Genomic DNA, 115,343 nt, shown 5'->3' on the forward strand with positions numbered 1-115,343 from the left:
TGTGGGGAACGATATCAAAGGGATGAATATCGTGATGAAGTTGTTCCGCTGCAAGATGACGCCCCGGGAGGAGTGGCAGGAATGCATCAAACTGTCGGACGTAGAGGGAAAGCATACCGGCAGCGAGCATGAGATCGCCATTGCACAAGCGGTATTAGGGTTGTAATCAATAATAAAAATTGTATTGATATTCGTTGCTGTTGCCGGCACCGTCGACAACGGTGAAAGTGAATACCTGCTCTTGCCCTCTGGTCAACCGGCTGTCATCAAACCGGTAAGTATAGACCGACGATTTGATGTCGTGCGTGAACAGTATATATTCCCCATTAATCTCTCCCCGGAATGAAGCGATGCCGCTCTTGTTATCGGTGAGCCGGATGCGGAGGCGCTTCTGACTCACCCATGAGGTGGGCTCAACAGGGGTAATTACCGGTGCGATGGTATCGGCGGAGACGGCATATCGGTCGCCCAATTCCCGGATGCCGACCGAAATACCTCCGCGGACATACTCTCCACCCACCCAGCTTTCAGAGCCGTTGTCGCTGACTTTTACGATGCCATAATTCTGTTTGTTCTGCAAGGTGTCGGTATGCATCCCGATCCATATATTTGCGCGGTCATGTAACGGCACGGGGCTGTCGTTTACCCGGTGCAGGTTGGAGTAATGGTTGGGACTTCTCGTGGAGGAGTGCGAGAAACAGATGTCATCATACAGGTTCCCTTTCGGGATTTGCAACTGAAAACCGGTATCCATATAGGTGTTATAGAGGTTCCATGCCATCCAATGGTCACATTCGGGCCTTTCGGGGATGGGACGGGGCTTCCCCTGGACCGTGAAGTGATAAGTGAGCCTGTTCCCGTAATGGTCTTCCAATTCATACCGGAAGCGATAAGGCCTCTCTTCGTTGATATCGATATATCCACTGTTCTCAGTTTCATAAAAGGGTAGCCTGTTGCCTGGTTCTATAAACGATTTCATAAAGAATGACTTGCGCTTTCTCCAGTCTTCGAAATCAACGAAAGTGTTGAGCATGCGTGTGTCTGCAAAGGAATAGCGATCTACAGTGCTGCTGAACACCTGCCGGTCGTCCACGAAAAGACGGATATGCTTTACGCCGTAGATATTATTTTGACCGTCCATCCGGTCGTACCCCTTCACACCTACGCCGATACGCCCCCATGCTTCGATCTCTCTTGGCAATGATAATGGGTTTCCTGCTTTGTCTTTGCCGATATTAAGCCTGACAGGATTGATGCTACCGTTGACTACTCCTTTTCCTGTTACGGGATAAAAGGCGATTCCCTGAAGATCCGGTTTCCGGGTGTCGGAGATATCCGGCAGGAATTCCAATGCGTCCATCGGTTCTTCGGTTTGGGTGTCCCGTATTTCAAAATGGAGGTGAGGACCGCCGGAACCGCCGGTGTTACCACTCAAGGCAATCTGTTCTCCCTTTTTTACAGGCAAGAGTCCCGGCTCCGGATAGAGGGTGACACTGAACCGCTCCAGCTGGTATTGTTGTTCCTTTACCCATTCGTCAATCTCTTTGGAAAAACTGTTGAGGTGGGCATAGACGCTGGTATGGCCGGTAGATGGATGGTCTACATAGAGCGCCAGTCCGTAACCTCCCGGTGAGATGCTGATGCGGGACACGTATCCATCCTCGATAGCGACGATGGGCTTGTCGACCACCTGTTGTGTTTTGAAGTCGATCCCCGAATGGAAGTGGTTGTTCCTCAACTCACCAAAGTTCGCGCTGAGAGCAGGTGAGATGGTCACGGGATTTCTATACTGCTGTGAATAGGATAGGAGGGTGTGGCAGGAAAACAGGAAAAGTACAAGTTGTAGTTTGAATGGACACATTATATAAAACTAAAAACTAAGAATTAAAAATTAAGAGTGAAAAGTGAAAAATTAAAAATTAAAAGTGAAAAACTTGGAACTACGATTTGCAACTTTCCATTCTCAATTGTCCATTGTCAATTTTCCATTGCCGAAGGCATTATCAACAATATCCTTGGCTACTTCATCTTTTGATTTTAGTGCAAACGATTGTTTTTCGCCGTTGCGGGAGAGGATGGTTACTTTGTTCGTGTCGTGCCCGAAGCCGGCTCCCGGGTCGTTCAGAGAATTGAGTACAATGTAATCGAAGTTTTTCTCCTCCATTTTCTTCATCGCGTTGTGCTCTTCGTCATTGGTCTCCAACGCAAAACCAATGGTGAGTTGCCCCGGTTCTTTTATCTTCCCGAGCGAAGCCGCGATATCGGGATTGGAAATTAACGAAAGAGTGAATTTCTCCTTCCCTGATCGTTTTATCTTCTCTTCACTCTTCTGTTCCGGACGGTAGTCGGCTACGGCAGCTGAAAGGATGGCTGCGTCCATCTGCGGGAAATTTTGTAAAGCGGCATCGTACATTTCGGCGGCCGACTCTACATTCACCCTTACTATATTGGGATGAGAAGCCGACAAGGCTGAGGGACCCGTGATCAGGATCACTTCCGCACCCCGTGAAGCGCACTCTTCCGCCAAGGCAAACCCCATTTTCCCCGAAGAGAAATTGCCGATGAAACGCACCGGGTCTATCCGTTCGTATGTCGGCCCGGCAGTGATCATGATTTTCTTTTTCTCGAGATCATGGCCGGTCGCGAAGAACTGTTCCAGCGTGGCCACGATATTTTCCGGCTCTTCCATCCTGCCTTTGCCTTCAAGATGGCTGGCCAATTCACCTTCGGCGGCATCGATGATATATATCCCGTCGCCCCTTAGTTTCTCGATATTGCGTTGGGTGGAGATATGCCGGTACATGTCCAGATCCATGGCAGGTGCCAGGAAAACAGGTGCCTTCATTGAAAGATAAGTGGTCACCAGCATATTGTCCGCGATGCCGTTGGCCATCTTGCCAATGGTGGCAGCCGTCGCCGGTGCTACGATCATCAGATCGGCCCACAATCCCAAATCAACATGGCTATGCCAGGTGCCGTCACCCGACGTGAAGAATTCACTGATCACCGGCCGTCCCGACAGCGCGGAGAGTGTCACCGGAGTAATGAACTCTTTTCCGGCGGACGTGATCACGATCTGTACTTCTGCACCTTTCTTTACCAGCAGTCGGGTGAGAATGGCCGATTTATAGGCCGCTATGCTTCCTGTGATCCCTAATACAATATGTTTTCCCTGAAGCGACATGTTTGTTGATTCGATGATTTGTTGATTCGATGATTTGTTGATCCCGATAAATCGGGACGAGTCGAGTATTGATAATTCCGGCAGGTAATCCTGATTTCCTGACCGACGCGATGAAAACAATGCAAAAGTAACAAGAATCAGGCTCGAAATAGCTTCTTTTTACCTGCATTTATCAATTTTGATGTTAAATAAATTAAAATATGCAATAATATTTGGTACTTTGTATTGCATAATACCTTGCTTTGATTATCTTTGCAGTATTAAATGATACAGAGATGAATATTGAAAATACGCAAAGCCAGATGCGGAAAGGAGTACTGGAATATTGTATTCTTTCCATCATCAGAAGGAGCGAAGCCTATCCCGGAGATATTATCGATGAGATGAAGGACGCGGGATTGCAGCTTTTGGAGGGGACCCTTTATCCTCTGCTCAATCGCTTGAAGAATGCAGGCATACTCACTTACCGGTGGGTGGAAAGTACTTCGGGGCCTCCGCGAAAATATTTCCGTCTGACGGAGAAAGGAGACCAGTTTTACATCCTCCTGCAGGCCACATGGAACGAGTTAGCGACGGGAGTTGATACCCTTATGCAAAAAGGGGACGGTTCAGATAAAAATCAATCAGAATAGAATCCATATGAAGAAAGTAATCAACATTAATTTTCAGGGTCAGGTGATTGCCATTGAGGAAACTGCTTACGAGATACTCAAGCAGTATATCGGCAGTCTTAAGATCTATTTTTCGCGGGAAGAGGGTGGCGATGAGATTGTGAACGACATCGAATGCCGTATCGCCGAACTGTTCGGTAATCGGTTGAAGCACGGTATCAGTTGCATCACTGATGAAGATGTGAAAGCAATTATCGACAGTATCGGCAGGCCGCAGGAATTTGATTCGGATTACGAAGAGGAATTTGTTTCGGATCAGAAACCCTCATCTTCCCAGTCGGGTACCGGAAACCCTGGGGGATCCAAAAATGAGACCTGGCCAGCAGGAGGCGAACGCCAGGGTCTGTACAGGAATGCCAGCGACCAGATCATCGGCGGCGTTTGTAGCGGATTGGCACACTATTTCAAGACCGACCCCGTGTGGATACGGCTTCTCTTTGTGTTATTCTTCGGATTTCTTTTTTGGGTATACATTGTATTATGGATTGTCTTAAAACCTAAAATGTTGGAATCGAATGTTTCCAAGCGGCTTTACCGGAATCCCAACGATCGCTTTATAGGTGGGGTATGCGGCGGTATTGCAGCCTATTTCCGGATAGACTCATGGATACCCCGACTCCTGTTTCTTACCCCGCTTGTTTTAAATATGATCGGGATGGTCTCCATTTTTCCGTTGAACCGGATCTTTGATAATGTGGGTTTCAACTGGAATATCAACTCGGGTCTGGTGGTGGCCTATGTTGTCCTTTGGGCAATTATTCCTGCGGCAAAGACCGTAAAGCAGAAACTGGAGATGATGGGTGAAGAGGATTATATCCGCTCCATCAGGGAAAAAGTAACCGATAATGTAGCGAGCTCAAGGAGCCGTGCCGGCAACGAGGGGAATTTTCGTCCGTCGGTAGAGAAAAAAGAAAACTTCCATTCCGCAGAGCCGGTGATTAAAGATGAAGGGGGGGAAACACCAGAGGTAGAAGAGATGCCGCCCGTACCACCTGTTACGGAACATCGTAGCACAACTGTATCCCCGCCTGAACGCTCGGGCTGCCTGAATACATTGGTGATATTTCTGAAAATCATTTTCTTCTCTGTGGTCGGGATCTTCCTGTTGGTACTGATTGGCCTGTTTATCGCATTATTGGTAACAGGTACACACCTGTCGCCGTTGAAATCGCTGTTTATCGCCCCGGGTTATGAAACCACATTGCTCTATACCGCATTGGGATTGCTCTTTGTCGTTCCTATCATTGCTGTAGTTACGTGGATTATACGCCGTGCAATGAAAGCCAGGTCACGTCCTGCTATCGGTATTATCGCCTCTGTACTCTGGATTGCCGGCCTGGTAATTTCAGGAGTACTGGGGACAAGAATAGCGAATAAGTTCAATGTGGAAAGCTCCAGCGAAAGAACGGTCTCTCTTGCGCCCGTTACATCCGGCAAGATGTATGTGGATATGCTGCCCTATGGTGAGGATTATGCTGAATTCAGGACCTCAAGGGAGGTTTACGGTATAGATTTCGGGTTGCATTCCGAATTCGACGAACTGCCTTATAGCACGATCAATGAAGATTCACTCCTTTTCGACAATATCAACCTGCAAATCGGAAAAAGCAGCGATTCATTATTCCATGTGCGGGTCATATCTGCCATACACGGCAAAGACCTTCGTTCTGCCAAAGCCGATTTGGCGCAGTTCTCTTATGATATTGTACAGAAAGACTCCCTGCTACTGCTTCCGGAATTTTTGTCGGTGCCGGTAGGGCAGGGATTCAGGGATCAGAGCGTCACCGTGGAGATATCGGTGCCGGCGGGCAAAACCATTGAGATGAGTGAAGCATTGCGGGATTACAAGGATAACAGGCCCCCGGCCGTTGTACGCAAGAGGATCAGGAATTACTCACGCAATACCAATTATCTGCCGGTGAATGTATCTGACGAAGGTGAGGCTTACATAACATTCACTACTGATTCAATATAAATAACTTTCTCAATCTACTCTGCTTGACTTTTCATTGTGAGTTGGAAGGCCGTTCCCCCTGTGGAGCGGTTTTCCTTTTTAGATTTAAATTCACCAAAATTTGAATTTTACAAACGATTAGAGTAAATCCACACTTATGGTTGAATCTGCGTTTAAAATTAATTTTTAAAATATTCGTTCAGCTATAAAAAAACTATTATCTTTGCATCCGCAATTCAGGAACTGGCGGTTCACATAGCTGTAGGCCATGCTTTCGGATAGCGACGGGCAGAGGCCTGTTTTTTTCTATTTGAATTGATGATAACGCCCAGATGGCGAAATTGGTAGACGCGCTAGTTTCAGGGACTAGTGTTGGTAACAACGTGCAGGTTCGAGTCCTGTTCTGGGCACCGCATAAGCGCAGGTGGTGAAATTGGTATACACGCTACTTTGAGGGGGTAGTGCCGGTTACGGCGTGTGAGTTCGAGTCTCATCCTGCGCACTCTTAAATCGAAAATATTTTAATTGTCAGTAAGTTATCTGCTTAGTTCCTATTTACAGTGAATTTTCAGTACTGCACGGATCTGTAAATATCAGTAAAAAAATTTTCGCTTCAAACTTGGTATTAGCCGATTTAAAATCAAAAAATCGGTACACTTGAGATGACTATCCACTTTCCCGGTATTGGATAGGAGAGATGCCTGTTCTTTTTTTAAAATAACTGCCAAAAAATGAAGCATTGGGGAAATTCAGCTTTTCTGATATCTGTAAGACTGTCAGGTTGGAGCTTTTCAACATCGCTTTGGCTTCCATGATGACCATTTCGTCGATCCATTGCGAAACCGATTTTCCACTGACCTCCCTGATTATTTTTGATAAATATTTGGGCGTAAGGAACATTTTATCCGCGTAGAATTTAATACTTCTTTCCTGCCTGTGAAACTGGAATAATAATCCTATAAAATGTGTCAAGTGCTTTTCACTACGGGATAAGGCTTTACCGTTTTGGGTTATTTCGTAAGTGTTCAGCAATTGAAGCACCTCGTATACAAGCGTATGCAATAAACTCTTGGTTATTTCTTCCCGGTACAGGTGATCCTCCCTTTTGTATTTTTTTACGATGAATGCATGGAAATCGAGCAGGTTTAACATTTCCTCTTCCTTAATCTTCAGGCAAGTGATTTTTCCTATTTGCTCAAAAAGATCTGTCTCGGCAATTAGTTTAAAGTCAGAAACAAAGTCGAAAGAAATAAAAATAAACTCTACTAACCAGTCATCGCTGTAATCACATATTTCCAGCAAATAATTAGGCAAAAGCGTAATAATCATATTCGGTTCGATATGATACTCCTGGAGATTTATTTTTACGCGGGCGTTTCCCCTTACACAAATTGCCAGGGCAATGTCCTCTATTATATTGGGATGTTGAAAATCAAAAGAGTAGTCTTTTATCCGGGCTCCGTTATCCGAAAGGATGAAATTTTTCACCCCGGTTATCGGAGCTTGTCTGGATACATCTTCCAACGAAATTCTTCCATATCTACCTTTATTCATAAACCTGATAGTTGTTATCCATTTGGCTATAAAACAAATAAACAGATGCTACACTGGACTGCAAATATAGCGAAAGCCGAGAGAATGCCAAACTTGTTTGAGCATTTCCGAGGCACATCCTACTATTATGTAAATATAGTGAATTGGGCGTTAGAAAAATATAAAAGCGATATTTTGAACATAATTGACGAATATTTGATTTCCTTCCTTATACTTAATTGGCGCACCTTTACACCCAAAAAGCAGTATTATGAATAAAACCGGGTTTATTTCAGGGAGCATTTGCTTACTGATATTGGCTATGCATGTGTCTTGTTCCTCAAAAACGGAAGACAGGACGGATTCGAAGAGTGTACGGGTTAAGGTACAGAAGATAGCATACAGCGACGGTACCTATACAACAGAATACGTAGGGACTGTAGAGAGTGAGAATTCCGTGAATGTCAGTTTTCTGACAATGGGTACTATTGAACAGATGACTGTGCAGGAGGGGGAGGCCGTTCAAAAAGGGCAACTCCTGGCAAAGCTGAATACAAGTTCGGCGGAAAATATGTATAATATAGCGAAATCAACGCTTAACCGGGCCCGGGACGGGTACGACCGCTTGTCGGCCCTGCATGAGAACAATAGCCTTCCCGAAGTGCAATATGTGGAAGTAAAGACAGCATTGGAGCAAGCCGAGTCGGCGGAAAAAATTGCCCTCAAGAATCTGGAAGATTGTAATTTATATGCGCCCTACTCAGGCGTTATAGGCAAACGTTACCTGGAAACGGGAGCCAATGTGTCACCCGGCATACCGGTTTATAGTATAATGAATATAAATTCCATAAAAATAAAGATCGCGATACCCGAGCGTGAAATATCATCCGTCAGGACGGGCGGGAAAAGTCATATCGTTGTCCCGGCGCTTAACGACCGCTCGTTTGAAGGAAAGGTTATCGAAAAAGGCGTGACGGCGCATCCCATATCGCATACCTACGACATAAAAGTGCAAGTGGAAAACAAAGGCCATCAACTGTTGCCGGGCATGGTTTGCAAGGCTTACCTGACAAGTGGTGACGGTCCGGAAGACGACGCATGGAAAAATATTGTCGTGCCGCTTAAATCCGTTCAGTTGGATCATTCCGGGAAACACTTCGTCTGGTTGGTGGATGAAGAAGGAAAAGCATTTCAGCGTGAAGTAAGCGTCGGCAGTTTTATCGGTAATGGCATCACTGTTACCGGCGGACTGCATGAAGGCGATATACTTATTACGGAAGGTTATCGAAATGTGAGTCCGGGAGCAATGGTTGATGTGGTAGAATAAATAACGGGGAAATGGAAAAGAAGGCAACAATTATAGACTGGACGATGAAATATAACAGGTTAGTCCTGCTTTTCGTGACAGTATTCATCGTTTTTGGTATTTATGCGCTGGTGGAAATGCCCAAGCGTGAATTTCCGTCAGTCACCATTCGCCAGGGCGTTGTGGTTGGCGTATACCCCGGTGCAACTTCCGCCGAAGTGGAAGAGCAATTGGCCAAACCACTCGAAAACTTTTTATTCACCTATAAAGAGGTGAAAAAAGCAAAAACATACTCCCAGTCTAAAGATGGAATGGTATATGTCTTTGTTGAACTGAATGATGATGTCTATAATAAAGATGAAGTCTGGTCGAAAATAAAGCATGGTTTGACAACCTTTAAAATGCAATTGCCCTCGGGCGTACTGGCATTGATCGCCAACGATGACTTTGGCGACACATCGGCATTGCTGATCACTCTTGAATCCGATACGAAAACCTATCGTCAGCTCGAAGAACAAATCGAGATATTGGAAGGAAAACTCCGTTCCATCGAATCGGTCTCCAACTTGCGGCGTTACGGTACACAAAAGGAACAGATCAGCATTTACATCGAAAAAGAAAAACTGGCGACTTATGGCATCAGTGTCCTCAATCTCTATCAAACGTTGACTACCAAGGGTCTTATTACACTCTCAGGTAATATTGACAACAAAGATATGGTTGTGCCGATCCATATTGAACGTCCCTATCTGTCTGAAAAGGACATCGAGGAGCAAATCATCTATTCGGATGCCGGAGGCAATCATATCCGTCTGAAAGATATAGCCCGGGTAGTGCGGGAATACCCAAAGCCGGACAGTTACATTACCAACAACGGGAAAAAGTGCCTGGTACTCTCCACTGAAATGAGGGAAGGATACAACATTGTCCAATACGGAAAAGATGTGGATGTAGTCCTCCGGGAGTTTCAGGAAAGCTTGCCGGAGGATGTCGGCATCTACCGGATCGCCGACGAACCTAAGGTGGTGAATAGTTCAGTATCCAATTTCCTGCAGGAACTGTTGTTGGCGATAACGGCGGTCATGCTGGTGGTTGTCATACTGCTTCCGTTGAGGGTTGCCGCCGTATCAGCCTCGTCTATTCCAATCACCATTTTCATTGCGTTGGGTACTTTGTTTATCGCAGGTTTCGAACTCAATATCGTAACGCTGGCAGCACTGATAGTGACACTGGGAATGATCGTGGACAACTCGGTGGTGATCGTGGACAGTTACCTTGAAAAACTGAATCAGGGGGTGTCCCGCAAAGAAGCAGCCGCAGAAAGCGCCAAAGAATATGTGAAGGCGATAGCGTCGGCCACCTTAGCCATTTGTTTTGCATTCCTTCCGTTCTTATTTGTGGTGAGCGGGCTCATTCACGATTTTATCGTGGCATTCCCTTGGACAATACTTCTCACCCTGAGTATATCATGGGCTGTCGCCATACTCGTTATTCCTTTCCTGCAATACTTCTTCATACGAAAAGGATTACGGCCGGGAAAAGACGAAAAACCCAAAAAGGGGACAATCATGCTGGAAAAACTACAGGGCGGTTACGAGTGGTTGCTGGCGAAGGTGTTCAGGTTTCCCAAATTGTCGATAGTTATTACTGTGGCAGCCATTGCGGCCGGTATCATCATCTTTATGAATATACCCCTGAAGCTGCTTCCCATTGCCGAACGTGACCAGTTCGCCGTGGAGATATACCTGCCCGGGGGAAGTTCCCTGGAACAGACCGAAGCGGTAAGCAGGGATATGGAGGCAATATTGCGCGCGGATGAACGGGTTGTTTCGGTGACTGCTTTTTACGGCGCAGGGTCACCGCGTTTCCATACAGTCTACGCCCCAAAAATAGGAGGTCCCAATTTTGCACAATTTATTGTGAATACCACATCGAATCGCGATACGGAAAAGATACTGGATGAGTATGCCGATAAATATGCCCATTATTACCCGAATGCATTCGTCAAATTCAAGCAGTTGGAATACGTGGCGGTAGATGCCGATGTGGAGATCCGCCTGGCGGGAGACGATATTCCCGATCTGAAACAATTTGCGGATACATTGATGGCCGAATTAAACAAATTGGAGGAGCCTGTCAGGATATATACCAGTTTTGAGGAGCCCCTGCCGGGTATCAAAATTTCGGTAGACCCCATCGAGGCGAACCGTCTGGGAATAAGTGAAGCCATACTGGGGATAAATCTGGCATCACGGTTTGCCGATGTGCCGATCACCACCGTCTGGGAAAATGATTATTCCTTGCCGGTAGTCCTCAAATCGAAGTCGACAGAGGTGGAAGCGGCAGATGTCGCCAACGAATATGTTTCAGGGATACTTTCTCCTGCCGTGCCCCTACGCCAGATAGCCCACGTATCGCCTGACTGGAACGAAGGGCAAATCGTAAGAAGGAACGGCATCAGGACCCTGTCTGTCTATGTGGACCTGAAAAGGGGTGAAGATGTAAGCAGCGTACAGTCGAAAGTGGAAACCATTGTCGGAGATATCGCCGGCACAGCATTATCCGAAGGTATTTCCATCTCTTACGGCGGGGTGGAGGAGTTTAATGACGAAAACCTGCCCGGAATAGTGAGAGGACTGATAATGGCTGCTGCTATCATGTTCCTGGTGATGGTCTTCCACTTTAAGAAGGTCAGCCTTTCCGTCCTGGTGTTGGTGTCGATGTCATTCAGCATCTTCGGGGTTGCGTTGGGGATGAATATAGCGGGTCTTCCCATCAGCGCCACAGCCATATTGGGTATGGTGAGCCTGATAGGGATTATTGTCCGCAACGGTATCATCATGTATGATTATACGGAAGAGCTCAGACGCACACAACATAAAACAGTGCGCGAAGCAGCTATCTTATCCGGTCAGCGCAGGATGCGCCCTATATTCCTTACATCTGCTGCCGCGTCGATGGGTGTGATACCGATGATTATCAGTCAAAGCCCGCTGTGGTATCCTATGGGTACGGTTATCTTTTCAGGGACAATCGTCTCGATGATATTTGTGGTCACTATCCTTCCCCTGGCTTATTGGTTGGTGTACCGGCATAAAGATAAAGAGGATCACCCATCTTCCATTCCCGAAGATGTAGAGGCATGTCCCGAAGATGCAGAGGCATGAAACGAACCCTCTCTCTGAAATGAAAAAATTACACAAAGACATGGTTAATTAATATGAAAAAAAGATATATTGCTCCGATAATAATCCTTTGCGCCTTCACAGGAACAATCCAATTGAAGGCACAGGCAAAATACAGCCTCGATGATTGTAAAAAAATGGCTTTGGAGTATAATCGCTCCATAAAAAACAGCCGTTTGGAAATTGAAGCCGCAAAACAAACAAAAAAGAATGCCTTTACCGGTTATTTCCCCAAAGTGAGTGCCACCGGCATGGGTTTTCGTTTTAGTGACCCCTTACTCGAGTACAATATGCCGGGAGGCGACCTGCCGGTGTATGATGGCAATCCTGCCAACCTTCCCGGTGCCACCCAATTCGCTTATTTTCCGGGTATTTCACTTTCATTACTGGATAAGGCTAATATTGCTGCTGTTACCGCCGTGCAACCACTCTATGCCGGCGGACGCATCGTTACCGGTAATAAGTTGGCCCAACTGGGGGTTAACGTCAACCAAAGCAGGCTTATACTATCCAAAAGCGAAGTCCTGCTGCAAACCGAAGAGCAATACTGGGGCATTGTGTCACTGAACGAAAAGCTGAGAACCCTGCACCTGGCTGAGGGGCTGCTCGATACCGTGTACAAGCAGGCGAACGATTCTTATCGGGCGGGATTGATAAACCGGAACGATGTGATGAAAGTATCCATCAGGCAAAGTGAAATGAGAATGAACCGGCTTAAGCTCGAAAATGGGATCAGGCTTGCAATGATGGCCTTCAGTCAGCATATCGGGTTGGCGTATGATTCGACTATGGTTTTGTCCGATACCCTTGTCGCCAGCCAAAGTCCGGACGAAGTATACCTGGATGCCGGTCAGGCTTTGTTTCACCGCGAAGAATATAAGCTACTGCAAAAGAGTGTGGAAGCAGAGGAACTGCAGACCCGGTTGAAGATCGGGGAATATTTGCCTGAGGTAGGCGTTGGTGTAGGGGCGGTATACTATGATTATGATTTTAGTAATAACAAAGGTACATCCAATACAATGGTATTTGCATCCGTAAAGATTCCCATTTCCGATTGGTGGGGCGCTTCCCATGCCATAAAAGAAAAAAAGTTTAAGGAACAGATTGTTCGTAACAATAGCCGGAATGGTGAGGAATTGCTTTTATTGCAGATACAGAAAGCGTGGAACGAGCTTAATGAAGCATACAAGCAAATAGAAGTGGCGAATGAAACCGTGGCCCAGGCCGAAGAGAACCTGAGGATCAATAGTGACAATTACAAGAACGGCATTGTGAATATTTCCGATATGCTCGAAGCACAAATGATACTCCAGCAGACAAGAGACGAACTGACTGATGCCCGGTCGGGCTATAAAATCAAGCTTGTCACTTATTTGCAGGTAACCGGACGGTATGAATTGTAAAATAATTTACTATATTTATATCCTGAATTGAATATTGTACTTATATGAAGATCCTTACATCGGCACAGATCAGGAAGATAGACGCAGAAACAATATCAAGGGAGGGAATACCGTCGCTTGAGTTGATGAAACGTGCTGCGACGGCATTCTTTCACTTTTTTGCGGAGAAATACACGGATAGGGACAGTTCCGTAATTATCTTTGCCGGGGTGGGTAATAACGGAGGGGACGCATTGGTAGTCGCCCGTTTATTACATAAGGCGGGTTATCCGGTAAAAGCTTATATGGTGGAATTCAGTAATCGGTATACCGAAGACTGTGCCCATAATGTCCGCCGCATGAAAGCAGAAAATATCTCCTATAAAAAAATTGTGGAAAAAGGAGATATTCCCGATCTGTCACCCTTCGATGTGGTAATCGACGGTATATTCGGTACGGGATTGTCACGTGAAGTGGATGGCGTGGCCGCCGAAGTGATTGCACGGATCAACGGGAGCGGAAAAAAGGTGATCAGCATCGATGTGCCAAGCGGGTTGTTTGCGGACCGGAAAACGGAGTTCGCAGTGAAAGCGACCGAAACCGCGACTTTCCAGATTCCTAAACTGGCATTGTATCTGCCGGAAAATGCCGCTTTTACCGGGAATGTACAGATCGTACCAATAGGCCTGAGCGAAGAAGCTGTTGCTGAAGCTGAGACGGATACCTACCTGACGGAGAAGAAGGATATCAGGGGGATGCTGAAACCGCTTCCCAAATTTGCCCATAAAGGTACGCAGGGACATGCGCTGGTCATTGGTGGGAGCCTGGGTAAATGCGGATCGGTCTCCCTTGCTGCGAAAGCTGCCCTTAAAACCGGTTGTGGATTGGTCACCGCCTATTTGCCCAAATGTGGAGTGATACCTATACAGTCCAATTTCCCTGAAGCAATGGCCCTTGAGGATAAGGGGATGGAACATATCACTTCCATAGATTACGATCTGAAACCGGATGCCGTTGGTATCGGTATGGGGATGGGATTGCATGAAGAAACAGAGCAGGCGCTGTATTCTTTCCTCCTGAAAAGCAGGGGCCCGTTGGTGGTGGATGCCGACGCATTGAATATCCTTTCCCGCTATCCTGATTGGCTCACCCTCCTGCCAAAAGGAACCATCCTGACCCCCCATCCTAAAGAGCTTCAGCGGCTGATCGGTGGATGGTGCGATGATTATGATAAGATCGGAAAAACAAGATTGTTTGCGCGAAAATATAATGTGGTCGTAATCGTAAAGGGAGCTTATTCACTGGTTATCGATCAAAAAGAAATGTATCTGAACAACAGTGGGACGCCGGCACTGGCTACGGCAGGAAGCGGGGACGTGCTGACCGGCATGGTCACCAGCCTGCTGGCACAGGGTTACCAACCGTTTGTGGCAGCCCGGATAGGAGTTTTCCTGCATGGAATGACTGCCGATATTACCGGAGACACCATTCATCCCCGTAGTTTCGTGGCTTCGGATATCATTGAAAATATAGGAAATGCCTACCGGAGTTTAGAAAAAAAACAGTGATGCGTTTGTGATTTACGAATTAATTATGTAATTTTGCACCTCAATTTGCCAATAGGCCAAAAAAGAGGCTGTGGAGAACAGTCCGCCTCAGGCACGTAACTTCAGGTTATTTTATTTATGTACGTCATTGTAGACATTCAGGGTCAACAGTTTAAAGTTGAACAAGACCAAAAATTATTTGTCCACCGGATCAACGCCGATCAGGGTGCTGAGGTGGAATTTGAGAAGGTGATGCTCGTGGATAACGATGGTGCCGTAACAGTTGGCGCGCCGGTGATCGACGGAGCAAAAGTGGTAGTAGAGATCCTTTCCCACGTGAAAGGCGACAAAGTCCTTGTCTTCAAGAAGAAAAGAAGAAAAGGTTACCGGAAGCTGAACGGTCACCGTCAACAGTTTTCCGAAGTGAGAGTAAAGGAAATTATTGCTTAATCAGTTAAAATCAGAAGGAAATGGCACATAAGAAAGGTGTAGGTAGTTCCAAGAACGGCCGCGAATCGGAAAGTAAACGATTGGGCGTTAAAATATTCGGTGGTGAAACGGCAAAAGCCGGTAATATACTCGTGCGTCAGCGCGGTACATCCCACCATCCCGGAGAGAATGTGGGTATGGGTAAAGATCATACCTTGTTTGCACTGGTAGATGGCGTTGTAGTTTTCCGTAAAAGGAGGGACAACCGCTCATTCGTGTCGGTGCAGCCGAAAGTACAGGCAGAAGCCTAACAGCAATTGCCTTTGGTGTTCCGGTAAGACGGAACTTGAACCATAATATATAATTTTTTAGTTGATAAAAACAGCCTGCTTTCCAAAGTATGGTTGTTTTTATTTTTATAGGGTTCTATGCAGTTGACTTCCGAACAAAAGCAGTTTATCCGTGCACATGAGCGTGACGATATCCGTGAAACGGCATTGCGTTTCATGCGCGACGATATGTCTTTGTTGCTGACGCAGATTGCAGGACGACAAATGACAGAAAAGAAAATTCCGTCATGGTATGCGGAGAGAGATATCGTTTATCCGCCACACCTATCTCTGGAACAGTCTTCATCAGAGCTTACCGCCCGTTACAAGGCTTCGCTGGTTTCAAAGGGGGCTGAATTGTTTAGTGGTTTGCTCCCCTTTGTTGAGGTGACGAGTCCCGAGGCGGTTGAGGGTAACAGCAATACCTTTGCCGATTTGACCGGAGGAATGGGCGTGGATTTCTCTTTTCTTTCGCCTTATTTCCGGGAAGCGATTTATGTAGACCAGAATAAGGAATTATGCCGTTTCGCGGAGCATAATTTTGAGGTGTTGGGATTGGAGAATGTGGCAGTGTATTGTGCAGGAGCAGAGAATTTTTTAAAAGAAACATCTCCTTTAAACTTTATCTATCTCGATCCTTCACGGCGGGATGATAGCGGGCAAAAAGTGTTCCGGATTGAGGATTGCAGTCCCGATATATTGGAAATAAAATCGTTGTTGCTGGAGAAATCGAGTAAGATCATGGTGAAATATTCACCCATGCTGGATATCTCTTTGGCGGTGAAAAGTCTGGGTTGTGTGAGTGAGGTGCATGTCGTTTCGGTGGATAACGAATGCAAGGAACTGCTCTTCCTCTTATCGAAAACTGTCTTGGGGAAAACTGAAAGAGAGTCGGTGGATTTCCCTGCGCAATCAGCACTTTCCTCCAATAGCCGTGCAAATTCTATGGAGAGTCCCCGGTTTGTGGCGGTGAATCTTAAACGGTTGGGCGGAGGAGAGTACTTTTCATTTACCATGGCACAAGAACAAAAAGCAGTGGTCTTCTTTGCCGAAACCCCTGAACGCTATTTGTACGAACCCAATGCCTCCATCCTCAAAGCGGCTGCTTTTAAGTCGGTAGCACTGGCGTACGACCTTCAAAAACTGCATGTTAACAGCCATTTATATACTTCAGATAAGCTGGTTAAAGAATTTCCCGGACGTATTTTTGAAATAGAGACCTTTTTTGTCCCGAATAAGAAAAACATAAAGGACTTTTCCCAAGAAACAAAAAAAGCGAACATTACTGTCCGCAATTTCCCGATGACCGTCGCCGAAATCCGCCGTAAAACCGGATTGCAGGAGGGGGGCGATATATATCTGTTCGCTACTACACTCTCAGACGAACGAAAAGTCTGGATTGTCTGCCGGAAAGTGCGTGTCACCGGTTAGCATACATCAAACGAAATGAACCTGACTTAGGTCTTTGGCAAAATTGTGTATGGATTTTTCTATTTTCTTGACCGTGTTTTTACGCGGACGCTTTCGTCCGGTAACATAATGACTTAACTGTTTTTGATTAATGCCGGTAATAGTTTCTAAACCGGATAACGAAAACTGTTTAGCATACCTTTTTAAAAAAGACTGGACATTATACCTAAACTCAATGCCATAATCCCCTTTTAGTATTTCAGGAAGGTGATTTTTATTTTGTTCGATATATAACGTTAACCCTTCCAATACATTTTTTTGTGCAGCTTCTACGGTTTCTCCCGCACCATAAATGCCGGGGCAGTTTTCCGCATACGCATCAAAATAGTCGCTACTACTCTCAATGATAATAATTATTTTTTTCATCACTACTTTTTCTTTTAAGACTTCGGGGTTCCAAGCCCTAGTTCTTTTGACAATTTTATTCTTAACCCTTCTCCCATCTCTTTTGAACCATGATAGGGAACTGGGGGAGAAATAATTCCGTCCTTTTCATAAAAATAATGGCTTCCGGTTGCGTTGACAAACTTCTAACCATTCTTTTTTATTTTTCGATGAAATTCATTGTATTTCATACGACTAAAATTATTTATTTTCTATTTCATCAGATTTTTTCTTCGTTCAACAGAGTCAAAACAAGTTTTACCTCTGTATTCACTTATCGAAAAAATTCAATGGTGTCGTATGGAACTCGCTTTTAGTCATCTACTTCTGCGAGAACAATTACCATGCTCGTTTCATAATGTTAATGCTTAATTGATTAACATGAGGCAAAGGTAGCGAAATGGATACTATTATCCAAATATTTTCAGTTTTTTGAAAACCATCATCTGTGGCTTCCACAAATTATGTATGCTCGTAACAATTACTTACACAGGCCCTAAATTCACAGATACTTATCACTGACATCTTTGTTCTATTTGGTATGGCAGAGACTATCTTTTTATTAACTTTTCAATAGTTTTAATGAAAAGGGTCGCCTGTTGATATAGTTCATTCACTGTTTCACGGTCGAAATAAATGAAATCGGCATAGTCACTTGCTTGTCTGTTTTCAAATAAGTCGAAGTAAAACTTGTTCATTTCTATGGATAACTTCCCTGTTTTGGTAAAATTCATACCAAGCATACTGCGAACGCCGGAGTGGGTTTTCGCTTCAATATTATAACTTATAAGAAGTGCCGAAACAGCGTAATAGCTGGCGTAATACAAACGATTCACGGCTGTGTTCCATAATTTGTTTTCCATTAATATTGGTAATTCTGCAAGGGTTTTATGAGCATTCTCTAAACGGTGAGCAACAATTGCCTGACGGATTGCTTGGTTCATAGTAAAATCCCCTCCTTCATTACATTCCGGTAGAAAGGTGTGATAGACATCTGCCCTTCCCACACTTGCTTCGAGAATACTTTCGGACTAATCATTATCCCAGTATCCAATTCCACATCATAAAGAGGAAATGTGATTGTTTGCCTGTCTTGCAGGCTGATTTTCTCCTTATCGACCAGTATTAGCACATCTATATCACTGTCTGGTTGGGCGTCCCCACGCGCTTCACTACCAAAGAGAATAGCTGTTGCATCCGGTGCAACCCGACGCAGGATCTCTTGGATAGTTTTAATTATTTCCGGATGTCGCATCGTATTGCTTTTTATCTGTTATTCTAACTCTGCAAATATAATACCCGGTAAGCGATTTTACCAAATCTTTGAAGAAAAATATTATTCGCTCATTAGAAAATAGATATAAAATAAGAACTTCAAAACAATCTCTTATTTATGCCTTTCTACCAATATTGCTTCAATATCCTCCAGTTTCAGTTTCTTTGTTTTCAACAGGATCAGGAAGTGATAGAGCAGGTCGGCGGCTTCGTTTTTGAACAGGTCGATATTGTTGTCTTTGGCTTCGATCACCAACTCTACGGCTTCTTCTCCCACTTTTTGGGCTACCTTGTTCACTCCGCGACTGAACAGTTTTGACGTATAGGATCCTTCGGGGTTTTCTGTAATCCGTTGCTCAATCACGTTTTCCAGTTCGTACAGAAATCCTTTGGGTTGTTTATCGCCAAAGCAGGATGTGGAGCCGGTATGGCAGGTTGGTCCTTGCGGATAGGCTTTGATAAGGATGGTGTCATTGTCGCAGTCGGTGAGTATTTCGTCCACGATCAGCCAATTGCCCGATGTCTCTCCTTTTGTCCAGAGGCGGTTTTTACTTCGGCTGAAAAAGGTGACTTTCCCTTCTTTTTTTGTTTTTTCTAATGCTTCTTCGTTCATGTAGCCTACCATCAATACCTGTAGGCTGAGCGTGTCCTGAATGACGGTAGGAACTAATCCTCCCGATTTTGAAAAATCGATATTCATCGTATGGGTATGTTTTGAGTTTTTAAATAATCTTTGAGTGTGGGGATGGATATCTCCCCGAAATGAAAAATACTGGCAGCCAAAGCCGCACTGGCTTTTGTTTTTGTAAATACTTCCGAAAAATGAGCCACTGTTCCCGCCCCGCCTGAGGCGATAACGGGAACCGCTACCGCTTCACTGACCGCAGCCGTGATATCGATGGCAAAACCGTCTTTGGTGCCATCGTTGTTCATGGAGGTGAGCAGGATCTCTCCAGCCCCGCACCGTTCTCCCTCCTTTGCCCAGTCGACAGTGCGGAGATCAGTCGCTGTTTTACCCCCATGAGTATAGACAATCCATTCGTTATTTTGAAAATTGGTGTCGATGGCCAATACAACGCACTGGCTTCCGAATTGTCCGGCAATTTCGGTGATCAGTTCTGGTCGTTTGACGGCAGCGGAGTTGAGGCTGACCTTGTCCGCTCCGGCCTGGATGATGGCACGGGCATCGTCTAATGAGTGGATACCTCCGCCCACGGTAAACGGGATATTGATCTCCTGCGCAACCCGGGTAACCAATTCCGTAAGTGTTTTACGCCCTTCGATGGTGGCGGTGATATCCAAGAACACCAATTCATCCGCACCTTCTTCTACGTACCGTTTGGCAAGTACCACCGCATCACCGGCATCACGGATATCCACGAAATTGACCCCCTTTACGGTTCGTCCGTCCCTGATATCAAGACAGGGAATAATTCTTTTTTTCAACATTTTCTTTGTTTAATATTTGAGATTCAAGAATCAAGAACCAAGATTCAAGACTTAGTAAGCCACTCAGTTACTTGTCCTCTTGGGCACTCAGGCACTTGTCCACTCAGGCACTCAGGCACTTTTATCCAATAAACTCCCGCAATTCCGGCAGCCCAATTTTCCCTTCGTAAAACGCCTTTCCTATGATTGCTCCGTCGCAACCGAGTTGCTCCAAAACAGTTAAATCATCGACGGATGAAACACCTCCGCTGGCAATCAGTTTTACACCAGTTTCTTCAATAATTTCCCTATACAATTCATTAGAGGTTCCCTGGAGCATGCCATCTTTCTGGATATCGGTACAGATAACGTAAACGACTCCTTCCCTTGCATAACCCGAGATAAAGTCCACCACATCCAGCTCCGATTGCTGCATCCAGCCGTGCGTGGCAATCTTCCGATTATTACTGTCGGCACCGAGGATAATTTTTTCCGGACCGTATCTGTCGAGCCATTGCCGGAAAATATCGGGTTGTTGTACGGCGATACTTCCGCCGGTAATTTGTGCCGCTCCATTCTCGAAAGCGATGCGGATGTCTTCATCCGATTTGATACCACCACCGAAGTCTACTTTAAGAGAAGTCTTTGAGGTGATATCTTGTAAAACCTTATGATTGACGATATGTTTGGAACGGGCGCCATCAAGGTCCACCACATGCAGGTATCGTATGCCGTTGGCCTCGAATTCTTTGGCCACTTCAAGCGGATCTTCATTATATATTTTTTTTGTGCTGTAGTCGCCTTTGGTGAGGCGTACGCACTTACCGTCGATAATATCTATAGCTGGAATAATTCTCATTTAATTCTCATTTAATTCTCATTTATTTGCCGTCATTGAATCATCCTATTGTCACATTTCACCGATCTAATTCCTAATTACAGTTCTAAAAAATTTCTCAGTATCCTTTCGCCCACATCACCCGATTTTTCGGGATGAAACTGCGTAGCGTAAAAATTATCTTTTTGCATGGCTGCGCTGAATGGTAGGATATAGTCGCAACGGGCGATGGTTTCGGAGCAGATTTCGGCATAGTAGCTGTGTACAAAATAAACTGTATCCTCTTTGCCAAAACCGGTGAAAAGGGGACTGCCTTCCATGTTCAGGTTGTTCCATCCCATGTGAGGTACGATATCGGTTGCCGGAAATTTTTTCACTTCCGCGTCGAAGATACCCAAACATTTTGTGTTACCCTCCTGCGAGTGCCGACACATCAACTGTAGTCCCAGACAGATACCCAAAGTAGGTTGAACTAAAGATTGAATAATTTCGTCTAACTTTTTGTCTTTTAGATATGTCATAGCCGATCCTGCTTCTCCTACACCGGGGAAGATGACCTTGTCAGCCGAACGGATCTCACCGATATCGCCGGTTACCTTGCAATCGTAGCCCAGCCGTTTGACTGCATTCCTAACCGATGCGATATTGCCGGCATTGTATTTGATAATTGCGATCATCTTTTAATCTTTTAATTATTTAATCGTTAAATCATCACATCATCACATCATTAAATCACCACATCAATCAAATGGTTCCTTTTGTGCTGGGTATCCCTTCGGTTCCGTCATGCCTTACCGCCATTTTTATGGCGCGTGCAAAGGCTTTAAAGATCGATTCTATCTTATGGTGTTCATTGTCGCCTTCGGCTTTTATGTTGAGGTTACACCGCGCGTTGTCGCTGAACGATTTAAAGAAGTGCATGAACATCTCAGTAGGGAGATCGCCCACAAATTCACGTTTGAATTCGGCCTCCCATACTAACCACGGGCGTCCCCCGAAGTCGATGGCTACTTGTGCCAGGCAATCGTCCATCGGCAGCAAAAAACCGTATCGTTCTATTCCTTTTTTCTTGCCCAGCGCTTGTAGAAAGGCTTCCCCAAGGGCGATCCCCGTATCTTCGACGGTGTGGTGTTCATCCACCTGCAGGTCACCTTTCACACGGATGGTAAGGTCGATATTGCCGTGGCGTGATATCTGGTGAAGCATGTGGTCGAAAAATCCGATCCCGGTATCAATATCACTTTTCCCGTTTCCATCGAGGTTCACCTCTACGAAAATATCGGTCTCGGAGGTCTTTCTCGCTGTTTTACCTTTACGTGGCTGTTGTTTCAGGTACCGGTAGATTTCTCCCCAATCGGTAGTGCACAAGTCAGTTCCCTGATGTGAACTATTGCTTAATAAAATAGACTTACATCCGATATTTTCAGCTAATTGTATATCTGTAATCCGATCTCCTATTACATAGGAGTGTGCCAAATCGTATTCCCCCTTCAGGTAATGGGTAAGCATGCCCGTGCCCGGTTTACGGGTGGGTAGATTTTCGTGAGGGAAAGAGCGGTCGATCAGCACCTCATTGAAGTGTACACCCTCATTTTCGAAAGCCTTGATGACTTTATCCTGTACGGGCCAGAAGGTCTCTTCGGGAAATGAAGGAGTACCCAGTCCATCCTGGTTGGTGATCATCACCAGTTCATATTCCAGTTCTCCCGCGATACGGGAGAGGTTCCGGAATACCTTGGGGTAGAATTCCAACTTTTCGAGACTGTCGATCTGTTCGTCTTCCGGTTCAATGATCAACGTCCCGTCCCGATCGATAAATAATACTTTTTTCATATTTTTTTAGAATAAGGAGTAAAGAACAAAGAATAAAGACTTCTTAAATTACTTCACTTCTTAGTTTTTAGTTTTAATTTTTCACCTTCCTACTCTCCAACTCTCTTCGTCTTCCACCTTTTCACTTAAGCACTTAACCACCATCCGGTTTTCTTCCGGGGTGCCCACTGTGATGCGGAGGCAATGCCGGACAACGCTGTGACGGTTTCTCACAACCACCTTTTTATCCACCAGGTATTGATAGATGGCATTGGCATCCGTCACCTCCACCAGCAGGAAATTGGCATCGGAAGGGTATATATGGCGTACCACGGCCAATTCTTTCAACTCTTTTTCCAGCCATGCGCGCTGCTCCAGGATAATGGCGAGCTGCCGCTCAAATTCGAGCGGGTTGGAAAGGGCTCTCAAAGCTTCCGCCTGATTCAGTGCGCTCACGTTGTAAGGAGGCTTTGTCTTGTCCATCAGCGCGATGATGGCTTCGCTTGCATAGGCGACTCCCACGCGTGCGCCTGCCAGTCCCCACGCCTTACTGAAAGTCTGCATCACGATCAGGTTGGGGTAGTCTGCCAGCTTTTCGAGGAAGCTGCCTTCTGAACTGAAATCGATATAGGCTTCGTCGACCACCACGATTCCGTGGAATTCCCGGAGCAGCCGCTCTATATTTTGCAAGCGGTTGCCTGTAGGGTTGTTGGGAGAACAGACGAAGATGCATTGAGCTCTATGGGACAGCATCTTATCTATATCCAATTCGAATTGATCGTTGAGCGGCACCCGGATCACCTCCACGTTATTGATATTGGCCGACACCTCGTACATGCCATAGGTAGGTGGACAGATAATTACCCGGTCCCGTTGAGGTTCACAGAAGATACGGTAGATCAGGTCGATTGCCTCGTCGCTCCCGTTTCCAATGAAAATATTCTCCACCGGGATCTGTTTTCTCTCGGAGAGGGCTTTTTTGAGTAGCCGTTGATGAGGGTCGGGATAACGATTGTTTTGTCCGAACGGATTCTCGTTGGCATCGAGAAAGATACCTTCATTGCCCGTAAATTCATCTCGAGCGCTGGAGTAGGGATGTAATCCCAGAATATTGGGACGTACCAGTGTTTCCAGATCAAATTTCTCCATTGTCATCTTCTTGCATTTCTGTTTGAGGGAATTCTTTTGTTTCTTGTGGTGTTGTTTGTGGGAACTCATCTGCTTTTTGTAGTTCGGTCTGTAATGAAACCTGAGATCCCTCTTCTTCTATTTGTAAAGAATTTTGTTCCGATATCTGTCCCTGCGTAAGACCGGCGGCAGTTTGTCTTGCTTTGACTGCTCCCAGACGCAGGGTCATGGCGTTTTTGTGGCCCATGAGTTGTTCCTCTTCGGCCATGATCTCTACTGCGTTGCCGATGCTGATAATTCCCTCTTCGCTGAGTTGCTGGAAGGTGATCTTCTTGACGAAGCTGTCGAGTGATACGCCGCTATATGCCGCCGCATGTCCGCTTGTGGGAAGTGTGTGGTTGGTGCCGCTGGCATAGTCGCCGGCACTCTCGCAGCTGTAGTGCCCGAGGAAGACGGAACCGGCCGTGGTGACTCCCCGACCCAGCAATACCGGGTTTTCAGTAGCCAGGATGAGGTGTTCCGGAGCGTAGAAATTACTGAAATCCACACATTCGTCCAGATCGTTGAAAAGGATGGCCTTGCTGTTTTTGAGTGCCTGTGCTGCAATCTCTTTCCGGGGTAGGTTCTCCAGTTGGATATCCAGTTCTTTGTTGACTGCTTTGATCACTTTTTTGTTATCGGAAAGAAGGATTACCTGGCTGTCAGGCCCGTGTTCGGCTTGCGACAATAAATCAGCAGCAACGAATGCCGGCATGGAAGTGTCGTCGGCAATCACTAAGAGTTCACTGGGTCCTGCCGGCATATCGATGGCGGTTCCGTAATATTGAGCCGATCGTTTGGCAGCCATCACATATTGATTTCCCGGTCCGAATATCTTATCCACCTTGGGGATACTCTCCGTGCCGAAGGTCATCGCCCCGATAGCCTGGATACCTCCTACCGCAAATATTTTTGTTACGCCTGTCAGGGAGGCAGCATAAAGGATAGCAGGATGAATATTTCCTTCCTCATTGGGAGGTGTACACAGTACGATCTCTTTGCAACCGGCAATTTTTGCAGGTACAGCCAACATCAGTACGGTGGAAAAGAGTGGGGCAGTGCCACCCGGGATATAGATACCCACCCGTGTGATGGGTCGCGATTCGCGCCAGCAGACTACACCGGGAGCTGTCTCCACTTTCCGTACCTCTTCCTGTTGCGACCGGTGAAAAGCCTCTATATTCCTGTATGCAAGTTCGATGGCTTTTTTCAACCGCTCAGATACCAAAGAAGCGGCTTTTTCAATGGTCTCGCGATCTACTTCCAGCCTCTCCTGGACAGGCCAGTCGAATTGGCGGCTGTATGTCAGTACTGCTTTATCTCCCTTGCGGTGGATATTGTAAAAAATCTTCTCCACCGTATTCATCAGCTTCCGCTGTTTGATCATAGGGCGTTCGGCAAGTTTTTTTCTTTTGCTTTGTGAAGGGTTTGAAATCGTTTTCATTATAACTTTATTTAGAGCCAAGAGTCAAGAACTAAGACTGAAATAATGTGCTAATTTATTAATAAGCCAATATGCCAATTAAATTGCAAATAATTAAATTATTAGTCTCATTGGCACATCATCACATCAAATTATCATCTTCTCAATGGGAATCACAAGGATACCCTCGGCTCCAAGGCGTTTCAACTCATCGATGATTTCCCAGAAATCGTCGTCACGGATGACAGAGTGGACGCTGCTCCATCCTTGGTCTGCCAAGGGAAGGATACTGGGCGAGCGCATGCCGGGCAGCAACCTTACGATATCGGGTATGACATCATTGGGAGCGTTAAGCAATACGTACTTCTTGCCACGACCGTTTTTGTAAGCCTTTATACGGAATAACAACTGCTCCAGCAGTTCGGTTTTAGCGGGAGGCAGGTTTTTGTTGACAATAAGTACCGCTTCGCTTTTGATGATGGCTTCCGCTTCCTTTAGACCATTCATGATAAGCGTACTTCCGGTGCTCACTATATCGAAAATGGCATCGGCCAGACCGATCCCGGTAGCTATCTCCACACTTCCTCCCAGTTCTTCGATTTTCACGTTGATCCCTTTTTCCCGGAAAAAATTCTTCAGGATTTTAGGATAGCTTGTTGCTACCCTTTTGTCGTTGAAATAATCGAGTCCGGTATATACTTCATCTTTCGGGATGGCGAGTGAAAGGCGGCAGTTCCCGAAACCCAGTTTCTCGATCTCTTCCACATCCTTTTCTTTTTCCCATACTTCGTTTTGTCCCAGGATACCGATATCGGCCACGCCCTGTTCCACATATTGCGGGATATCGTCATCCCGCAGAAAGAGAATCTCCATGGGGAAGTTACGGGCTTCTGTTTTCAGTTTGCGGTTGCCGTTGGAGACATTGATACCGCACTCCGTGAGGAGATCAAGGGATTTTTCGCTTAACCGTCCGCTCTTTTGAATAGCGATTTTAATTTTTTCCATATTGATGTTCAATAAAAAAACCCGCCTGAGTTTTATTCAGACGGGTTTGTGCATATATGCTTTTTCTGTTCGTACATACCAACCTCAACTCGCCTGGGTGCAAGTGTGAAAATGATGATGATGGAACAGATTTGCTTTCATTTTTGTTATTTTGATGCGGCAAAGATAATGAAATTATTTGAAACAAGGGGTAAATAGATTTTTTTTATGTTGCTGATAATAATTCTTATCTTAAATTTGTCAGTTTACAGAAATGATTTAGGGTTATATTCCTTCCTAAAAATCCTCAAAAATAAGAGAAAAGCGGGTCTGGTTATCTGTGGATGGCAATTTTTTATGTAGATTTGCACCCGATGAAAGAAAAGCTGTTTATATCCCTTTTGGTATGTATCCTGTGTGTGTGGACTGCGTATCCGCAGGCACGTATTATCCTGCCCGATTCATCGCAGATCACGACGAATCGCGATTCGCTGGATCTTCTTCCCCGACAGGTTCCCCAGCATCCTGACCTCGGCGATGATTCGATATCAGTTGGGAGGCCATCGCACCTCAACCGCCTGAATGGGTCTGGTACGGGGGGCGACTCCTTGCTCCAGTCGCCACGAATGACCCTCTGGAGGATCGACGCGCGTACCGGTAACCGCTTGCCGGCCGAGTCGGATACATTGCTTTATAATTACCAGCAGAGCATCCTTCCCGACGGACAATCGGTCGCGATGGGTTTTCTGGCACCGTTGGGATCACCGGCTTTCTCGAAGATCTTTTCCGACAGGCCGGAAACCGAGCCGTTTATATTCAACAATGCCTACTATCTCTATCTCAAAGACCCGGAAAAAGTATTGTTCGTCAATACGCCGGTACCTTATTCCCGGCTGAGTTATAACCGTGCCAATCCTAAGTTGACCCGGGAAGAACGTTTTGAGGCGCGATTGACTTCCAATTTCGGGAAAAGCCTGAATGTGGGGTTGGATGTCGATTTGATCAATAGCCGGGGATATTACAACTCACAAGCGGTAAAACATAATAACTTTTCACTCTTTGGGAATTACCTCACCGACAGGATTGAAGCACATGCTTTTATAAATACGGGATCGGTGAAAAATGCGGAGAACGGGGGAATTACGGATGAACTGTTTGTCACACATCCGGATTCCATCCAACAGAGTTTCACCGCGAGGGATATCCCGGTCAAGTTTACCAGCACATGGAATTCGTTACGGAACAATCGTTTTTTCTTGTCGGGCAGGTATAACCTGGGGTATGTGGATGTGCCGGGCGATTCGTTGCACAAGGGAAAGGGGCGGTTCGTGCCTGTGGCAAGTATCGGTTTCTCGTCGCAATATACCCAGCAGTACCGGCGATTCCTGTCGTATGATACTGCTTATGTGAATGTGGGGGGCGTGGATATGCAACGGATAGACCAGTTTTATCCCAACCGGTATTATGAAAGGGCCGTGGACGACAGTATCCGGTTTACATCCATGAAAAACAGTGTTTCTATCAGTTTGCGGGAAGGGTTTAAAGAGTGGGTGAAGTTCGGACTGACCGTTTTTCTGGAACATGACCTGCGCAATTATTCCATGAGTGACAGCGTGGGAACCGGCATGATGAAGCACCGTGAAAGCGCCGTTACCATAGGAGGCTTGTTGAATAAACAGCAGGGGGAAAACCTCCTGTTTAATATCCGTGCAGACCTTGGACTATTGGGCGCGAACCTGGGTGAATTCAGGGTGATGGGGGATGTGGAGACCGGTTTTGATATTGCCGGAAAGCGGACCACTCTTTCGGCGAATGCATACATCAAAAATTTGAAGCCTAAATACCTGGAAGAGAACTATTACTCGAAATATTTCCGGTGGAACCATAATTTTGGGGATATTCGTAGGGTGTATGTAGGCGGTAAGCTGCATATACCGTTTACAAATACGACGTTGAGCGCGGGGGTGGAAAATTTGCAGAATTTCATTTATTATGATCAGGACAGGCAAATTGCCCAGGAGGGTGACAATGTACAATTGCTGACCTTGCGTGTGGAACAGAACCTGCGGTTGGGCATATTCAACTGGGATAACCAGGTGGTCTACCAGACTTCAAGCAATCAGGAGGTGATCCCCGTGCCCAAGCTCAGTCTGTATTCCAATATGTATCTGAAAACGAAAATCGTGAACGAACTCACTTTGCAACTGGGAGTGGACGCCCATTATCATACAAAATATTTTGTGCCCGGTTATGAGCCGGCCCTGTTGCAATTTTACAATCAGCGGGAAAAAGAAATCGGAAACTATCCTATCGCTACTGTCTATGCCAATATGCACCTGAAACAGACCCGTTTTTATGTGATGTACTATAACGTGGCTTCACAGTTCATGAATCCGAAAGAATATTTTTCATTACCGGGGTATCCGGTCAATCCTCCTATCCTCAGGTTGGGAGTTTCGGTGAATTTACATAATTAATTCTTTACAGGCTTGCCATACCGAAAACGTTTATATCTCTACCTTCTTTTGCTGATAGTCGCCGTAGTGGTGATGATACTCCTCAGGACGGGGATGGGCGGTTCCCGGAGTACACCCCTTGCTCCGCGTGATTATAGCGAGATAATATCATCGGGTGAATTGAATGTAGTGACAGATTACAACAGCATCGGATTGTATGTTTCGGGAGATTCTTTACAGGGTTTTCAGCGGGAGATGATCCTGGCTTTAGAAAAAGAGTGGGGGATCAAGGTGAATCTCTTCCTGGAGAATAGCCTCGATGAGAATCTGGAGGGACTACAGGCAATGCGCTATGACCTGGTCGCCCGTAATATCCCGGTCAATATGCAGTTGAAAGATACTTTTGCCTTCTCAAACCCGATTACGCTGAACAAACAGGTGTTGGTGCAACGCAAGCAGGAGTATAACGACAGTATAGGGCCGATACGGCAGCATCTCGACCTGGCTGGAAAAACCATCCGGGTAGCAGCTGATTCTCCTGCTATCCTACGTTTGAACAATCTTTCCCATGAAATAGGGGATACTATCTTTATTGTGGAAGATCCAACCTATGAAGCCGAACAGTTGGTGATGATGGTGGCCTCAGGTGATATAGACTTTACGGTATGCGATGAGAAAATGGCCCTGCGGCTGGCGAAACTCTTGCCGGAGATAGATATTGAAACCGATATCAGTTTCACGCAGTTGGAAGCATGGGCAGTGCGGAAAGATTCTCCCGTGCTGCTGGACAGTCTGAACCATTGGCTCGACCGGTTTAAAACCACTCGGGCTTTCCGGCAACTTTACAGGAAATATTACTGACGTAAATAGCCGCCTCACAAAATGGGGCGGCTATTCAAGTTTACCCGTAGTTTATTAATGTAATCTCGTTCGTTCAAACATTCAACGTGGTCCCCCTCCGCGCCTTCCAACCGGCCGGGAATCACGCATTTCTTTCTGTCGGTCGGCACGATATTTTTTCCACTGGTCCATCTTTTCCTTTCCGATAATAGTTTCCAGTTGGGCATCGTTTTCGGTTACCTCCTTTTCACGCAGCGCCCGCATCTCTTCGCGATTTACAGTGCGTTCCTTCATTGCCTCGTCTCTTTTGGCTCTTTGTTCGGCAACCTGTTCGGCCCGTTTAGCATCCTGCTCCTCAAATAGAGCTTGTACCTTGGCTTTCTCCTCGGGCGTTAATCCCAATTGCTTTTCCATGTTCTCGGCGCGTTCTGTTGCGCTCCATCTCATGCCGCTACGGGCATCCTGCCTGTTATCCCTTCTATTTCTTGTGTTGTCCTGCGCTTCAAGGGTAAAGCCCAAGGTGAATATGGCAACCAGTGCCATGAATACAATTTTCTTCATAATACATACATTTTAAAAAGTGAATAAAAATAAGATCTGTTCTTATGACATGCGAAGATAAGTAAAAGTTTAAATCAAAAATTATCTTTTATGATGATTAAGTGTCATATATTCAATTATATATAGATGTATTTGTGAGGTTTATCCGTATGAAATCCGGTTTCGTCGATAAAAATGTCTTGTTGATCTATTCCTTGATTATTTTTATTTTATCATCTATTTTCGGCGAATAAGTGTATATTTGCATTTGGGTTGTCTAACTTTAATTCGACAGTTGTGGAGAAAAAATATAAAGCAGATAACGGATTAGGAAACCTCTTCTGGGGGATTGCATTGCTTTTCCTGCTGGGATTTCTTTTTTACAGGCACAGGCAGGGAGAAATAATCTGGATGGATATCTTCTACATCTCCTTTGGTATTATTTTTATTCTATCGACGACCATAAGGGAATATGTTATTACTGAATTGAATTTTCTCGAAATCCGTTTTGTATTGCGGTTGTTCTCTAAGAACAGAAGAATAGCCGTTGGCGATATAATAGGTTTGCAAAAGATAAAAAAGAACCAATTGCGCATCGACAAGGTGCGGGGTTTTGAAGTGCTGAGGGTAAAGGAATCGGATATGGATGCCCTGATAGCCGAATTGAAAGACCGTAACCCCCGGATCAGGATTGCCGGGGAGGATTAAAACATCTCTTCCCGTGGATATTTCTCTTCCACTTTGCTGAAAAGCCAGGAGGCCACGGTACCCACTATGAAAAGCAGTAAGCTCCAGAGCAACGCTCCCCAAAAACTCAATCCGGCCAAAGCCAGTTGATCGGCGGTGAATGCCGGGAATACCACCGTGGGGAAGATGGCCAGTGAAGAACCCACTACCATTCCCAGTATGAAATGATACATGCCGGAGTAATATCTCCGGAAAAGCCATGAAGCCAGCTTGGCAAAAAGCAGCACGCAGACGATAAACCCGATGATCAGCGGAATAATGACCGCGAAGTCGAAATCCTTGATGCCGGTCGCCATCTTGTCGTAAAGTCCAAAGTAGATAAGGAAGTTGGAGGGACTCATTCCCGGGACGATTAACCCCAATCCCATCAGCAAGCCTGATCCGAGCCATACCATCAGGTTGGGGGTTACTTCGGTGAGTTGCTGCCCACCGACCATCATCAGTGCAAAAATGGCGATAGTGGTAACGATAAGAATGCCTATATCGGAGGATTTCCTTCCTTGCTGGCCTGCTGTTTTATAGAGGGACGGAAAAGTACCTGCCACAAATCCCACGAAGAGGGAGACGAACAGTGCGGCATATTTGCCGAATGCTTTCTCTACCACTACGGCAAAAAGGACGATGCCGATGGCGGCGCCGATGGCTACCGGAAGGAAGTAAAGCACGTTCTTCATGAACTTCTTCCGTATGTCGGCGAGAAACCGGATCAACGGGTCATAGATGCCGAAGATCACGGCCAGTACACCTCCCGACAAGCCGGGAAGAATGAATCCGATCCCTACGAGGGCTCCTTTCATTAGACGGATAAACCAGTCTGTAACAGGGTTGATTTGTTTTTGTTCTCTCACTTTATTGGTTTCCGGCTCCTTCATTATTTTTTGTGGTTTATTGCTGTACGTGCCTGAATTATTTATAGACTGCAAAGATAACCTCTACTAAACGATATTACCCAATCTTAGTTGGATAAAATTTTCAGTCGAATTATAAAAAGCTGATATTTAGCAAGTTGATAATTTATTCATTAGAATAAATATTTACTCAAGTTTCGAAAATCGTAGTTTTCCGACCCATTACAGCTCTTAAATTACCCTTATATTGCAAAATATGATTCCAGTTCTTTTAGCGTGTTCTCCCTTGTGCGGATATCTCTTACAACATTCCCCTTCTCGAGCACCACGATACGATCGCATACTTCAGTTACATGATTGAGGTCGTGGCTTGAAATCAACATCGTCATTTTTTTTGTCATTTTCAACTCGTTGAGCATCCGTTTCAACCGGATTTGTGAAGTGGGATCAAGTGCTGTGAAAGGTTCATCGAGGATCAATACCTGCGGGTCGCTGATGAGTGCCGCGGCAATGCCTGTTTTCTTCTGATTCCCTTTTGACAGGTCACGGATCAACTTCCCCGATCCCAGTATTTCCCCGTTGAAGAACTCTTTCATCGATTCCAGAAACTGGGAGACGTCACCTTCTGACTTGTTATATACCTTGGCGGTAAAATTAAAATATTCTTCGGGTGTGAGGAAATCGATCAGGAAGCTCTCGTCGAGAAACGATCCCACTTTCGACTTCCATTCGTCGTGACGGGCCACTTTTTCCCCATCGATCTTCACCTCGCCGGAGGAGGCTTCAATAAGATCAAGGATCAGCCTGAAAAAGGTGGTCTTCCCCGCACCATTGTTTCCCACCAGTCCGAAACTCTCTCCATGATCGATTCCCATAGATGGGATATCCAACACGGTAACGCCGTGATATGTTTTTCTCAGGTTTATCACCGAGATAATTTCAGTTCCGCGCGCTATGTCGTGAGGGATGGGTGGGGGAGTATTTGCTTGCATATAGGTAGCTTTATCGGTTTGTATTATAGAGATTGATGAGATTGATGAGATTGAATGAGATTGATGAGTGGGACCTAACCCTTTTTTCTGAATCCTGTACAGAGGGCATATTTTCTTCTCAGAAACTGCTGTTCAATCATTTTCAAAATCGGTCCGCGGAAGAGAATCCCTGCCAATCCCAATAGCGTAAGAATGATCAGTGCTATATGGATGGCCGAGATCGAATCGAAGACGATGATCAACAGGGTGGGAAGTACAACCAGTGGAATCACTATGATAAAATTCTTGTAGCTTGCCCCTTGCATATTCATTGAAGAGCCTTTTGAGAGTTCCAACCGTTTGGTGTTGAAAGTGGCTCCAAAAAGGTAAACGTATATATTGACTCCTACGTTATAGATGAGAGCGACCAAATGATAAATAATGATTTCCCTCCCAAAAAAGAAATAGGGAGTAGTGAGGATAAATGACACAACGCTTAATGCCAGCATGAAATAGTAATTGGCCCTGATATAGGTCTGCGTGTCTATATCCCTTGTCATCAGAAAATCGAAATGGGCACCATCCCAGTTAATGATCCATTGGCCGAAGATGATCATCCCGATTCCGGTGACAAAAATGGCGACAAACATCAATAATCCGGCTTGGTTGTCGTGGGTACTATTCGGGTAGAAAAGCAATCCGTAGGACAGGAACAAGATGCCTGTATAGAGCGTCTTCTTGGTCCGACTGTGGCGAAGCACCAATTTCATTTCGAGAGAAATAAGTTCTCCTATTTTCCCGAATCGTTCCATGAAGGTGAATTTCCCGGTGTCTACCTCTTTCCTTTTTACTTTTCTGTCGATCTTTTCGGGATAATAATTCTTTGAGAAGTAGCGTTTGTTGAGCAAAAAGGCCCATCCACTGAGCAATATGCCGGTAATCCAGATAAAAGGTCTACTGAGTAGAAAATCAAAAATATCTTGAGAGAGTTGAAACAACGAGAATATTTTGAAATACTCCAGTGTTGCCAGCAGGCTTCCTATGGCCAGCATGACAATCATACCGAGGAGTAGATTGCTGAATTTCCGTTTTAGAAGAGGGGCAAGCAGAGTGTTGAACCAGATCAGAAAAATAACCAGAAACAGGAATTGGAAAGTACCTCCTGCCCCATAAACCGGAGATACACCGGTGATGGAAAAGGGAATAGCAAGACAGAGTATGATATAGTTTAGCGGGTTGAGTAATGGTCTCAACAGGAGATAATTGACCAATATATGCCTTTTGATGGGGAATACCTGGTAATTCTCCAGATTGAGGGTGCTCAACGGTTGCATGATGTAACGGATCAGGAGTATGGCTATCACACCGTATATCATGATTCCATTGAATGTACTCGCCGGGTCCTGTTGGGGAGCTATTTCTTGTAGCAGTTTGGGCAGCATGAATCCCATCATCACGAGGACTACCACAAGATAAAGAATCATGAAGCCCATCAGGATGTTGATCACCAGGTTTTTGTAGTATCCGGGTGAGCGGATGCTTTTCAGCCAGTAATGTTTGAACAGTATTTTATACATGTGCCAGGGATGCATAATGGGCTTATTTCTTTCCGAAAAGCGCTCCGAAAATACTGCGGGTAATGGTTCTGCCCAGTTCGTTGCTGATTTGCCGTTGTGTGCTCTTACCCACCTGGGAGAGGATGTCACCCAGAAAACCCTGGTCGGCTTTCTTTTGCCGCGCCACGGCACGTTTCATCCGCTCTTCTTCGAGGGCTGCTTTCTGTGCCTCTTTTTGCTGGCGGATACGCTCCTTTTCCTCTGTGGCAAGACGCCGCTCTTCCTCAAGCAGGTCCTGCTTTTTCGACAGTATTTCAAAGGCTGATTCCCGGTCGATAAAATTCTCATACACCCCGTAAATCAGGGAACTCCGGATCAATTGATCCCTTTCACCTACGGTGATTGGGCCTATCTGACCCTGCGGCGGGAGGATATTGGCACGTTCCACCATTTGTGGAGCACCCTTTTCATCGAGGAACGAAATGAGCGCCTCACCCGTGTTGAGTTGGGTGATGGCTTCGGAAGTATCGAAGGCGGGATTGGCACGGAAAGTGTTGGCGGCTACCCTTACCGCTTTCTGATCGTTGGGTGTGTAGGCACGCAACGCATGTTGTACACGGTTTCCGAGTTGGCCGAGAATACTTTGGGGGATGTCTGCCGGATTTTGGGTGCAGAAATAGATCCCCACACCCTTGGATCGGATCAGCCGGACTATCTGCTCCACCTTTTCGAGTAGTGCCGAGGGCATATCGTTGAAGAGCAGGTGTGCTTCATCAAAGAAAAAGACCAGTTTCGGTTTTTCCAGGTCACCCACTTCAGGAAGTGTCTCATACAGGTCGTTGAGCAACCATAGCAGGAAGGTGGTATATACCCGTGGTGACCTCATCAGCTTGTCGGCAGCAAGGATATTGATCACTCCTTTTCCCTGTTCGGTCTGGATGAAATCGGTGATTTCCAGGTCAGGCTCGCCGAGGAACTTGTCGGCTCCTTCGTTTTCGAGCCGGATCAATCCCCGTTGGATGGCGCCGATACTTGCGGGAGAAATATTACCGTACTTGGTGGTGAATTGTGCCCGGTTATCACCGATATATTGCAGCATCTTCTGCAAGTCTTTGAGATCGATCAGCAGCAGGTCGTTATCGTCGGCGATCCGGAAGGCCATGGTGAGGATGGCGCCCTGTGTCTCGTTCAGGTCCAGCAAACGTTCCAGCAGTAGGGGCCCCATGGAGGTGACGGTGGTCCGTACCGGATGCCCCTGTTCGCCGAATACATCCCAAAAACGTACCGGGAACGGTTTGTATTCGAATCCTTTTTCGGGCAGGCCATATTGTTCTACACGTTTTGTAACACTCTCCTTATTCCCTCCTGTCTTTGCCACACCGGAGAGGTCACCCTTCATATCGGCGGCGAACACGGGTACTCCCATCTCGCTGAAGGTCTCGGATAATGTTTGCAGGGTGACTGTCTTCCCTGTGCCGGTAGCACCGGTGATAAGGCCGTGACGGTTTGCCATCCTGGGTATAAGGCATACTTCCGCACCATCGTTAATAGCTATAAAAGCGCGTTTGCTGTTATCGAACATATCAGACAATTATTAATTTGAAAGTTGAGCAAAGTTAACGAAATAATTGAAACGAAAAACGAATTTATGATATTGAGTTAAATTTTTTGTGATGCAAAAAATATCATATAACTTTACCTTTAATTGTATAACAGTTTAAAAAATAATATACCGATGAATTATAGACATATTTTACTTTTTTCTCTCATATTGTGCTGTTTTTCTTTGGCTGCACAGCGGCAAGGAAAAGAGATATATCACTATATTCTGCCCGAATTCACGAAGGGGACAGTTTTAATGAAAGATGGTACCAAAAATCCGGCTCTACTCAATTATAATGCTGCAACAGAAGAGATGATCTTTGATCAGAACGGACAAAAATTGGCTTTTGCAGAATTAACATTGAATCAATTGGACACCGTTTTTATAGAGAATCGTAAATTCGTGCTGCTTGATAAGAATAAATTTGCCGAAGTAATTCACCGGGATGGATATAAGTTGCTTGTTCAACATAAATGCCGGATAATCCCTCCCGGGAAACCGGCTGCGTACGGAGGTACTTCACAGACCTCTTCCACCACCAGCTATTCAAGTTGGTCGGGATCCGGTGTAATTTATCAATTGGATCTGCCGGATGATTTCAAAGTGAATAGTTCTGTGATTTATTGGTTAGATAATGGTGAGGGGTTGAAGAGTTTTTCGTCGATGGGGCAGTTAAAAAAAATCTACAATAAACAGAAGTCGCTTTATAACAAATATACCAGGGAGAACAAGGTCGATTTTAAAGACACGGAAGCGGTTGCTTCCCTGATCCATTACATGGAGACAAACTCACAGTAGCCACTCAGATATTGATACATATCGAGAAAGCGATTGCCAGCAGGAATCCCGAGAGAGAAGTGAGTTTCAGGTAAGGGTCGAGCGCATGGTCCTTTTTTCTCCGTATGTCATCCAATATCCTGAACAGAAAGAGAAAAAACAGCAGGTAAAGGTACCGGTACCACGGCGATGGCTCATACATGGTGCTATACCCGAGGAAACAAAGGAACGTGGCGAGGGTCATTGCCGCATGGTATATCTTTGCTTTTTTGATTCCCATTTTTACAGCGAGGGTAACTTTCCCGGATGCCTTGTCGTTCTCTATATCCCTCATATTATTGATATTTAATATCATTGCGCTGATCAATCCCATCCCGATGGCGGGCATGACGGGATGGAAATCGAGTACATGGGTGTGGAGGATATAAGTACCTATCACCGGTACGGGACCGAAGAAAATAAAAGCCAGAAGATCGCCCCAACCCTTGTAACCATAGGCATGTCTCCCCAGTGTATAGAAGAGCGCCGCAAGGATGCTTGCTCCACCTAAACCGATCAACAGGAATATGTACGAGCGTGGAATATAATCGATTACATCCATCACCAGCGCAAGACCGGTAATGATACAGATAGTGGAGAAGATAGCGATGGCCCCTTTCATTTCCCGGACAGAGATTTTTCCACTCTGCAGGGTACGGGCAGGTCCTTGCCGGCGTCCGGTGGTATCGGTGCCTTTCTGAAAATCACCCAGGTCATTGGCCAGGTTCGCTAATATTTGAATAGCAACAGCCAACAGGAGAGTGAGCAGGAGGATCGTCATACTGAAGTTTCCTTCGTGCAAGGCTAACCCACTTCCCAAAACAACAGTTGCCACGGCCAGGAAAAGTGTCCGTAGACGAAAAGCGGATATCCAGTTTTTTACTGTGGACATGTTGATTGAGAGTAAAGAGTAAAGAATAAAGAGTAAAGACTTTTGGGATCAAGGCTTTTCCCGGTTTTTAGTACGCCCGGGCGAATATTACCCGTTGTGTCGACGGCTTGCCGGTCACCATACACTGGCCGGGCGTCTTGTCGCCGTCAAGTGGGATACAGCGGATCGTAGCTTTGGTCTCATCCTTGATACGTTCTTCCGTTTCGGGTGTACCGTCCCAATGGCAGAGCAGGAACCCGCCTTTCTCGATCTCTTCTTTGAATTCTTCGTAGGAATTCACCTCGCGGGTCTGGGAAGCACGGAAATCGGCTGCTTTCCTGTAGATATTTTCCTGCATCTCGTCCAGCAGCGATTGGATGTGGGTTTCAATATTGTCGCACGACAGCGTCTCTTTCGTGAGGGTATCCCGTCGGGCTACCTCGATGGTGTTGTTCTCCAGGTCGCGTCCACCCATGGCAAGGCGCACCGGTACCCCTTTGAGTTCATATTCCGAGAATTTCCACCCAGGTTTCTTGTTGTCGGAGTTATCATATTTCACACTGATGCCGAGGGCTTTCAACCGTTTCACGATACCAGCCACTTTTTCATCGATCTGTTGCAGTTGTTCGCTGTTCTTATAGATGGGAACGATCACCACCTGATAAGGTGCCAGTTTTGGGGGGAGCACCAGCCCGTTGTCGTCGGAGTGCGACATGATCAGGGCGCCCATCAACCGTGTAGAAACGCCCCATGAGGTGGCCCACACATAATCGCGTTTCCCGCTCTGATCGGTAAATTGTACGTCGAACGCTTTGGCAAAATTCTGTCCCAGGAAATGGGAAGTACCTGATTGCAGAGCTTTACCATCCTGCATCAACGCTTCGATGGTGTATGTGTCGACAGCACCGGCAAAACGTTCGGATTCCGATTTGAATCCCTTTATTACCGGCATAGCCATATATTTCTCTGCAAACTCGGCATAGATATTGATCATCTGCTCGGCCTCGGCGATAGCTTCCTCTTTTGTGGCGTGGGCAGTATGTCCTTCCTGCCAGAGGAATTCGGCCGTACGAAGGAAAAGACGTGTACGCATTTCCCAGCGTACTACGTTGGCCCATTGGTTGATAAGGATAGGTAGATCGCGGTAGGATTGTATCCAGTTTTTGTAAGTACTCCAGATAATAGTTTCCGAAGTGGGGCGTACAATCAGTTCCTCTTCGAGTTTGGCTTCAGGATCGACCACCACGCCACTGCCGTCGGGCGCATTTTTGAGGCGGTAGTGTGTCACTACGGCGCATTCCTTGGCGAATCCTTCCACATGGTCGGCTTCACGGCTAAGAAAGGATTTAGGAATAAACAACGGGAAATAGGCATTCACATGTCCGGTTTCCTTGAACATATCGTCCAGCTGGCGTTGCATCTTTTCCCATATCGCATAACCATAGGGTTTGATCACCATACAACCGCGCACGGCGGAATTCTCTGCCAGTTCAGCTTTAATTACTAGATCGAGGTACCACTGGGAGTAATCTTTACTGCGGGGCGTAAGCTCCTTCAATTCTTTAGCCATTTTGTTACAATTCTATTTTTGGAACCGTTCCGACAACTCTCTTCCTTAAAAAATGCCCATTCGCAACACCTTGCAAGAAGGGGGCCGTTGGAAAACGGGTTCCGGAAAGGATTTATTTTTTTGTTTGCGGGTGCAAAGATAATGATTTAATATAACTAATTTGCCAATTTTCTCAGGAACGAGTACATAGGTAAACTTGTTTGAGCTTTGTCGAGTGACGACAGAAAATGGACGAAGTCAATATGTCAATGTAACTAATGTGCCAAAGTGGTGATGTGGTGATGGAACTTCGGAAAAGATGTATCTTTGTTGATCGTATATCACATTTATCAATTGAAGAAATGAACAAGGAGTATTACAAAAAGAAAATGGAGGAGAATGCATTGGAGCTGGATAAGGTGAAATCCCGGTTAAGGATATTTCCGTTCCTGAAAATTGTATGCTTCGTGGCGGGAGTTTTGCTGGTGATTGGTACCTTTCAATGGGGATGGGACAGGACAATCTGTCTTATATCGGCTGCACTCTCATTTGTGGTTTTCTCTTTGTTGTACAGGTGGGACGAATATTACCTGCAAAAGAAGGCTTATTATATGGCTTTGCACAGTGTTTTTACCAATGAGATCAGTTTTTTAGAAGGTGATTACGCTTCGTTCGATAAGGGAGAACAATTTATCGATAAGAAGCATGCCTATTCTTATGACCTGGATATTTTCGGAGAAAACTCCATTTATCACATGATCAACAGGACGGTAACACATGAGGCAGGTGCTATCCTGGCCGGAAAGCTGAGCTCAATACCTGGCAGTGAAGAGGAGATACTGGCAAAGCAGGAGTCGCTCTCGGAGTTGGTGCGGAAAGATGATTTCAGGCACCGGTTTATGGCTATCTGCAAAGGGTTTGATGAAGAGAAAAATAATTATACACTGATCACCGAACACAAGAGTAATAATTCCCGGCTGACTTCCAGGGCAGGGTTGGCACTTATTTATATCTCTATTGCCATCACACTGGCATCAATGCTATTGGCATGGATGGAAATCATTCCCTGGTCGGTATTTATCACATTGTTTATGATACAGCTTTTCGTCCCGATGACTTTTAACAAGGTATTGAACAGGGTTGGTTCCGATATCGGCTTTTTATACAAAAATACCAGAATCCATGCCGATTTGTTACAGAGTATGTATCCGGAAACTTTTAATGCTGCTGAAAACAGGGATTTAAAAGAACACCTGTTCGGTACTTATAACTCCCGTGAAGCATTGAAAGAGCTTTCTGTCCTGTTAAAGAAATTCGACCAGCGTAGCAATGCTTATATTCTTGTGCTGCTGAATGGCCTTTTCTTGCGCGACCTGTTTCTGTTGAGGCAATTCTATCGATGGAAAGACAAATACCTGCCACATCTTCAATCCTGGATCAGTGCATTGGCTGAGATGGAAGCAAGAGTTTCCCAGGCTACTTATATGTTCAATTTGCCTGAATTTATTCAACCATTGATCACAGAACGGGCCGATATCCTCATCGAAGCATCCGGATTAGGACATCCGTTTATCTCCAAAGAGAAGCGGGTGGACAATGATATCGTGATCAATAAAAAGCAGTTCCTGATCATTACGGGAGCCAACATGGCAGGAAAGAGCACATTTCTGCGTACGCTGGGAGTGAATTATATCCTGGCTGTCAGTGGTATGAATGTGTGTGCGTCGAAATTCAGTTTCACGCTGTTCAACCTCTTCAGCAGTATGCGCAATACGGATGATCTATCATCGGGCACCTCTTATTTCAAGGCGGAACTGGAAAGGATGAGGGAGTTGATCCGGTATTGCCGTGCACACCGGCATACACTCATCATACTGGATGAGCTGTTAAAGGGAACCAACTCAAAGGATAAACTCGACGGATCGGTATTGTTCCTGAAAAAAATGGCGGAGTTGCCGGTAACGGGGATTATCGCTACCCACGATCTGGAATTGGCGAAATTAGAAGATGAGTTCCCCGGTCTGTTTCAAAATTATTGTTTCGAGATATCCCTTTCGGAGGAAGAGCACTACAGCTATAAAATACAGCGCGGTGTGTCCAGGAACCTGAATGCTACTTATCTTTTACAGAAAATTTTATCGGAAGAGTTGTAATCTCTCTTATCCTATTCTTTCCTTCTCAGATTTCCCCGGTTAAAAGAGAAGTAAATACCCGGCAGGCCGATCAGGGTGAAGATAATGAATCCCCAGCGCATAGCCTGTAAGAAAACGGAATTGGGTACTTCTTCAATAGAGTGGCTGCCGAAAAGCAGGGAGAAGATCAGGGTGACGATGCTCATACTGATGATCTGCCCGAATACCCGCATGGAAGAGGCGAGTCCCGAAGCTTGTCCATATTGCCGTCTTTCTACTGAGCTCATAATGGTATTCATATTGGGAGAAGAGAAGAGGGCAAAGCCGAGTCCCACCCAAATCAGAATAGCCACAATGATCCAGATGGGAGTTGAAGGGCCAAGGAAAGCCAGCATGCCTAACCCCGTGGTACACATAGCCATGCCGGTTGTGGCAAAGTAACGTGGTTGTATCTTGTCCGACAGCCGCCCCACGATTGGAGAAAAGAGAGCCATCATGACCGGTTGTGCTACGATCACCGCCCCCGCATCGCGTGGAGAGAGTCCCTGTACCTTTTGCAGGTAGAGGCTGAGAAAAAAGACGATGGCAAAGGTCGATGTGTAGTTGATGAGTGCCGACAGGCTGGAATAGGTGAAAAGACGGTTATGGGAGAAGAGGCGCGTATCGAGCATCGGGTACTCTGTCCGGCTTTCATATCTCCAGAAAAGCAGCAGCAGGATTACAGCCCCACTCATCATTCCCCAACCCATAGCGGAAGGAATCAGTGAAGAGCCATAGACCAATGCGGCAAGGCCTACCATAAACAGGAGAGTCCCTGTTTTATCTCCTCCTTTGGCGGATGTATGTTTATTCTCTTTACTCTTTAAGAAGAGGTATGAGATAAGGATAGTGACCAGGCCAAAGATCGCGGCTATCAGAAAGAGGGAGCGCCAGCCGATATGGAGGGTGATGAAGCCTCCGATCAGTGGACCCAATGCCAGTCCGCTATATACCGAAGCCACGGAGATGCCGAGTACCTGTCCTCGTCGTTCAGCCGGGAATGAAGATACCAGGATAGCCTGTCCCGTGGTACCGGTAAAAGCGGCGCCGATACCTTGCAGGAAGCGGGCAGCAACCAGCCAATGCCCATCAGGTGCCACATAGCAGATACCGGATGAAATGGTGAACAGTATCACCCCCAATTTGAATAATCGCCGGTTGTCAGTCCGGTCGCCCCAACTTCCTGACGGCAGCATGAAAAGTGCCATAGCCAGGATAAAAGCGGTGATAACCCAACTCAGTTCAATGGCATTGAGTGCCAGGTCTCTTTCAATAGTGGGTAAGGCGATATTGACTGCTGATACCAGAAAGGTACCCATGAAGGAGGTTACCGACACCACCAATAATATCGAAAGGTCTTCTTTTTTTTCCATAGTTTATGCTTTCGCAATTGGTTAATTATTAATTATTAATTACCAATTACCAATTACTAATTACCAATTACCAATTACTAATTACCAATTACCAATTACTAATTACCAATTACTAATTACCAATTACTAATTACCAATTACTAATTACCAATTAATTACCCTCATAACTTAGATTGACACTCCTTCCGAAGATCGGGACAAGTTATCCCGACTCATCGGGATTATTCACTACTTATCCCGTTTACCCGATAAATCGGGACAAGTTATCGGGATTGGCACATTCTCACATTAGTAAGTATCCCTGACGTGCTTCACCGTGAGGGGCGTTTTATCAGCTGCCCTGAGTTCAGGAGAGGTGATGGTGATCGTTCTTTTTTCTCCCGGTAACAAGTCGATGAAGTTGTCGCTGAAGCGGGCACCCTGGATGGGTATTTCCACAAAGACGTCTTTCGCCAGCTTTTTGCTTGAAAGGGTTACCCTGTACTCACCATCACGGTATTGTACACTGGTTTTGACTTCCGTTTCCGGCAATTCCAGCTTGTTGGGCCAAAAGAAGAAATGATCTTTGGAAGATATCACGTTTCCTTTGCTATCACTGAGAAAAGCATGGATCATGGTATATGCCTTCTCCGTTTCACTCACCAGATCGGCTATATTGAATGTCTTGACGATTCGGCTGTCGTTGGCTTTGGCATCGACACGTTCGGTGAATTCTTTCCGTTTTCCTGTGGAGAAATCGATCACCTGCACCGTAAGACGGAGATTGTTGTAATCCTGTAGATAATCGGACATGGTGTAATAATTCAATTGGCCATCCTTTGATTCGACACCCAAGGCGAGGGGGGCCAGGACATCCCTCATGCGGTAGTGTTGTGCCTTCCAGTTGTTGTAGTAATCGATACTCGACCAGGAGACTACCGGCCAATCGTCGTTGATTTGCCAGTAGAATGCTCCCATGCAATAGGGTCTTCCACGGCGCATCGCCTCCACCGCCTCCTCCATGCCGTTGCCCTGCATGACGAGACCTATATAGACGAAATCCTCGAAATTCTTCGGCGTATGGAAATACATGTCCATATATTGTTTGATCACTTCATTTCCAATTCCGCTTTTCTGATGTATCTTCATCACATCGGAACTGATATCGAAATCCTTTTCTTCTGCAAAGGTCCGGATAGTCTTCATCTCAGGGAACGACTGGAAGCCGAATTCGCTGGCAAAGCGTGGTAATCTGTCAGCCATTGCTTCGAATGGCATACGTCCGTGCCAGAGTCCCCAGTCGTGCACGTCGCTGGATGCGAATTTTCCGGGAATTCCCCAGTTGGAGTCGTAAGGTGATCCGTGGATATAACTGCGGGTACCATCTAATTCGTCCACTAAATTGGGGATCAATTTGCGGAAGGTTTTATCGTATCCCTTGAACCATGCGTCCATTACTTCAACCGGGTACTGTTTCTGCCAACCCCAGTATTTGAGTCCTTCTTCCACCTCGTTGTTACCGCACCAGAAAGCAAGTGAGGCGTGGTTGCGAAGGCGCTTGATATTATAAATTACCTCCTCCCGCACGTTCGCCAGGAAAGCGTCGTCGGAAGGGTAGGGCGTGCACCCGAAGATAAAGTCCTGCCATACAAGGATACCCCTTTCATCGGCCTGTCGGTAAAAATCCTCATTTTCGTAGATGCCGCCTCCCCATATCCGGATGAAATTCATATTGGTGGCGGAAATATTTTCGAAAAGCCTGTCATAGAAAGCCGCATCCTGTTGTGTGGTGAAGATCTCGCCCGGGATATAGTTGGCACCTTTGGCAAAGATAGGTGTTCCGTTGACCTCGAAATAGAACGATTTGCCATGTTCATCCGGTTCCTGTATCAGGCGGACGGAGCGTAAACCTGTACGTACTGTTTTTTTAGCAATTTCCCGGTTGCCCGACAGAACTTGCACCCTGAAATCATAAAGATGTTGCTCTCCCCAATTTACAGGCATCCACCGTTTTGGTTGATCAACTTCCAATGGTATGGAAACCACGTTCTTTCCCGGCTGTAGGGTCACGTTCTTTGAAACAGGTTTACCGGCATCATCCCGAAGGCTGTATGTCACAGTAACGACAGCCTGTACGGGTACATTGGCTAAAGACTGGATTTCTATCTGATTCTCAATCTTGGCCGACTGTGCTGTTACAGACGTTTGTTTCACATAATAGTCCTCGATGCGGGCATCGTTGTAGAAATTGAGCGAAACCGGCTTCCATATCCCCATCTGGGCGATACGGATACCCCAGTCCCATCCGAAATGGTAGGGTGCCTTACGGTTATAAATACTTAGTTTCTCCTCCCTGTGGTCGTTTCCTGCCGGGTAGTCGTAGCCAAAAGTCGCCCTTGCCGGCATCATCAGTTGTAGCGGTGAGTAGAAACGGATATAAAGATGGTTCTCTCCCTCTTTGAGTAACTGCTTCACCGGGATCTTGTATCCGATGAACATATTTTCGGAATGCAGGATACGTGCGCCGTTCAGGAACACATCGGCATGGGTGTCCAACCCCTCGAAAAGGAGTTGTGCATCGTCATACTTCAATTGATCGGCCGTTATGGTGAAGGTTTTCCTGAAATCCCAGTTTTCATCTTCCACCCATTGTATCTTCTCTTCGTTGGTACCATAGAAAGGGTCGGGCAGCACATTATGGCGCACCAGGTCACGTTGTACCGATCCCGGTATTTCGGCAGTGTACCATTGGTTATTATTCATCTGTGAGAATTCCCAGCCCTCATTCAAAGAGAGTGCCTCTACCTGCTGTGCCGGTAAAATAAATGGGATGGCAAGAAGGAACAAAAGAGATATAAATTTCCGCATAAGATAATGGGTTTGATGTTGTCGCACTTATTTGTGTACAAATATAACGATTTGTTTTTGACTTTTTATCTGTTGCTTTACTGATATCGGAAGAAAATTGTAAATTTGTGAGAGAAAAAGCAACTAAACAGGGAAAATGGGAAAAAACACCTTTATAGACCGCAGTGAGTTCTTCCGGCTTTATGCCAGACTCTACTCCTTTCTCAGGCAGGAGTGGGATGTCAGGAAAGTGTCCGGCTTGAAAGGGATGTTGCTCCAATCTTTCAAAAAGGCGGAAGAGCAACCCGGGAGCGAGACGTTGTATCCCCTTGTGCTGGCTATGCGCACGGCTGTCATTATTATCGATGAGATAGGACTGAAGCAACCGGCCGTATGTGCAGTCTTGCTTTTTCATAGGGCAATAGCAGGCGATCAGTCCGCGGAGGAAATCGAGCAGCTATTCGGCAGCGAGGTGGAGAGTATTCTGCGGGGATTGAGGAAAGTGAATCAGTTCAGTGATAAAAAGAATGCCGTTGAGTCGGAAAACTATATCAAATTGCTGCTTTCCATTGCTGAGGATATCCGGGTAGTATTTATCATGATAGCGCAACAACTCCAGCGTATGCGCGATGCAAAGGAGAGTGAACCTTCATGCAGGTTAGATCTTGCCGTGGAGTCCACCTATCTGTATGCGCCTCTTGCACACCGGCTTGGCCTTTATACTATAAAATCGGAGCTCGAGGATCTTTCCCTGAAATATACCGACCGGGAGCAATATGATTTCATAGCCCATAAACTGAATGAGACGAAGCGGTCGCGCGACCGTTATATCAGTGAATTTATCGGTCCGGTAAAGGAACGTCTGGATAAGACGGGACTGAAATACGATATCAAGGGACGTACCAAATCCATCTATTCCATACAGAATAAACTCAAAAAACAGAAGATCGAGTTTGAAAATATTTACGATCTGTTCGCCATCCGCGTAATCCTCGATGCATCACCCGAACAGGAGAAAGCGCAGTGCTGGCAGGTGTATTCCATTATTACCGATATGTATCAGCCTAATCCCAAACGGTTGAAGGACTGGCTCTCGATTCCCAAAAGCAATGGTTATGAATCGCTCCATATCACGGTGTTGGGGCCGGACGGGCGATGGGTGGAAGTGCAGATCCGTTCAAAACGGATGGACGAGATCGCTGAGCGCGGATTGGCAGCCCATTGGAAGTATAAGGGTGTAAAGGGGGAGACCACGCTGGATAACTGGTTGAGTTCGCTGCGGGAGTCGCTGGAAGACAGCGATACCAACCTGAGCCAGAAGCTGACGGATTTCAAACTCGATCTGTATGACGAGGAGATCTTTGTTTTTACTCCGAAGGGCGACCTGTTCAAACTTCCCAAAGGAGCGACGGTGCTTGATTTCGCTTTTGCGATACATTCTAACCTGGGAGCCGCTTGTGTATCGGGAAGGGTGAACGGGAAGAACGTACCCATCAGGCACGTGCTGAAAAGTGGCGACCAGGTGGCAGTCAATACTTCGTCACACCAAACACCCAAGCAGGACTGGCTGAACTTTGCTGTGACCTCAAAAGCGCGGACCAAAATACGCCAGTTGCTGAAGGAGGAAGCCGGCAAGCAGGTCGATATAGCGAAGGAAACACTTCTGCGCCGGATGAGAAACCGGAAGATCGAAGTGGATGAACCACGCCTGATGCAACTGATCAAAAAACTCAGGTACAAGACCGTCACCGAATTCTATGTGGATATTGCTTCTGAAAAGATCGATGTGAACTGGGTGATCGACCGCTATCTGGAATTGGAAAATAAAGAGTCTGAAAGCCGGGAAGGCCATGCTACGGTGAGTGCCGGAGAATTCACTTTAAAGACACCTTCCCCTGAAATCAGTGGTTCCGATGAGTTGATCATCGACCAGAACCTGACCGGTGTGGATTATAAATTGGCAAAATGCTGTAATCCTATTTTTGGGGATGATATTTTCGGGTTTGTCTCTTCACAGGGGATCAAAATCCATCGTGTAAACTGCCCGAACGCACACGATCTCTTCTCCCGGTTCGGTTACCGCGTATTAAAAGCCCGATGGTCGGGGAAGACAAGTTCGTCCAGTTATACTATTGTGTTGAGGGTGATAGGGAACGACCAGTTGAATATTGTGGCCAACCTGATGTCCATCATTTCAAAGGAAGAGGGTGTGCAAATGCGTTCTATCACTATCGACTCCAACGACGGCCTTTTTCAGGGAAATATTGCCGTGATGCTGGGTGATACGTCGATGCTCGACCAATTAATTAAAAAGCTAAAGGCTGTGAAAGGGGTGAAATCCGTCTCCAGATTGAACTGATTGTACGCGCATTGTAAAAATGAGGTCGTATCCCGTCCCCCAGGATACGGTAGTCATATCGTAGGATGTATTCTCAATCCTCCTCTTCCGGAATTTCGGGATCAATGATTGGATCTGGTTCGGGTTCGGGTTCGGCTGCGACGGGAATTACTGTGTCGAGTTCCGGCAGGGTGGGTAGCAACTGTTGTACGTAATCCCTTTCAAAGTCCTGGGGACGGAGTATCCGGCCCTGATATTGGATAAGATCGATATCCATGATCATCCTGCCTAAATATTTATCTCTGGGGGTACGTCCTACGGCCCGTTCTGTCTGTTTAATCTTGTCAATCACTTCTTCCGGAGACATCTCAGTATTGGCTTTTGCAAGCACATTGCGAAAAAGGTACGCATACTTGTCGTCTTCCGGCTCAGTCAGGATGGGCTCACTGAAAACAATATCAGGAAAAAGAAATGAAAGCATTCTTTTTGCCTTGTCGATATTGGTCTTGGCAAACGTATTTGATCCTATGCTTAGTAAAATTGTGCTCATACTGATAATTTGAACTACAAATATAGACATTTTTAATTAAAATGAATAGTGAATCGCAAATTCTATTATCTTTGTTGTATTAAACCTTGTGAAAAATGAGAAATTTTCAAATCGCACTGTGCCTGTTTTTCCTGGTCTTTTCTTTTGATCTTTTGGCTCAGGATGCCAAACCTATGGTATATCGGGTCAATATAAAGGAGAATATAGGTAGTAATACCTGGATATATCTCCAGAATGGCCTTCATGAGGCAACAAAGAGAGGTGCCTCCGCAGTGCTTTTACATATGAATACTTATGGAGGGAGCGTACTGGAGGCCGATTCTATGCGTACGACCATTCTCAACGCATCCCTTCCCGTATATGTTTTCATTGACAATAATGCCGCTTCAGCAGGTGCTCTTATCTCAATTGCCTGTGACAGTATTTTCATGCGCGGCAGCAGCTCTATCGGTGCTGCCACAGTGGTAGAAGGAGGGAGTGGGGAGAGGGCTTCCGATAAACATCAGTCCTATATGCGAGGTATCATGCGTGCCACGGCCGAAAGTCACGGCCAGATTGTGACTGTCCATGAAGGGGATACTGTCACAAAATGGAGACGTGACCCGAAAATTGCCGAAGCGATGGTAGATGAAAGAGTTGTGATACCCGGTTTTGCCGATTCTACACAGATACTTACCCTGACAGCCAGCCAGGCCATGGAATTGGGTTATTGCGACGGTATTGCGGAAAGTGTACATGAAGTGATTGTAAGCCATCTTGGTTATAACGACTATACTTTAGAGACCTATAATCCCTCTTTTTATGATAGGATCCGGGGATTCCTTACCAACGGGATCGTGCAGGCATTCCTTATCATGTTTATTATAGGAGGGATTTACTTTGAATTACAATCACCCGGTATAGGATTCCCCACGGCGGCAGCCATTACGGCCGCGATCCTTTATTTCACCCCTCTCTATCTTACCGGCTATGCCCAGAATTGGGAAGTGCTGTTGTTTGTACTGGGGCTTATTTTTATTGTCTTTGAGATATTTGTTGTCCCCGGTTTTGGCATACCCGGCATTTTGGGGATACTCTTTGTTTTTTCTGCATTGGTGCTCGCACTCATAGGGAATATACGGTTTAACTTTGAAGGATTACCTGCCATGGAAATGTTCAGGGCGTTGATGATTGTCTTAGGCGGTACAGGGCTGGGGCTGGTACTTATAATCTACCTCTCGGGCCGGATCGGTAAGCCCGGATTCCTGCAATTCGCGGCGCTGCATACCGATCAGGAAGGATATGTATCCGTATCGATGGAACCGTTTTCCCTGGTGGGTAAAGCAGGAGTGGCAGCGACTGACCTTCATCCCTCCGGCAAGGTCAATGTGGAGGGGGATTTCTACGATGCCATCTCACTGAAAGGTTTTATTGATAAAGGAGATGAAGTGGTGGTGAAACGGTATGAGAATTTTCAGTTGTATGTGGTTCGGAGAAAGTGAAAAGGTGGAAATCTGCGAGTAAGTGAGAGTAAAGTAAGTTTACTTACATTTGCCGAGCGATAGCAGATTGCGCGAAGCGAAAGGTGAATAAGGTGGAAAGGTGAAATACACAAAATACCCCGAAGCAAGCAAATGCCCGGGGTATTTATATTTTGTCGTAACCGTTGTACGCTGTTGTAAAACAGAAGGTCTTGTTAGTTATAAGCCGCTATTTCTTCGTTAGAATAAGCCATTCTCTTAGAAACGAAAAAGATCGCAAAGGGGATTACTAACAGTATAACTGCCCAGAGAATATTGCTTACTAAACTGCCCTTTTTCATGTTATTCACATAGATATGCCCCAGTAATCCTTCAATTACCAATATCAGTCCGATGATTAAATTGGTGTTATTGGTTGCACCTGTCAAAAAGGGAATTACCAAAATAGCAACGCCAATAAGCATTACCACTACCCCGATGTTTCTTGCTAATTCTTTCATGTGTGTTCAATAATTTATGTTTCTGATTTCGTAACGCAAATAAACACAAAATTCAACAAACAAGGAAATAAATAGAGATAAAAATTTCGTATTCAGCCAAAAAATGAACTTTGGAGCCAAAAAATTGACTTTTTATCGCTTTGTAATGCTCAAATTGTATATTTTTGTGAAAAAGTTTCCGTTGATGTATAGGAGAAGGACGGAGGTTGATATCGTTTTGAAAGACTGATCACACTAAAACTGGATGGTAGTGAAAAATATACTTGTTTTTTTATATCAATGGCTCATATTTGCGCCGATTTTTATTGTGCTCACCCTTATTACGGCATTGACGGTAATGGTGATGGCTCCCCTTTTCGGGAGTAAGTTCTGGGGCTATTATCCACCCAAATGGTGGTCGAGATTAACCTGTTGGTTGGCGCTATGCCGGGTGAAGACACGCGGACATGAGAATCTGGATCCCGGACAATCGTATGTGTTTGTGGCCAATCATCAAAGTGCATTCGACATTTTTCTGGTATATGGTTTCCTGAATCAGAATGTCAAATGGATGCAAAAGCAGAGTTTGCGAAAGATTCCGTTCGTGGGCTTTGCCTCCGAAAAAGCCGGCCACGTATTTGTAGACAATACTACTCCTAAGGCGAGGGCAGCCTCCCTGAAAAAGGCGAAAGAGCAAATCGTAGATGGGGTATCTATGGTAATCTTTCCGGAGGGTGCACGCACGAGAAGTGGACAAATGGGCCGTTTTAAGCGGGGCGCCTATTATGTAGCCCACGATATGAATCTGCCTGTGGTGCCGCTGACGATTAACGGTACTTTTAATGTGTTGCACAGGGACGGTTTTCGCCTCAGACCGGGAAAGATGGAACTGGTAATCCATCGGCCCATACCTACCGCATCACTGGCGGAGGCCGGGATACCCGGATTGATCGACGAGACGAGAAATATCATTTATTCTGCCTTATGGGAAAAATACAAATAAAGTGGACTATATATAAAAAGAAATGGTTGTCTCACGACAACCAATCTTCATTGTTAACCTTAAATCTAATACCATGAAAAACACGTTACAAAAGTAACGAGTTCCTTCATTTTCTCCAAACAATCCAACGGAAAATATTGACCTTTTAAATTTATTTAGTATTTTCAAGTCTGCTGTGGCAGCCAAAAGAATATTGGTTGATTTTTGTTTACATATTTTCGGGAATTGTTGGTTTTTTAGATATAAATCCGGGAGGTAATGATGTTATTTTGGAATGTAAATCCTGATGATCAGGATATGGAGCAGTATAAAACTTTTATTGTCAACCGTGTGAGATCAGTAGTTGCAAATTTATAGTTCCTTCCGATATTTCATAGGTACATATATTAAACCATGGTTTGTTTCCGGGGCAGCGGTTTGTTTGAATCCTAATTTCTCAATTTTCATATAATATGTACCCGTATTCCTGAAAATCAATTCCGATGCTACGAACATTTACACTCGGAAGACAAACTCTGGCACTTATAGGAATTATCCATCCAGACTGACTCCTGCACTGTTAAATGTAATATCCTCAGTGACTATATCCTGCGATTGTGCCGGAGACTTTAGGGAAAAATAGTAAAAAAACAAAGAATGATGTAACCAAAAGAGAGTAAATTACGTCTAACAATAAAGTTGTGGATTAAAAATAATTACGATAAAAGTATAAATTAAACACTATTGACAATGAAGACATTATTTACTATTCTCCTCGCCACTATGGCATTCGTAAGCGCTCCGGCACAGAGCAAAACTGTAAAGCAAAACCGTCAGGTGGCCCCATTTACCGCCATCAACGCCTCGGGCGGGTGGGATGTGATTGTTCGCCAGGGTGACCGTCAATCAGTTTCCATAGAAGTCAGTGAAGAGGCATTGGATAGGGCTATCGTGGAAGTAAAAAACGGTACGCTGCATATTTATAACAAAAAGAACAACCGCGCATTCTCCTTTAATGACTTACGTAAATCACGTAATATCGTCCAAAAGGCGTATGTTACCGTTACAGATTTAGCGAAGATAGAGGCGTCAGGGGGAGTGGATATCAGTTTTGAAACACCAGTAAAAGCCGGCGATTTCGAACTTGAATTGAGCGGTGGTACTGATTTGGAGAATTTAAGGCTGGACTGCAACCGCTTCAAGGGCCAGTTCTCCGGCGGATGTGATGCGGAGATAAGGTTTATTGCTGCACAGGAGGTGAAAGCCGAAGTGAGCGGCGGTAGCGATGTGGAATTGCGGGATATATCCGCACAAACGACCCGGATTTCTGCCAGTGGAGGATGCGACATTGAACTGGAGGGAAAGACAGACGAACTCATCATGACTGCGAGTGGTGGGTGTGATGTTTCGGCTTCTAAACTCACCGCATGCAATTGCAATGCCGATTTTTCAGGCGCCTCCGATGGGAATATCCGTGTAACAGACCGTCTCGATATCACTGTATCGGGCTCCGCAGATGTTACTTGTTTCGGTAATCCGGGCGACGTAAACAAAAGAGTAAATAAGAGTAGTTCATTGAAATTCAGCTAATAATAAGATAACCTTCTTACAGCCAATTGGCCGATTAGGTAATGCCGGGATTGAAGCCATTTTCCTATGTATCATAATAGGGGAAGTGGCTTCTGTTCATTAGTTTCAGTCATAAATGCGGTTTGCGAAAAAGTTGAGCAATCCCCAGTTGAATCGGTACCAGCGCCTCGTAGCCCGCTGCTTTCCGCCAAACTGGAGCAGAAACCGCGCACGTCCGGTATTTTTATTCAGAAAACTTACATCCATAAAGTCAAAATAATGAAACCCCTTGTTTTCCGATATCTGCATCGCCTGATAAATAGTGAAGATAGTAGGATAAAGTAGCTTATATCGTTTTGATTTACCCCAGTAATAAAGGCAATGGACTGTCTCTTTTTTCTCGAATCCCAGAATTATGCCTCCGATAATTTTACCCTGATAACGGGCAAGCAATATTTTTCCGTTGCCTTGCTTTATATAATGACAGAAGAAATTTTCGAAATATTGGTAAGGAGGGAACCTGCGGGATATCTTTTTGTTATTCGTATTACGGATTAGCTTGTACATCTCCGGTAACTTATCTTCAGAGGTAAATTCTTCTATTACAACCCCTTTTTTTATAGCGTTGTTGACCTGGTTTTTCCTGCTCTTCGAGAGCTGATCCCAAATTCTTCTTTTACGCTGGAGGGAGTTCCGGACGTTGATCCATTTGACCGAATAGAATCCGTTCTCACGAAACCCCTTATATCCGAAAATCGTGTTGCCCACGTTCTCATAACGGATAAAGAATACCCGGTTACGTACCTTTTTTACCAGATGGGCAATAAGGACATCGAATATTTCTATTTGTGGCAGTTTTTTTCTGAAAAAAGCCGGTTGATGGGAGATGACACACCTTTTAAATAATTTTCCCCTCAGGAAACGATTGGTCCGCATAATCACAGCAAACATGGCAGCCACGGGTTCCTCATCCTCGAATGCAATAAGCATCAAAGGGGTATAGGCAGGACTGTGGGCGTACCAATCGAATGAGGAAGGACTGTGAAAAAAATTGGTTCCCTCCATCGGGGGAAGATCCTCTTTACGATAATATGTTTTTACATTGTATGCCATATCTGTTTTGAATGTGCAATACGGATCAATTAAACAAAAATACTAAAAATAACTAATATTGCAATGTCTCGGTCTCTTTTTGAGAATCAGTGCTTGTTCGGGGCTATTATGGTTTTAGGTTTTATAAATTTTATGTAATTTTGCAAATGGATGGTGCGCGCGGTATAATGCCGTCTGAACCCTAATGATATAATACATATTCCGATGAGAAAAATCCTTCTTTCATCCTTTTTTTTCCTGGCTGTTTTTTGGTTGCATGCCCAGGAAATACCTCTCTGGCTCCGTAACAGTGTGATCTCCCCGGACGGTGCTGCCGTGGCATTTACCTATAAAGGGGATATATTCACCGTGCCTGTCTCCGGCGGCAGGGCTACACAAGTGACTTCACACGCATCCTACGATACACGTCCTGTATGGTCGCCAAAGGGAGACAAGCTGGCTTTTGCTTCCAACCGTGAAGGAAATTTTGATGTATATGTGATTACGCTCCAAACCGGAGAAATTAAACGGATCACTACCCATTCCAATAATGAATACCCTGAAGGATTCCAAAACGATACCACCGTACTGTTCAGCGCCTTTATCCAGCCTGCGCAGGAAAGCCAGCAGTTCCCGATGGGATTGTTCAATCAGATATATGCCGTGACGCTGCAAGGAGATCGTCCGTGGATGGTCTCTCCGATCCATATGGAAAATATTGCCCAACAGGGTAATCTTTGGCTTTATACCGACAGGAAAGGTTATGAGGATGTATGGCGAAAACATCACACCTCGTCCATTACCCGTGATGTGTGGTTGTATGACAGCAAAAAGAAAACGCACCGCAAACTGACTGCTTTTAAAGGTGAAAACCGCAATGGTGTTTGGTCGTCCGAAGGGAATAGCTTTTATTACCTGAGTGAGCAGGATGGGACGTTTAACGTATATCGTGGCGACCTTGAAGGAGGTACCCCGGTACAGCTGACACATTTCAAAGACCACCCCGTACGCTTCCTCTCGATCGATAGAAACGATAATCTTTGTTTCTCTTTTAATGGAGAATTGTACTATATGAAGAAAGGGGAAAAACCTCGTAAAATTGATGTCCGTACCGTTTCAGACAATTTTGAAAGGGATGTGGTTCACCAGACCCTTACTACCGGCGCAAGAAGTATCGCTGTCTCTCCCAACGGAAAGGAGATCGCTTTTATTGCCCGTGGCGATGTATTCGTCACTTCCATTGAATTCAATACCACGAAGCGAATTACTGATACCGCGGAACAGGAGCGTGATGTGGATTTCAGTCCCGACGGACGTTCGCTCGTTTATTCGGCGGAACGCGACCATACCTGGAACATCTACCGTACAGAACTGGTACGTAAAGAGGATAAATATTTCTGCTATGCCCGCGAACTGAGAGAGACAAAGCTGACTGATACAGGTGCTCCTTCCTTCCAACCGCTGTTTTCTCCCGACGGGAAAGAAATCGCTTATCTGGAAGACCGTTCCGCGATCTATGTGCTCAATATAGAAAGCAAAAAGTCGCGGAAGGTGATGGATGCCAAATACAATTATTCCTACAGCGATGGTGACCAATGGTTCCAGTGGTCGCCCGACAGCAAATGGATCCTCTCGGATTATATCGATACGGGTGGTTGGAATAATAAGGACGTAGCGCTGATCAGGGCTGATGGCAAGGGTGGGACGACCAATCTCACGCTCAGCGGTTATACCGACGTGCGTGCCAAATGGGTGCTGGAGGGTAAAGCCATCCTGTTCTTCTCCGACCGGGCCGGATATCGTAGCCATGGCAGCTGGGGAGCGCATCGCGATGCTTACCTGATGTTCCTTACTCCCGATGCCTATGATGATTTCCGGATGGATAAGGAAGAGCGGGCATTGAAAAAAGAAATGGAGAAGGAGACGAAGGAGAAAGATAAGAAAAAGGAGAGCAAAGAGAAAAAGGGGGATAAGGATGACAACGATGAATCGAAAGCTGAGAAGGATTCAACCAGGACGGTGGAGCCGCTTGTATTCGACCTCGATAACCGCCGTCACAGGGTGGTGCGTCTGACACGCCACTCTTCCAGCTTGTCGGATGCCTATCTCAACAAGGATGGATCAAAACTCTACTATCTGGCCAGTTTTGAAAAGGGTGTCGATCTGTGGGAGCAGGATTTCCTCGAAAACACGACCAAGTTGTTGAGCAAAGATGTGGGTTATGGTTTATTGCTTCCGGACAAAGAGGAGAAGAATTTATACTTGGTATCGCAAGGAAAGATAAAAAAGATAGAGAACGGGAAAGTAACCGATGTATCGTTCTCAGCTCCCTTTAACTATCGTGGTGCGGCGGAAAGGGCCTATATCTTCGACCATACATGGAAGCAGGTGAAGGATAAGTTCTATGATAAGGAGCTGCATGGTGTGGACTGGAAAATGTATGGCGAAACATACCGTCGGTTCTTGCCGCATATCGACAACAATTTCGATTTCGCTGAGATGTTGTCGGAGATGCTGGGAGAATTGAATGCATCGCATACCGGAGCGCGTTACTCGGCTCCCCGGAGCAGTTGGCAGACAGCTACCCTGGGCGTTTTCTGGGATGATTCCTATAAGGGGGATGGCTTGAAAATCAAAGAGATCATGAAAGGGAGTCCGCTTGTCAAAGCGAATACAAAACTGAAGGCCGGGGTGGTTATAGAAAAGATTGACGGGGAACCGGTGCAAGCGGGAAAAACCTGGTGGCACCTGCTCGACGGAAAAGCTGGTAAACATGTTATCATCACTGCTTATACACCCGGTGAAGGAGATCGGTTCGAAGAGATTGTCAAACCTATTACATCCGGAGAGGAAAATGAGTTGTTATATAACCGTTGGGTAGAACAGCGGGAAGAATTGACTGAAAAATATTCCGGCGGACGCATTGGCTATATCCATATACGTGGAATGAACAGCGAGAGTTTCAGGGATGTTTACCAGAATCTGCTCGGGAAATATCGGAATAAGGAGGCTGTAGTGGTTGATACCCGCTTCAACGGAGGAGGATGGCTGCACGACGATCTGGCAACGCTCCTGAGCGGAAAGGAATACCAAAAGTTTGCACCCCGCGGAGAATATATAGGAAGTGATCCTTTCAATAAATGGAATAAGCCTTCCATCGTACTGATGGGAGAGAGTAATTATTCCAATGCACACGGATTCCCATGGGTATATAAGGAGTTGGGTATTGGAAAACTGGTAGGTGCCCCGGTACCGGGAACGATGACCGCCGTATGGTGGGAGACCCAGATCGATCCGTCTCTGGTGTTCGGTATCCCGCAAGTGACTGTAGTGGATACGAAAGGTACTGTGATGGAAAACAATCAATTGGAACCCGATGTGGTAGTATATAATACCCCGGAATCACTGTCGAGTGGGGATGACCTGCAACTGAAACGTGCAGTGGAGGAGCTGTTGAAAAATTAGTGAAAAGTGAAGAGTGAAAAGTGAAAAGTGAAGAGTGAAGAGTGAAGAGTGAAGAGTGAAAAGTGAAGAGTGAAAAGGTTTATAAGTAGTTAGAATTTTGGAAGAAGATTTAATTCTTAATTCTTAATTTTTAATTCTTACTTCTTACTTCTTACTTCTTAATTCTTAATTAGTTTTCAGTTAATAATTTGTAATTAAATAAAGTCTATGTCGAAAAAAATTCTTGTAACAGGAGGAACCGGATATATCGGTTCTCATACCGTGGTCGAACTGCAACAGGCCGGCTACGAAGTGGTGATTATAGATAATCTGTCCAACTCTAATGCCGACGTGCTGGAGGGGATTACCCGTATTACCGGGAAACGACCTGTTTTCGATAAACTCGATTGTACCGATTTTGCAGCAATGAAGGCGTTGTTCAGAAGATATACTTTCGACGGTATTATCCATTTTGCAGCCAGCAAGGCAGTAGGTGAATCGGTGGAAAAACCGTTGTTGTATTATCGCAATAACTTAGTATCGTTAATCAACCTGTTGGAACTGATGCCGCAGCACAATGTGAAAGGGATTGTATTTTCTTCTTCATGCACTGTATATGGAGAACCCGATACAAATCCAATCGATGAGAATGCTCCTGTTAAACCGGCCACATCACCTTATGGAAATACCAAGCAGATCAATGAAGAGATTATTCGTGATTTTGTGCATTCGGGCGCCCCTATCAAGAGTATCATCCTTCGTTACTTTAATCCTATCGGTGCTCATCCATCGGCAGAGATTGGAGAATTGCCTTTAGGTGTACCCCAGAACTTGGTGCCTTATATCACCCAGACAGGGATTGGCATTCGCCAGCAATTAAGTGTTTTTGGTGATGACTATAACACACCTGACGGCTCCTGCATACGCGACTTTATCAATGTGGTGGATCTGGCGAAGGCGCATGTGATCGCCATTGAACGGATGCTGGAAGACAAGTCGGACGAGAAAGTCGAGATATTTAACCTGGGTACGGGAACCGGACTCTCTGTATTAGAGTTGATCAGGGTATTCGAAAAAGTATCCGGAAAGCCTTTGAATTATAAAATCGTCGGACGAAGGGAAGGAGATATAGAGCAGATCTGGGCACAACCCGATAAAGCCAATAATGTGTTGGGTTGGAAAACTGTAGAAACCATTGAAGATACCATGGCTTCGGCTTGGAAATGGCAGCAGCGTCTCCGGGAAAAAGGAACGATGTAACAGTTTGGATTTAAAAAGAATGGAACAGGATCAGATAGAGAAAAACGGCAGGGATAGCCACTAAAAGACTGTCGATCCGGTCAAGGATACCGCCGTGTCCCGGAATGAGATCGCCGGCATCTTTCACGTTGCAGGTACGCTTGATGAGTGATTCGAACAAATCACCCAAGGTGCCGAATAAAGCCACCACTACGGATAACCCCATCCAGAAAATAGGGGTGAAACCGGGATAGAGCCGGGAGAAGATCAGGGAGGCAAGCAGGGTGAAAAAGATGCCGGCGATAAATCCTTCTATCGATTTTTTCGGTGAGATATGTTCTATCAATTTGTGCTTGCCGATCAGTGATCCGATGAAATAGGCGGCCGTATCATTCACCCAAAGGAACACAAACAGTGCCAGCACCGGTACCCAATTATACTCGTTGTTGGCCATATCGGGAGAATAGGAAATAAACATGAGCAGGCTCAATGGCATGGTGATATAGACCTGTCCGAAAACCGAATAGATGATGCCGTGAAGGATATCATCCCTACGCAGGAAAATGGCTGAGGCAATGAGTATGAGCAGATAAGTCAGGATAAAGACAGGTAGGAGATAGATATTGATACTTTCCAGATAGAGGAAGACCGAAATAAAGATGACTACTCCCATCAGGATGTTGAATATCTTGCTGATAGCATGGGTGGTGTCTTTTTCTACCATGCGGTAAAATTCAAACAGGCCGGAACCCAGTATGGTTCCGAAAACGGCAAGGAATGAAAACCGGCCTCCCAGCAGACCGAAGAGTATGACCAGGATATAGATGGTGCCGGCTCCCGCACGGGTAAAGATATCTTTTAGGTTCATTCTGCTTCTTTCGTCTCGGATTCGGCCGAAGCTTCTTCTTTCGTTTCTTCCGCTTCTTCTGCCTCTTCCAGGTCGATGTTGTGCTCTGTGAGAATATTATACCAGGAAATCATTTTTTTTACATCTCCGGCATAGACACTGTCCCGGCTGTAATCGGGAAGTACCTCTCCCATATAAACAAACAACTCTTTTCCGGAAGGCTTGGAGCCCAAGGAAACCTGTTGACCACCTTCTTTTTCTTTTATTTTTTTGAATACCTCACGTAATGGGATGTCCCCACTTTGGGTATATATGGATACATCACTCAAGGCTACTACCTTTTCCTGTGCGTATACAGGTACACGCTTTCCATCGCCAAGCGATTCTACGATATTCATATTTTTGTTGGTGGAGACAAGTTTATACAAACCGGGACGGCCAGTGATGGACAATATTTCGGACAACATAATTAAATTCTGTTTAACGAGGGGTTTAATTTTTTAACGGTGCAAAAATACGGAGTCCGCGCCACATTCGCAAACTTTTTCCCAAAAAGAGAATTTGTTTCGGAAAAATAACGTACTTTCGTGGTAGTGCGCTTCGCGCGCAGATGGGAGAGTGGGAGAGTGGGAGACTGGGAGACTGGGGAGGTAATATCTAAAAAGAATAATGAAAAGATGATTAAAAAAATAGCAATGGCAGGTATGGCAGCGGCTTTGTTAGTTTCATGTACAGGAAACCGTTCCGGAAAAGCAGGCGATAGTAAGATCTCGGAAAAAATGCTTCCGTCAATAGAGACTATGAACGGGGATCTGTTCTTATTGGCAGGGACTTACACATCAGGAGAGGGCAGCAAGGGGATATACTTATACCGTTTCAATACCGATACGGGGAATTCCGATTCAATCAGTATGGTGGAGGTCGATAACCCGTCGTACCTGACTTTGAGTCCCGATGAGCGGTTTATTTACGCGGTAAGTGAAAATAATGAGTCAGGCAGTGCTGTGCACGCTTTCTCATTCGATAAACGGAGCGGAAAGATGGAACTGCTCAATTCCCGCCCTGTAAACAGTAACGGTCCCTGTTATATTACGATAGACAGTAAAGGCCGGAATGTGCATACAGCAAACTATGGAGGGGGAACCATTACTTCGTTTCAGGTAAAAGAGGATGGCACACTTACTTCTGCCGTCTCGCTGATCTCTTTCAGAGGATCGGGTCCGGATTCTGTTCGCCAGAAGAGCGCTCATCTCCATAGTGTAAGGTATTCCCCCGACGGGCAATATCTGTTTGCTGCCGATCTGGGAAGTGATAAACTTTACCGGTTCGATATCAATGATACTCCCTTTGAGGGACAACCGGCTTTGAGGGATAACAGTCAGAAAGAATTTATGATGCCTGCCGGTACCGGGCCGCGCCACTTCGATTTCCATCCCGACAGAGGGAGGTATCTCTACCTGTTGGGAGAGCTGTCGGGAGAAGTGATTGTCTTTGATTATGCTTTCGGCGAGTTGACCCAGAAACAGATAATACCCGCTGATACCACAGGTGCCAGAGGTAGTGCTGATATTCATGTTTCACCCGATGGACGTTTTTTGTATGCGTCAAACCGGTTACAGGCTGATGGGATTGCCATTTTCTCCATTGACCCGGACGAAGGAACGCTTACAAAGACAGGTTATCAATTGACGGCAAGGCACCCGCGTAATTTTGTGATCACGCCTAATGGAAAGTTCCTTCTGGCAGCGGGCCGGGATGATGATAAGATACAGGTGTTCCGTATCGATGCAGAGACGGGTTTACTCACCGATACCCACCAGGATATACATCTCAGTAAACCGGTTTGCCTGAAATTTACAGAAAAGAATTAAAAGCTAAAAACTAAGAACTGGGAACTAAGAACTTCATTATTGCTTAAAAAATGACAGTACCGGTAAAATGTTACTTCTTATTACAACTCTTGTAATTGTGCAATATCGGCAATATTAAAAGGTGTGGCCTGATAGACGAAGTAGTTCAACCAGTTTATATATAAAAGGTTCGCATGAGACCGCCATTGCACTAATGGAGGTTGTCCCGGATCGTTGTCCCTGTAATAATTCTGAGGGAGTTCAACAGATTCCATTCCTTTTTCCTTGTCTCGTGTATACTCCTTATGCAGGGTGGAGGGGGAGTATTCGGAGTGGCCGGTTACGTAAAACTCTCTTCCTCCCCGCGAAGTGACAATATATACACCTGCTTCTTCCGATTCGGAAAGAAGGGTCAGTTCGGGGTGCCGGTTGATCTCATCGGCAAGAATAGTGGTGTGCCTGCTGTGGGGTGCATAGAATTCGTCATCGAAGCCGCGGAACAAAGGGAATGCGGGATCGTTTATCTTATGTTTGAATACGCCGAACAGTTTTTTCTCCAATGGATATTTATGGATACCATAAAAGTGATGCAGTGCAGCCTGTGCTCCCCAGCAGATATAAAAGGTAGAAGTGACATGTGTGCGCGCCCAATCTAAAATCTGGGTGAATTCTTTCCAGTAATTCACTTCATTAAAAGGAAGCATCTCTACCGGTGCTCCGGTGATGATCATCCCGTCGTAATAAGCATTTTTTATTTTGGAGAATTTGGTATAAAATGAAATGAGATGTTCTATCGGCGTATTCTTGGGAGTATGCGTGGAGAGTCCCAGGAATTCAATCTCAATCTGGAGTGGAGAATTCGACAAAAGCCGTATAAGATCGGTTTCAGTCGTGACTTTGACTGGCATCAGGTTGAGGATCAGTATTCTCAATGGACGTATATCCTGTGTGGATGCACGCAGGTCGTCCATCACGAAAATGTGCTCCTTTTTTAATATCTCAATCGCTGGTAACTTATCGGGTAAATTGACGGGCATAATAACAACTGAATAACAATCGAATAACTACTGAAGCACAATGTCTTCTTTTTTAATTTTCACTTCGCAATAATGACACTGAAGTTCTACTTTTTCCTTATCTGTCACATGAAACCGGGTCTTCATCGGTTCATTGTTGGTGATACATTTGGGATTGTTGCACTTCACGATCTCTACAATCTCATCGGGAAGTACCACTTTCTTTTTCTCCACCACTTCAAAATTACGGATAATATTCAAATTTACATTGGGTGCTACCAAAGCAATGCGGTTGAGTTCATCTTCACGGAAGAATTTGTCTGATACTTTGATGATCCCTTTGGATCCCATCTTGCTACTCTTCAGATTATTACCGATAGTAATCCGGTTGTTCAGCTTTTGCAGCTGTAACAGTGAAACCACTTTAAAAACGGCATCACTGGGTATATGGTCGATGGCTGTGCCATTCTCGAGTGCTGCAACCTGTAGTTCTTTTCCCATAACTCTTTTAAAATTACCAATTACCAATTACTAATTACCAATTACTAATAACTAATTACACCTAATCACTTTTTCCACCCTTCGCTTCGCGCAATCTGCTATCGCTCGGCAAATGTAAGTAAACTTACTTTGCCCTCACTTACTCGCAGATTCTACCTTTCCACCTAACCACTTAATCACTTAATCACTTAATCACCTAAGCACTTAACCACCTAACCACTAAAGCACTTAACCACCTATTTTCATCAAGTCGCAGATGATGGCCTGGCGTGTGAACATACCGTTTTTCGCTTGCTCAAAATAGTAAGCTTTCGGGTTTTCATCCACATCCTGATCAATCTCTTTTACGCGTGGAAGAGGATGCATTACCTTCAGGTTTTCTTTGGAATCTTCCAGCATGCGGTTATGAAGGATATAAATATTTTTTACTTTCTCATATTCCATGAGGTCTGTAAAACGCTCTTTCTGTACCCGGGTCATATAAAGGATATCAGCGCTGTTGATCGCCTCGGGCGAGAAGTCTGTAAATTCCCTGTAAGGGATTTTCTTGTTATCGCAGAACGTTTTGTACTTGTCGGGGATATGCAATTCTTCCGGTGCCACAAAGTTGAATGTGGGGTTGAAGTGCGAAAGTCCCTGGATAAGCGAGTGTACCGCACGTCCGTATTTCAGGTCGCCCACGATGGTGACCGTGAGGTTTTCCAGTGTTCCCTGCGTCTCGTAGATAGTGAACAGGTCGAGCATTGTCTGTGTAGGATGCTGGTTGGAGCCATCTCCTGCATTGATTATGGGTACGGGCGATATCTCCGAAGCGTAGCGGGCAGAGCCTTCCAGATGGTGCCGCATGATGATGAGGTCGGCATAGTTGCTTACCATCATAATGGTGTCTTTGAGCGACTCCCCTTTGGTGGAACTGCTGGTAGCTGCGTCGGAAAAGCCGATGATGCGTCCGCGCAGACGGTTGACTGCCGTCTCGAAACTGAGACGTGTACGGGTAGACGGCTCGAAGAAAAGTGTAGCACACACTTTCCCCTGCAATAAATCCCGGTTGGGATTCTGCTTGAACCTGGAGGCACTCTTGATGATTCGATAGATATCATCCTTGTCGTAATCGACGATATTGACTAAACTTTTGATCCCCATTTATCTCTGTTTTCTGATTATTAACTCAACATTCACAAGTAGTATGATATCACTAAACCAAACGAATGGTAGAACTATACTTCCAGGTCTATATCGAACTGTTCGTGCCACGGCAATCCCTGTTTGTTGAGTTGCTCCATGAACGGATCGGGATTGAACTCTTCCACATTGTAAACGCCCGGTTTTTTCCAGATACCCTGTAAGAACATCATGGCGCCAATGGTCGCCGGTACGCCCGTGGTATAACTCACACCCTGGGCACCGGTCTCTTGGTAGGCCGCTTCGTGGCTACAGTTGTTATAGATATAGTAAGTGCGTTCCTTGCCGTCTTTAATGCCCTTTATACGGCATCCGATAGATGTTTCACCCGTGTAGTTCTCTCCCAGTTCGCCCGGATCGGGAAGTACCGCTTTCAGGAACTGGATGGGGACGATCTTTTGTCCGTTGTATTCCACTTCATCGATCCGCGCCATGCCGATGTTCTGTATCACGCGCAGGTGAGTGAGGTATTCCTGTCCGAAAGTCATCCAGAAACGTGCCCGCTTGAGGGTGGGGAAGTTTTTCACGAGCGATTCCAACTCTTCGTGATAAATCACGTAAGACTCTTTGGGTCCGATTTCGGGGTAGTTGAGCGGCTTGTGGATTTCGTGCGGCTCTGTTTCCACCCATTGTCCGTTTTCCCAATATTTACCTTTCTGTGTTACTTCGCGGATATTGATTTCGGGATTGAAGTTGGTGGCGAAAGCCTTGCCATGGTCGCCTGCGTTACAATCCACAATGTCGAGGTAGTGGATCTCATCGAAATGGTGTTTGGCGGCATAGGCGGTGAAAATGCTTGTCACCCCGGGATCAAATCCACAACCAAGGATGGCGGTCAGCCCCGCTTTTTCAAACTTATCCTTGTATGCCCACTGCCATTTATATTCGAACTTAGCTTCATCTTTCGGCTCGTAATTGGCTGTGTCCAGATAATTCACGCCGCATTCCAGGCAGGCATCCATGATGGTCAGGTCCTGATAGGGCAACGCTACGTTAATCACCAATTCCGGTTTATATTCATTGAACAGTTTTACCAGTTCCGGTACGCTGTCGGCATCTACCTGTGCTGTCCGGATCGTCACGCCTGTACGGCGCTTTACATCTTCGGCAATGGCATCACATTTACTCCTGGTACGGCTTGCCAGTATAATATCGGTGAACACATCGCTGTTTTGCGCCACTTTATTGGTCACTACCGTTCCCACGCCACCGGCGCCAATGATCAGTACTTTTCCCATATTCTTGTTAAGTTGTTTAGATATAATACATTTGAAAGCAATTCCTGTATCTGTTCATATCGGAGTACGGACTGCTTTGACAAAAATACAATTATTCTTTGAAAGATAATGTGCTTCGCGTAGTAAATGATAGTACACTTTTCCACCTTTCCTCTTAGTCACCTGTCCACTTAGGCACTTAGGCACCTATCCATTTGCACCTTTCTGCTAAAAACCGTACCTTTGTGTAATTTCATACATAAAAACAGATAATCTTATGAACGAAGAGAATATCCAACAAATTTCACGTTCAACCAATGCCATCAGCGATTGGTCCCTTCAATTGCTTCAAAATATTGGTGTTACCGACAACTGGGCCAAGTATGTCAATCTGGTCATTCTGCTGATAGTGTTAACGGTGTTGGTGTTTGTAGTGCAATACCTGACCCGTATTATCCTGCAGAATGTGCTTGATCGTTTTGGAAAAATAACGCGTGCCGAATTCCTTAACAATCTTTCCAAAAGACGGTTTTCCCATTATCTGGCAATGGTGATACCTTACAGCCTGATAAAGGGTTCTATCCCTATTATTTTTGACCAGTTTCCGAAAACAATGGCGTTTGTCAATAAGTTGGTCGACATCTTCCTGATATTCTATGTGATATGGCTCCTGATGTCAGTCCTGAATGCCTTCTTCGACACGCTTGCCAAGAAGCCAAGGATGAGGGATAAGCCTCTGGAAAGCTATGCCCAGGTGGTGAAAATTGTACTTTATTGTATTGGTTTTATCATTCTTTTCTCAATATTGACAGGACAGAATCCCGCCCATATCCTTACCGGACTGGGAGCCCTTTCCGCCGTCTTGATGTTGGTCTTCAAGGATCCTATTCTGGGATTTGTGGCCAGTATCCAGGTATCGGCCAACGACATGGTGCGTATTGGCGACTGGATCACCATGCCCAAATATGACGCCGACGGGGATGTGTTCGAGATCTCACTCACCACCGTAAAGATCCGGAATTTCGATAAGACGGTTACAACTATTCCGCCTTATTCACTGGTATCGGAGTCGTTCCAGAATTGGCGTGGTATGGTAGAGACCGGGGGCAGGCGGTTAAAACGTTCCGTTTTTGTGAAACAATCCACTATCCGTTTCCTGGAAGATGAGGAGTTGAAAGAATTGGAAAGGATAGGACTCATCACAGGTTATATCCGTACCAGAAGTGAAGAGATCAATGAATACAATCAGGCAAATGGAGCCGACAAGTCTCTTTCCATCAATGGGAGAAACCTCACCAACATGGGACTTTACCGGCAATATATTCTTTCTTATCTGAAGAATCATCCTCAAGTACATAAGGAATTACTGATACTGGTCCGCCAGTTGCAACCCACATCAAAAGGGCTTCCTCTCGAACTCTATTTTTTTACTGCTACTACCGAGTGGCTTAAGTATGAAGATATATGCTCCGATGTGATGGACCATGTGACTGCCGCGGCTAAATATTTCGACTTGCAACTTTATGAGGATGTGTCTAATCCGATTATCTCTGAAACATCCGGCTATCTCCGAAATACCCGGGATGCAGATGCGGATTGATTATAATGGTAATTTTTACCCGCTTGTAGTTTATTTAGAAAAAATCATGTACTTTTGTATTTTGTAAGAAGAAATTGGAATTAAAAAAGGTATAAGGTTATCAAGTTAACTAAGAATAATTTGTAATGAGTAAACTTTATAGTGTTTTTACGGGTACGGGCTGTTATGTCCCTGCCAAACAGATAAAAAATGAGTTTTTCCACAATTACGAGTTTTATGATTCTACGGGGGAAAAACTTCCCACTCCTAATGAAGAAATCACTCGTAAGTTTGAAGAAATCACCACGATTGCTGAGCGGCGCTATGCCAGCGATGATGAGACGACGTCCGATTTGGCTCTCGTTGCTTCTCAGAGAGCTTTAGAAGCGGCTGGAGTGGATAAGGAAGAACTTGATTATATCATTTTTGCCCATAACTTCGGGGAGACAACCAAGGATAATATAAGGATAGATGTGCTGCCGACGATGGCTGCCCGTCTGAAACAAAAATTGGGTATTGCCAATCCTTCCGCGGTGGCGTATGACATTTTGTTTGGCTGTCCCGGGTGGGTGCAGGCGGTGATCCAGGCCGACTACTATCTCCGTTCGGGTGATGCAAAGAAGATATTGGTGGTAGGAGCGGATGTGCTGTCGCGTATATCCGATCCGCATGACCGGGACAGTATGATTTATGCCGATGGTGCCGGAGCTGCGGTGATGGAAGCAAGAGAGAGCGATACCCCCGTAGGTGTGATCGGTCACAACTCGCGCAGTGATGCGTTAGACTATGTGAATATGCTTCACATGGGGTATTCCTATAATCCGGAATTGGCAGAAAAGAAAGATTATTACCTGAAGATGAACGGCCGGCGGCTTTATCAGTACGCTCTGGAGAATGTGCCGAAAGCTATAAAATCCGGACTCGATAAACTGAAATTGCATATTGATAAGGTGAGCAAGGTGTTGATCCATCAGGCCAATGGGAAAATGGACGACGCTATCCTGAAAAGGTTATTCAACCTATACAATCTCAAGGAGGTGCCTGAATATATTATGCCGATGACCATCTCCTGGTTGGGCAACTCATCGGTGGCTACCGTTCCCACGTTGCTCGACATGATTATGCGTGGAAAGATGGACGATCATGTGCTGAAGAGTGGAGACAATATTGTATTGGCCTCTGTAGGAGCCGGTATGAATATCAACAGTATTGTTTACCGGTTCCCATAGGGCGTTTTCTTCTCTGTTTTAACTTAAATGGTATCCCTGGCTATGTAGTTCTGAAGCGCGGAAGAGAGTGTAGGCTTCTTTATCTAACGGATAATCCCAACAACCGAGGCTATGGTATATTTCACCACCGAATCCCGATTTGAATTTGTATAACCCATATAACGGATGTCCGGGATCTGGCGAAGGAGAAATGCCGAACATGTCATACTCAGTACATCCCGTTTGTTGTGATCTCATGATCGCTTCCCATTGCAATGCGTAGGTCGCCATCAGATTGCGGTGCAACGACGAGGATGCGCCGTACAGATAAGATCCTCTGTTGCCTGTAATGACCAGGAACATGGCCGCCAATGGTTTTCCGTCATATTCCGCTATAAGAAGGCTTACCTCGGCTGGAGAACTGCTGTTCTCAGCCCGGGCGTCAAGTACAGCCCGAAAATACTTTATATCATTCAAGAGCAGGTGATTCCTTGTTGCTGTCTCTTTATAGAGTTCATACCAGATATCCATTCCTTCCATTCCCATCGATCTTACCGTAACACCTTTCCGCTGTGCTAATTTAATATTGTAACGGGTTTTCGGTTTCATCTTTCCGAGAAGGATCTCGCTATCTTGTGTGAGATCGAGATAGATAGTGTTGGCCGGTAAAATATTGGAATGTGCCCTTTTGAAATTCCAGTGCTGCGTGCTGAAATTGAAACGAAGTTCCTGAGAGTGGCTTTCCGGCTCGCCTTTCCATATCCCGCTTTCGTCGAAGTGATCTTTTTCCCTGGCCCAATACGATTCCCAACAAAGATCATATCGGATAAGGATGCAATTTGCAGGTAACACAGATCGCAGAGATTCGGAGAGTTCTTCCAGGAACATGCCCTGGAATTCATCGGCCGGTTCAATTTCCGGACCGTAAGGCACATAAGCCACGGAATGACTCCGGTCGATCTGCTGCAGGATAACCAACAGGTCTGATTGTATATATGGCTGATCGTCCAATTTCGGAAAGAGATCGGGCCGTTGGGTAGTAAAATTAATGGCAAGGGTGTTGGCCCCCAGTGATGTTTTTACCTCCGACCAGAAAGCCGTTTGCTGCAAAATAGGTGTGGCATACAACTCTTCGGTACCTTTGAGGCAGACGTTCGTTAGCATATCTTCTTTATTTTCAGTAAAATTTAAACCTGCAAAGGTAGGCAAATTTTTTAACTTTACCTTTTGCATTATTCCAATCAAATAGTATATATTTGTAATTGTAAGGAAAATATGAGTATGAATAATAAAGTGATAGCTACTATTGACGTGTCCAGGCCCGCAGGGCGAAAAATTGTGCGAGAACTGCTGAACAAAAGGACCGTAACAATTCAATATCCTCCTCCTGAAGGAATTGAAAACGCTCCTACGCATGAAGAGGTCTTCTCGAAACTTTTGGATGATTTAAGCGAAGATTATGGTGTAGATATGAAAAAACAGTTTAAATTTTGAAGTATCAACTCCGTTATTCTGATCCTGCATTAGAAGATATAAAGGAACTTCGTTTTGTTATCCGTCATATCTATAAAGCTCCGAATACGGCTATCCAGTATTTGCAGGGGCTTTATGATGAAATATCTCGTCTTAAAATACACCCGGAATATCCGTGAAAGGGTTGTCTTGCGTGTAAACTCTTAGTGCATTTTCAGGCAGGATCGTAACAAAATCCTCATTGATAGTGGGCGACCATATTACGTTTCCTGAATTTAATTTGAGGTGATAGGCGAAAAAGTTATACATGGCCGCACGTTTCGAATAACCATAATCATGCTTTTCTGCCTGGAGATGAGCGTTTTCCACGAGGTGTTCAGCATCATAAGCGGGATACACCTTCTGAATATAGGGATATTCGATCAGAGGTGTATTTCTGGTCCAGTCGTTTCCATCAGAAATAAGCAACATTGGACCTGGCGCGCATAGGTACCGAGGCTTTTATCCTGTCGTCTATCGCCGTTAATAAAAAGGTCTGTGTAGCGCCACCGGATTCGCCGGTTATACCTACCCGTTCAGGATCGACGTCCGGTCGGGACAGCAAATATTCCAAGACTCTTTTGCTGTTCCCGGTTTGTAATAATATTGAAATGGGGATCTTATGCGAAACAAACGGATGAGAATCTCCGTATCCTACCATATCATACGCTAAAACGGCTGCTCCCATTCGGGCCAATCCTGATGATCTCCGCGCGTTTTTCCCATGAGACCCGGTCATTCCATGTCAACGCAAACTCTTTCATTTTCAGGTTTGCCTCATTTTCTGTCCAATGATGTCCTACGCAAAGCGAATCCTCCTGTGCAATCCCCAGTTCGCAGATTCCGAGGAAAATCAGAATGAAAGGATACACTTTTAGTTTAATCTTCATTATTAATTTGATTTGCTTAAGCGCATTATTTCATTCAACAGCAGGGGAAACGCGGGATATACCATGTCATGGCCATACCCGTCCAGTTCGAGTAAACGGGTCTGCTGGTGTCCCGCCACTTTCATCATGCGGGCGAGATAAGCATTCTCTTCGTAACGGCCCAGGAGTTCCAGTTCGCGGTCTCCGGTGATGAGCAACATGGGAGGGGCGTCGGCACGTACATGGAATAGCGGCGCATATTTATCCACCACAGGTTGTTTGTCGTCGATTCCGTTTTCCTTCCGTATCGTAAAGTGGGTGACAGCCTGTCCGCTAAAAGGGATCAGGCCCGCGATACTATTGGCATCGATATTATGCACGGCAAGGTATTGTTTATCCAGTCCTATCATCATGGCCAGATACCCACCGGCAGAATGTCCCGATACAAATATCTGCGAAGTATCGCCTCCATATTGTCTGATATTCTTAAAAACCCATGCCACTGCTGCTGCCGCATCTTCAATATATGCGGGCGCTTTTACTCCCGGAGCAAGTCGGTAGTTCACACCTACAATGCAGAGTCCTTTGTCCTTTAAAGCGTCGGGAAGTTCTTTGTTGCCTCCCGTCAGGCCACCGCCGTGAAACCAGACTATCGTAGTGAAATCTTTCTTATTTACCGGATAGTAGATATCGAGCATACATCGTTCACAGATATAGTTGTCTTGTGAGCGTACTTCTTCCGGATAATAGGGAATATTGGAGAGGGTCTTGTATTCAGTGTCCTGTGCGTCTACAGATGTGAATAAAACGATCAGTAGCAGGAGAGTTGGAATTCGGAACATAATTATTCAATTAAAAATGATAAATGATATTATTCGCGTCGCTTGTGATAAGCTTTCGGCGATAAATGATAGAACTCACTTCGCTCGTGATAAGGCGGAATATAATATCAGAATCGGTCGGGATCTGTGCGTACGGCTGTGGCAGTTACATTCCTGAAATCCCGGTCGAAGTGGGACAACAGCGTCTCAACCAGTTTCGTATGAAAAGCTGTATAAAGTTTTGTAGAAATATGTTTTCTGTCTTTTCGCTTTATCAATCCGAAACGGAGTTGTTTGTCGTCTACCCATATTTGGGGTTTGAAAAAAGCTTCATTTTTCCACAGGAGCGTACCATAGGTAAGGTAACCGTCTGTTGTTGTCACCCATTTATCTGCTTTTTTGTTTTCTATTGCTTCATATATCTTGTCCAGTAAAAGATCGGGATGGTCTGTATGAATGATGATTGCCATTTTGCGGGTATTTATTGTATTTTTGTATAACTGTTTATGGCATTTTTGACCGAGCCGTGGAGCAGGAGCAGGTTTTTAGCCTGTTCGTAAGAAAGTCCCAATTCATCCACGATCATGCGGGTACCCCTGTCTATCAGCTTCTGGTTGGTGAGTTGCATATTTACCATGCGGTTGCCTTTTACCCTTCCCAGCCTGATCATAGTGCTTGTCGTAATCATATTGAGCACCATTTTCTGTGCTGTTCCTGCTTTCATACGGGTACTTCCCGTCACGTATTCCGGCCCGACAACAGGTTCTATCCTGATATCCGCTTCTGCAGCTACAGGAGAATCGGGATTACAGCAAATAGCTGCCGTAAGGATCCCTTTTTCACGGGCACGGCGTAATGCTCCTATTACATAAGGAGTGGTACCTGAAGCTGCAATTCCCACCAACACATCGTTTTGATTGATCTTATATATTATGAGTTCTTCCCAGGCCTTCTCAAGGTCATCTTCGGCTGCTTCCACCGGATTTCGTAATGCAACATCTCCTCCGGCAATGAGACCTATCACATAGGTGTCGGGCATGCCGAAGGTAGGCGGGACTTCAGAGGCGTCGAGCACACCGAGCCTGCCGCTTGTACCTGCACCAATATAAAAAAGACGTCCTCCTCTCTGCATTCTTTCCACTATACCTGTCACCAGTTTTTCTATCTCGGGAATAGTTTTTTGTACGGCCAGCGCCACTTTCTGATCTTCCCGGTTAATCTCAGTGAGAATCTCCAGAACGGATTTTTGTTCTAGATTGTCGTATAATGAAGACTGTTCTGTTATTTTGATAAAAGACATTGTATTGATGTATTGATGTGATGATTTGATGATATACCAATGTGCTAATGTGCCAATGAGACCAATGTGCCAATGAGACTAATGTGCTTAATCCGATTAATTAGTCATCGGTAATTGGTAATTGGTAATTAGTAATTGATAATTAGTAATTATGATATTCAACCAGTCCCGGCATGGGAGATTGAGCAATTATTCCTACCTCAATTCTTTTTTCGGCTGCGGCCTCTTTTAAGGGCGCAGAGAAATACCAGGCGATAGAACCCACAAAATTAATTATATTTTTTTGATAATCGTATTGCATCACGTTCCTTTCAAAAAAAGCAGAAAAAGAGCGGATAACAATCTGTCGAATACTCTGGTCGCCGATATGTTTCAGCAAAAATGGGGAGAGGCTTGCCAGAAAACGATTCGGGAAAGGTTGACGGTATACCTTGTCGATGATAATCGCAGGGGTAAGGTCATACTCGTCGAGCAATGCCTCTTTCAGGCCGTCGGTGAGTTGGTTTTTCAACGCGTCACCCACTAAGTTTTTCCCTAATGCGGCACCACTTCCTTCATCCCCTAAAATGAAACCGAGCGGGGAGATCTGTTTTACAATCTCATCTCCGTTCCATTGACATGAGTTGCTTCCTGTTCCCAGGATACAGGCAATTCCTGCACTGTGTCCGCAAAGACTATGGGCGGCTGCTACCAGGTCGCTGTAAACATGAATGGTATCCACGGGGAAGGATTGAAGAATGGCATTGCGTACCAATTCTATTTTCTCAGGGATACACCCTGCTCCGTAGAAATAGACAGCTTTTATACCGACATCTTTCAGTGCGGGATAAACATTCGACCTGATTTCCTGCGCAATCTCTTCTCCGGTCTGGAAAACAGGACTAATGCCTTTGGTCGAAAACCGTTGTATTATTTCCCCGTTTTTTGTAAGGCACCAGTCCGTTTTGGTAGCGCCGCTGTCGGCAATTAAAATTTCTCGCATACTAGTACATTTTCTTTTATATACATGTGTGTTTCTTTTACATTTCTTTCACGTAGATTCTGTTTTCTCTCACGTGGATAAAGTGTTATGCAACAGTGTTTTGCATTGTTCTTGTCTATTTTACATCTTGATACTCTGTTTTCTTTCACGTAGATTCTGCTTTCTTTCACGTAAAAAGACGGTTCTTTTACGTTAAGTTATTGTCCATTTTCCTCTTTTTGTCGATCCCTCTCTTTTTATGTATCCATTATTTCTGTATCGGTTGATATTAAAATCAACAGTTCTTCTTGTAACATTTAAAATATCTCCAATATTTTGCAGAGAAAGTTTCCCATTAATTTCGATAAGCATAAATATAAACCAGTCTATTTTATTATTCTCTTCATTTAATTTCGAAAATAAATCAGGGTGTTTTTCTTTCACAAAGACTTTGAAATACTTTAGTTTATCCTGTAATAGCTCTATTGATAGTTTATCTTTCTTTAATGTATTGTTAAGTTCTGCAGCGATTGGAATGAAGCTAGTGGCTGATAATCCTTTTACAGAAAACTTACTTACAATAGAATCAAATTCAATCATATATTCCGGTGTTGTCCCGTTATACTCAAGCCAACAATGTTCTAATTTGTCAAAACCATACCCTGCATTTTCAGCTAATCGAACCATCCTAAATAGTTTGGCGATAATAGGGTTGCGCGGCAATGACAAGTCTTTTGATTTTATTTCCTCAAATGGTTTGGGCAAGCCCCCGGGATTGTAAAACTCTATGTAGTCATCAAAGATTCTGATTCTTGACTTAGCCATTGAGAAATGATCGGCGTGCATAAGCATATTCACCAAGGCTTCACGTATGGCTGTCAATCCTGGCGATAATTCCTGCCCAAAGCCTTCATTAGTCAATGTGAACTCCACATCTACTTTTGCTTTTAGTCGATTGAAGCAGGCAAAATAATAATCCCAAAGATTTTCATGTTCATCCAACCTGAAAGTGTAGCTTATCTTTACGTCTGAAATTGATGTGCCGGGTATTTCAAGGAGGTCTATGCGGAAGTCAGGAAAATGACGTTCAATACTTTCTCTTTTTCCCATAAATAGCAATCCGCCATAAGTACACTTTCCGTCTTCTATAACTCTTAGTTTGTTTAAAAACTCATCGTCTGTGTATCGGTTGTAACTAACATTAGGGTTAAACCGTGACATATAGCTTCGGTATTGCTGAAGGGATGTATTGTTTATATCACTTCTGTTGGTTTTCTCTACTTGTTCATTTGTTTTTGTACCATACGATTGATCTCTAAACATAGCATCAATCTCAAGACTTGTAGCTCTATGGTCCGCACTTCCTCTTCTTATAAAAGTGTTTTGAGGGTTGTTGAAATAGATAGGTTTATACTTCGACGGTTGGATGTAAAAACCCAATATACTTTTGCCTTCCATCTGAAACCTTTGTTGCCTTGTTGAGACAAAGGCATTGAACTTGCCTCCCCTAATGGTATTCAAGAAGTCTTGTTCTATCTGCTCAGGATTGGACAACCCCTGAACTTCAAATGTTTTACCAACTTGACTTATACCAAAAAGAATCCACCCACCAAACGTATTGGCAAATGAAGAAACGGTTTCCCATGCACTTTTAGGTAAACCACCTTTCGCGGATTTTACTTCAAAGTCCTCCCATTCCAGGTCGCCAAGCTTATTGACTAATTCCTCCTTTGTCATTGTTTGTTTTGCTTTGAAAAATTTTGTGATTCGGAGAGCATTCCACCCGAACCACACACGGGATCGTAAACCGTAAGCACCTATAATTTGATATAAATATTCCGTTTGTAAAGAATATATCCGAAAAGCCAGCAAACTGTGATAAACAGGAGAGCGTACAGCAGCGATCCGAAATAATCACCAGCCCAGGGACGCAGTAATACCTCATAGACAAACCCTTTGATGGAAATAGCTTCACCTCGCACCGTAAACCTGATATTGGAGAGCAGTGTAGCGAATACCCCGGCAAAAACATATACGATAAGCGGATTGACGCCGAACGCGTGAAAGAACCGGCTCCATCGCTCTTTTTTGTTGATATCGATGATCCAGATAAGCAATCCCAACAGTTGAGCGGCAAACCCTGTCGTGGTGAGGACGAAGGTCGGGCTCCATATTTTCTTGTTGATCGGACAGCCGTATTGCAGGAGCAATCCGGCGAATGCGAGGATGGTACCCCAGATCAGCAGTTTCTCCACACGGGTATGATTGTCTTTATTCTCAACGATTAATTTGCCGAACAGAAAGCCAATCAGTACATGGGCAATGGAGGGGAGTGTGCTAAGCAACCCTTCCGGGTCGAATGCGATCCGCTCACCCAATGAGGTAGTATCTTTGTACATGTGATCGGTACCCCATAATGTCCTGTCGATCACGGCAATGATATTCTGTTCCGACATGTCGAATCCTTTCCCAAATTGCAGGATCAGAAAGTAGCCTATTAACAGCAGGGCTGTTACCCATGGCAAATATTTACTTTTTACGAATAGGACGATCAGCGCTGCGAAACCATATGCCAGCCCTAACCGTTGCAGTACACCCAGTATGCGAAGGGTATCAAAATGGGTGGCTGCCTGGGTGAAAGGCTCTCCCGAAGCCAGTCCCCTGCATAGTTGTCCGAACCATCCCAATGCCAGGCCGATCACGAAAATAAGGACGGTGCGCCGTACAATTTTCCAGATGGCCGCTTTGGACGGTTCGAAATGGAATTTCCGCAGCGACATAAAGGTGGATACGCCCATGATAAACATAAAGAACGGAAATACCAGGTCGGTAGGCGTAAGCCCGTGCCAATGTGCGTGACGAAGGGGAGCATAGACAGAACTCCATGAACCGGGATTATTGACCATGATCATACCGGCGATGGTGATTCCCCGGAGAATGTCGAGCGAGAGTAAACGGCTGCTTTGCTGAGGAGCGTTTATTGTATTCATATATTTTAAATTACCAATTACCAATTACCAATTACCAATTACCAATTACAGATTATTCATTATCCATTCTTCACTTTTCATTCTTCATTCTTCATTCTTCATTTTTCACTTCGTAGATTTTCTGTCGTCACTCGGCATATTCGAGTAAACTCAGATGTTTTCTTCGCTCAACAGAGAAAAACAAGTTTTTCATCTGTGTTGCCTTATCGAAAACAGTGGCAAACGAGTTTGCTTCTGCCCTCGTTCCTAAGAAAATTCACTTTTTACTATCTGTAAAGGTAATATTTCTTCGATAATCTTTTGAATGCTTCTTCATCTTTTGTCCAATAGGACTGAATATCGGCAAAACGATGGTTCCTGGAAAACTCCAGACGGATAAAGTTGCTGCCGCTTACTTTGTCGAACATGTCGAACCGGTTTTCGGGAGCGTGATCGAACACTTTCTTGTCGGGATAGAGTTGTGCGGCTACCTCCATTACATGGAACTGTATATCCGATAGGCGTGCTTCCCGGAAATCGGTCAGGTATATTTGTACCCCTTGAAAATTGCTTCCTTGTCCAACCGCATAGTACGGTTTCAGGTGGATAGGACGGAAAGTCACTCCCGGCAGCCGTTTCGCATTCAGTGCCCGGGCGAATTCCCCGGCATTGATCCAGTCGGCGGCAAACATTTCGAAAGGGAGGGTATAACCCACCCCGATAGACATGTACCCCAGCTCTCCCAAGATTCCCGATACGGGATAAAAATAGGCTGAGTGGGCGAAAGGTATGTGGGGCGAAGTAGGAACCCAGGGTAGCCCTGTCTCCTCGAAATTCATTTTACGACGCCACTTTTTCATCTTTACCACCGTCAGTTTACAAGGTTGGGGAATCATCTTTTCTCCGATGATCATTTCCGCCAATTCTCCGCAGGTAAGGCCATAGACATAGGGAATCCGCAGTTGGCTGACAAACGAGAAGAAACCCTCTTCCACCAGGTTGCCTTCTACTTTCACCCCACCAAGCGGGTTCGGACGGTCGAGTACTACGAATTCGATGTCGTTTTCTGCTGCGGCCTGCATGGCCAGGTACATGGTAGAGATGTAAGTATAGGACCGGCATCCTATATCCTGGATATCATATACAAGCACATCCACGCCTTCCAGCATTTCTTTGGTGGGCTTCCGGGTGGCTCCATAGAGGGAATGGACGGGCACGCCGGTATTGGGATCGGTAAATGACTCGATCTTGTCGCCGGCATGTACATCTCCCCGTACGCCGTGTTCCGGACCGTAAAGAGCTACCAGTTCCACATTGGGTGCTTCATGCAGGATATCGATGGTCGACTTCAGGGTATTATCCACCCCGGTCGGGTTGGTAATCAGTCCAACCCGTTTCCCTTGTAATACTTTGAAATTGGATTCTTTCAACACTTCGATTCCCGTCTTTACGTGTATCTTTTGTGCGGAAGAAGTCAAAGGGACAAGCAGGCCCCATACTATGCATAGTAAGAATTTATTCATATCTTTTTATTAATTACCAATTACTAATTACCAATTACTAATTACTAATTACCAATTACTAATTACTAATTACTAATTACCAATTACCAATTACTAATTACCAGTTATTAATTACTAATTAGTTATGTTAAAAACAATAGTGCGGTCATCAAGACATTTCATTGGTCACTACCTCCCGACCTGCCGGGACAAGTTGTTCCGATTTATCGGGATTGGCATATTAGCTTCATCATCACATTATTCATATTGGCTCATTAGTTTTTCGCTTTCCCGAACTCTTTGTCGATCTTTAAGAAAGGAATCAGTATAAGAGTCGGGATAATGGCTATTACGATGAAGATAAAGAAATTCACGTAACCCAACTGCTCCTGTATCCAGCCTGCGGCCATACCCGGTAGCATCATGCCCAATGCCATAAATCCCGTGCAAATAGAGTAATGCGCTGTCTTGTGTTCACCTTGCGAGAAATAGATCAGAAAGAGCATATATGCCGTGAATCCGAACCCGTAACCGAATTGCTCGAGAGCTATTGCCACATTCACCCAAATGAAATTCTCCGGCTGGTATATAGCCAGGAGGAGGTAGGCCAGGTTGGGAAGTGTGATCGCCAATGCCATGGGCCATATCCAGTATTTAAGCCCTTTTCGGGAAGCTACAATTCCACCGACGATTCCTCCCAGGGTAAGGGCGATTACTCCCACGGTACCGTATACTATTCCCGCATCCTGTGTGCTCAGTCCCAGTCCTCCCACTTCACGTGCATCGAGCAGGAAAGGATAGGTCAATTTCACCAACATAGCCTCGGCAAGCCGGTACAATAGCATAAAAGCGATTGCCTGTCCGATTCCCTTTTTCATGAAAAAGGTCTTGAATGTATTGACAAATTCATTCATCACCTCCCCGGGAGTGTGGGCTGCTTTTCCCGTGTCGCTCGCAGGACGGGGCAGTGCGAACCGGTGCCACGCAAAGAATGCGATAAATAGTCCTGCCAGGATGAAAAAAGTGATGCTCCATGCATAAGGGATGTTGCCGGTACTTTTCTCGAGGAATCCGGCCAGGATCACCAATAATCCTTGTCCGGTAATGGAGGCGAGGCGGTAAAAGGTACTGCGGATACCGACAAAGAACGATTGCTGTGAATCGTCCAGCGCCAGCATATAAAAACCGTCGGCAGCAATGTCATGGGTGGCGGAGCTGAAAGCCATCAACCAGAAGAAAGCCAGTGATGCTTGCAGGAAGAAAGGGGCGGGGAGGGTAAAGGCGATCCCCGCGAATCCGGCGCCGATGAGCAACTGCATGGATATGATCCACCACCGTTTGGTTTTCAGGATATCCACGAAGGGGCTCCAGAACGGTTTGATGACCCATGGAAGGTAGAGCCAGCTGGTATAGAGGGCTATGTCGGTATTAGACAGTCCGAAGCGTTTATACATGACGACGGAAACGACCATTACCGCTACGTACGGTAAGCCTTCGGCAAAATAGAGGGTGGGTATCCATGCCCAGGGATTGCGTTTTGTATTCATCTTTTTTAAATTACCAATTACCAATTACTAATTACCAATTACTAATTACCAATTAGATATTACTTTTTGTCGTTTTTTGAATTGCCGTGATAATACGAATGATTTCTTCCAGGTCCTCCAACATACTATCACTTTGTTCCTGAGAGATGTAATCGGTGTCTCTTAATACTCTCAACCAAAAACGGGTTTCACGGGCTTCCCGATAAGATACACCTAATTTAGCCAGAAAATCTTTTCGGGAAAGTCCTCCAATTGATTCTTCGACATTTGCACCAATAGACGTTCCACTACGTAAAATCTGTCGAGACAATTCAAATTCTTTTTTCTCTTTACATAGATATTGATATAATTTTACAATTCTAATTGCATAGTTATATGTCTTGTCCAATATAATATTTTCCTTTTCAATATGATTCATAGCCCATAATTAGTCATTGGTAATTAGTAATTATTTCAGACTCCGGAAAATAATGGGTCAATATCTGTTGATAATTGTATCCTTTTTCCGCCATGATGGCCGCTCCGATCTGGCATAGCCCCACGCCGTGGCCCCATCCGGCACCGGTGAGGATGAATGTCTGCGGAATGCCGTTATCATCTTCATCCCGCGTATCGACAACGAATGCGGAACTATAAAGATGCGACTTCGATAGGGTGCGCCGTATTTCCAGCTCTTTGCCGATTGTCATCACCCTCTCTGTACCCATGATTTTCAGGCGGATAATACGGCTTGAAGTGCCCCTTTCGAGTGGTTGAAGGGCTATGATTTCTCCGAAATCGATGCCGGAGCGTTGTCTGATAAGGGTGGATAACTCTTCCTGCGAATAGGTTATCGTCCATCGGTAAAAATCGGATGTTTCCCGGTCATAATCATTCAACACCTGCCTTAATACAGTTACATCCTGTGTGTTACAGAAAGCGGGGGGAGAGGTGCGGATCCATTTCTCCGCATTTTCCTCAATGGTCAGGTCGGGTAGGGGTGAACCTTCGGTATAATCTGGTTTTGCCTGTAGATAGGGATGTGCCTTGGGTTCCCACACGTTTTCAAATGTCTCCATCACGCCGCCGCAACACTTTGAAAAGCGGGCGTCACAGATGGCACCGTCATGGAGGAGTACTTCTCCCCATGTTTCCCGGATCACTTTCTTTACCAGTTCCGTGGATTGGCGGGTAATTCCTTGATAACGCTGGCAGTGGTCGTCGGCACAGACGTCGAACCGGGCGTGATTCTCCCGGTCGTACCAGCGTACTATCTCCGTAGGGGTTTCGAATGAGGTTTGGTAACCGGTGCCGGCATTTTCAAGCGATCGGGTTTTGTCTATCTGTGCCAGCAGCCAGCTGCGGGAGATGACTGCATGTGCTTTCAGCAGTTCTTCGGAACTGGTAGCGCTCATTTCGGATGAGATCACACTGGTGAGATAGTCTTCTAATGAAACGATATTGATCGCCGAGAGATTACCGTTTTCCATAATAAATTTCAGGCTGCCTAAAAAGTGTTGGTCTTCTTTGCGTTCCCAGTGGAATTGCACGCCGATGATCACGTTTTTTAGCCCGAAAGCGTTATGATGCGGGTCGCCGGCTTCGAAAATAAGTTCATCGGATATCTGCCCGTTGAAAAGGATTTTCCCATCAGCCATTTCAACCGAATAATTTCCCGGCTGCATCTCTTCTCCATTCAGCTTATAACCGGCAGGCAACGAAAAATCAATTTTCTGCTGTCTCAATAATATCCCTACCTGAATCAATGGTTCACTCATATTTAAATTACCAATTACCAATTACCAATTACTAATTACCAATTTCACCTAACCACTTAACCATTTAACGACCTAACCACTTAACGACCTAACCACTTAACCACTTAACCACTTAACCACTTAATCACTTAGGCACTTAGGCACCTGTCTCCACCTTTCCACCTTCCCACTTTCTTCCTTGCCTGTAATTCCCATGTCCTGATCCTGTCTTTATAAAGGTTATGCGCATTCATTTTCACTATGTCGAGTGACGCATCGCTGTTGTCTTCCCAACGACGGCAGAGGTAAAGCACATCATAAATGCGGCCTATCTGGTAGTGGCGGGAGATGTTCAGTCCCAAGGCGTAATCTTCACCGTAACTGGTGTTGGGTACCTTGATATTCCGCAGCACAGGTGTATAGAAAGCGCGGGGGGCTCCCAGCCCGTTGATGCGCAGGGCGTTGTTCCGGCCGTTATCGGGCGTCCATTCGCGATGGTCGATAATGCCCGGTGGAATTTCTTCCATATCGAAGTTGGTCATCCGGTAGGTGCCTACCACCATAGCGCATTGTTGTTCGTAGAACGCGTCGACAATTTTTTGCAGCGTATCTTCTCCGCTATATACATCATCGCTATCGAGCTGTACGGCAAATTTACCGCATTTCGGGTGATGTACGCCCAGATTCCAGCATCCTCCTATCCCCAGATCATCCCTTTCCGGGATAATATGGTTCAGTCGTTCATCCTCTTTGAATTTGTCGATAGCCTCCGTAGTGCCATCGGTAGAATAGTTATCCACTACAATGAGATTGAAAGGGAAGGCAGTCTTTTGTTTCAGCACGGAAGTGATAGCATCTTTAATGGTTTTTACACGGTTACGCACGGGAATGATTACAGAGGCTTCGTATTCGAAATGGTCTTTATTGAATTCGATTTCGTCGAATTGGGGTGCCAGGTAAGCTCCCACGTCTTTCAGGTGTTGGGTACAAACCTGTTCCATCTCGATTTGCACCTGCCGGTTTTTGGGATCTACGTAATCGAATATCTTTTCTCCCGAGGCACGTGTGTCCTCTTCTATTTCGGTGTAAAGGTATTCATTGATATGCACCGGTAGATGGCGTTGCGATACCTTGAGGCGCAGGTCATATAATCCGGCAAATTGATAGTCTTCGTTCATCCTTGCTGCGGCTTCTTTCAAAGCATTTGCATTATAGAGCAGTAGTGATCCGAAATTGAAATCATCGCGCAGGCTTCCTTCCTGATAATCGATCACAGGATGATTCTTTTTCTCGCCGTCCGTGATGGCATAGTAATCGGCATAGACCATCCCCGCCCGGGTATCTTCAGCGATGCGTGTCATCCGCTCGAGGGCGAAGTATCCCGGTTTCAGCACGGACGGTTTCTGATAGATGAGTGAGTAGTCGCTATTGGATTTACCGGCGATTTTCCTGATCGTCTCCGTGCTTTGCAGCCTGTCGATAACAATCTTTTCACAACCTTCCGGGATTGTAACTGTTTCATCGGGAGTAAGCAGAAAAATCTTTTGTATCAGTTCCGATTGTTGGAGTGCTGACACTGTTTTCTTTGCTTGTTCCGGTTGCGTAAAAAGAATAAAAGCGTTTATCGTTTTCATAATATACTTAATGTGACTAATATGCCAATGTGTCTAATTAGAAAAGAAGTCTGAAGTTGAGAAGTGAAGAATACACTTTTCATTTTTCACTTTTCATTACGTAGATTTTCTGTCGTCTCTCGGCATAATGCAAACAAGTTTGCTTCTGCCCTCGTTCCCAAGAAAATTCACTTTCAATTTTCAATTTTCAATTAATAAAGAGCTTCAACCAACCCTTTCACCAATTGGTTGCGGTCTTTTTGATTCTTTACCGCTTCAATGGGAAATCCCAGAATGGCAGCGCCGTATTGTTCCCCTTTATATATGACTCCGGCGCTCAGGTTATTCTCCGAATAACGAAATACGGTAAAGGCATTCTCATCTGCCGGTTCGATGGCATCGGGATATTCCACCACATAACTCTCGCTGTTCAGTGTATTATAATAGGACCAATTGCCTTGCACCGAAGGGAAAGGCGAGATCACAGCTTTGACCTCTCCCGTTACTGCGCCATAATTGTTTCGCCATTTGTACTTGAGGGTGTTTTGTGCCCATTCCCTGTCTTCCGGCGTGGCGAACGGGTTATCCCACAGGTCGGTACCTACAAAAGCGCCGCTGACAATGATGTTACCGCCATCGTTACAGTAATCGGTGATAATTTCCTGGTTAGGTTTGGAGAACGTTTTGAATCGCGGCAGCTTTGCTCCCCGTGCCAACGACCATTCCCGCTGTTTACCCAGTATCCAGTCCACAATACTATAGGATTGTAAAGATACGGCTTTCTTTTCGATAGCAGCTGCGGATGAGGATACAAATGAATACCCTGCTTCAGCAAAAGCCTGTCCGTGGATAAAGGGGTAGTCGAAGGTATTGCCGGCAATGGCAGTGGTTTCGTAATTCGCATCGCTGTCGCCAAAGCCCGACGCGTCGTCGTCCATCCAAGGGATGACACGACGGAATTCATGCATATGGCCTATGAAATGATGGTCGGAGATATAAGGGACGCCATTATCCATATTGCCAGCGAAACCGGCAATGCTGTCCCCGGAAGTAGTAAAACTGAAGGGGGCGGAAACCCTTGTAAACCCATTGACGATTAAGATTTCTCCTTTCTGACCGGTTTTACGGCATACGGAGAGTATTTCCGACGGAAAGCTGACCCCTCCGTCGTTCGCCGCGACCACTTTGAAGCTATAGATAGAGTCTTTTTGTATGGTTGTGCGGAAGCTGTGGGTATTTACGATAACACCATTGTCGAAGCCTCCGCCATTGAGCCGGGTGTAGACTATATACCGGGAAGGAGTTGCCGACGGTTCAACCGGATCGGGAGAAGGTTGCCACTTCAATTCCACCTCGGTATCGCCAGAAAAAGAGGCACTGAACTCTTTTATCGGCAGGGGTTGCACTACATAAGGGCGGTTGTATTGGCTTGCCAGAAACCGTAGCATCCCTTTATAGATGGAGCGGCTTACCGTAAACCGGAAGGAAGGGTCCAGCCCGTAGCGCATATCGGCAAAGTTCTGATGCGATAACAGCTCCAGCAACATGGTCGGTACGTTAGGCATCCTTGCTTCGGCATAGGAACGGTTCCAAAGATGCCGGCGGGTCCATTCCGGTTCGAATTCGCGCCGTATGTCGGTCACGATATGGTCCATTATCAACTCCGAGAGATCGCGTGATGCCCATCTCGACTTGCCGTTTTCGAACCGCCCGTCGTTAAATTGCGTCATATAGATACCGAGCGTGCCGACGATAGTATCACCCCAGAAAGTGCCCGCATCGGTATGAAAAGCAAAAGCCAGGTCCACCGGGATATTGAGTCCCTCTTCTTTGGGCAATACCGGCGATCCACCTGCCAGCCAGTTGACCCATGCTCCGCGCGATGCATAGTCGTCGGTATAATCATTTTTCCCTTCGGTGCGGTTATATACGCTGTCCGGTACGCCTGCCCACTGCATCCAGTAACGAGCCCCCTCGGTATAACGGGGGTAACCGCTGATTTCGGGCCTCCCCATATTTCCCATTCCTCCACCTATCTTTACCGCATCTGCCGTGACTATCCTCCCGGCACGGCTGCTTTTGTTGGAAAGAGTGATTTTATGGTGGGGACCCTCGTCGAATTGAAAATATCCCAGAAAAATCCAGGTACCTCCACCCATCTGCTGGTTGACCATAAAATCGGTTTTTCCACCCGCATGGTATACGCTGTAGAGTGCATCTTCACTGCTATTTTTCATTGTCTGATAGGAAACATACACACCATATTTCCCCTTTTGGGGAATGTCGGGATGCCACTCTGCAAGGCTTTCCTCCCCCTTGGTTATTGTTTTGATTTGTCTGGCTGTTCCCATCCGGAACGGATTTTCCCCATCGAGGTAGATATCTCTGGGATTGGCAAAGCCTGCTAAACTGCTGTTTTGCCATGGTTCCTTTCCGTTGATTTCCCTATATCGAGAATCGCCATATCGGCCTGATCCGCCGTCCGGTTCTCCTGATTTACCTGATTCGCCTGACCGGCCGGAGCGGTTCCCTCCTGTAAAGTTGTCATTGTCTATGATCAGTTCCGTTTTATTGTAATCCCGTTCGCGGGGCATCAGCACGTTGGCTCCGGCGTTTTCAAGCATCGGTACCAGGAACGGTAGCACGTAACTCTGGGTGTAGAGGTCTTCCACCGTTTGAAAGATACGCGCCCGCTGCCATTCCCATCGCCCCAGTTTCTGCTCGTAATACCAACCATGGCTTTGCCAGAGGGCGATATGATTATTCAGCAGCCCTTTGTCGAAATCCCCAGCCGGTGAAGAGATATTGGATACGAGCGGTTTTTTCACCTTGTGCGCGATCATCCTGTTCTTGTCTTTCTGATTATCGCGGAAATAGTTAGGAATCAGATGGCTGATTTCCTGCCCGTCGGAGAAGACACTGATGGTGTATTTTTTTTGTGCCGCCGGAAGATGGTAACGCACGCTATCATAGATATGCAGCACGGTATTTTCCCGCATCGGGAGATAGGATAGCGAGAGGTTGGTATGCAGCTCTATACTTTTCTTTCTCTCATTCAGTGCAATACTGTCCACCGTCACTCGACCCGGACGCAAGAGTATTTCCTTGTAAATGTTGGTAAGCGACCTATCCAGCTTTTGTTTCAAAGAGTCATCGACATGATTTTGAGAAAAAACCGCGTAAGATATGGCGAGCATAAACAGAATAAAAACCGATCGTTTCATACGATTATTTTATCTTCTTAATTGTTTAATAGCGTATTTATATCCTTGAATTCGTATCCTCTCCTTTTCAACTCCTTTATCAGATCCTCCAGCCGGTTGTACAATTTGTCAGTCCGTTTCGCATCTGTCCCTATATGGATTAAGAGGAGAAATCCGTTCAACCCATTCTTCACTTCATAAGCCAAAATATTGTCATAAATCTTTTCCGAGGAGAGGTAATTTTTCATTTCAGGCGTAGTATAATCAGCATTGGATGTTGTTCCCGGTGTGAAATTCACTATTTGCACACCCATACTTTTTGCCCAATCGCTGATTTGCCGGTTATACCATTCGTAGGGCGGCATAAAATAGCGTGGAGAATCAATTTTCAAGCCGATTTTTTCCATTGTTCCATAGTTATTGTTGAGGTCTTTTTCGAAATCAGATTGTGAAATCAACAAGGAATCACGCTTTTGCCAATCGGCATACAGAAGGTGCTTGTCAGAGTGGGGGCCGAGATAATGTCCATCCTTTTGAATATCCCGTGCGATTCCGGGGTACTTCCTGTAGAAATCGCCTGTAAGGAAAAATGTGCCTTTTACATTATTCTTTTTCAGTACTTTCTGTATCGTCCTGGCGCCGTCGGCGTATTCATGTCCGGTAAAAACGAGAGACAGTTGTTTTTTAGATTGACCACCACGTACAATGCCGCCGGCGACTCTCTCCAAACCCTTCGCCTGCGCACTCAAATAACCCAGGTAATAGGTCAGTGAGGCGGTACCGTCCATCGTCGGTTCGTTGGTAGAATAATCGGCGTAATCATCATGGTATACCACATAATCCGATTGGAAACCGGCATATTTGTCTTCATTTGCCAGATAGATACCGATCAGGTTGCTGAAAATAGAGTTGTAAATGGGACCGTCTACTATGCCTCCCGTGACGGGTATTTGGTGGAGGTGTGTAAATGCGGAATGGGGATCTTCGGGGGTATCGCCCTGTTCGGGATATCCCACAATCATGGAGGTTCCCCATGGATTACATCCCAGCAGCCAGTCGCGCATGGCAGTTTCAATTTCAAGGAACGAATCATCCCCCGTAATTTCGTGGTATAACCTGCATTGGGTAATAAAACCGACGGTCAGGTTATTGGAGCACCAGATAAAGGGTATCCCGTTCAGGAAAGCATCCCCTTCAGCCCTTTCTTTCACACGCTGCAAGCCGGTTTTCATGTTTCGTATGAATTCTTTTTGAGCGCGCGGATCATTTTGCTGTACTGCTAAATGATAATGGCCGAGGTTTACAAATGGGTACCATTGATAATGGCGGGCCGAATCGGCACCCATCCAGGGCGTGACAGGTTCCAGCCTGCCGTAATTGACCGCTTGTGTGAGATGCTCTTTTTGTCCGCTGGATTTGTACATTTCCATGGCAGCCAACTGCATATCATCGGCCCAATTATCCTCTTCATAAAAATAAGGTGCTCCCCCGGGTGCGGTTTGGGAAACTCCGGGATTCTCCACCCCTTTTTTATAAGCATCCCCGGCTTTTTGTACCAACAGGGCCGAGAATTCAGGGTAATAAGGTGACAGCAATTGAGCACCCAATGAAAACGAAGAGGCATATTTCCCTAAGGTAGAAGCCATTCCGGTACTTCTGTTTTTATGCTTGAACAGCCCCTGTGGTTTGGGGCTGACAAAATAGACGGGGCGTTCTTTTCCCGCTCCCCAGCCATAATCGACCTTCTGTTCATTGGGCAAAGTAAATCCCACATGATCCCTGTCGTCGGCCAATTGGTTGAAATAGGTATCGGCGTCGGGATTCATCCTCACCAACCAGTCCAATCCCCATTTGGCTTCGTCCAGGATATCGGGAATACCGTTCGCCCCTTCATCTCCGTTTGCGTCATAATTATCTCCAAACGATTCGGGATACCGGCTATATGCAAAGAGCATCTGGTAAACAGCGTTGGCAGATGTAGTCACATATTGCAGGTAATCCGACGCGTCATGCCATCCGCCGACAGTGTTGAAAGGGAGTCCGTCGCGTTTTCCGCCGGGATCGCCCACGGAGATGGCATCGTGGGTGTGACAGGAGTCTTTGAGAAAGGGATTGTATCCGCACCGTTGTTGACGCATGTATTGTAATGGGATATCCGCTGTCCCGGCGTATATATCGTTACCGATACGGAAAGGAACGGATGCAGTCTCGCCTGCTTTCAGGATATAGGTTCCGGGCGTTTTGAGTGCCGTGAAGTTAAGCCGTGCCGATGACTGGAATGCCGGCTGTTTTCCCGTGTCCCGGATATCGGTAGTTGATCCGGTGAACACTACTTTTTGGGTAGCCATATCCATCACCTGAAATTCGCTAATGCTGTTATTCTCCTTGCTGACCCAGACGGCCACTTTCACATCCTCTTCCAGATAACCAACCTGATTGACACGTATCCATGATGATTGGGAGTAGCCTGCCAACACTATCCAAAACAGAGCCAATATTAGATTTATTCGTTTCATACGGGCATTTTAAATAGTCACGACAAAGATATTAAATATAATTGTGTTATATCCCATTTTTTACTATTTCTGATGGATCACTCTCTTTGTTGTCCGTATTGATATTTGTCACACAATAGTATCCCTTGGCGGTTATCGGGAAGCTCGTCTGGTCTGTGATCGACAAAACAATTCCCTCTTTTTTGATGTCGGGGAAATGATAAATGACAGACCTTACATTTCCCTGCTTGTTCCATGTCAATTGTCCGTTTTCGATTTTCACGTTTTGAGGCTTTGTCGGGGCGGGTGCAACTTCACGTCCCAGAAACGGAATCACCGCCGGAGTTTTATAGATCTCTGCCAATTTATTGGTAATACCTATGGGATTAGAAAGTATGAATCTCCCGCTATACATGGCATTTCCCATCACTTTTTTGTTTCTACGTGACAGGTCGAATTGGCGTTGCAATTCGAGGGTCGATTGAAAAGCAGATGGACTTGTTCCATCTCCGAATTTATAGAGGGCATGTCCAATCATGGGTACGGCGGTATGGTTATATTGTGTCCACCAATTCAATCTCTCCTGGAAATCGTTAGAGGAGTTACCAATTTCCTGGTATAACTGTGGCATCACCACATCTATCCATCCTTCCTTACACCATTTGGCCACATCGGCAAACAGGGTATTTAAGCTGTATTTGGGATCTGCCGCAGGCGAAACTGTGAAGACTATTTCGGGCTTATTGGTCGCAATCACCCCATGTACATCCTTGATGGCAATATCCACATTGGCCCTTCTGAAATCTTCAATAGAGCTGTATGCTGTCCCGTATTTCTGATAGTCGGATACGTCGGAAACCATTGCTCCGGCAGACGAGGGATCAGGGTAAAAGTAATCGTCGAAATGAATTCCGTCGACATCATACTTCGTGATAAGGTCTTTTACGATATCAGCCAACCGTTGCCTTACTTCGGGTAGCGCCGGGTTGTATATCTGTATCTTTTCGTGGCTGACCACCCATTCGGGTTTAACCGAGGCATGTAATGTCGGATAGGCGGTACCGTTATTGGCACGGGTAGCAATACGATAGGGGTTCATCCATGCATGAAATTCCATATCTCGCTTGTGTGTCTCCTCTATCAGGAATTGCAGCACATCATATCCCGGATCTTTTCCTCTTATACCGGTGATGGACAGGCTCCATGGCTCGTAAGGAGAGTTATAGAAAGCGTCTCCCATCGGTTTCACCTGGAAGATGACGGTGTTTATATTCAGCTCTTTGAACTTGTCGAGATATTGTATGTATTGGTTCTTTTGCGCCTCTACACCGTATTGGGTCATGGGCCAGTCCAGCCCCCAGGCCGTAGTAATCCATACGGCTCGCATTTCCTTTTTAGGAAAGACTAATTCATCGGTTGGTATGGGGTTCGGCCCATCGGGGTTGCCATCGCTACCCGGTCCATCATCACTACAGGAAATTACATATGCGGAGAGCAGAAAAATAATATAATAGTAAATTTTTTTCCTCATTGCCGTGAAATTTTATGATTCAAGTTTTATAATAGTATTGCCAGAAAAATAGATAAAAAATTACTTTGGCGGCGTTACACCGCCAAAGTAATTTTTCTTAGGGTATGTTCATTTCAGCCCTAATCATCGAGTGATTTCTTCGGAAACTCAACAATTACAAATCCTGCGTCATTCGAGGCTCCATAAAGCATTAGTTTATCATCGTTCCCTTCACGGTCTTTAGTGACATACCAGCCTGTTTGGGTAGAAGGAGAAGCGTTTACCGCTCCAAGTAGGGAATATTGGAAAATAGGCGTTTTTGCCTCTGATTCGAATATTTCCAGCGCTTCAGTGATAGAAGCTCCCCGGGTGATATCATATACATACATTACCACAGGATCACTGCCTCCGCGTGCTGCTGTAACCGCCATCAGGTAGCGTTCACCGTTAAAATAGACGATTCTTGGATCTGACGCCCTGATCGGAATGGAACTATTGGCCATTTTATATGCTACGGAAGCATCGGCATTGGTCACCATAATAGGGGCTTCGTGGCCGGTAAGCAGGTACTGGTCAGTGTTCCCGATACGATTTATATTCATGAATCCTCCCAAACCGGGTTGTGTATCCAGTATTTTTGGCTCCGAAATCTCGGTAAAGTTAGTGATCTTAAATCGTAATATCTGTGTTACTGCATTGTCTCCAAAATAGATATAACCGTTTCCGTCCTCATCTACATTTACCGAGAGGTTGTCACCGTGGCGTGCTCCTGCACCGGGAATCGTATTCTTGTCGATATTGGCAATTACCTGTGGCGCTTCGGAAGGATCGGTCCAGTGGTAGATTTTTAACGGAGAAACAAGACCGCCGGATAAATTGGCGATATAGGTATGTCCATGTGCCTGTGCCCCTAGATTCACCGCAAAAGTACCGCCTGTCACTCCAGTCTGATCTAACGGAATGGGCTTGATCTCGTTATTCTTCAGGTCGTTCACATCCAGGAGATGCGACGGTCCCAGGGCATTACGGGTGACAATCAATACATGCTTGCCATCAAATCCGGATCCTCTGGTTGATGAGGAGGCGAAATAGGGATAAATCGGGTTACCTAATTCATTGTTTGTATGGTCGATAATTTCGGGTTTGTTAAAATCGGCACCATACACAGGCACGTTCAATCTCAATGTGACGAAATATTCCCGGAATCTGGGTTCGTTGACCACTTTCACCACAATTGTATTGGCATCCTGTCCCTCTTCAAAATTGAAGCTGTAGCTCTCTTTATCCAATTTGGCACCATCGGAGAGTTCTACTTCAAAGCGTATGGCAGAGACGTCCGTCTCCGGATCAACTCTGGGAAAAGAGATTCTCTTTGAGTTTTCGTCCACCGTACCCTCTACTACAGTAGTACCATTGACTCCGGCATTGAGTATCTTGATTGATTTCAAGACGGCAAATTTGTCCGATTCCACGTTTTCAGGGAAATCTTCACCGCATGACAGCAAAAATATCATGAATAACGAAGCGAAAAAGAATCCGCTTTTTGATATATGATTGATTATTTTCATTGTATGGTCTATTTTAAGATGTGATTAATTTTGTGGCCATCCTTCGGTCTGTTGCAACACATACCCTTTACTGGCGTAATCATCCATTTGTGTTCTTCCTACCGGAGACAGGTATGGGTTGATATTCACCTGGTTCAGGAATGGCTGACGTCCGTTCGTAGAAGAGGTTCTGTAAAACCCTACCATGTCGTTGTTGTTTCCACCGTTGTACGTGACTTCTTCTCCATTCAATTTCATTATCGAAAACTTACCAGTGTTTCCGGTAGTCAATTCACTTGTGGCTTCTTTCGGGAAATTCACCCATCCACCGTGCAGTAAATCAATATTGTTATCTGTATCCATGTATTCCAACTTATACCAGCGTTCCAGATCGGCGATACGGGAGTATTCAAAAGCAAACTCCATACGTCTTTCCCTTCTTATTTCCCATAACAGGGGTGATACGTCAATATCTCTTGCGGGATCGTCTGGTAACTCAGCCAACAGCAGTGGTGCTGTTTTCTGTACCCCCATGGCTTCAGCTTCAGGAGCAATTGGCCTGTTCCTGATCTTATTGATTGTCTTGTTGAGATCATCCTGTGTGACAGTTGAAGATCCTGATTCAGCCTTGGCTTCGATCCAGTTCAGAAGCACCTCGGCATATCTTAGTACGGGATAATCGGTACGGTTGTTGATACTGGTAAATTCAACGGGAGGGGCATTCCCTGCCTCTACCGATTTAGCGACGCTCCTTGGCAGAAATTTGTTGACATACCAGTATGAACCTCGATTTTTAGAGGTCGGTTTGTCGTAAAAAGTGCCTTCAAATCGCGGGTCACGTGTTTTGATCACATTGGCCAACTCAAAATTTTTAGCCCCATCCATCGTTGAATTTTGCCAGACTTTTCCGTCATTCAAGATAAATGATTTGATCAGGTTGGCAGTAGGGCCATAGTTGATGGATTCCGACACATTATTGTAGGATGCTACACTATGGGTAACTCCGACAGCCGGATCGTAATGCCGATACATGATACAGTCCTTGTTGCCTTTTAGATCCTCCGATGTAAAGAGTTCCCTGAATTCGGTGACTATATCATACTTGTTGCTGTTTATAACGTAGTCGCCGGCTTCTATGGCCAATTGTAAGAATTTATTTGCCCGGTCATTGTTCTTATAATAATACTTTTGCCAGGTTCCTTCATGGAGTGCGATACGGGAGATGAATCCTGCAACCACATATCTGTTTACATTCATTTCTCCATCATTGATCCTGACATTTTGAAATGCATATTGCAGGTCGTCATAGACTGCATCCATCACTTCGTTACGGGGTGTCCTGGGTTTATATAGATCGTCCATATCGGTATCCGACACCACATGATCGTAATAAGGCACGTCGCCGTAGCTAAGGACCAGTTCGGAATATCTCATTGCCCTGAAAAAGCGTCCGATCCCCATCCAATGGGTATATTCTTCCTCGGTAAGCACGTTACCCATTTTATTTTCAATTCTGTCAATCATGATATTGATGGAACGGATCACCACCATACTCCATACCTGACTATTGGGGACTGAGCGGGTGAAGTTTCCCTGATTTCCGTTGTGGACAACATCGTCGCTGAATGTATATCCTAACAGGGGAGAGTAGCTGTTTGTCCATCCTGATCCATATCCCATGAAAAAGCCGGGATAGAAAGTTCCGCTCACTGAAAAGCCCGGGTAAAATTTATTGGCGTAAAGCCGGATATTTTTTTCATTTACCCAAGTTGTTTCGTCGTTCATATTCGTTTTTGGTGGCCTGTCGAGAAAATCTTCACATCCTGTTAGGAACAGGCTGATAACGGCGATGAGTAGTATATATTTTTTCTGTTTCATCTTGTTTCGTTTTATTATAGAGTTACTTGAACACCGAATGATGCTGATTTGAATGATGGATTGGAGGTACCTGTTCGTCCCAGATTGTAATTGTTATTTCCCGGAGCCAATATCGAATTTCCGGAGATCGCTTCAGGATCAATGGGTAAATCTTTTAATTTGTCGAACGTTAGGAAATTTTCAAGAGACAGATAGATACGTGCATTTGAGAGGTAAATATCTTTTAATACACTTTTAGGTAATGTATACCCCACCGTAATGTTTTTCAGTTTCAAGTATGCCATATTCAGCATATAACGGGATTGTTTTCTCATGACAAATCCTTCATTTTCACCATTCAAGTTCCATGCGCGGGGGTAGAAAGCATCGGTGCGATCTTCTTTCCAGAAATTTTTGGCGATTGCTTGTGGCATGGCACCATCTTTCACGTGAAATCCGGGAATAGCCAATTGGCCGGCGCCCCAGATCTTCCTTTTTCCCACACCTTGGAAAAACAATGCAGCATCGAATCCTTTGTATTCGGCTCCTAAGCGGAGTCCAAATTCATACCGAGGGGTTGAATTTCCGATCACTACCTGATCACCGGGGTCTCCAAATGTATTTTTTCCAGGGGTGATGTAACCATCTCCATCCACGTCGACGAACTTCACGTCTCCGGGACTCACCAGTAGTGTTTGGTTTCCATCTTCGAAATAGGTTTGATACACCGGATTGTTTCCGGCTAACTGGTTCGTGCGTTTTGACGTTCCTTGCCAAATGATATTGGTTTGCATGATATTACCGTTTGCATCATACAGAAAATCATCTTTTTGATAAAGTCGGTCTGTCACATATCCGTAGATGTCGCCATAACGTTTCCCGGTTGCATAGTTATTGGACAAAAGACGATTTTCCCACGGGGTATTCCAGTCTGCCCCTTTGGTTATTCTGGTAGTTGCATCTGAAATGTTTCCATTCACTTGGATGCGGAGGCCATTGGAAAAACGATGGTTGAAATCAACCGCGATTTCCCAACCTTTTGTGCGCAAGTTTCCATAATTTCCCTGAGGCGCACCCGCTCCAAAAGTGGCCGGTAGTGCTTCACCGGCAATAATCATATTTTTTGTATCGCGTTGAAACCATTCAAAAACAAATCCCAGCCTATTATTAAAGAAGCGAAGGTCAAGTCCCAGGTTGAACGACTCGATGTCCTGCCATGTAATACCTGCCGATATGGCATTAGGGGTAGTCAAATAGGAATATTGTTTTCCATCTGCGGTTAACCAAGTGTTTTTTTCAATATCCATCATGGCCAGATAAAGACTGTTGCTTACTGACTGGTCACCTATGGAACCCCATGATGCTCTTATCTTCGCAAAACTTAATACCGGATCGAGTTCCTGCATGAATGATTCGTTAGAAATGACCCATCCTCCGGAAAATGAAGGATACCATTTCCAGCGTAAATGTGACGGGAATTTTGAAGTCGCATCATAACGCAAATTCGCTTCGAAAAGATATTTATCCATAAATGAATAATTGACACGTCCGAAGTATCCCACTTGGGATTCCCAATTAGTGTCTCCACCGGTTGTTTCCGTTCCATCTGCCAATTCGAAATGGGGATTATTCTCATCAATCAATTCCGTTTGATTTCCCCAGAAACTGTTCCATTTATAACTGACAACGTTGGTGCCGAGCATAAATCTGAACTGATGCATATCGGCAAGATTCAGGTCATAATTGGTAATGGCATTGAGTGTATGCCTGTCGGAATTAAATGATGATTGATAGTAGTAACTTTTGTCCGAAGTCACATAATTTACCCATGGGAGCCTATAGCCGGGCATTCCATCCGTGTCGGTCGGTTTTCCATTTTCGTCCACGTAGATCCGGTTTCCCTCCTCGTCATTCCATGCCACGGGAGTGTACCATGGCTCTCTCGCCGCAAATGTCGGGGTTGATTTTTGAATTGAATTATTTTGTGAGGTGTAAGCATAGTCCACAATCACATCCCAATTGCTGGTAAGGTTTATCGTAGTTCCGAGCGTTAGATTTGTATATTTCTTTCTGTCCACTGCGGTATGTGCATTTTTTGTGTCGAAGTAGGGATCACGTACCTCTTCTCCGTTTTCCATCGCGCCCGTGGGAAATAACCTACTCCAACGATAGAGATACAGCCAGGGATCGGCGGTAAATCCTGTCGCCGAGTTAGGATATTTTTTCGTCGCATCGGAATACATAGCACCTCCTCTGATTGTCAGGAAGTCGGTTATTTGGGTTGAGAGGTTCATATTCCCGGTATAGCGGGAGAAATTGTCATCCTGCGCCGGTTTCATCATACCTTCTTGTTCTAAATAGCCCAAACTAAGGTTATAGTTGGTATCCTTCCGTTTTCCATTCAGCGAAAGATTGTGATTCTGTGAAAAAGCAGAACTTTTGACCATTGCTTCTACCGGATCGTATATTCTGTAACCATATTTATCGGTACCGTCATAGATCCAGTCCCTTCCGTAAATAATCGGATCGTTCCACTTTACGCTTTTCCCGTATTTTTTATCCCACTCTTTAATTTTATCAAAACTATCCCTATTGACACGCCAAAATCCACCAGCCGGTCCGGAAGCCTTCATATTTTCATGGGCTTCCAGTGTGTATTCGAGACCGTCTATTCCTGCAATATCAATCTTTTTAAAGGGTTGTTGCCATGATAAATTGGATGAATAGGTGATATTCGTGGTTTCAGTGGTTGCACCTTTTTTGGTGGTAATAAGAATCACGCCGAAAGCAGCTTTTGAACCGTAAATAGAACTGGAAGCGGCATCTTTCAGTACTGATATGGATTCAATATCATTCGGATTGATCATTTGTATATTAGGTACTTCTACGTTGTCTACCAGAATAAGTGGGTCACTATTCCCGGCGATAGATCCAATTTGTCCGCGGATTTTCATGATTGGACTAGACCCTACTTCTCCACTTGGTACCACAACGGAGAGACCTGGAATTGTACCCTGTAACCCTCTACCAAAATCCGGAATAGGGCGGCTACCCATCGTTTCTCCCACATTCACAGAGGAGACCGCACCGGTAAGGTTGGCTTTTTTCTGTGAGCCATATCCCACTATCACCACTTCTTCCAGAGCTTTTGTATCTTCCTGTAAAATGACTTTGAAACTTGTCTTACCGGTTGTATTCACTATTTGGGTCAAATAACCGATATAGGTGATACGGATGGTGGCATTGGTGGTCACCTTCAGCGTGAACCCTCCGTTGATATCGGTGATGGTGCCATTGGAGGTGCCTTCTTCAACGATATTGGCACCTATGATGGATTCGCCATTCATATCCGTCACCGTTCCCGTAATGGTTTTACCGGTTTGTTGTACCTCCTTGACTGTGGTAGTCTCTTCTCCCTTCTTCTCCTCGTCAGCGGTACCTGGTTTCCTGGAAATGGTGATCTGCCTGTTGACGATGGAGTAGGTAAGGTCTGTATTTCTCAACAACAAATCCAGTATTTCGTTCATGGATTTGTTGTTGAGGGAAACATTTACGTTTTTAGACAGACCATTCTCTATATTATCCATAAAGAGAAATAGATAGTCACTGCTTTTTTCTAATTCACGAAATGCCTCTTTTAGTGTGACATTTTTCAGTTCGGCACTGACCGTTTTGGACTGAGAGTAGATGTTCTCAGCTGATACTGAAAAGATGCAAAGGAATGTGATTAAGAAATAGATTTTCATGATTTTTAAAAATTTGCCATTTGTTTTTTTGGCAAATAATTCACAGTTATACTTTTCTTGCATATCTTTGTGTTGAATTTTAATTTGTTACCAATAAATTAGGTTCACTTCGTAGATTTTGTACCAACAAAATTTACACTTTGGTCGAATAATGTTGCCGCATTATTCGACTTTTTTCATTCTTTATCTTTCATAGGCATACATCATTTTTTTTAGTGAATAATACTGATTTTCTGGTTATTTCCTGATGGATATGGTGGTATCACCTTGTTTATCATATTGTAAATAAGTCATCTTTGAAAAAGCTTCCAAAACATCATCTAAATTCTCCGAAAGGAATAATTTCCCAGAGCAAGTCTGGTTGTTCATATCCAGATCCCGGGCATATTGGAACTCAACATTATAATACCTTCCTATTTTTTTCAATACCTCATTGAGGGGGGACTTGTTGAATTGCATATAACCGTTTGTCCAACCGATATAATCGGAGACATCCACTTTTTTACGGAGGATTGCTCCGTTTTCGATTTCAGCTATTTCACTGGGATTAAGCCGTAAAGTGCTGTTTTCGCTTTTCACTTCCACCGAACCGTTTACCAGTACAACCGACTCCCTTGCGTCTTCTGAATAGGAGGATACATTGAAAGATGTACCGTATACGGTGATTTGAGATTGTGGTGTCTGTATTACAAATGGTGTTTTGTTTTTTGCCACATCAATGAAAATCTCTCCTTCTATCCTGATTTCTCTTCTTTTCCCGGAGAATGAGGTCGGAAATTTCATCTTCGTGCCGGAATTCAAATGTACTTTCGTACCATCGGCCAATATCAATGTAGATCTCTTTCCGTAGGGAACCACGAGTGTGTTTACCTGGCTGTCGTTCAAATCGATTTCTTTCTTTGCAAGTGGATGTTGAATGACCGCACTATGTTTCTTTTCGGATAAGCTCAGGGTGGAGTTGTTGTCTATTTCCAAAACATCATTGCCGGTAAAAAGTTGGATATTGCTGTTGTCCTTCACTTCACCTATGATGGATAACTGTTGTAGCGTATCTTCGGGTTTTTCGTATAGCATAAAAAGGGTGGATATGAACGTAAGGAGCAATACCGCGGCGGCAGAGATGAAGACAATCCTCAGTTTCCGCTTCTTTTCTTTTTTGATCCTGCTTTTCAGGGCCTGCAATAAAGACGCATCTGCAGTCAGCAACAAGTCTTGTTCGTTACGTATCTGTTCGAATATTTCAATTGCTTCATTGAATGCTTTTCCGTGCTCTCCGTTTTCCCTGATAAAACTTTCCCAAAAGGTATTCAGTTCCTTGGAGGGGTGAATCCTCCAGTATACGAAAAGGTCATCGCTTAAGAAGTCCTTATAATTCATTCCGAGCTCTTTTTTATTATATTATAAAGACTGTGCAAAGGACAAAACAAGGACAATATTAGTGAATTTTAACCTTGTATAGTTAAAAATGGGCGTCTTCGGAACAAAGAAGGACTTGGTGAAAAAAGGACAGGGCAACTTTTAAGAAATTGCCCTGTCGGTTATTTGAAAAATTAGTTTATCTCTTATCCTCTAATTGAGAGTGGACTGTATATAACCAAAATATTCATTGTCGGTAGCGCAATCCCACCAGACAGGACAACTCCAGATATATTTCTCCAAAGCATTGGCATTGGCCTCTTTTGCATTGGTGGAGTTGTATCTCAATTCAAGTGTGTCGGGTAATCTCCACCGGCGCATCCAATAGGTGGGGTCGGTCTTGGATGAACCAATGATTTCGGCTTGTCCCGCAAACAACGGGCTGCGGTCATAGCCGGGATACACAACGCCAAAATTGTCAATATTGCCGGCACTGTAATTGAAACGGCGCATATCGTTCCAGTTTTCGACGCTACAACCCATGGCGAGGTATTTTTGCAGCATGATGTCGGCCATGGTAAGGCTTCCGGCGTCCTGGCAAACAGCATCACTGGAGAGGTATGTCGCGATGGCACTTTCATCCATGGGCCACATATCGGGATTGGTATGCCCGGCAGCTTTCCATTCGGTCAGTTTATCCTGCATCATGTCGATATGGGCTTTGATCCCATCCTGATATGCTTTATGGGAATTGCTTTGATCTCCTTTCCGCATATACACTTCGGCTTTGATAAAACACATCTCGTGATAGGTCAATATCTCCTGGTCCGAATTCGGCCTGACCTGGAACGAGCCGGTAGATCCCACTGCTCCGTGCGACTTGGACTGGGTGGTGAAATACCAGTTCATATCCAATTCTCCCACGTCTGCATTCCCGGTCTGTACCGAATTGCTACGTAAATTGACATATACGGTGTCACCTGCATATTTGTAATTGGTGCTGTTCACATATACCGATCCGGTTTTATAAGTAACAGTTACGTCATTTCCACTGACCGTATAGGGTTTTCCGGCCAATGCCGCGATAAAGGCCGTACGGTCGGCATTATCCTCAATCGTATATTTAATCTCCTTGTCGACGTCTGCATAGGTCGCAATCTGGATAGATGTGGCTCCTCCTGCAACCAGCCGGGTGGCATCACCATATACATCCACACCTTCGGAGCGTAGCCATTCAAACTCCTGGACTTTATTCTCGGCACTTAACTTGATATTACTCATCGATGCTGGCACAATCTTGGTCATACGGGGATCTTCCACTCCCGAACCCCGCATGTCTATCAGTAGATCGTAGTAATATTTGCCAATACGCTGGTTGCTGCCATACGCGGCGTAATCCCAATTGCCGTTGGTCATGACAGGGTCGAAGAACAGGTAGTCAAGCACGTCTGAAGTGCTATTATAGCAACGGGCAAAGGTATTATCGGTGTTGGATTGCGGCCCTTTGGAGAGGCAGTCCAAGATAGCCTCGGGATCATATAAGTCTGTTTTTTTGGAGAGTTTCAGCAGGTAACGGGCTTTTAATCCATAGCAGAGTTTCAGCCATTTGTTTACATCGCCCCCGTTCCATATATCCCCCGATGAAAGACTTTCAGCGGTTACTTCCTGGTTCCGGCTCAATAGTTCGATCGCTTCATCCAGTTTGGTGATGCAACCGTTGAAAACAGTTTTCCCGTCATCATACGCAGGGCTTGGAGAGGAGGCCAATGCTTCTGTATAGGGTATCTCGCCATAGAGATCCAACATTTCCATAAAGCCCAATGCATGCATCACATTGGCGGCTGCCATATAATGGTAAGCGCCTTCTTCCTGTGCTTTGTTATAGAGGTCGTTCAGGTTGGCAGCTGACGAAACGAACCATGTTTGATAGGGCGTTGTGGTTGAACCCGGTTGACAAGCCCAGGTGACGCCTAAATGGTTGTTGTTCGTATTGTTACTGTAATAGACCCCGGCCTGGCACGCGGTGCGCATGTTGGTGACACCGGCAGAATACATATAGAATTTCTGGATCCATGGCAGCCTGTTTGATACCACGGCGCTTTTGTTATTGGGCGAGTCGGGGTCATTATTTACATCCAGCCAATCGTTACAGGAAGTGGTGTATAATACGATGCCTGCCAACACAATATAATATTTTAGATTTTTCATAATTTTCTGTTTTTTCATTATTAAAATGTGACATTTACACCAAAGGTGAAACTGGAAGTGGCAGGGACACTGCAATAATCTATACCGGTTGCTCCGGATCCACCTGTCCCGCCGGCTGTACTTACTTCCGGATCCATTCCCTTGTAATTTGTCAACGTGAGCAAGTTGGTTCCTGTTAAGGTTACCGCAAGTCCTTTGATAACATGCCGGTTTTTGATCATTTTGGTGAAGTCATAACTAATCGCCATTGAACGTAACTTTAACCAGTTGACGGATGTGATGAAGTGATACGAATTGGAAGCATAATTATCCCAGTACTTTTGTATCATGGCTTTTCCCGAATAGGTGGTACCACTGATCGTATATTGTTGGTCTACATGATAAGTCTGGTTGAAATCCTCGCCTGTCACACTGTTTACCCCCGTTACGGTTACATATTCACGACCATTTTCCAGGGTTCTTTTAGACAATCCGTTGGTGACCATGTAGTATTCCGTACCGTTATATACGTCGCCCCCTATGCGCAGATCGAGCAGGAACGAGAATGTCAGGTCCTTGTACCTGAAAGAATTATTGAGCCCTCCAATAAATTTAGGTTCCCTGTTGCCGACCACATCGTTTGAGGTACTTGCTACTTTATAGAGTCCCGTGGTGGGATCTACCTGGTAACGGCCATCGATAACCTCCTCTTCCTGACCATCTTCTCCTTTCGTTTCATAAGCATACCGTGACCCTATCAAGGCCAGGAAATTACCCCCGTTAGGAATGGAGGCTGCCTTGACGGTGCCGAACTGCGCGTCGGTGGGGTAGAAGATATCCACACCGGCAAGGAATTCACCCAGTTTCCCTCGATTGTAGGAAGCATTTAAAGTGATATCCCATTCAAAATAAGGTGTTACAATGGGTTTACCCGTAATCGCGATTTCCATCCCCTTGTTGATGACAGAGCCTGAATTAATAGACGACATGATATACCCGCTGGCATTTGACAGGCGGGGGGAGGCTATCTGATTGGAAGTCTTGCTATGGTAGTAAGTATAATCCAGTCCGATCCGTCCATTCAGGAACCTGAATTCTCCTCCCACTTCCCATGCTTTCTGTATCTCCGGTTTCAAATAAGCATTTCCGCTTACGTACTGATTACCCACACCTACATACGAACCAAAGGTAAAGGGACTGGTGAGGTAAGTAAGCGTTGCATAAGGATTGGCGTCTTTACCCACTTGAGCCCAGCTGGCACGGATCTTTCCGAACGAAAGAATATCGTTTTTAGGCATTAATTCGGTAAATACAAATGACCCGCTGACAGAGGGGTAAAAATAGGAACGATTATCGATAGGCAGGGTTGACGACCAGTCATTACGTCCCGTTACGGTGAGATAAGCCATACTTTTGTAAGATGCACGAAACTCTCCATAGACGCCCACCAGCCGTTTCTTGATGGTGGCATCGGTAAAGAACTGGTTCTCTTTGGAAATATTGGCGAAGCTAACAGTGCCGGCTGTAATAAAATTATACCCCCAGTGGGTCTGGTTTAACCGTTCCGTGCTTTCAGTCGTATTTCCGAACAAGAGATTGAAGTCAAAATCATGCAAAGCCTTATGGAAATTGGTCATGATATTAGTAGTGATATAGGTATAGCCATAGTCACTTTTACTCAAACGGCCGTTTTGGTATATTTCCTTCACCACTGATCCGGGGGCCACGTATGTATAAGCTTTTGTCGTATATTGATCGTATCCTACCCGTGCCGATACGTTCCACCAGTCGGTGATCTCCATAGCTCCTGCCAGTGACCCGGTAAAACGATCGGTCTTATCCGTCATTTTATTCTTGTTGATGATCCAGTAGGGATTCTCCTTGTCGTCAGCCAGATCCCAGCGTCCTTCAAACAACCGATATTTGGTGCCGTCTTCGTTTAGATATTTCGACATGTCTTCGGTCAACGGCCAACTATAAAGGGCCGTCATCGTGCCGTTTCCTCCTCCGTCCCACAGTCCTGCGGAAGTCAGTGTCTTATTTGTATTGGCAATTGAGTAGGCTGCGTTGGCATTGACGGTGAGTCGCCCATATTTCTGTTCTCCATTGAAACGGAACGTAGTTTTGTCATACCCGGTTTCAGGCACAATCCCTTTCTGGTCATAATTAGAAGCCGACAAATAGAAAGAGCCGTTGTTGTTACCGCTGGAGATACTTATATTGTTGTCATATACCACTGCATTTTTGAAAAAATTCCCGATATTGTCATATAGGGTAGTGCCGGCTCCGATTTTCTCCCCCCACGACTTATAGGTAAGATCATTGAATACGCCATTATTTTCATAGTACCCGCGACCGAACTCTTTTTGGGTTTCAGGTAATTTGGTGGACCAGGAGGAACTCAGTTTGCTGGATACGTCAATTTTCACAGTGCCTTCCGTGCCTTTCTTTGTGGTGATCACAATGACGCCATCGGCTGCGCGTGAACCATAAAGGGCGGCTGCCGCAGCCCCTTTCAATACCGACATTGTTTCAATATCTTCAGGGTTGATATCCATTACACGGTTGGAGAAAGTGGTGTTACTGCGTGTCATGCCGTCGGTAGCGCTATTTCCTACCACTGAAGTTGAATTATCATAAATGATGCCGTCAACCACGAAAAGTGGCTGATTTTCACGACCTTCCGATGTGGAGTTCCCTCCACGGATAGTAATATTTGCTCCGGCTCCGGCTGCACCGCTACTTTGGGTGATATTTACCCCGGGGATCTTACCTGCCAGGGAATTCACCACATTGGTGTTTTTATTTTTCATTAACTCCTCTGAGTTCAGATCGGATACGGAATACCCTAATGCTTTCCTTTCCCTTTTAATACCCATGGCGGTTACCACTACTTCTTCCAAAGCTTGGAAGTCTTCTATTAACGTAATATCGAAATAAGACCTTTCTGCGCTATGGATGGTCTGTGGCAAATAGCCAATATAAGAGATGCGGATAGTAGCATTATTGCCTACCTGTAGGACGAATTTTCCGTAGATATCTGTGACAGTCCCGTTGGGCGAAGTGTCTTCTTCAATGACATTGGCCCCGATAATGGGCTGTCCATGTATATCCTTTACTATGCCGGTAATTGTTTTCCCGGTTTGTTGTGCCTTAACAGCTGCATTTTCCGGTATTACGTTTTTCAATTCGGTGCTCTCTGTCCCGGATTCAGGTTGTATATTTCCTGCTGTAACGGAAAAAACAGAGACGAAAGTAATTAAAATACAATATCTCATAATTGTTAAAAATTTATTATCCCTTTTCAAAAGAAATAATTTTGATGGATTCTTTACTTGCATACTTTTGTTTTTAATTTGTTACTAATTAGTTACGCAGCACGTCGTAACAGCAAAACACACATTAGGGTGAGTAATCCGCCATATTGTCTGATATTTTGTAACTTTACTTTCTCCCATAGGCATACATATTTAGATTTGAATTAAAGGTCATTACACAAAAAAGTCATTATGATATATTTATGGCTTTCTCGTCTCAAAAATATCAAAAAAATGTAAATCAAATATGATTTTAATAAATAATAACTAAATTTAATTATATAAAGAGATATAAGAAAGAGCGTATGGGGTTCTTCAATTGTTGGTTTTCTCTCATTTTCTGTAGCCCTCTGTAGGTCGATTTTTTTACAGCTTCAGGTTGCATGTTCAGCAATGCAGCGATCTCATCGAATGATAGATTGAGTTGATAATGATAATAGATAATTCTTCTTTGTTTCGGCGGTAAAATTTTTAATGATTGTTTGATTTTATCCTTCAGCAGTAATTTCGTTTCCTTTTCAATGATCTTTTCAACCACGCTGCTTTCATTCTCCGTAATGATGTCGTTATAATCGATATGATCAATTTTAGTTTCCAGATTGTGGATATCAAATAATCTGTTTTTCAGACAGTGGAGCAAGTAGGATTCTATATTTCTGATGTGATTTAGCTGGTTGCGGGAAACGTATATTTTATAGAATACGTCCTGGATGGCATCCTTGCAGGCCTCTTCATCGAAACCGATTTTTAAGCCGTACGCAAAGAGTTCATTAAAATAACTGCGGTACAGTTCCGAAAAAGCATTTTCGTCGCCCCGCAGAAATTCTTGCCAACTGTTCACCTCCATTTTATATCATCTCTTTTTTAAATAGGTCTCAAACGAATAATTATATGGATGCTTCTCGTCCGCCTTATTGGTTTTTTGATGAATTAACTCCCATTCGTTGATATTTATTTCCGGGAAGAAGGTGTCGGCATCGTCGAATGTATGATGGATACGGGTAAGGTAAAGTGTATCGGTCAAATGGTATGCCGAACGGTAGAGTTGTCCGCCACCGATAATAAAAACCGTATCTTCATTCTTGCAATGGGTCAGCGCTGCCTCGAGAGAAGGCACCACGACACATCCAGGGTAATTTTCCTCCTTATCGGAAGTAATCACTATATTCGTGCGGTTGGGAAGTGCCCCTTTGGGTAACGACTCGTAGGTCTTTCGTCCCATGATGATGCTATGTCCGGTGGTAAGTTCCTTAAAATGTTTCAAGTCGCCGGGAAGGTGGCAAAGCAGTCCGCCCTTACGCCCGATACCGTTTTGCTCATCGAGCGCGACGACAATGGCAATATGTGGTTTTTTATCATTCATCATACACTCACGGCACCTTTAATATGTGGATGTGGGTCATAGCCGGCCAGTTCGAAATCTTCGAAACGGAAGCTGAAAATATCCTTCACATCAGGATTGATCTTCATTTGGGGTAATGGTCGTGGTTCACGCGACAATTGAAGGTTCACCTGCTCGAGGTGGTTCAGATAGATATGGGCATCACCCAGGGTATGGATAAAATCTCCTTCCTCCAACCCGGTCACTTGCGCCATCATTTTTAGTAGCAATGCATAGGACGCAATATTGAACGGTACTCCCAGGAAGATATCGGCGCTACGCTGATATAGTTGCAGGCTCAGTTTGCCATCCGCCACATAAAACTGGAAGAAAGCGTGGCAGGGTGGGAGGTTCATATTGGGAATATCAGCCACGTTCCACGAACTGACAATAATACGACGTGAGTCGGGATTGTTTTTAATGGCATTGACCGCCTGCGATACCTGGTCGATATGCCCGCCATTATAATCGGGCCAAGATCGCCATTGGTATCCATAGATATGTCCCAAGTCGCCGTTTTCGTCCGCCCATTCGTTCCAGATGCGTACTCCATTGTCATTCAGGTACTTCACATTAGTGTCCCCGTTCAGGAACCAGAGTAGTTCGTGAATGATTGATTTCAGATGCAATTTTTTTGTGGTGAGCACCGGAAAACCGTCGCTCATCTTATATCGACTTTGATGCCCGAAGATACTGATGGTACCGGTTCCGGTGCGGTCTTCTTTTTTGACGCCTTCGTCGAGTACCCGTTGCAAGAGGTCAAGATATTGTTTCATATTTTTAGAGCAAAGAATAAAGAATAAAGAGTAAAGAATAAAGAACCAAGACTGTTAGAACCAAGAAGCAAGACTTGATTAATGGATAATTGACAATTAAAGAGTGAAGAATTAAGAGTGAAGAATTAAGAATTAAGAATTAAGAATGAATTCTGAACTTCTTAACTTCTTGAAATCTTCTTGAAATCTTCTTGAAATCTTCTTCATTAACCAGACAAAAATAACATTTTTTTTTACAGCAGGCAATTCATTGTTGAAAAGTAATTGTATACCGATACGATCCGGATGTGGTTTTATTCCTCATCTCCTTAATTGTCAAAACCAAATAGGGCTGAAATTGTTGAAACAATCCTATCTTTGAAAAATTATTTTTAATTACTCACGCAAATGGATCTATCAGAATTATTAAACAGCCCGATGGGGCAATCGATTGTGAAAAGTGTGGCCGGCCAACTCGGCATGAATGAGAAAGAAGCATCGGGGGTAGTCGATATGGCGGTGCCGGCATTATTGGCCGGAATGACCAGGAATGCACAGTCCAGCGATGGGGCGGAGAGCCTGAACAAAGCGCTCGAAACGAAACACGACGGTTCGCTTTTGAATAATCTTTCAGGCATATTGCAGGGGAACACAAAAGAGTTGCAACAGGATGGCAACGGAATTCTGGGGCATGTGTTCGGGAACAATCTTTCCTCTGTAGAACAGGGGATTTCGCAAAAGACAGGCGTCAGTATGAATAAAGTAGCTCCTTTGCTGGCGATGCTCGCACCTGTTGTGATGGCTTATCTGGGAAAACAAAAACGACAGACCAATACCGGTGCGGGTGGTTTGGGTGACCTTTTGGGAGGTCTTTTAGGTGGCGGCCAACAAAAGAGTAGATCAGGGGGAGGTATCATGGATATGTTAGGCAGTGCGCTGGATAAAGATGGCGATGGTAATCCTTTAAACGATATCCTCGGAGGATTTCTGGGAGGAAGGTAATATCCTTCACCGGGATTATAGGATAGGACGCGCTGTTTTCAATCAGGCAGGTGTATGGCGAGGGAAAAGAAGTTAAACTTTTTCCCTCTTTTGCTGTTCTACATTAAACGTAAAGACTTTTTTCAAGTCGAAGCATACATAAAAGCCTTCAGGCATTAAAACACTTAATTATGAAAAGAAAATTATTCTCCTCGTTGTTTGTAGCTTTACTCTTTTTAGGCATCGCCTTTTTTACTGCATCATGTAGTGACGATATAGATGAAACGCAATGGGATATCCAGGATTATGAAGTGAAAGCGTCGGAATGGAGTTGGAATCCAGAGAATGAAAGATGGGAAGCGGTAAAACCAATGAAATATATCAGTGAGTTTATCTACGAAAGTGGAGCAGTGATTGGTTATGTCTTTTTAGGGGTGCAAAATGAAGATGAAGTGCAGACGCAATTGCCATTTACGAGACGTGTTTTTTTAAACGATGGCACTTATTTTACGGAAACATTGGGTTATGAATATAGTTTTTTGACCAAAAAGGTGACATTTTATATTGCACCGGCTGATGGTATCCAAGACACTGAAGCAAGAACGCCATATGTATTTCGACTTGCATTAATTTGGTGAGATTCAACGTGTGTTTTAAATAAAATACCTATATTTGTGCTCAATCTGAGGCACAATAATAAAAAACTATATGAGAAGAAATTTATTTAAAACAGCAATTGCTTCATTGCTTTTTGCCGTGGTGTTGCTTGGTGGCTATTCCTGCTCCGATGATGATCCTTATTATCCTGATGATTACCTGACTGAGGCACAGGTAAGGCGGATGATTGAAGAGGCGTTGAGACAGAATAACGAGGATATTGAATTTACGAAGTGGGAGATTGTGAATATAACAGTCGAAATGGGACATTGGAGTTGGAATGATGAAGTCAAACGTTATGAAGCAGTATATCAACTGCCCGAACTGAATGAAGATATTTATGAAATCGGTGCCGTGTTAGGATATGTTTTTATCGGTACCCAGAATGTGGATGAAGTGCAGAAATTGCTTCCTTACGTGCAATCTTACGATGACGTGGATCCTTCATATACCGAAACAATTAGTTTTGATATACAACTTAAAAAGGATGGTGAGTTGAAACCCTCGGTTGCATTCTTTATTCAGGCTTCAGACTTGTTTGGAGGAACAGAATTTGAGGGATCTCTCCCTCCTTATAATTTCCGTCTCGTGATGATTTGGTAATTAGGCAAACAGCGACAACGCATCCGCTACGATAAAGGAACTACCGCCGATGAAAATGAGATCGTTTTTATCGGCATTTTCTTTTGCCGCTTCTACGGCCTCTTTAACGCTGCTAAAACTTTTCCCATTTAATCCATGGGCTTCGGCCTGATTTGCCAGTATTTTTTCATTTAAGGCGCGCTCTACCGATGCCCTTGTAAAATAATAAATTGCTTTCTGAGGCAAAAGGGAAAGTACCGGTTCAATATCCTTGTCGTTTGCCATGCCAAATACGATATGGAGCCGATTGAAATTTTCTGATTGCAATTGTTCCGCCACATAGCGTATTCCGTGAGCGTTGTGTGCAATGTCGCAGATAATTTTCGGAGAAGTTTGTAGTTGTTGCCATCGTCCTGATAATCCGGTAATATGGGTTACGTTTGCGAACCCGTTATATACGGCTTCTTTTGGAATTTCATAGCCGGTTTCGAGGAGTACCTCTACCGCCGTCAAGACTGTCCGGGTATTTTTGTCCTGCGCCGGCCCTTTTAATCCACCCTTTACACCAGGATACCCGTCGGCGTTGAACAACCATCCACCTTCGCCTCTCTCTGTTTTGAAATTGTTCATATAAAGTTCTGCGAAGACAATAGGGGCACTTACGGATTGTGCCTTATCAATAAAAACCTGTGTTACGTCGGTACTTCCCATTTCTCCAATTACCACAGGGGTGTATGGTTTTATAATCCCTGCTTTTTCGGCAGCAATCTTCGGTAACGTATTACCCAACTGTTTCATGTGATCGAACCCGATATTGGTGATGATGCTGAGGTCGGGAGAAATGATATTGGTACTGTCGAGCCGTCCGCCCAGACCGACCTCAATCACAGCTACATCTACTTCTTGTTGGGCAAAGTAAAGGAAAGCCATCTCCATAGTCAACTCGAAAAACGAGGGCATGATAGGCTCGAACTGTTCTTTATACTGCTCCACAAAATCTATCACGAACTCACGGCTGATCACTTTACCGTTAACGCGGATTCTTTCTCTGAAGTCGACCAGGTGTGGAGAGGTGTATAATCCCACTTTGTAACCTGACTCCTGCAATATGGCCGCCAACAGGTGTGAAGTGGAACCCTTTCCGTTAGTTCCTCCCACATGTATAGTTTTATATCGACGATGAGGATGATCGAATATTTTATCCAATGCCAAGCTATTCTCAAGCCCGGGTTTATAAGCCTTATCGCCGATCCGTTGGTATTCGGGCATCTGGTGATAGAGGTAGTCTAATGTTTCGTTGTAAGTCACACCCGTCAATTCTTCAGGGGCAATACCGAGTATTGCCTTGAATAACGCAATTGTTGGTCCACATAGTTTTCGTCGTAAGAAATAGTTACATCCGTCACCTTGCCTTTGCTGTCGGTGACGAGTTTGTAGACAGGGTTCACAAATCCCTTATAGGGGGCGATATTCAGTGCCTCGTAGCGTGTCGACACTTCTTTATGCAGGCCGGCATTCACTTTTACGGCATATTTTTCCACCAGGTTCTTGCCTGCCCCGTAATCGCCTTCGGATTTGATACGTTGCACTTCTCCCAGTAATTCACCGAAGAGGGTACGCAGTTTATCATAATCGTTAATCACTATGTATGTCTTGCTATCGCGTTGTTGTAATTCCACTACATTATCCGCTTTCCCTTTCTCGATCACCCAGTTGGAGATCAATGCCCGGTTGCGCATGTGTGCCTCTTCTATATCCTTACCCGGCTGGATACGGGTGAGTTGTGTCATGGCACCATTCATAATGTAGTGATAGTATTCGGTTTTGTACGCTTCGTTGTCCGGTAGGAGTCCCAATTCCACCAATTTAGGGTCAGCCAGATAATAGAGGGCAAAAAGATCCGCTCTTGCTTCCTCCAGGGTGGAACCGTGTTCCTTGAGGGCATTTCCATCTACTCCCGGAAGTAGTTTGCCCGAACCATGTCCGAGGCATTCATGCAGGTCGGTGTGGAGGTTATCGGTTAGTGTGCCCTGTTTTTTAGCTTGTTCCCGTTCTGTGTCACTCCACATAAATTCCTCGTTGAAGCCGTTTCCTTCGGCTGCTTTATCGTAGGCAAAAGTGATATTGTCAATGGTCACCGATTTAGATCCATGGTCGCGCCGGATCCAGTCCGCATTGGGCAGGTTGATGCCGATCGGGGTGGCCGGGTAGCAGTCACCTGCCAGCATGGCAGCCGTGATTACTTTGGCTGATATTCCTTTTACTTCTTCTTTCCTGAAGCGATCGTCGACGGGAGAGTTATCTTCGAACCACTGGGCGTTTTCACTGATGATCCTGGTCCGCTCGGACGCTTCTTCACTCTTGAAGTTCACGATGGATTCCCATGTAGCCTTCATGCCGAGCGGGTCGGCATAGTTTTCGATAAACCCATTGACGAAATCGACACGTGAGCTGGTATCAGTTACCCATTTCACAGAGTAGTCGTCGAACGTTTTCAGGTCGCCCGTGCGATAATAAGAAATCAGCGTGTTGATTACCTCTTTCTGATGATCGTTCTCGGCGACTGCTGCCGCTTTTTCCAACCATCCGATAATACGTTCGATAGCCTTATCGTACATGCCTCCCAGTTTCCATACCTGTTCGGTGACAATGCCATCTTGTTTTACTACTTTACTGTTCAGGCCGTAGGACACCGGTGTATTGTCATTCGGATCCTTCATTGCGTTGTAGAAATCCTCTACCTCTTTCTGTGTCACTCCTTCGTAGAAGTTCACAGCCGAGGTTGCCACAATATCGACACCCGACGATTGGTTCATCCGTTTGGGCATGACAGTGGGGTCGAACATCACCGGAAGGATCTCATTGAGTGTTTCATCGGCAGCCATCCCGTCGCGGAAAGGCATACGTCCCGGGTCTACTCCTTTTACGATAGAAACGAAATATTCCTGTGGAAATTCGGGCAGGATCTTGTCTTCCGAATAATGATGGTGTATGCCGTTGGCCATCCATATCCTTTTCAGATAAGTCTCGAAATGTTTCCAGTTGTCGGACGATTTGTCGCCCATGTAGTTTTCGTAAACACCTTCGCAAACCCGACGGATAGTCAGGTTATACCGGTTGTGTTGATCCCAGAGGATATCACGTCCTTCGAGTGCGGCCTGCGATAAATAATAGACCAGTTCCTTCTGTTGCAGCGACAGGCTGTTGAAACCGGGGACAGGATAACGGAGTATCTCGATATCTGCAAACCGGTCTACTTTATATTCGAATGTACTATAATCGATACCGTCATCAGCCGGTGTCTGCTTGTCTGACTGGTTGCCATTGTTACAGGCTGCCAGCAGAAATAGGGAAGTGGACATAAGTAGTACCTTTCTCATCTTATTATTGATAGATTAATTACCAATTACCAATTACTTGCTAACCGAACGTTCAAACATATTATCTGCATTGGCATATTGGCATATTAGTTTGTTTTGAATTTATAAGAAACGGAAGCCAGCTCCTGGTTCGCCTTGGTGATCTTATTTTTCAGGCTAACTTTATAATCTTCCAGTTTTTTCTGTGCCGACTCATCGCCTGTAGAGATCATTTGCAGTGCCAGGATAGCTGCATTCAACGCACCATTGATTCCGACGGTTGCCACCGGAATACCGGGAGGCATTTGTACGATAGCGAGTAGCGCGTCCATTCCATCGAGAGATGAATTGATGGGCACGCCAATGACGGGTAGGGTAGTCATCGAAGCAATTACCCCCGGAAGATGTGCTGCCATACCGGCTGCCGCAATAATTACCTTGATCCCTTTGTCCTTAGCACCCTTTGCAAATTTTTCCACCTCTTCGGGTGTCCGGTGCGCAGAAAGGGCATTCATTTCGAAAGGGATTTCCATTTCATTGAGGAACTGGGCTGCTTTTTCCATTACGGGCAGATCGGATGTGCTGCCCATAATAATACTTACTAATGGAGTCATTTTCCGATAAATTCTTTGTATTCGGTGGCTGACATTAACTCCGACAGTTCATCGGCATTTTGGAGGGCTACCCTGATGATCCACCCGTCTCCGAAGGGATCGCTGTTCACCAGCTCCGGAGCGTCTTCCAGCTTGCTGTTCACTTCCAATACTTCACCTCCGACAGGCATCATCAGGTCAGATACGGTCTTCACGGCTTCAATACTTCCAAAAACTTCTCCCAAATCGAGAGTTTCCCCTTCCGTTGTCACATCCACATAGACAATTTCACCCAATTCACCTTGCGCAAAATCGGTAATTCCGACGTATGCTTCGTTGCCTTCTACCCTTACCCATTCATGATCGGAAGAGTACTTTACATTTTCAGGAAAATTCATCATAATTCAAATTTTAAAAATATTTATTTGTATACTACTGCCATTTTTTTCGTCACTCGGAACGTTACAAACCTGTTTACCTTTCTTTGTACTCGTTCACGAGATACTTCACCACCTTTCGCTTTGCGCAATCTGCTACCGCCCGGCAAATTTAAGTAAACTTACGTTGTCTTCGCTTACTCGCAGATTTCCACTCAACCACTTAGGCACCTGTCCACCTGTCCACTTAGGCACTTAGGCACCTCATTTAGGCACTTAGGCACCTATCCACTTAGGCACCTAGGCACCTGTCCACTTAGGCACCTAACCACCTAATCAGTAACGTGCTCCTATCCATACGAAAACGAATGATAGGCAAAATCCCAATAAAAATCCTGCAATCACCTGGGCAAGGGTGTGGCGTTTGAGTATAAGCCTCGATGTACCTACCAGTCCGGCGATGATAAACAGTCCCATAAACATAAAATAGGGATTGGAATGCTCCACGAAGTAGCTTACCGACATGGCACCCCCGATGAGACCGCCAATACCGAACATGTGCGCGCTGATTTTCCATTTCAACGTGATAAGGATAGCCACCATCATGATGGCGACTGTGGAGACCATGACCATCAAAAACCATGTAGGCATACGCATCCTGTAATAGAAAAAGATCATTACAGAATAGGAAATTAATGTGATCACATAAGGATAGATGCGTTCGCTGCGTATCTTCAGTGACAGGTCGGAAATAATTCCCATCTTAAAGAGCACGAAAATAAGGATAGCCGGTATAGCAAATGAAAAGAGGGCTACCGGAGTAATTATCAACCAGAACTGCTGCAGATAGTGTGTCCCAAAGTAAGTATATACAAACAGGAGCATCACTGCGTATATGGGCATCAGCAGGGGTTGAAATATTGTGGAGATTAGGTGTGCGATAGACTTCATCCTGTAATAAGCAGTTTTGAATTGACAAAGTTATATTTTTTTTCTTAATCGTGCCACAGGAATATTCAATTGTTCTCTATATTTTGCAACAGTACGGCGAGCGATCACATATCCCTTTTCGTTGAGTATCTTCGTAAGTTGGTCGTCCGTGATCGGTTTGACGGGATTTTCATTGTCGATGCTTTCTTTGAGAATCAATTTCACCTCTCTCGAAGAGATATCTTCCCCGGTATTGGTTTGCATCGCTTCCGAGAAGAAGAATTTGAGCGGATAAATACCGGTATTGGTTTGTACATACTTGCTATTGCTTACCCGGGAAACGGTTGATATGTCGAATCCGGTTCTTTCGGCCACATCTTTCAGGATCATGGGTTTGAGCTGGGTTTCATCCTCCGTCAGAAAAAAATCATATTGCAGGCTTACAATCGCTTCCATAGTGCGTTGCAGGGTATTCTGCCGTTGTTTCACCGCATCGATGAACCATTTGGCGGAGTCTACTTTCTGTTTCATGAAGAGAATGGCTTGTTTATCATCGTTTGACATGCTTTCCTTGTTTTCGTTGTATCCCTTGAGCATCTCCGAGAAAGAGCGGTTCACCTGCAGGTTCGGGACATTGTTGTTGTTGAGTTGGATGGAGACCTCTCCATTATAAGAATCCACGATAAAATCGGGCGTGATATTGTTCATCACTGTTTGCATCGTACCTCCGAGTGCATTTCCCGGTTTTGGATTCAGGGAGACAATCTCACTGATGGCTTCACGTAGTTCGTCCTGTGAGATATTCATCTGCCGGGTGATCTTATCGTAGTGCTTTCGGGAAAATTCTTCGAAATAGTTTGAAAGGATATCTTTGGCATGTTCTACCGCCGGAGTGGATTCATATCTCTCCAATTGAAGCAGCAGGCATTCTTTCAGATTGCGGGCTCCCACGCCGGCCGGTTCCAGGTCCTGGATTTCATACAGCACATCCTCCACTTGCAGGGGAGATGCCTCCAGCTGTTGCTGAAACAACAAGTCGTCGGAGATCGATTGCAGGTCGCGTTGCAGATAACCATTCTCATCGAGATTACCGATAATATATTCAGCAATCAACTGTCTGTGATCATCCAGTTGCAATAATCCGATCTGTTCCTGTAAGGCATCACTCAATGATTGATCGTCATAATAACTGATTTCAACAATGTTGGTCTCATTTTTCCGGTCGCTTCCGTTCAACCGGTAATCCGGTATGTCATCTTCTGAGGCGTAGTCGCCAAGTATGATCTCTTCCTGCGATAAAATATCTTCCGTGGTTTCATTGTTCACCTCCTCGTCGGCAGGGTCTGGGTCCGAGACTTCCAGGGCGGGATTATCTTCTAACTCCTGTTTGATGCGGTCTTCCACCTCTAAGGAGTTGAGTTCCACCAATTTTATCACCTGCATTTGCAGAGGTGAAAGACGTTGTGTTTGTTTTAGTTCCTGTTGTTGTTTCAGAGCCATAAACGCAGTTGAAATAGTCTAAACTTGGAGGCAAAGATAATAAATTCTATTCCATAAAACAATCATCATAACCTGCCTGGCAAGTAAGAGGCGCAAGGGCGTATGAATCATATTCATCATAAGCCGGGCCCGGTATTCCGTTGATCACGACAATTCTGT

The 115,343-nt window shown here is 45.1% G+C and carries 94 protein-coding genes and 2 tRNA genes (2 of these 96 running past the window's edge); 30 read left to right on the top strand and 66 right to left on the bottom strand.

The features are described 5' to 3' along the window. Window positions 1–166, top strand: partial view of a nicotinate phosphoribosyltransferase gene (gene pncB / locus ABV001_RS15105; RefSeq protein WP_352423576.1) — the end only. It extends 1,007 nt beyond the left edge of the window; only the last 166 of its 1,173 coding nucleotides appear in the window; its start codon lies off the left edge, out of view; the stop codon is at window positions 164–166. Here the strand turns inward: pncB and ABV001_RS15110 are convergent, their stop codons facing one another. Both ABV001_RS15110 and coaBC read right to left on the bottom strand, forming a co-directional pair. Next, entirely contained in the window at window positions 167–1,861 is a 1,695-nt protein-coding gene (locus ABV001_RS15110) for a M23 family metallopeptidase (protein ID WP_352423577.1), read from the bottom strand. Between the two features lie 102 nt (window positions 1,862–1,963). After that, window positions 1,964–3,184, bottom strand: coding sequence for a bifunctional phosphopantothenoylcysteine decarboxylase/phosphopantothenate--cysteine ligase CoaBC (coaBC, locus tag ABV001_RS15115; RefSeq protein ID WP_352423696.1), 1,221 nt, complete (start codon window positions 3,182–3,184; stop codon window positions 1,964–1,966). A 275-nt stretch (window positions 3,185–3,459) separates the two neighbouring features. Between coaBC and ABV001_RS15120 the strand changes: the two genes are divergently transcribed. From ABV001_RS15120 to ABV001_RS15135, 4 genes are all read left to right on the top strand, one after another. Continuing rightward, window positions 3,460–3,816, top strand: coding sequence for a PadR family transcriptional regulator (locus ABV001_RS15120; RefSeq protein WP_352423578.1), 357 nt, complete (start codon window positions 3,460–3,462; stop codon window positions 3,814–3,816). A 7-nt stretch (window positions 3,817–3,823) separates the two neighbouring features. Next, window positions 3,824–5,830, top strand: a complete 2,007-nt coding sequence (locus tag ABV001_RS15125) for a PspC domain-containing protein (RefSeq protein WP_352423579.1) — start codon at window positions 3,824–3,826, stop codon at window positions 5,828–5,830. Between the two features lie 305 nt (window positions 5,831–6,135). Then, a tRNA-Leu gene (locus tag ABV001_RS15130) sits at window positions 6,136–6,219 on the top strand. A gap of 8 nt (window positions 6,220–6,227) precedes the next feature. Beyond that, window positions 6,228–6,311: transfer RNA gene (locus ABV001_RS15135), tRNA-Leu, on the top strand. 164 nt (window positions 6,312–6,475) lie between these two features. Here ABV001_RS15135 and ABV001_RS15140 read toward each other — a convergent pair. After that, window positions 6,476–7,363, bottom strand: a complete 888-nt coding sequence (locus ABV001_RS15140; protein ID WP_294082871.1) for a helix-turn-helix domain-containing protein — start codon at window positions 7,361–7,363, stop codon at window positions 6,476–6,478. Window positions 7,364–7,613: 250 nt separating this feature from the next. Between ABV001_RS15140 and ABV001_RS15145 the strand changes: the two genes are divergently transcribed. From ABV001_RS15145 to ABV001_RS15175, 7 genes are all read left to right on the top strand, one after another. After that, window positions 7,614–8,669, top strand: a complete 1,056-nt coding sequence (locus tag ABV001_RS15145; RefSeq protein ID WP_352423580.1) for an efflux RND transporter periplasmic adaptor subunit — start codon at window positions 7,614–7,616, stop codon at window positions 8,667–8,669. A gap of 11 nt (window positions 8,670–8,680) precedes the next feature. Next, window positions 8,681–11,815: an efflux RND transporter permease subunit gene (locus tag ABV001_RS15150; protein ID WP_352423581.1), complete on the top strand. Its 3,135-nt coding sequence runs from the start codon at window positions 8,681–8,683 to the stop codon at window positions 11,813–11,815. Between the two features lie 53 nt (window positions 11,816–11,868). Next, a complete protein-coding gene (locus ABV001_RS15155) occupies window positions 11,869–13,236 on the top strand; it encodes a TolC family protein (RefSeq protein WP_352423582.1) in 1,368 nt (455 codons plus the stop codon). 44 nt (window positions 13,237–13,280) lie between these two features. Next, window positions 13,281–14,783 (top strand): NAD(P)H-hydrate dehydratase, encoded by a 1,503-nt coding sequence (locus tag ABV001_RS15160; protein WP_352423583.1) that lies wholly within the window; start codon window positions 13,281–13,283, stop codon window positions 14,781–14,783. Between the two features lie 117 nt (window positions 14,784–14,900). Then, entirely contained in the window at window positions 14,901–15,212 is a 312-nt protein-coding gene (rplU, locus tag ABV001_RS15165; RefSeq protein WP_294082884.1) for a 50S ribosomal protein L21, read from the top strand. Between the two features lie 20 nt (window positions 15,213–15,232). Then, window positions 15,233–15,502, top strand: a complete 270-nt coding sequence (gene rpmA, locus ABV001_RS15170; protein ID WP_294083311.1) for a 50S ribosomal protein L27 — start codon at window positions 15,233–15,235, stop codon at window positions 15,500–15,502. Window positions 15,503–15,619: 117 nt separating this feature from the next. After that, window positions 15,620–16,951 (top strand): class I SAM-dependent methyltransferase, encoded by a 1,332-nt coding sequence (locus ABV001_RS15175; RefSeq protein ID WP_352423584.1) that lies wholly within the window; start codon window positions 15,620–15,622, stop codon window positions 16,949–16,951. Window positions 16,952–16,957: 6 nt separating this feature from the next. Here ABV001_RS15175 and ABV001_RS15180 read toward each other — a convergent pair whose 3' ends face one another. The 11 genes from ABV001_RS15180 to hisG all read right to left on the bottom strand — a co-directional run bounded on the left by ABV001_RS15180 (window position 16,958) and on the right by hisG (window position 26,322). Then, complete coding sequence (locus ABV001_RS15180) at window positions 16,958–17,356, bottom strand: type II toxin-antitoxin system HicB family antitoxin (protein ID WP_352423585.1); 399 nt, start codon at window positions 17,354–17,356, stop codon at window positions 16,958–16,960. Between the two features lie 569 nt (window positions 17,357–17,925). After that, complete coding sequence (locus tag ABV001_RS15185) at window positions 17,926–18,318, bottom strand: HEPN domain-containing protein (protein ID WP_352423586.1); 393 nt, start codon at window positions 18,316–18,318, stop codon at window positions 17,926–17,928. Continuing rightward, window positions 18,315–18,629 (bottom strand): nucleotidyltransferase domain-containing protein, encoded by a 315-nt coding sequence (locus tag ABV001_RS15190; protein ID WP_352423587.1) that lies wholly within the window; start codon window positions 18,627–18,629, stop codon window positions 18,315–18,317. Before ABV001_RS15190 ends, ABV001_RS15185 begins: the two co-directional genes overlap by 4 nt. 132 nt (window positions 18,630–18,761) lie before the next feature. Next, a complete protein-coding gene (gene hisIE, locus ABV001_RS15195; protein ID WP_352423588.1) occupies window positions 18,762–19,349 on the bottom strand; it encodes a bifunctional phosphoribosyl-AMP cyclohydrolase/phosphoribosyl-ATP diphosphatase HisIE in 588 nt (195 codons plus the stop codon). Then, entirely contained in the window at window positions 19,346–20,098 is a 753-nt protein-coding gene (gene hisF / locus ABV001_RS15200) for an imidazole glycerol phosphate synthase subunit HisF (RefSeq protein WP_352423589.1), read from the bottom strand. Before hisF ends, hisIE begins: the two co-directional genes overlap by 4 nt. A gap of 121 nt (window positions 20,099–20,219) precedes the next feature. After that, on the bottom strand, window positions 20,220–20,936 hold the full coding sequence (hisA, locus tag ABV001_RS15205) for a 1-(5-phosphoribosyl)-5-[(5-phosphoribosylamino)methylideneamino]imidazole-4-carboxamide isomerase (protein WP_352423590.1): 717 nt from the start codon (window positions 20,934–20,936) through the stop codon (window positions 20,220–20,222). A 77-nt stretch (window positions 20,937–21,013) separates the two neighbouring features. After that, window positions 21,014–21,592 carry an imidazole glycerol phosphate synthase subunit HisH gene (gene hisH, locus ABV001_RS15210; RefSeq protein ID WP_352423591.1) on the bottom strand — a complete coding sequence of 193 codons (579 nt, stop codon included), beginning with the start codon at window positions 21,590–21,592 and terminating at the stop codon, window positions 21,014–21,016. Window positions 21,593–21,659: 67 nt separating this feature from the next. Then, window positions 21,660–22,748 (bottom strand): bifunctional histidinol-phosphatase/imidazoleglycerol-phosphate dehydratase HisB, encoded by a 1,089-nt coding sequence (gene hisB, locus ABV001_RS15215; RefSeq protein ID WP_352423592.1) that lies wholly within the window; start codon window positions 22,746–22,748, stop codon window positions 21,660–21,662. A gap of 81 nt (window positions 22,749–22,829) precedes the next feature. Further along, window positions 22,830–23,876 carry a histidinol-phosphate transaminase gene (hisC, locus tag ABV001_RS15220; protein WP_352423593.1) on the bottom strand — a complete coding sequence of 349 codons (1,047 nt, stop codon included), beginning with the start codon at window positions 23,874–23,876 and terminating at the stop codon, window positions 22,830–22,832. Beyond that, window positions 23,863–25,338, bottom strand: coding sequence for a histidinol dehydrogenase (gene hisD, locus ABV001_RS15225; RefSeq protein WP_352423594.1), 1,476 nt, complete (start codon window positions 25,336–25,338; stop codon window positions 23,863–23,865). Before hisD ends, hisC begins: the two co-directional genes overlap by 14 nt. A gap of 126 nt (window positions 25,339–25,464) precedes the next feature. Beyond that, window positions 25,465–26,322, bottom strand: coding sequence for an ATP phosphoribosyltransferase (gene hisG, locus ABV001_RS15230; protein WP_352423595.1), 858 nt, complete (start codon window positions 26,320–26,322; stop codon window positions 25,465–25,467). A 353-nt stretch (window positions 26,323–26,675) separates the two neighbouring features. Here hisG and ABV001_RS15235 point away from each other — a divergent pair, with 353 nt between their 5' ends. Both ABV001_RS15235 and ABV001_RS15240 read left to right on the top strand, forming a co-directional pair. Next, window positions 26,676–28,778: a putative porin gene (locus ABV001_RS15235; RefSeq protein WP_352423596.1), complete on the top strand. Its 2,103-nt coding sequence runs from the start codon at window positions 26,676–26,678 to the stop codon at window positions 28,776–28,778. Window positions 28,779–28,790: 12 nt separating this feature from the next. Continuing rightward, window positions 28,791–29,618: a transporter substrate-binding domain-containing protein gene (locus ABV001_RS15240; RefSeq protein ID WP_352423597.1), complete on the top strand. Its 828-nt coding sequence runs from the start codon at window positions 28,791–28,793 to the stop codon at window positions 29,616–29,618. An 81-nt stretch (window positions 29,619–29,699) separates the two neighbouring features. Here ABV001_RS15240 and ABV001_RS15245 read toward each other — a convergent pair whose 3' ends face one another. After that, window positions 29,700–30,158 carry a type 2 periplasmic-binding domain-containing protein gene (locus ABV001_RS15245; protein ID WP_352423598.1) on the bottom strand — a complete coding sequence of 153 codons (459 nt, stop codon included), beginning with the start codon at window positions 30,156–30,158 and terminating at the stop codon, window positions 29,700–29,702. Between the two features lie 276 nt (window positions 30,159–30,434). Here ABV001_RS15245 and ABV001_RS15250 point away from each other — a divergent pair, with 276 nt between their 5' ends. Next, window positions 30,435–30,845, top strand: a complete 411-nt coding sequence (locus ABV001_RS15250; protein WP_352423599.1) for a hypothetical protein — start codon at window positions 30,435–30,437, stop codon at window positions 30,843–30,845. Here the strand turns inward: ABV001_RS15250 and ABV001_RS15255 are convergent. From ABV001_RS15255 to ABV001_RS15270, 4 genes are all read right to left on the bottom strand, one after another. Continuing rightward, window positions 30,842–31,756, bottom strand: coding sequence for a DUF368 domain-containing protein (locus ABV001_RS15255; protein ID WP_352423600.1), 915 nt, complete (start codon window positions 31,754–31,756; stop codon window positions 30,842–30,844). The genes ABV001_RS15250 and ABV001_RS15255 overlap by 4 nt on opposite strands. Before the next feature lie 218 nt (window positions 31,757–31,974). Next, window positions 31,975–32,670: an ABC transporter ATP-binding protein gene (locus ABV001_RS15260; protein WP_352423697.1), complete on the bottom strand. Its 696-nt coding sequence runs from the start codon at window positions 32,668–32,670 to the stop codon at window positions 31,975–31,977. 128 nt (window positions 32,671–32,798) lie between these two features. After that, complete coding sequence (locus tag ABV001_RS15265) at window positions 32,799–34,295, bottom strand: DUF5687 family protein (RefSeq protein WP_352423601.1); 1,497 nt, start codon at window positions 34,293–34,295, stop codon at window positions 32,799–32,801. Window positions 34,296–34,302: 7 nt separating this feature from the next. After that, window positions 34,303–35,841 carry a helicase HerA-like domain-containing protein gene (locus tag ABV001_RS15270; protein WP_352423602.1) on the bottom strand — a complete coding sequence of 513 codons (1,539 nt, stop codon included), beginning with the start codon at window positions 35,839–35,841 and terminating at the stop codon, window positions 34,303–34,305. Window positions 35,842–35,994: 153 nt separating this feature from the next. Between ABV001_RS15270 and ABV001_RS15275 the strand changes: the two genes are divergently transcribed. Beyond that, complete coding sequence (locus tag ABV001_RS15275; RefSeq protein WP_352423603.1) at window positions 35,995–36,660, top strand: hypothetical protein; 666 nt, start codon at window positions 35,995–35,997, stop codon at window positions 36,658–36,660. A gap of 4 nt (window positions 36,661–36,664) precedes the next feature. Here ABV001_RS15275 and menA read toward each other — a convergent pair whose 3' ends face one another. After that, complete coding sequence (gene menA / locus ABV001_RS15280; protein WP_352423604.1) at window positions 36,665–37,570, bottom strand: 1,4-dihydroxy-2-naphthoate octaprenyltransferase; 906 nt, start codon at window positions 37,568–37,570, stop codon at window positions 36,665–36,667. A 67-nt stretch (window positions 37,571–37,637) separates the two neighbouring features. After that, window positions 37,638–39,119 (bottom strand): proline--tRNA ligase, encoded by a 1,482-nt coding sequence (gene proS / locus ABV001_RS15285; RefSeq protein ID WP_352423605.1) that lies wholly within the window; start codon window positions 39,117–39,119, stop codon window positions 37,638–37,640. A gap of 341 nt (window positions 39,120–39,460) precedes the next feature. Between proS and ABV001_RS15290 the strand changes: the two genes are divergently transcribed. Further along, window positions 39,461–41,251, top strand: coding sequence for a MutS-related protein (locus tag ABV001_RS15290; protein WP_352423606.1), 1,791 nt, complete (start codon window positions 39,461–39,463; stop codon window positions 41,249–41,251). 11 nt (window positions 41,252–41,262) lie between these two features. Here the strand turns inward: ABV001_RS15290 and ABV001_RS15295 are convergent, their stop codons facing one another. Both ABV001_RS15295 and ABV001_RS15300 read right to left on the bottom strand, forming a co-directional pair. Further along, complete coding sequence (locus tag ABV001_RS15295) at window positions 41,263–42,642, bottom strand: MFS transporter (protein ID WP_352423607.1); 1,380 nt, start codon at window positions 42,640–42,642, stop codon at window positions 41,263–41,265. Between the two features lie 288 nt (window positions 42,643–42,930). After that, the gene (locus ABV001_RS15300) at window positions 42,931–45,489 is read right to left on the bottom strand and encodes a beta-mannosidase (RefSeq protein WP_352423608.1); all 2,559 of its coding nucleotides are present in this window, start codon (window positions 45,487–45,489) and stop codon (window positions 42,931–42,933) included. Between the two features lie 136 nt (window positions 45,490–45,625). On the opposite strand from ABV001_RS15300, the gene ABV001_RS15305 reads away from it, so the two are divergent. Continuing rightward, a complete protein-coding gene (locus ABV001_RS15305; protein WP_352423609.1) occupies window positions 45,626–47,827 on the top strand; it encodes a RelA/SpoT family protein in 2,202 nt (733 codons plus the stop codon). 73 nt (window positions 47,828–47,900) lie between these two features. On the opposite strand, the gene ABV001_RS15310 is transcribed toward ABV001_RS15305, so the two are convergent. Beyond that, window positions 47,901–48,356 carry a 2-amino-4-hydroxy-6-hydroxymethyldihydropteridine diphosphokinase gene (locus tag ABV001_RS15310; RefSeq protein ID WP_352423610.1) on the bottom strand — a complete coding sequence of 152 codons (456 nt, stop codon included), beginning with the start codon at window positions 48,354–48,356 and terminating at the stop codon, window positions 47,901–47,903. Window positions 48,357–48,451: 95 nt separating this feature from the next. Between ABV001_RS15310 and ABV001_RS15315 the strand changes: the two genes are divergently transcribed. After that, on the top strand, window positions 48,452–49,837 hold the full coding sequence (locus ABV001_RS15315; RefSeq protein WP_352423611.1) for an NfeD family protein: 1,386 nt from the start codon (window positions 48,452–48,454) through the stop codon (window positions 49,835–49,837). A gap of 194 nt (window positions 49,838–50,031) precedes the next feature. Here the strand turns inward: ABV001_RS15315 and ABV001_RS15320 are convergent, their stop codons facing one another. Continuing rightward, window positions 50,032–50,316: a hypothetical protein gene (locus ABV001_RS15320; RefSeq protein WP_323422768.1), complete on the bottom strand. Its 285-nt coding sequence runs from the start codon at window positions 50,314–50,316 to the stop codon at window positions 50,032–50,034. A 250-nt stretch (window positions 50,317–50,566) separates the two neighbouring features. Between ABV001_RS15320 and ABV001_RS15325 the strand changes: the two genes are divergently transcribed. After that, a complete protein-coding gene (locus ABV001_RS15325) occupies window positions 50,567–51,298 on the top strand; it encodes a lysophospholipid acyltransferase family protein (RefSeq protein ID WP_352423612.1) in 732 nt (243 codons plus the stop codon). 729 nt (window positions 51,299–52,027) lie between these two features. Further along, the gene (locus ABV001_RS15330) at window positions 52,028–52,867 is read left to right on the top strand and encodes a head GIN domain-containing protein (protein ID WP_352423613.1); all 840 of its coding nucleotides are present in this window, start codon (window positions 52,028–52,030) and stop codon (window positions 52,865–52,867) included. 105 nt (window positions 52,868–52,972) lie between these two features. Here the strand turns inward: ABV001_RS15330 and ABV001_RS15335 are convergent, their stop codons facing one another. After that, a complete protein-coding gene (locus ABV001_RS15335) occupies window positions 52,973–53,959 on the bottom strand; it encodes a peptidoglycan bridge formation glycyltransferase FemA/FemB family protein (protein WP_352423614.1) in 987 nt (328 codons plus the stop codon). A gap of 204 nt (window positions 53,960–54,163) precedes the next feature. Between ABV001_RS15335 and ABV001_RS15340 the strand changes: the two genes are divergently transcribed. Beyond that, window positions 54,164–57,403 carry a S41 family peptidase gene (locus ABV001_RS15340; RefSeq protein WP_352423615.1) on the top strand — a complete coding sequence of 1,080 codons (3,240 nt, stop codon included), beginning with the start codon at window positions 54,164–54,166 and terminating at the stop codon, window positions 57,401–57,403. 207 nt (window positions 57,404–57,610) lie between these two features. Further along, window positions 57,611–58,642, top strand: a complete 1,032-nt coding sequence (galE, locus tag ABV001_RS15345) for a UDP-glucose 4-epimerase GalE (protein ID WP_352423616.1) — start codon at window positions 57,611–57,613, stop codon at window positions 58,640–58,642. Window positions 58,643–58,652: 10 nt separating this feature from the next. Here the strand turns inward: galE and ABV001_RS15350 are convergent, their stop codons facing one another. Both ABV001_RS15350 and ABV001_RS15355 read right to left on the bottom strand, forming a co-directional pair. After that, window positions 58,653–59,489, bottom strand: a complete 837-nt coding sequence (locus ABV001_RS15350; protein ID WP_352423617.1) for a phosphatidate cytidylyltransferase — start codon at window positions 59,487–59,489, stop codon at window positions 58,653–58,655. Further along, window positions 59,486–59,935: a DUF5606 family protein gene (locus tag ABV001_RS15355; RefSeq protein WP_352423618.1), complete on the bottom strand. Its 450-nt coding sequence runs from the start codon at window positions 59,933–59,935 to the stop codon at window positions 59,486–59,488. The genes ABV001_RS15350 and ABV001_RS15355 overlap by 4 nt, the downstream gene beginning before the upstream one ends. 210 nt (window positions 59,936–60,145) lie before the next feature. On the opposite strand from ABV001_RS15355, the gene ABV001_RS15360 reads away from it, so the two are divergent. Then, window positions 60,146–61,339 carry a lactonase family protein gene (locus ABV001_RS15360; RefSeq protein ID WP_352423619.1) on the top strand — a complete coding sequence of 398 codons (1,194 nt, stop codon included), beginning with the start codon at window positions 60,146–60,148 and terminating at the stop codon, window positions 61,337–61,339. An 80-nt stretch (window positions 61,340–61,419) separates the two neighbouring features. Here the strand turns inward: ABV001_RS15360 and metA are convergent, their stop codons facing one another. The 4 genes from metA to ABV001_RS15380 form a co-directional block, all read right to left on the bottom strand. After that, the gene (gene metA, locus ABV001_RS15365) at window positions 61,420–62,355 is read right to left on the bottom strand and encodes a homoserine O-acetyltransferase MetA (protein WP_352423620.1); all 936 of its coding nucleotides are present in this window, start codon (window positions 62,353–62,355) and stop codon (window positions 61,420–61,422) included. A 27-nt stretch (window positions 62,356–62,382) separates the two neighbouring features. Next, a complete protein-coding gene (pyrI, locus tag ABV001_RS15370) occupies window positions 62,383–62,835 on the bottom strand; it encodes an aspartate carbamoyltransferase regulatory subunit (RefSeq protein ID WP_352423621.1) in 453 nt (150 codons plus the stop codon). 228 nt (window positions 62,836–63,063) lie between these two features. Further along, window positions 63,064–63,978, bottom strand: coding sequence for an aspartate carbamoyltransferase (pyrB, locus tag ABV001_RS15375; RefSeq protein WP_352423622.1), 915 nt, complete (start codon window positions 63,976–63,978; stop codon window positions 63,064–63,066). 74 nt (window positions 63,979–64,052) lie between these two features. Next, window positions 64,053–65,255, bottom strand: coding sequence for a saccharopine dehydrogenase family protein (locus ABV001_RS15380; protein WP_352423623.1), 1,203 nt, complete (start codon window positions 65,253–65,255; stop codon window positions 64,053–64,055). 256 nt (window positions 65,256–65,511) lie between these two features. On the opposite strand from ABV001_RS15380, the gene ABV001_RS15385 reads away from it, so the two are divergent. Further along, on the top strand, window positions 65,512–66,834 hold the full coding sequence (locus ABV001_RS15385; RefSeq protein ID WP_352423624.1) for a mechanosensitive ion channel family protein: 1,323 nt from the start codon (window positions 65,512–65,514) through the stop codon (window positions 66,832–66,834). Window positions 66,835–66,959: 125 nt separating this feature from the next. After that, complete coding sequence (locus tag ABV001_RS15390) at window positions 66,960–68,042, top strand: 3-oxoacyl-ACP synthase III family protein (RefSeq protein WP_352423625.1); 1,083 nt, start codon at window positions 66,960–66,962, stop codon at window positions 68,040–68,042. An 18-nt stretch (window positions 68,043–68,060) separates the two neighbouring features. Here ABV001_RS15390 and ABV001_RS15395 read toward each other — a convergent pair whose 3' ends face one another. Then, window positions 68,061–69,185 (bottom strand): lipid II:glycine glycyltransferase FemX, encoded by a 1,125-nt coding sequence (locus tag ABV001_RS15395; RefSeq protein WP_352423626.1) that lies wholly within the window; start codon window positions 69,183–69,185, stop codon window positions 68,061–68,063. A gap of 117 nt (window positions 69,186–69,302) precedes the next feature. Here ABV001_RS15395 and ABV001_RS15400 point away from each other — a divergent pair, with 117 nt between their 5' ends. Beyond that, the gene (locus ABV001_RS15400; protein ID WP_352423627.1) at window positions 69,303–69,515 is read left to right on the top strand and encodes a hypothetical protein; all 213 of its coding nucleotides are present in this window, start codon (window positions 69,303–69,305) and stop codon (window positions 69,513–69,515) included. A 132-nt stretch (window positions 69,516–69,647) separates the two neighbouring features. Here ABV001_RS15400 and ABV001_RS15405 read toward each other — a convergent pair whose 3' ends face one another. From ABV001_RS15405 to ABV001_RS15530, 26 genes are all read right to left on the bottom strand, one after another. Further along, window positions 69,648–69,965, bottom strand: coding sequence for a hypothetical protein (locus ABV001_RS15405; RefSeq protein WP_352423628.1), 318 nt, complete (start codon window positions 69,963–69,965; stop codon window positions 69,648–69,650). After that, entirely contained in the window at window positions 69,949–70,221 is a 273-nt protein-coding gene (locus ABV001_RS15410; RefSeq protein WP_352423629.1) for an alpha/beta hydrolase family protein, read from the bottom strand. The genes ABV001_RS15405 and ABV001_RS15410 overlap by 17 nt, the downstream gene beginning before the upstream one ends. Then, complete coding sequence (locus tag ABV001_RS15415; protein ID WP_352423630.1) at window positions 70,196–70,423, bottom strand: hypothetical protein; 228 nt, start codon at window positions 70,421–70,423, stop codon at window positions 70,196–70,198. Before ABV001_RS15415 ends, ABV001_RS15410 begins: the two co-directional genes overlap by 26 nt. Window positions 70,424–70,425: 2 nt before the next feature. Beyond that, a complete protein-coding gene (locus tag ABV001_RS15420; protein ID WP_352423631.1) occupies window positions 70,426–71,244 on the bottom strand; it encodes an alpha/beta hydrolase in 819 nt (272 codons plus the stop codon). Window positions 71,245–71,351: 107 nt separating this feature from the next. Next, window positions 71,352–71,693, bottom strand: a complete 342-nt coding sequence (locus tag ABV001_RS15425) for a hypothetical protein (RefSeq protein WP_352423632.1) — start codon at window positions 71,691–71,693, stop codon at window positions 71,352–71,354. 11 nt (window positions 71,694–71,704) lie between these two features. Further along, entirely contained in the window at window positions 71,705–72,523 is an 819-nt protein-coding gene (gene murQ / locus ABV001_RS15430; protein ID WP_352423633.1) for an N-acetylmuramic acid 6-phosphate etherase, read from the bottom strand. 142 nt (window positions 72,524–72,665) lie between these two features. Continuing rightward, on the bottom strand, window positions 72,666–73,505 hold the full coding sequence (locus tag ABV001_RS15435) for an ATPase (protein WP_352423634.1): 840 nt from the start codon (window positions 73,503–73,505) through the stop codon (window positions 72,666–72,668). 192 nt (window positions 73,506–73,697) lie between these two features. Beyond that, the gene (locus ABV001_RS15440) at window positions 73,698–75,221 is read right to left on the bottom strand and encodes a DUF8451 domain-containing protein (protein WP_352423635.1); all 1,524 of its coding nucleotides are present in this window, start codon (window positions 75,219–75,221) and stop codon (window positions 73,698–73,700) included. Window positions 75,222–75,301: 80 nt separating this feature from the next. After that, window positions 75,302–76,474: an acyltransferase family protein gene (locus ABV001_RS15445; protein ID WP_352423636.1), complete on the bottom strand. Its 1,173-nt coding sequence runs from the start codon at window positions 76,472–76,474 to the stop codon at window positions 75,302–75,304. A gap of 266 nt (window positions 76,475–76,740) precedes the next feature. Then, a complete protein-coding gene (locus ABV001_RS15450; protein WP_352423637.1) occupies window positions 76,741–77,976 on the bottom strand; it encodes an exo-beta-N-acetylmuramidase NamZ family protein in 1,236 nt (411 codons plus the stop codon). A 254-nt stretch (window positions 77,977–78,230) separates the two neighbouring features. Continuing rightward, on the bottom strand, window positions 78,231–79,502 hold the full coding sequence (locus tag ABV001_RS15455; RefSeq protein WP_352423638.1) for an MFS transporter: 1,272 nt from the start codon (window positions 79,500–79,502) through the stop codon (window positions 78,231–78,233). 52 nt (window positions 79,503–79,554) lie between these two features. Then, window positions 79,555–79,920, bottom strand: coding sequence for a four helix bundle protein (locus ABV001_RS15460; RefSeq protein ID WP_323422806.1), 366 nt, complete (start codon window positions 79,918–79,920; stop codon window positions 79,555–79,557). Between the two features lie 13 nt (window positions 79,921–79,933). Continuing rightward, window positions 79,934–81,259: a SpoIID/LytB domain-containing protein gene (locus ABV001_RS15465; protein WP_352423639.1), complete on the bottom strand. Its 1,326-nt coding sequence runs from the start codon at window positions 81,257–81,259 to the stop codon at window positions 79,934–79,936. Window positions 81,260–81,387: 128 nt separating this feature from the next. Continuing rightward, entirely contained in the window at window positions 81,388–82,872 is a 1,485-nt protein-coding gene (locus ABV001_RS15470; RefSeq protein WP_352423640.1) for a glycosyltransferase family 2 protein, read from the bottom strand. 191 nt (window positions 82,873–83,063) lie between these two features. Continuing rightward, the gene (locus ABV001_RS15475; protein WP_352423641.1) at window positions 83,064–86,075 is read right to left on the bottom strand and encodes a golvesin C-terminal-like domain-containing protein; all 3,012 of its coding nucleotides are present in this window, start codon (window positions 86,073–86,075) and stop codon (window positions 83,064–83,066) included. Window positions 86,076–86,092: 17 nt separating this feature from the next. Beyond that, complete coding sequence (locus ABV001_RS15480; RefSeq protein ID WP_352423642.1) at window positions 86,093–88,570, bottom strand: bifunctional glycoside hydrolase family 9 protein/polysaccharide deacetylase; 2,478 nt, start codon at window positions 88,568–88,570, stop codon at window positions 86,093–86,095. Window positions 88,571–88,616: 46 nt separating this feature from the next. Further along, a complete protein-coding gene (locus ABV001_RS15485) occupies window positions 88,617–90,080 on the bottom strand; it encodes a glycoside hydrolase family 10-like protein (protein WP_352423643.1) in 1,464 nt (487 codons plus the stop codon). 119 nt (window positions 90,081–90,199) lie between these two features. Then, window positions 90,200–91,627, bottom strand: coding sequence for a DUF4623 domain-containing protein (locus ABV001_RS15490; RefSeq protein ID WP_352423644.1), 1,428 nt, complete (start codon window positions 91,625–91,627; stop codon window positions 90,200–90,202). A gap of 24 nt (window positions 91,628–91,651) precedes the next feature. Further along, window positions 91,652–93,484: a RagB/SusD family nutrient uptake outer membrane protein gene (locus ABV001_RS15495; RefSeq protein ID WP_352423645.1), complete on the bottom strand. Its 1,833-nt coding sequence runs from the start codon at window positions 93,482–93,484 to the stop codon at window positions 91,652–91,654. 14 nt (window positions 93,485–93,498) lie between these two features. After that, window positions 93,499–97,209 carry a TonB-dependent receptor gene (locus ABV001_RS15500; protein ID WP_352423646.1) on the bottom strand — a complete coding sequence of 1,237 codons (3,711 nt, stop codon included), beginning with the start codon at window positions 97,207–97,209 and terminating at the stop codon, window positions 93,499–93,501. A 237-nt stretch (window positions 97,210–97,446) separates the two neighbouring features. Then, window positions 97,447–98,586, bottom strand: a complete 1,140-nt coding sequence (locus tag ABV001_RS15505; protein WP_352423647.1) for a FecR family protein — start codon at window positions 98,584–98,586, stop codon at window positions 97,447–97,449. A gap of 192 nt (window positions 98,587–98,778) precedes the next feature. Then, a complete protein-coding gene (locus tag ABV001_RS15510; RefSeq protein ID WP_352423648.1) occupies window positions 98,779–100,773 on the bottom strand; it encodes a SusD/RagB family nutrient-binding outer membrane lipoprotein in 1,995 nt (664 codons plus the stop codon). A gap of 20 nt (window positions 100,774–100,793) precedes the next feature. Further along, window positions 100,794–104,030 carry a SusC/RagA family TonB-linked outer membrane protein gene (locus ABV001_RS15515; RefSeq protein WP_352423649.1) on the bottom strand — a complete coding sequence of 1,079 codons (3,237 nt, stop codon included), beginning with the start codon at window positions 104,028–104,030 and terminating at the stop codon, window positions 100,794–100,796. Between the two features lie 316 nt (window positions 104,031–104,346). Beyond that, window positions 104,347–104,916, bottom strand: coding sequence for an RNA polymerase sigma factor (locus tag ABV001_RS15520; RefSeq protein WP_352423650.1), 570 nt, complete (start codon window positions 104,914–104,916; stop codon window positions 104,347–104,349). Between the two features lie 6 nt (window positions 104,917–104,922). Beyond that, window positions 104,923–105,435 carry a dihydrofolate reductase gene (locus tag ABV001_RS15525; RefSeq protein WP_352423651.1) on the bottom strand — a complete coding sequence of 171 codons (513 nt, stop codon included), beginning with the start codon at window positions 105,433–105,435 and terminating at the stop codon, window positions 104,923–104,925. Further along, complete coding sequence (locus ABV001_RS15530) at window positions 105,432–106,226, bottom strand: thymidylate synthase (protein WP_352423652.1); 795 nt, start codon at window positions 106,224–106,226, stop codon at window positions 105,432–105,434. Before ABV001_RS15530 ends, ABV001_RS15525 begins: the two co-directional genes overlap by 4 nt. A 387-nt stretch (window positions 106,227–106,613) precedes the next feature. Between ABV001_RS15530 and ABV001_RS15535 the strand changes: the two genes are divergently transcribed. From ABV001_RS15535 to ABV001_RS15545, 3 genes are all read left to right on the top strand, one after another. Continuing rightward, window positions 106,614–107,207 (top strand): DUF937 domain-containing protein, encoded by a 594-nt coding sequence (locus ABV001_RS15535; RefSeq protein WP_352423653.1) that lies wholly within the window; start codon window positions 106,614–106,616, stop codon window positions 107,205–107,207. Between the two features lie 170 nt (window positions 107,208–107,377). Continuing rightward, on the top strand, window positions 107,378–107,824 hold the full coding sequence (locus tag ABV001_RS15540) for a hypothetical protein (protein WP_352423654.1): 447 nt from the start codon (window positions 107,378–107,380) through the stop codon (window positions 107,822–107,824). Between the two features lie 70 nt (window positions 107,825–107,894). Then, the gene (locus tag ABV001_RS15545; RefSeq protein WP_323424955.1) at window positions 107,895–108,446 is read left to right on the top strand and encodes a hypothetical protein; all 552 of its coding nucleotides are present in this window, start codon (window positions 107,895–107,897) and stop codon (window positions 108,444–108,446) included. On the opposite strand, the gene ABV001_RS15550 is transcribed toward ABV001_RS15545, so the two are convergent. From ABV001_RS15550 to ABV001_RS15580, 7 genes are all read right to left on the bottom strand, one after another. After that, the gene (locus ABV001_RS15550; RefSeq protein ID WP_352423655.1) at window positions 108,447–109,733 is read right to left on the bottom strand and encodes a bifunctional folylpolyglutamate synthase/dihydrofolate synthase; all 1,287 of its coding nucleotides are present in this window, start codon (window positions 109,731–109,733) and stop codon (window positions 108,447–108,449) included. It lies immediately after the preceding gene. 5 nt (window positions 109,734–109,738) lie between these two features. Continuing rightward, window positions 109,739–111,805 (bottom strand): dipeptidyl-peptidase 3 family protein, encoded by a 2,067-nt coding sequence (locus ABV001_RS15555; RefSeq protein WP_352423656.1) that lies wholly within the window; start codon window positions 111,803–111,805, stop codon window positions 109,739–109,741. Between the two features lie 86 nt (window positions 111,806–111,891). Next, the gene (gene purE, locus ABV001_RS15560) at window positions 111,892–112,398 is read right to left on the bottom strand and encodes a 5-(carboxyamino)imidazole ribonucleotide mutase (protein WP_352423657.1); all 507 of its coding nucleotides are present in this window, start codon (window positions 112,396–112,398) and stop codon (window positions 111,892–111,894) included. Next, the gene (gene gcvH / locus ABV001_RS15565) at window positions 112,395–112,775 is read right to left on the bottom strand and encodes a glycine cleavage system protein GcvH (protein ID WP_352423698.1); all 381 of its coding nucleotides are present in this window, start codon (window positions 112,773–112,775) and stop codon (window positions 112,395–112,397) included. The genes purE and gcvH overlap by 4 nt, the downstream gene beginning before the upstream one ends. Window positions 112,776–113,090: 315 nt before the next feature. Next, complete coding sequence (locus tag ABV001_RS15570) at window positions 113,091–113,657, bottom strand: hypothetical protein (protein ID WP_352423658.1); 567 nt, start codon at window positions 113,655–113,657, stop codon at window positions 113,091–113,093. Window positions 113,658–113,735: 78 nt separating this feature from the next. Further along, window positions 113,736–115,184 (bottom strand): RNA polymerase factor sigma-54, encoded by a 1,449-nt coding sequence (gene rpoN, locus ABV001_RS15575; protein WP_352423659.1) that lies wholly within the window; start codon window positions 115,182–115,184, stop codon window positions 113,736–113,738. Window positions 115,185–115,230: 46 nt separating this feature from the next. Then, a protein-coding gene (locus tag ABV001_RS15580) for a hypothetical protein (RefSeq protein ID WP_352423660.1) crosses the window boundary here: on the bottom strand, window positions 115,231–115,343 show its 3' portion. Its footprint extends 205 nt past the window's final position; 113 of the gene's 318 nt are visible here — the last part of the coding sequence; its start codon lies beyond the right edge, outside the window; its stop codon occupies window positions 115,231–115,233.

This window comes from Proteiniphilum sp. (assembly GCF_040307845.1).
Lineage (GTDB): Bacteria > Bacteroidota > Bacteroidia > Bacteroidales > Dysgonomonadaceae > Proteiniphilum.

Coding starts and splice junctions, on each gene's coding strand:
- ABV001_RS15255 (WP_352423600.1), bottom strand. CDS start 31,756: ATGAAGGAGCCGGAAACCAATAAAGTGAGAGAACAAAAACAAATCAAC.
- ABV001_RS15510 (WP_352423648.1), bottom strand. CDS start 100,773: ATGAAAAATCTAAAATATTATATTGTGTTGGCAGGCATCGTATTATAC.
- ABV001_RS15455 (WP_352423638.1), bottom strand. CDS start 79,502: ATGAATACAAAACGCAATCCCTGGGCATGGATACCCACCCTCTATTTT.
- murQ (WP_352423633.1), bottom strand. CDS start 72,523: ATGTCTTTTATCAAAATAACAGAACAGTCTTCATTATACGACAATCTA.
- ABV001_RS15180 (WP_352423585.1), bottom strand. CDS start 17,356: ATGAAAAAAATAATTATTATCATTGAGAGTAGTAGCGACTATTTTGAT.
- ABV001_RS15465 (WP_352423639.1), bottom strand. CDS start 81,259: ATGAGTGAACCATTGATTCAGGTAGGGATATTATTGAGACAGCAGAAA.
- ABV001_RS15150 (WP_352423581.1), top strand. CDS start 8,681: ATGGAAAAGAAGGCAACAATTATAGACTGGACGATGAAATATAACAGG.
- ABV001_RS15555 (WP_352423656.1), bottom strand. CDS start 111,805: ATGAGAAAGGTACTACTTATGTCCACTTCCCTATTTCTGCTGGCAGCC.
- ABV001_RS15415 (WP_352423630.1), bottom strand. CDS start 70,423: ATGAAGATTAAACTAAAAGTGTATCCTTTCATTCTGATTTTCCTCGGA.
- pyrB (WP_352423622.1), bottom strand. CDS start 63,978: ATGGGGATCAAAAGTTTAGTCAATATCGTCGATTACGACAAGGATGAT.
- ABV001_RS15530 (WP_352423652.1), bottom strand. CDS start 106,226: ATGAAACAATATCTTGACCTCTTGCAACGGGTACTCGACGAAGGCGTC.
- rpmA (WP_294083311.1), top strand. CDS start 15,233: ATGGCACATAAGAAAGGTGTAGGTAGTTCCAAGAACGGCCGCGAATCG.
- hisG (WP_352423595.1), bottom strand. CDS start 26,322: ATGGAAAAAATTAAAATCGCTATTCAAAAGAGCGGACGGTTAAGCGAA.
- ABV001_RS15310 (WP_352423610.1), bottom strand. CDS start 48,356: ATGAGCACAATTTTACTAAGCATAGGATCAAATACGTTTGCCAAGACC.
- ABV001_RS15505 (WP_352423647.1), bottom strand. CDS start 98,586: ATGAATTATAAGGACTTCTTAAGCGATGACCTTTTCGTATACTGGAGG.
- proS (WP_352423605.1), bottom strand. CDS start 39,119: ATGGCTAAAGAATTGAAGGAGCTTACGCCCCGCAGTAAAGATTACTCC.
- ABV001_RS15390 (WP_352423625.1), top strand. CDS start 66,960: ATGAGTAAACTTTATAGTGTTTTTACGGGTACGGGCTGTTATGTCCCT.
- pyrI (WP_352423621.1), bottom strand. CDS start 62,835: ATGGGAAAAGAACTACAGGTTGCAGCACTCGAGAATGGCACAGCCATC.
- ABV001_RS15485 (WP_352423643.1), bottom strand. CDS start 90,080: ATGAGGAAAAAAATTTACTATTATATTATTTTTCTGCTCTCCGCATAT.
- coaBC (WP_352423696.1), bottom strand. CDS start 3,184: ATGTCGCTTCAGGGAAAACATATTGTATTAGGGATCACAGGAAGCATA.
- ABV001_RS15305 (WP_352423609.1), top strand. CDS start 45,626: ATGGGAAAAAACACCTTTATAGACCGCAGTGAGTTCTTCCGGCTTTAT.
- ABV001_RS15355 (WP_352423618.1), bottom strand. CDS start 59,935: ATGTTGTCCGAAATATTGTCCATCACTGGCCGTCCCGGTTTGTATAAA.
- ABV001_RS15270 (WP_352423602.1), bottom strand. CDS start 35,841: ATGTTCGATAACAGCAAACGCGCTTTTATAGCTATTAACGATGGTGCG.
- rpoN (WP_352423659.1), bottom strand. CDS start 115,184: ATGGCTCTGAAACAACAACAGGAACTAAAACAAACACAACGTCTTTCA.
- menA (WP_352423604.1), bottom strand. CDS start 37,570: ATGTCCACAGTAAAAAACTGGATATCCGCTTTTCGTCTACGGACACTT.
- ABV001_RS15380 (WP_352423623.1), bottom strand. CDS start 65,255: ATGGGAAAAGTACTGATCATTGGCGCCGGTGGCGTGGGAACGGTAGTG.
- ABV001_RS15245 (WP_352423598.1), bottom strand. CDS start 30,158: ATGAAGAAAATTGTATTCATGGCACTGGTTGCCATATTCACCTTGGGC.
- ABV001_RS15350 (WP_352423617.1), bottom strand. CDS start 59,489: ATGAACCTAAAAGATATCTTTACCCGTGCGGGAGCCGGCACCATCTAT.
- ABV001_RS15385 (WP_352423624.1), top strand. CDS start 65,512: ATGAACGAAGAGAATATCCAACAAATTTCACGTTCAACCAATGCCATC.
- ABV001_RS15185 (WP_352423586.1), bottom strand. CDS start 18,318: ATGAACCAAGCAATCCGTCAGGCAATTGTTGCTCACCGTTTAGAGAAT.
- ABV001_RS15420 (WP_352423631.1), bottom strand. CDS start 71,244: ATGTTCCGAATTCCAACTCTCCTGCTACTGATCGTTTTATTCACATCT.
- ABV001_RS15545 (WP_323424955.1), top strand. CDS start 107,895: ATGAGAAGAAATTTATTTAAAACAGCAATTGCTTCATTGCTTTTTGCC.
- ABV001_RS15435 (WP_352423634.1), bottom strand. CDS start 73,505: ATGCGAGAAATTTTAATTGCCGACAGCGGCGCTACCAAAACGGACTGG.
- ABV001_RS15410 (WP_352423629.1), bottom strand. CDS start 70,221: ATGGGAGCAGCCGTTTTAGCGTATGATATGGTAGGATACGGAGATTCT.
- ABV001_RS15140 (WP_294082871.1), bottom strand. CDS start 7,363: ATGAATAAAGGTAGATATGGAAGAATTTCGTTGGAAGATGTATCCAGA.
- ABV001_RS15290 (WP_352423606.1), top strand. CDS start 39,461: ATGAACAAGGAGTATTACAAAAAGAAAATGGAGGAGAATGCATTGGAG.
- ABV001_RS15515 (WP_352423649.1), bottom strand. CDS start 104,030: ATGAGATATTGTATTTTAATTACTTTCGTCTCTGTTTTTTCCGTTACA.
- ABV001_RS15265 (WP_352423601.1), bottom strand. CDS start 34,295: ATGCATCCCTGGCACATGTATAAAATACTGTTCAAACATTACTGGCTG.
- ABV001_RS15440 (WP_352423635.1), bottom strand. CDS start 75,221: ATGACAAAGGAGGAATTAGTCAATAAGCTTGGCGACCTGGAATGGGAG.
- hisF (WP_352423589.1), bottom strand. CDS start 20,098: ATGTTGAAAAAAAGAATTATTCCCTGTCTTGATATCAGGGACGGACGA.
- ABV001_RS15340 (WP_352423615.1), top strand. CDS start 54,164: ATGAGAAAAATCCTTCTTTCATCCTTTTTTTTCCTGGCTGTTTTTTGG.
- ABV001_RS15540 (WP_352423654.1), top strand. CDS start 107,378: ATGAAAAGAAAATTATTCTCCTCGTTGTTTGTAGCTTTACTCTTTTTA.
- ABV001_RS15460 (WP_323422806.1), bottom strand. CDS start 79,920: ATGAATCATATTGAAAAGGAAAATATTATATTGGACAAGACATATAAC.
- ABV001_RS15535 (WP_352423653.1), top strand. CDS start 106,614: ATGGATCTATCAGAATTATTAAACAGCCCGATGGGGCAATCGATTGTG.
- ABV001_RS15145 (WP_352423580.1), top strand. CDS start 7,614: ATGAATAAAACCGGGTTTATTTCAGGGAGCATTTGCTTACTGATATTG.
- hisIE (WP_352423588.1), bottom strand. CDS start 19,349: ATGAATATCGATTTTTCAAAATCGGGAGGATTAGTTCCTACCGTCATT.
- gcvH (WP_352423698.1), bottom strand. CDS start 112,775: ATGAATTTTCCTGAAAATGTAAAGTACTCTTCCGATCATGAATGGGTA.
- ABV001_RS15235 (WP_352423596.1), top strand. CDS start 26,676: ATGAAAGAAAAGCTGTTTATATCCCTTTTGGTATGTATCCTGTGTGTG.
- ABV001_RS15520 (WP_352423650.1), bottom strand. CDS start 104,916: ATGGAGGTGAACAGTTGGCAAGAATTTCTGCGGGGCGACGAAAATGCT.
- metA (WP_352423620.1), bottom strand. CDS start 62,355: ATGCCCGTCAATTTACCCGATAAGTTACCAGCGATTGAGATATTAAAA.
- ABV001_RS15470 (WP_352423640.1), bottom strand. CDS start 82,872: ATGAAAACGATAAACGCTTTTATTCTTTTTACGCAACCGGAACAAGCA.
- rplU (WP_294082884.1), top strand. CDS start 14,901: ATGTACGTCATTGTAGACATTCAGGGTCAACAGTTTAAAGTTGAACAA.
- ABV001_RS15395 (WP_352423626.1), bottom strand. CDS start 69,185: ATGCTAACGAACGTCTGCCTCAAAGGTACCGAAGAGTTGTATGCCACA.
- ABV001_RS15125 (WP_352423579.1), top strand. CDS start 3,824: ATGAAGAAAGTAATCAACATTAATTTTCAGGGTCAGGTGATTGCCATT.
- ABV001_RS15480 (WP_352423642.1), bottom strand. CDS start 88,570: ATGAAACGAATAAATCTAATATTGGCTCTGTTTTGGATAGTGTTGGCA.
- hisA (WP_352423590.1), bottom strand. CDS start 20,936: ATGAGAATTATTCCAGCTATAGATATTATCGACGGTAAGTGCGTACGC.
- ABV001_RS15475 (WP_352423641.1), bottom strand. CDS start 86,075: ATGAAACGATCGGTTTTTATTCTGTTTATGCTCGCCATATCTTACGCG.
- ABV001_RS15495 (WP_352423645.1), bottom strand. CDS start 93,484: ATGAAACAGAAAAAATATATACTACTCATCGCCGTTATCAGCCTGTTC.
- ABV001_RS15335 (WP_352423614.1), bottom strand. CDS start 53,959: ATGGCATACAATGTAAAAACATATTATCGTAAAGAGGATCTTCCCCCG.
- ABV001_RS15425 (WP_352423632.1), bottom strand. CDS start 71,693: ATGGCAATCATCATTCATACAGACCATCCCGATCTTTTACTGGACAAG.
- ABV001_RS15295 (WP_352423607.1), bottom strand. CDS start 42,642: ATGGAAAAAAAAGAAGACCTTTCGATATTATTGGTGGTGTCGGTAACC.
- hisH (WP_352423591.1), bottom strand. CDS start 21,592: ATGATCGCAATTATCAAATACAATGCCGGCAATATCGCATCGGTTAGG.
- ABV001_RS15320 (WP_323422768.1), bottom strand. CDS start 50,316: ATGAAAGAATTAGCAAGAAACATCGGGGTAGTGGTAATGCTTATTGGC.
- ABV001_RS15400 (WP_352423627.1), top strand. CDS start 69,303: ATGAATAATAAAGTGATAGCTACTATTGACGTGTCCAGGCCCGCAGGG.
- ABV001_RS15160 (WP_352423583.1), top strand. CDS start 13,281: ATGAAGATCCTTACATCGGCACAGATCAGGAAGATAGACGCAGAAACA.
- ABV001_RS15300 (WP_352423608.1), bottom strand. CDS start 45,489: ATGCGGAAATTTATATCTCTTTTGTTCCTTCTTGCCATCCCATTTATT.
- ABV001_RS15450 (WP_352423637.1), bottom strand. CDS start 77,976: ATGAATAAATTCTTACTATGCATAGTATGGGGCCTGCTTGTCCCTTTG.
- hisB (WP_352423592.1), bottom strand. CDS start 22,748: ATGAAAAAAGTATTATTTATCGATCGGGACGGGACGTTGATCATTGAA.
- ABV001_RS15490 (WP_352423644.1), bottom strand. CDS start 91,627: ATGAAAATAATCAATCATATATCAAAAAGCGGATTCTTTTTCGCTTCG.
- ABV001_RS15315 (WP_352423611.1), top strand. CDS start 48,452: ATGAGAAATTTTCAAATCGCACTGTGCCTGTTTTTCCTGGTCTTTTCT.
- ABV001_RS15445 (WP_352423636.1), bottom strand. CDS start 76,474: ATGAATACAATAAACGCTCCTCAGCAAAGCAGCCGTTTACTCTCGCTC.
- ABV001_RS15175 (WP_352423584.1), top strand. CDS start 15,620: ATGCAGTTGACTTCCGAACAAAAGCAGTTTATCCGTGCACATGAGCGT.
- ABV001_RS15405 (WP_352423628.1), bottom strand. CDS start 69,965: ATGTTGCTTATTTCTGATGGAAACGACTGGACCAGAAATACACCTCTG.
- ABV001_RS15120 (WP_352423578.1), top strand. CDS start 3,460: ATGAATATTGAAAATACGCAAAGCCAGATGCGGAAAGGAGTACTGGAA.
- galE (WP_352423616.1), top strand. CDS start 57,611: ATGTCGAAAAAAATTCTTGTAACAGGAGGAACCGGATATATCGGTTCT.
- ABV001_RS15360 (WP_352423619.1), top strand. CDS start 60,146: ATGATTAAAAAAATAGCAATGGCAGGTATGGCAGCGGCTTTGTTAGTT.
- hisD (WP_352423594.1), bottom strand. CDS start 25,338: ATGAAAACGATTTCAAACCCTTCACAAAGCAAAAGAAAAAAACTTGCC.
- ABV001_RS15275 (WP_352423603.1), top strand. CDS start 35,995: ATGAATTATAGACATATTTTACTTTTTTCTCTCATATTGTGCTGTTTT.
- hisC (WP_352423593.1), bottom strand. CDS start 23,876: ATGGAGAAATTTGATCTGGAAACACTGGTACGTCCCAATATTCTGGGA.
- ABV001_RS15570 (WP_352423658.1), bottom strand. CDS start 113,657: ATGCCCATATACGCAGTGATGCTCCTGTTTGTATATACTTACTTTGGG.
- ABV001_RS15500 (WP_352423646.1), bottom strand. CDS start 97,209: ATGAAAATCTATTTCTTAATCACATTCCTTTGCATCTTTTCAGTATCA.
- ABV001_RS15155 (WP_352423582.1), top strand. CDS start 11,869: ATGAAAAAAAGATATATTGCTCCGATAATAATCCTTTGCGCCTTCACA.
- ABV001_RS15190 (WP_352423587.1), bottom strand. CDS start 18,629: ATGCGACATCCGGAAATAATTAAAACTATCCAAGAGATCCTGCGTCGG.
- purE (WP_352423657.1), bottom strand. CDS start 112,398: ATGACTCCATTAGTAAGTATTATTATGGGCAGCACATCCGATCTGCCC.
- ABV001_RS15525 (WP_352423651.1), bottom strand. CDS start 105,435: ATGATGAATGATAAAAAACCACATATTGCCATTGTCGTCGCGCTCGAT.
- ABV001_RS15330 (WP_352423613.1), top strand. CDS start 52,028: ATGAAGACATTATTTACTATTCTCCTCGCCACTATGGCATTCGTAAGC.
- ABV001_RS15110 (WP_352423577.1), bottom strand. CDS start 1,861: ATGTGTCCATTCAAACTACAACTTGTACTTTTCCTGTTTTCCTGCCAC.